Annotated in this window: 108 protein-coding genes and 1 tRNA gene (1 of these 109 cut by a window edge); 61 read left to right on the top strand and 48 right to left on the bottom strand. The window is 63.7% G+C overall.

Annotation, left to right across the window (positions count from 1 at the left end; genetic code table 11):
• Positions 1-22: 22 nt before the first annotated feature.
• The gene (lexA, locus tag QUV21_RS01100; RefSeq protein WP_300852557.1) at positions 23-709 is read left to right on the top strand and encodes a transcriptional repressor LexA; all 687 of its coding nucleotides are present in this window, start codon (positions 23-25) and stop codon (positions 707-709) included.
• On the opposite strand, the gene QUV21_RS01095 is transcribed toward lexA, so the two are convergent.
• Entirely contained in the window at positions 703-2808 is a 2106-nt protein-coding gene (locus QUV21_RS01095; protein WP_300852555.1) for a ComEC/Rec2 family competence protein, read from the bottom strand. The genes lexA and QUV21_RS01095 overlap by 7 nt on opposite strands.
• A gap of 83 nt (positions 2809-2891) precedes the next feature.
• On the opposite strand from QUV21_RS01095, the gene gltX reads away from it, so the two are divergent.
• The gene (gene gltX / locus QUV21_RS01090) at positions 2892-4322 is read left to right on the top strand and encodes a glutamate--tRNA ligase (RefSeq protein WP_300852553.1); all 1431 of its coding nucleotides are present in this window, start codon (positions 2892-2894) and stop codon (positions 4320-4322) included.
• Between the two features lie 97 nt (positions 4323-4419).
• Entirely contained in the window at positions 4420-5709 is a 1290-nt protein-coding gene (locus QUV21_RS01085; protein ID WP_300852551.1) for a citrate synthase, read from the top strand.
• Positions 5710-5750: 41 nt separating this feature from the next.
• Here the strand turns inward: QUV21_RS01085 and aguB are convergent, their stop codons facing one another.
• The 3 genes from aguB to QUV21_RS01070 all read right to left on the bottom strand — a co-directional run bounded on the left by aguB (position 5751) and on the right by QUV21_RS01070 (position 9433).
• The gene (aguB, locus tag QUV21_RS01080; protein ID WP_300852549.1) at positions 5751-6623 is read right to left on the bottom strand and encodes an N-carbamoylputrescine amidase; all 873 of its coding nucleotides are present in this window, start codon (positions 6621-6623) and stop codon (positions 5751-5753) included.
• A gap of 81 nt (positions 6624-6704) precedes the next feature.
• A complete protein-coding gene (locus tag QUV21_RS01075) occupies positions 6705-7667 on the bottom strand; it encodes a DUF2235 domain-containing protein (RefSeq protein ID WP_366907332.1) in 963 nt (320 codons plus the stop codon).
• Positions 7668-8287: 620 nt separating this feature from the next.
• Positions 8288-9433, bottom strand: coding sequence for a type III PLP-dependent enzyme (locus QUV21_RS01070; RefSeq protein WP_300852547.1), 1146 nt, complete (start codon positions 9431-9433; stop codon positions 8288-8290).
• 214 nt (positions 9434-9647) lie between these two features.
• Between QUV21_RS01070 and QUV21_RS01065 the strand changes: the two genes are divergently transcribed.
• Entirely contained in the window at positions 9648-10079 is a 432-nt protein-coding gene (locus tag QUV21_RS01065; protein ID WP_300852545.1) for an Lrp/AsnC family transcriptional regulator, read from the top strand.
• 46 nt (positions 10080-10125) lie between these two features.
• Here the strand turns inward: QUV21_RS01065 and QUV21_RS01060 are convergent, their stop codons facing one another.
• Positions 10126-10752: a TetR/AcrR family transcriptional regulator gene (locus QUV21_RS01060; protein WP_300852543.1), complete on the bottom strand. Its 627-nt coding sequence runs from the start codon at positions 10750-10752 to the stop codon at positions 10126-10128.
• Between the two features lie 95 nt (positions 10753-10847).
• Between QUV21_RS01060 and QUV21_RS01055 the strand changes: the two genes are divergently transcribed.
• From QUV21_RS01055 to QUV21_RS01040, 4 genes are all read left to right on the top strand, one after another.
• Complete coding sequence (locus QUV21_RS01055) at positions 10848-11294, top strand: ABA4-like family protein (RefSeq protein ID WP_300852542.1); 447 nt, start codon at positions 10848-10850, stop codon at positions 11292-11294.
• On the top strand, positions 11291-12127 hold the full coding sequence (locus QUV21_RS01050) for a hypothetical protein (protein ID WP_300852540.1): 837 nt from the start codon (positions 11291-11293) through the stop codon (positions 12125-12127). Before QUV21_RS01055 ends, QUV21_RS01050 begins: the two co-directional genes overlap by 4 nt.
• A 74-nt stretch (positions 12128-12201) precedes the next feature.
• Positions 12202-15318 carry a valine--tRNA ligase gene (locus tag QUV21_RS01045; RefSeq protein WP_300852539.1) on the top strand — a complete coding sequence of 1039 codons (3117 nt, stop codon included), beginning with the start codon at positions 12202-12204 and terminating at the stop codon, positions 15316-15318.
• Between the two features lie 141 nt (positions 15319-15459).
• Positions 15460-16560, top strand: a complete 1101-nt coding sequence (locus tag QUV21_RS01040) for a pyridoxal phosphate-dependent aminotransferase (RefSeq protein WP_300853450.1) — start codon at positions 15460-15462, stop codon at positions 16558-16560.
• A 12-nt stretch (positions 16561-16572) separates the two neighbouring features.
• On the opposite strand, the gene QUV21_RS01035 is transcribed toward QUV21_RS01040, so the two are convergent.
• The 3 genes from QUV21_RS01035 to QUV21_RS01025 form a co-directional block, all read right to left on the bottom strand.
• Complete coding sequence (locus QUV21_RS01035) at positions 16573-16968, bottom strand: DUF4177 domain-containing protein (RefSeq protein WP_300852537.1); 396 nt, start codon at positions 16966-16968, stop codon at positions 16573-16575.
• Positions 16969-17116: 148 nt separating this feature from the next.
• Positions 17117-18628, bottom strand: a complete 1512-nt coding sequence (gene gatB / locus QUV21_RS01030) for an Asp-tRNA(Asn)/Glu-tRNA(Gln) amidotransferase subunit GatB (RefSeq protein WP_300853449.1) — start codon at positions 18626-18628, stop codon at positions 17117-17119.
• An 87-nt stretch (positions 18629-18715) separates the two neighbouring features.
• Entirely contained in the window at positions 18716-19924 is a 1209-nt protein-coding gene (locus QUV21_RS01025; protein ID WP_300852535.1) for a hypothetical protein, read from the bottom strand.
• A gap of 177 nt (positions 19925-20101) precedes the next feature.
• Between QUV21_RS01025 and QUV21_RS01020 the strand changes: the two genes are divergently transcribed.
• Positions 20102-20617 (top strand): transglycosylase SLT domain-containing protein, encoded by a 516-nt coding sequence (locus tag QUV21_RS01020; protein WP_366907329.1) that lies wholly within the window; start codon positions 20102-20104, stop codon positions 20615-20617.
• A gap of 33 nt (positions 20618-20650) precedes the next feature.
• Here QUV21_RS01020 and pepN read toward each other — a convergent pair whose 3' ends face one another.
• Positions 20651-23215 carry an aminopeptidase N gene (pepN, locus tag QUV21_RS01015; protein WP_300852533.1) on the bottom strand — a complete coding sequence of 855 codons (2565 nt, stop codon included), beginning with the start codon at positions 23213-23215 and terminating at the stop codon, positions 20651-20653.
• A gap of 115 nt (positions 23216-23330) precedes the next feature.
• Between pepN and QUV21_RS01010 the strand changes: the two genes are divergently transcribed.
• A complete protein-coding gene (locus QUV21_RS01010; RefSeq protein ID WP_300852531.1) occupies positions 23331-24836 on the top strand; it encodes an FAD-binding domain-containing protein in 1506 nt (501 codons plus the stop codon).
• The gene (locus QUV21_RS01005; protein ID WP_300852529.1) at positions 24836-25006 is read left to right on the top strand and encodes a DUF2256 domain-containing protein; all 171 of its coding nucleotides are present in this window, start codon (positions 24836-24838) and stop codon (positions 25004-25006) included. Before QUV21_RS01010 ends, QUV21_RS01005 begins: the two co-directional genes overlap by 1 nt.
• 37 nt (positions 25007-25043) lie before the next feature.
• Here the strand turns inward: QUV21_RS01005 and QUV21_RS01000 are convergent, their stop codons facing one another.
• The 3 genes from QUV21_RS01000 to QUV21_RS00990 are packed head-to-tail and all read right to left on the bottom strand — an operon-like array spanning position 25044 to position 26298.
• Positions 25044-25496, bottom strand: a complete 453-nt coding sequence (locus QUV21_RS01000; RefSeq protein WP_300852527.1) for an SRPBCC domain-containing protein — start codon at positions 25494-25496, stop codon at positions 25044-25046.
• Positions 25493-25960 carry an SRPBCC family protein gene (locus QUV21_RS00995; protein ID WP_300852525.1) on the bottom strand — a complete coding sequence of 156 codons (468 nt, stop codon included), beginning with the start codon at positions 25958-25960 and terminating at the stop codon, positions 25493-25495. Before QUV21_RS00995 ends, QUV21_RS01000 begins: the two co-directional genes overlap by 4 nt.
• Positions 25960-26298 (bottom strand): metalloregulator ArsR/SmtB family transcription factor, encoded by a 339-nt coding sequence (locus QUV21_RS00990; RefSeq protein ID WP_300852523.1) that lies wholly within the window; start codon positions 26296-26298, stop codon positions 25960-25962. The genes QUV21_RS00995 and QUV21_RS00990 overlap by 1 nt, the downstream gene beginning before the upstream one ends.
• 183 nt (positions 26299-26481) lie before the next feature.
• On the opposite strand from QUV21_RS00990, the gene QUV21_RS00985 reads away from it, so the two are divergent.
• Positions 26482-28617 (top strand): malate synthase G, encoded by a 2136-nt coding sequence (locus QUV21_RS00985; protein WP_300852522.1) that lies wholly within the window; start codon positions 26482-26484, stop codon positions 28615-28617.
• Between the two features lie 220 nt (positions 28618-28837).
• Here the strand turns inward: QUV21_RS00985 and QUV21_RS00980 are convergent, their stop codons facing one another.
• Positions 28838-29089: a BolA family protein gene (locus QUV21_RS00980; protein WP_300852520.1), complete on the bottom strand. Its 252-nt coding sequence runs from the start codon at positions 29087-29089 to the stop codon at positions 28838-28840.
• Between the two features lie 71 nt (positions 29090-29160).
• Here QUV21_RS00980 and QUV21_RS00975 point away from each other — a divergent pair, with 71 nt between their 5' ends.
• Positions 29161-29799 carry a DnaJ domain-containing protein gene (locus QUV21_RS00975; protein ID WP_300852518.1) on the top strand — a complete coding sequence of 213 codons (639 nt, stop codon included), beginning with the start codon at positions 29161-29163 and terminating at the stop codon, positions 29797-29799.
• Between the two features lie 3 nt (positions 29800-29802).
• Here QUV21_RS00975 and msrB read toward each other — a convergent pair whose 3' ends face one another.
• Positions 29803-30258: a peptide-methionine (R)-S-oxide reductase MsrB gene (gene msrB / locus QUV21_RS00970; protein WP_300852516.1), complete on the bottom strand. Its 456-nt coding sequence runs from the start codon at positions 30256-30258 to the stop codon at positions 29803-29805.
• A gap of 174 nt (positions 30259-30432) precedes the next feature.
• Between msrB and cobS the strand changes: the two genes are divergently transcribed.
• Together cobS and QUV21_RS00960 are read left to right on the top strand one after the other, a co-directional pair.
• On the top strand, positions 30433-31419 hold the full coding sequence (cobS, locus tag QUV21_RS00965) for a cobaltochelatase subunit CobS (RefSeq protein WP_300852515.1): 987 nt from the start codon (positions 30433-30435) through the stop codon (positions 31417-31419).
• 100 nt (positions 31420-31519) lie between these two features.
• Positions 31520-31906, top strand: a complete 387-nt coding sequence (locus tag QUV21_RS00960; RefSeq protein WP_300852513.1) for a hypothetical protein — start codon at positions 31520-31522, stop codon at positions 31904-31906.
• On the opposite strand, the gene QUV21_RS00955 is transcribed toward QUV21_RS00960, so the two are convergent.
• Entirely contained in the window at positions 31903-32520 is a 618-nt protein-coding gene (locus tag QUV21_RS00955) for an NADPH-dependent FMN reductase (protein ID WP_300852512.1), read from the bottom strand. The two genes, QUV21_RS00960 and QUV21_RS00955, sit on opposite strands and share 4 nt — an antisense overlap.
• 176 nt (positions 32521-32696) lie before the next feature.
• Here QUV21_RS00955 and QUV21_RS00950 point away from each other — a divergent pair, with 176 nt between their 5' ends.
• From QUV21_RS00950 to QUV21_RS00935, 4 genes are all read left to right on the top strand, one after another.
• Complete coding sequence (locus tag QUV21_RS00950) at positions 32697-33176, top strand: hypothetical protein (RefSeq protein ID WP_300852510.1); 480 nt, start codon at positions 32697-32699, stop codon at positions 33174-33176.
• Positions 33177-33227: 51 nt separating this feature from the next.
• Positions 33228-35099: a cobaltochelatase subunit CobT gene (gene cobT, locus QUV21_RS00945; protein ID WP_300852508.1), complete on the top strand. Its 1872-nt coding sequence runs from the start codon at positions 33228-33230 to the stop codon at positions 35097-35099.
• Between the two features lie 75 nt (positions 35100-35174).
• Positions 35175-36974 (top strand): aminopeptidase P family protein, encoded by a 1800-nt coding sequence (locus tag QUV21_RS00940; protein ID WP_300852507.1) that lies wholly within the window; start codon positions 35175-35177, stop codon positions 36972-36974.
• Between the two features lie 7 nt (positions 36975-36981).
• Positions 36982-37323: a DUF427 domain-containing protein gene (locus QUV21_RS00935; protein ID WP_300852505.1), complete on the top strand. Its 342-nt coding sequence runs from the start codon at positions 36982-36984 to the stop codon at positions 37321-37323.
• Here the strand turns inward: QUV21_RS00935 and QUV21_RS00930 are convergent.
• Positions 37304-37717 carry a SufE family protein gene (locus QUV21_RS00930; protein WP_300852504.1) on the bottom strand — a complete coding sequence of 138 codons (414 nt, stop codon included), beginning with the start codon at positions 37715-37717 and terminating at the stop codon, positions 37304-37306. The genes QUV21_RS00935 and QUV21_RS00930 overlap by 20 nt on opposite strands.
• Positions 37718-37839: 122 nt before the next feature.
• On the opposite strand from QUV21_RS00930, the gene QUV21_RS00925 reads away from it, so the two are divergent.
• Positions 37840-38298, top strand: a complete 459-nt coding sequence (locus QUV21_RS00925; protein WP_300852502.1) for a hypothetical protein — start codon at positions 37840-37842, stop codon at positions 38296-38298.
• 32 nt (positions 38299-38330) lie between these two features.
• On the opposite strand, the gene rnd is transcribed toward QUV21_RS00925, so the two are convergent.
• The 3 genes from rnd to purM all read right to left on the bottom strand — a co-directional run bounded on the left by rnd (position 38331) and on the right by purM (position 41217).
• On the bottom strand, positions 38331-39488 hold the full coding sequence (gene rnd / locus QUV21_RS00920; protein WP_300852500.1) for a ribonuclease D: 1158 nt from the start codon (positions 39486-39488) through the stop codon (positions 38331-38333).
• Positions 39489-39586: 98 nt separating this feature from the next.
• Positions 39587-40174, bottom strand: coding sequence for a phosphoribosylglycinamide formyltransferase (gene purN / locus QUV21_RS00915; RefSeq protein WP_300852498.1), 588 nt, complete (start codon positions 40172-40174; stop codon positions 39587-39589).
• On the bottom strand, positions 40171-41217 hold the full coding sequence (purM, locus tag QUV21_RS00910; RefSeq protein WP_300852496.1) for a phosphoribosylformylglycinamidine cyclo-ligase: 1047 nt from the start codon (positions 41215-41217) through the stop codon (positions 40171-40173). The genes purN and purM overlap by 4 nt, the downstream gene beginning before the upstream one ends.
• A gap of 138 nt (positions 41218-41355) precedes the next feature.
• Between purM and QUV21_RS00905 the strand changes: the two genes are divergently transcribed.
• Positions 41356-42285 (top strand): sterol desaturase family protein, encoded by a 930-nt coding sequence (locus tag QUV21_RS00905; protein ID WP_300852495.1) that lies wholly within the window; start codon positions 41356-41358, stop codon positions 42283-42285.
• Between the two features lie 7 nt (positions 42286-42292).
• On the opposite strand, the gene QUV21_RS00900 is transcribed toward QUV21_RS00905, so the two are convergent.
• Positions 42293-42517 (bottom strand): hypothetical protein, encoded by a 225-nt coding sequence (locus QUV21_RS00900; RefSeq protein WP_300852494.1) that lies wholly within the window; start codon positions 42515-42517, stop codon positions 42293-42295.
• Positions 42518-42651: 134 nt separating this feature from the next.
• On the opposite strand from QUV21_RS00900, the gene QUV21_RS00895 reads away from it, so the two are divergent.
• From QUV21_RS00895 to QUV21_RS00830, 14 genes are all read left to right on the top strand, one after another.
• A tRNA-Ile gene (locus QUV21_RS00895) sits at positions 42652-42728 on the top strand.
• Positions 42729-42778: 50 nt separating this feature from the next.
• The gene (locus QUV21_RS00890; RefSeq protein WP_300852493.1) at positions 42779-43048 is read left to right on the top strand and encodes a hypothetical protein; all 270 of its coding nucleotides are present in this window, start codon (positions 42779-42781) and stop codon (positions 43046-43048) included.
• Complete coding sequence (locus QUV21_RS00885) at positions 43033-44418, top strand: FAD-binding oxidoreductase (RefSeq protein ID WP_300852491.1); 1386 nt, start codon at positions 43033-43035, stop codon at positions 44416-44418. Before QUV21_RS00890 ends, QUV21_RS00885 begins: the two co-directional genes overlap by 16 nt.
• A gap of 58 nt (positions 44419-44476) precedes the next feature.
• Complete coding sequence (locus QUV21_RS00880; RefSeq protein ID WP_300852489.1) at positions 44477-45793, top strand: vanadium-dependent haloperoxidase; 1317 nt, start codon at positions 44477-44479, stop codon at positions 45791-45793.
• Positions 45790-47367, top strand: coding sequence for a CRTAC1 family protein (locus QUV21_RS00875; protein ID WP_300852487.1), 1578 nt, complete (start codon positions 45790-45792; stop codon positions 47365-47367). The genes QUV21_RS00880 and QUV21_RS00875 overlap by 4 nt, the downstream gene beginning before the upstream one ends.
• 479 nt (positions 47368-47846) lie before the next feature.
• Entirely contained in the window at positions 47847-48980 is a 1134-nt protein-coding gene (locus tag QUV21_RS00870; RefSeq protein ID WP_300852484.1) for a serine/threonine-protein kinase, read from the top strand.
• A gap of 64 nt (positions 48981-49044) precedes the next feature.
• Positions 49045-49722, top strand: coding sequence for an HAD family hydrolase (locus QUV21_RS00865; protein ID WP_300852482.1), 678 nt, complete (start codon positions 49045-49047; stop codon positions 49720-49722).
• Positions 49719-50675: a sugar-binding domain-containing protein gene (locus QUV21_RS00860; RefSeq protein WP_300852480.1), complete on the top strand. Its 957-nt coding sequence runs from the start codon at positions 49719-49721 to the stop codon at positions 50673-50675. Before QUV21_RS00865 ends, QUV21_RS00860 begins: the two co-directional genes overlap by 4 nt.
• 105 nt (positions 50676-50780) lie before the next feature.
• On the top strand, positions 50781-52094 hold the full coding sequence (locus QUV21_RS00855; RefSeq protein WP_300852479.1) for a sugar ABC transporter substrate-binding protein: 1314 nt from the start codon (positions 50781-50783) through the stop codon (positions 52092-52094).
• 132 nt (positions 52095-52226) lie between these two features.
• Positions 52227-53099 carry a sugar ABC transporter permease gene (locus tag QUV21_RS00850; RefSeq protein ID WP_300852477.1) on the top strand — a complete coding sequence of 291 codons (873 nt, stop codon included), beginning with the start codon at positions 52227-52229 and terminating at the stop codon, positions 53097-53099.
• Between the two features lie 13 nt (positions 53100-53112).
• Positions 53113-53943: a carbohydrate ABC transporter permease gene (locus QUV21_RS00845; RefSeq protein WP_300852475.1), complete on the top strand. Its 831-nt coding sequence runs from the start codon at positions 53113-53115 to the stop codon at positions 53941-53943.
• Positions 53944-53950: 7 nt separating this feature from the next.
• Entirely contained in the window at positions 53951-54943 is a 993-nt protein-coding gene (locus QUV21_RS00840) for an ABC transporter ATP-binding protein (RefSeq protein ID WP_300852473.1), read from the top strand.
• Positions 54940-55707 carry an L-iditol 2-dehydrogenase gene (locus tag QUV21_RS00835; protein WP_300852471.1) on the top strand — a complete coding sequence of 256 codons (768 nt, stop codon included), beginning with the start codon at positions 54940-54942 and terminating at the stop codon, positions 55705-55707. Before QUV21_RS00840 ends, QUV21_RS00835 begins: the two co-directional genes overlap by 4 nt.
• Before the next feature lie 2 nt (positions 55708-55709).
• Positions 55710-57161 carry a mannitol dehydrogenase family protein gene (locus QUV21_RS00830; RefSeq protein WP_300852469.1) on the top strand — a complete coding sequence of 484 codons (1452 nt, stop codon included), beginning with the start codon at positions 55710-55712 and terminating at the stop codon, positions 57159-57161.
• Positions 57162-57168: 7 nt separating this feature from the next.
• Here QUV21_RS00830 and QUV21_RS00825 read toward each other — a convergent pair whose 3' ends face one another.
• Positions 57169-58788 carry an NAD(P)H-hydrate dehydratase gene (locus QUV21_RS00825; protein WP_300852467.1) on the bottom strand — a complete coding sequence of 540 codons (1620 nt, stop codon included), beginning with the start codon at positions 58786-58788 and terminating at the stop codon, positions 57169-57171.
• 172 nt (positions 58789-58960) lie between these two features.
• Between QUV21_RS00825 and QUV21_RS00820 the strand changes: the two genes are divergently transcribed.
• From QUV21_RS00820 to QUV21_RS00810, 3 genes are all read left to right on the top strand, one after another.
• The gene (locus QUV21_RS00820) at positions 58961-59299 is read left to right on the top strand and encodes a P-II family nitrogen regulator (protein ID WP_300852466.1); all 339 of its coding nucleotides are present in this window, start codon (positions 58961-58963) and stop codon (positions 59297-59299) included.
• Positions 59300-59393: 94 nt separating this feature from the next.
• Positions 59394-60803, top strand: a complete 1410-nt coding sequence (gene glnA, locus QUV21_RS00815) for a type I glutamate--ammonia ligase (RefSeq protein ID WP_300853447.1) — start codon at positions 59394-59396, stop codon at positions 60801-60803.
• A gap of 119 nt (positions 60804-60922) precedes the next feature.
• Complete coding sequence (locus QUV21_RS00810; RefSeq protein WP_300852464.1) at positions 60923-61645, top strand: hypothetical protein; 723 nt, start codon at positions 60923-60925, stop codon at positions 61643-61645.
• Here the strand turns inward: QUV21_RS00810 and QUV21_RS00805 are convergent, their stop codons facing one another.
• Positions 61646-62521, bottom strand: a complete 876-nt coding sequence (locus QUV21_RS00805) for an alpha/beta hydrolase (RefSeq protein WP_300852462.1) — start codon at positions 62519-62521, stop codon at positions 61646-61648.
• Between the two features lie 35 nt (positions 62522-62556).
• Positions 62557-63354, bottom strand: coding sequence for a DUF3445 domain-containing protein (locus tag QUV21_RS00800; RefSeq protein WP_300852460.1), 798 nt, complete (start codon positions 63352-63354; stop codon positions 62557-62559).
• Positions 63355-63475: 121 nt separating this feature from the next.
• Between QUV21_RS00800 and dddP the strand changes: the two genes are divergently transcribed.
• Positions 63476-64813, top strand: coding sequence for a dimethylsulfonioproprionate lyase DddP (dddP, locus tag QUV21_RS00795; RefSeq protein ID WP_300853446.1), 1338 nt, complete (start codon positions 63476-63478; stop codon positions 64811-64813).
• A 21-nt stretch (positions 64814-64834) separates the two neighbouring features.
• Here the strand turns inward: dddP and QUV21_RS00790 are convergent, their stop codons facing one another.
• The gene (locus QUV21_RS00790; protein ID WP_300852458.1) at positions 64835-65707 is read right to left on the bottom strand and encodes an endonuclease/exonuclease/phosphatase family protein; all 873 of its coding nucleotides are present in this window, start codon (positions 65705-65707) and stop codon (positions 64835-64837) included.
• Positions 65708-65998: 291 nt separating this feature from the next.
• On the opposite strand from QUV21_RS00790, the gene purB reads away from it, so the two are divergent.
• The 5 genes from purB (at position 65999) to QUV21_RS00765 (ending at position 70977) form a co-directional block, all read left to right on the top strand.
• Positions 65999-67303, top strand: coding sequence for an adenylosuccinate lyase (purB, locus tag QUV21_RS00785; protein ID WP_300852457.1), 1305 nt, complete (start codon positions 65999-66001; stop codon positions 67301-67303).
• Positions 67304-67532: 229 nt separating this feature from the next.
• Positions 67533-67700 carry a hypothetical protein gene (locus QUV21_RS00780; RefSeq protein WP_300852455.1) on the top strand — a complete coding sequence of 56 codons (168 nt, stop codon included), beginning with the start codon at positions 67533-67535 and terminating at the stop codon, positions 67698-67700.
• Positions 67701-67786: 86 nt separating this feature from the next.
• Positions 67787-68869, top strand: a complete 1083-nt coding sequence (locus tag QUV21_RS00775; protein WP_300852454.1) for a FliG C-terminal domain-containing protein — start codon at positions 67787-67789, stop codon at positions 68867-68869.
• Between the two features lie 304 nt (positions 68870-69173).
• Positions 69174-70061, top strand: a complete 888-nt coding sequence (locus tag QUV21_RS00770) for a DMT family transporter (RefSeq protein WP_300852453.1) — start codon at positions 69174-69176, stop codon at positions 70059-70061.
• 16 nt (positions 70062-70077) lie between these two features.
• Positions 70078-70977 carry a lysophospholipid acyltransferase family protein gene (locus QUV21_RS00765; protein ID WP_300852452.1) on the top strand — a complete coding sequence of 300 codons (900 nt, stop codon included), beginning with the start codon at positions 70078-70080 and terminating at the stop codon, positions 70975-70977.
• A gap of 34 nt (positions 70978-71011) precedes the next feature.
• Here QUV21_RS00765 and QUV21_RS00760 read toward each other — a convergent pair whose 3' ends face one another.
• Positions 71012-71707 (bottom strand): thioredoxin family protein, encoded by a 696-nt coding sequence (locus tag QUV21_RS00760; protein ID WP_300852451.1) that lies wholly within the window; start codon positions 71705-71707, stop codon positions 71012-71014.
• Positions 71708-71890: 183 nt separating this feature from the next.
• Here QUV21_RS00760 and acnA point away from each other — a divergent pair, with 183 nt between their 5' ends.
• Positions 71891-74638, top strand: a complete 2748-nt coding sequence (gene acnA / locus QUV21_RS00755; RefSeq protein ID WP_300852449.1) for an aconitate hydratase AcnA — start codon at positions 71891-71893, stop codon at positions 74636-74638.
• Between the two features lie 278 nt (positions 74639-74916).
• Here the strand turns inward: acnA and QUV21_RS00750 are convergent, their stop codons facing one another.
• From QUV21_RS00750 to ccmA, 5 genes are all read right to left on the bottom strand, one after another.
• Entirely contained in the window at positions 74917-75453 is a 537-nt protein-coding gene (locus QUV21_RS00750; RefSeq protein ID WP_300852447.1) for a DsbE family thiol:disulfide interchange protein, read from the bottom strand.
• A complete protein-coding gene (gene ccmD / locus QUV21_RS00745; protein WP_300852446.1) occupies positions 75446-75607 on the bottom strand; it encodes a heme exporter protein CcmD in 162 nt (53 codons plus the stop codon). Before ccmD ends, QUV21_RS00750 begins: the two co-directional genes overlap by 8 nt.
• Positions 75607-76335 carry a heme ABC transporter permease gene (locus QUV21_RS00740; RefSeq protein ID WP_300852444.1) on the bottom strand — a complete coding sequence of 243 codons (729 nt, stop codon included), beginning with the start codon at positions 76333-76335 and terminating at the stop codon, positions 75607-75609. The genes ccmD and QUV21_RS00740 overlap by 1 nt, the downstream gene beginning before the upstream one ends.
• Before the next feature lie 55 nt (positions 76336-76390).
• Positions 76391-77047, bottom strand: coding sequence for a heme exporter protein CcmB (ccmB, locus tag QUV21_RS00735; protein WP_300852442.1), 657 nt, complete (start codon positions 77045-77047; stop codon positions 76391-76393).
• An 88-nt stretch (positions 77048-77135) separates the two neighbouring features.
• Positions 77136-77753, bottom strand: a complete 618-nt coding sequence (gene ccmA / locus QUV21_RS00730; RefSeq protein ID WP_300852440.1) for a heme ABC exporter ATP-binding protein CcmA — start codon at positions 77751-77753, stop codon at positions 77136-77138.
• A 95-nt stretch (positions 77754-77848) separates the two neighbouring features.
• Here ccmA and QUV21_RS00725 point away from each other — a divergent pair, with 95 nt between their 5' ends.
• The gene (locus QUV21_RS00725; RefSeq protein ID WP_300852438.1) at positions 77849-78835 is read left to right on the top strand and encodes an aldo/keto reductase; all 987 of its coding nucleotides are present in this window, start codon (positions 77849-77851) and stop codon (positions 78833-78835) included.
• Positions 78836-78888: 53 nt separating this feature from the next.
• Here QUV21_RS00725 and QUV21_RS00720 read toward each other — a convergent pair whose 3' ends face one another.
• From QUV21_RS00720 to yajC, 4 genes are read right to left on the bottom strand one after another with little or no spacing between them, the layout of a single operon-like run.
• Positions 78889-79245: an Mth938-like domain-containing protein gene (locus tag QUV21_RS00720; RefSeq protein WP_300852436.1), complete on the bottom strand. Its 357-nt coding sequence runs from the start codon at positions 79243-79245 to the stop codon at positions 78889-78891.
• Position 79246: 1 nt separating this feature from the next.
• Entirely contained in the window at positions 79247-80218 is a 972-nt protein-coding gene (gene secF, locus QUV21_RS00715) for a protein translocase subunit SecF (protein ID WP_300852434.1), read from the bottom strand.
• Between the two features lie 10 nt (positions 80219-80228).
• Positions 80229-81896, bottom strand: coding sequence for a protein translocase subunit SecD (gene secD / locus QUV21_RS00710; protein WP_300852432.1), 1668 nt, complete (start codon positions 81894-81896; stop codon positions 80229-80231).
• Positions 81897-81905: 9 nt separating this feature from the next.
• Positions 81906-82235: a preprotein translocase subunit YajC gene (gene yajC / locus QUV21_RS00705; RefSeq protein ID WP_300852430.1), complete on the bottom strand. Its 330-nt coding sequence runs from the start codon at positions 82233-82235 to the stop codon at positions 81906-81908.
• A gap of 198 nt (positions 82236-82433) precedes the next feature.
• Here yajC and serS point away from each other — a divergent pair, with 198 nt between their 5' ends.
• Both serS and QUV21_RS00695 read left to right on the top strand, forming a co-directional pair.
• The gene (gene serS / locus QUV21_RS00700) at positions 82434-83723 is read left to right on the top strand and encodes a serine--tRNA ligase (protein WP_300852429.1); all 1290 of its coding nucleotides are present in this window, start codon (positions 82434-82436) and stop codon (positions 83721-83723) included.
• 26 nt (positions 83724-83749) lie between these two features.
• The gene (locus tag QUV21_RS00695; RefSeq protein ID WP_300852428.1) at positions 83750-84454 is read left to right on the top strand and encodes a hypothetical protein; all 705 of its coding nucleotides are present in this window, start codon (positions 83750-83752) and stop codon (positions 84452-84454) included.
• Here the strand turns inward: QUV21_RS00695 and der are convergent.
• The 4 genes from der to QUV21_RS00675 form a co-directional block, all read right to left on the bottom strand.
• On the bottom strand, positions 84451-85932 hold the full coding sequence (gene der, locus QUV21_RS00690; RefSeq protein ID WP_300852427.1) for a ribosome biogenesis GTPase Der: 1482 nt from the start codon (positions 85930-85932) through the stop codon (positions 84451-84453). The genes QUV21_RS00695 and der overlap by 4 nt on opposite strands.
• A 48-nt stretch (positions 85933-85980) precedes the next feature.
• Positions 85981-87339: a PQQ-like beta-propeller repeat protein gene (locus QUV21_RS00685; protein WP_300852426.1), complete on the bottom strand. Its 1359-nt coding sequence runs from the start codon at positions 87337-87339 to the stop codon at positions 85981-85983.
• Between the two features lie 41 nt (positions 87340-87380).
• Positions 87381-88037, bottom strand: coding sequence for a hypothetical protein (locus QUV21_RS00680; protein ID WP_300852424.1), 657 nt, complete (start codon positions 88035-88037; stop codon positions 87381-87383).
• Positions 88038-88218: 181 nt separating this feature from the next.
• The gene (locus QUV21_RS00675; RefSeq protein WP_300852421.1) at positions 88219-90063 is read right to left on the bottom strand and encodes an ABC transporter ATP-binding protein/permease; all 1845 of its coding nucleotides are present in this window, start codon (positions 90061-90063) and stop codon (positions 88219-88221) included.
• A gap of 93 nt (positions 90064-90156) precedes the next feature.
• Between QUV21_RS00675 and QUV21_RS00670 the strand changes: the two genes are divergently transcribed.
• On the top strand, positions 90157-90537 hold the full coding sequence (locus tag QUV21_RS00670) for a metalloregulator ArsR/SmtB family transcription factor (RefSeq protein WP_300852419.1): 381 nt from the start codon (positions 90157-90159) through the stop codon (positions 90535-90537).
• On the opposite strand, the gene QUV21_RS00665 is transcribed toward QUV21_RS00670, so the two are convergent.
• Complete coding sequence (locus QUV21_RS00665) at positions 90492-92069, bottom strand: LysM peptidoglycan-binding domain-containing protein (protein ID WP_300852417.1); 1578 nt, start codon at positions 92067-92069, stop codon at positions 90492-90494. The genes QUV21_RS00670 and QUV21_RS00665 overlap by 46 nt on opposite strands.
• Before the next feature lie 98 nt (positions 92070-92167).
• Between QUV21_RS00665 and QUV21_RS00660 the strand changes: the two genes are divergently transcribed.
• The gene (locus tag QUV21_RS00660) at positions 92168-92722 is read left to right on the top strand and encodes a TIGR00730 family Rossman fold protein (protein ID WP_300852415.1); all 555 of its coding nucleotides are present in this window, start codon (positions 92168-92170) and stop codon (positions 92720-92722) included.
• Between the two features lie 63 nt (positions 92723-92785).
• Here the strand turns inward: QUV21_RS00660 and QUV21_RS00655 are convergent, their stop codons facing one another.
• From QUV21_RS00655 to QUV21_RS00635, 5 genes are all read right to left on the bottom strand, one after another.
• The gene (locus QUV21_RS00655; RefSeq protein WP_300852413.1) at positions 92786-93388 is read right to left on the bottom strand and encodes a superoxide dismutase; all 603 of its coding nucleotides are present in this window, start codon (positions 93386-93388) and stop codon (positions 92786-92788) included.
• Positions 93389-93553: 165 nt separating this feature from the next.
• Positions 93554-94102, bottom strand: a complete 549-nt coding sequence (locus QUV21_RS00650) for a sarcosine oxidase subunit gamma family protein (RefSeq protein WP_300852411.1) — start codon at positions 94100-94102, stop codon at positions 93554-93556.
• Positions 94095-97100, bottom strand: coding sequence for a sarcosine oxidase subunit alpha family protein (locus QUV21_RS00645; RefSeq protein ID WP_300852410.1), 3006 nt, complete (start codon positions 97098-97100; stop codon positions 94095-94097). The genes QUV21_RS00650 and QUV21_RS00645 overlap by 8 nt, the downstream gene beginning before the upstream one ends.
• The gene (locus QUV21_RS00640) at positions 97097-97432 is read right to left on the bottom strand and encodes a sarcosine oxidase subunit delta (protein WP_300852409.1); all 336 of its coding nucleotides are present in this window, start codon (positions 97430-97432) and stop codon (positions 97097-97099) included. The genes QUV21_RS00645 and QUV21_RS00640 overlap by 4 nt, the downstream gene beginning before the upstream one ends.
• A gap of 52 nt (positions 97433-97484) precedes the next feature.
• On the bottom strand, positions 97485-98732 hold the full coding sequence (locus QUV21_RS00635) for a sarcosine oxidase subunit beta family protein (RefSeq protein WP_300852407.1): 1248 nt from the start codon (positions 98730-98732) through the stop codon (positions 97485-97487).
• Between the two features lie 300 nt (positions 98733-99032).
• Here QUV21_RS00635 and ccmI point away from each other — a divergent pair, with 300 nt between their 5' ends.
• The 3 genes from ccmI to QUV21_RS00620 are packed head-to-tail and all read left to right on the top strand — an operon-like array spanning position 99033 to position 101004.
• Positions 99033-100298: a c-type cytochrome biogenesis protein CcmI gene (ccmI, locus tag QUV21_RS00630; RefSeq protein WP_300852405.1), complete on the top strand. Its 1266-nt coding sequence runs from the start codon at positions 99033-99035 to the stop codon at positions 100296-100298.
• Complete coding sequence (ruvX, locus tag QUV21_RS00625) at positions 100295-100777, top strand: Holliday junction resolvase RuvX (protein ID WP_300852403.1); 483 nt, start codon at positions 100295-100297, stop codon at positions 100775-100777. The genes ccmI and ruvX overlap by 4 nt, the downstream gene beginning before the upstream one ends.
• A complete protein-coding gene (locus QUV21_RS00620) occupies positions 100774-101004 on the top strand; it encodes a DUF1289 domain-containing protein (RefSeq protein WP_300852402.1) in 231 nt (76 codons plus the stop codon). Before ruvX ends, QUV21_RS00620 begins: the two co-directional genes overlap by 4 nt.
• A gap of 158 nt (positions 101005-101162) precedes the next feature.
• Here the strand turns inward: QUV21_RS00620 and QUV21_RS00615 are convergent, their stop codons facing one another.
• Both QUV21_RS00615 and QUV21_RS00610 read right to left on the bottom strand, forming a co-directional pair.
• Positions 101163-101903, bottom strand: a complete 741-nt coding sequence (locus tag QUV21_RS00615) for a hypothetical protein (protein ID WP_300852400.1) — start codon at positions 101901-101903, stop codon at positions 101163-101165.
• 8 nt (positions 101904-101911) lie between these two features.
• Complete coding sequence (locus QUV21_RS00610; protein ID WP_300852398.1) at positions 101912-102730, bottom strand: sulfite exporter TauE/SafE family protein; 819 nt, start codon at positions 102728-102730, stop codon at positions 101912-101914.
• A gap of 171 nt (positions 102731-102901) precedes the next feature.
• Here QUV21_RS00610 and QUV21_RS00605 point away from each other — a divergent pair, with 171 nt between their 5' ends.
• Positions 102902-104095, top strand: a complete 1194-nt coding sequence (locus tag QUV21_RS00605) for a multidrug effflux MFS transporter (RefSeq protein WP_300852396.1) — start codon at positions 102902-102904, stop codon at positions 104093-104095.
• On the opposite strand, the gene dusA is transcribed toward QUV21_RS00605, so the two are convergent.
• Both dusA and QUV21_RS00595 read right to left on the bottom strand, forming a co-directional pair.
• A complete protein-coding gene (gene dusA, locus QUV21_RS00600) occupies positions 104074-105069 on the bottom strand; it encodes a tRNA dihydrouridine(20/20a) synthase DusA (RefSeq protein WP_300852394.1) in 996 nt (331 codons plus the stop codon). The two genes, QUV21_RS00605 and dusA, sit on opposite strands and share 22 nt — an antisense overlap.
• A 129-nt stretch (positions 105070-105198) precedes the next feature.
• Positions 105199-106365: an exo-alpha-sialidase gene (locus QUV21_RS00595; RefSeq protein ID WP_300852392.1), complete on the bottom strand. Its 1167-nt coding sequence runs from the start codon at positions 106363-106365 to the stop codon at positions 105199-105201.
• A gap of 266 nt (positions 106366-106631) precedes the next feature.
• Between QUV21_RS00595 and QUV21_RS00590 the strand changes: the two genes are divergently transcribed.
• From QUV21_RS00590 to QUV21_RS00560, 7 genes are all read left to right on the top strand, one after another.
• Positions 106632-108269: an ABC transporter substrate-binding protein gene (locus QUV21_RS00590; RefSeq protein ID WP_300852390.1), complete on the top strand. Its 1638-nt coding sequence runs from the start codon at positions 106632-106634 to the stop codon at positions 108267-108269.
• A gap of 65 nt (positions 108270-108334) precedes the next feature.
• Positions 108335-109288 carry an ABC transporter permease gene (locus QUV21_RS00585; protein WP_300852389.1) on the top strand — a complete coding sequence of 318 codons (954 nt, stop codon included), beginning with the start codon at positions 108335-108337 and terminating at the stop codon, positions 109286-109288.
• A gap of 1 nt (position 109289) precedes the next feature.
• A complete protein-coding gene (locus QUV21_RS00580; protein ID WP_300852387.1) occupies positions 109290-110231 on the top strand; it encodes an ABC transporter permease in 942 nt (313 codons plus the stop codon).
• Positions 110228-111208: an ABC transporter ATP-binding protein gene (locus QUV21_RS00575; protein WP_300852386.1), complete on the top strand. Its 981-nt coding sequence runs from the start codon at positions 110228-110230 to the stop codon at positions 111206-111208. The genes QUV21_RS00580 and QUV21_RS00575 overlap by 4 nt, the downstream gene beginning before the upstream one ends.
• The gene (locus tag QUV21_RS00570) at positions 111205-112203 is read left to right on the top strand and encodes an oligopeptide/dipeptide ABC transporter ATP-binding protein (RefSeq protein ID WP_300852384.1); all 999 of its coding nucleotides are present in this window, start codon (positions 111205-111207) and stop codon (positions 112201-112203) included. Before QUV21_RS00575 ends, QUV21_RS00570 begins: the two co-directional genes overlap by 4 nt.
• Entirely contained in the window at positions 112200-113153 is a 954-nt protein-coding gene (pdxA, locus tag QUV21_RS00565) for a 4-hydroxythreonine-4-phosphate dehydrogenase PdxA (RefSeq protein WP_300852382.1), read from the top strand. Before QUV21_RS00570 ends, pdxA begins: the two co-directional genes overlap by 4 nt.
• On the top strand, positions 113150-113882 hold the 5' portion of the coding sequence (locus QUV21_RS00560; RefSeq protein WP_300852380.1) for a dihydrodipicolinate synthase family protein. Its footprint extends 182 nt past the window's final position; 733 of the gene's 915 nt are visible here — the first part of the coding sequence; it begins with the start codon at positions 113150-113152; its stop codon lies beyond the right edge, outside the window. Before pdxA ends, QUV21_RS00560 begins: the two co-directional genes overlap by 4 nt.

Genomic DNA, 113882 nt, shown 5'->3' with positions numbered 1-113882 from the left:
CAGAATGGTGCAGGGGCCGGGCATGCTGACACGCAAGCAGTTGGAACTTCTCGACTTCATCAAGCAACGCATGGACCGTGACGGTGTTCCACCATCGTTTGACGAAATGAAGGATGCGCTGGACCTGCGGTCCAAGTCCGGCATCCACCGGCTGATCACGGCGCTGGAAGAACGCGGCTTCATCCGCCGTCTTGCCCACCGCGCCCGGGCGCTTGAAATCATCAAGCTGCCCGAAGCGATGGAAAAGCCCGGCTTCACCCCACGGGTGATTGCGGGCGACCGTGCCGATCCCCCGCGCGGCGCGCTGGAGGTGTCGAGCATCCATGCGCTTGAACTGCCTGTGATGGGCCGCATTGCCGCCGGTGTACCGATCGAAGCGATTTCCGAAGTGTCGCATCATGTCACCGTTCCGGGTTCCATGCTGTCGGGCAAGGGCCAGCATTACGCGCTGGAGGTGAAGGGTGACTCCATGATCGAAGCCGGGATCAACGATGGGGACATCGTGGTCATCCGGGAACAGGCCACTGCGGAAAATGGCGATATCGTGGTTGCGCTGGTCGAAGACCATGAGGCGACGCTGAAGCGCTTTCGCCGCCGTGGCAACATGATTGCGCTGGAGGCCGCGAACCCGGCCTATGAAACGCGGGTTTTCCCCGATCATCTGGTCAAGGTTCAAGGGCGGCTTGTCGGCCTGATCCGCAGCTATTGATCCGCAGCAAGGTCCGTCGGGATGGTCAGCACACCCGCCAGGTCCGCCTTCTGCGAACGGGGTGACCATATCCTGCGACCGACCCGGGTCTGTTCGATCCTGATTCCATCGTGATGGTCGCGGAACGCAAGGGGGCCGGTGCGCGCAAGCAGTTTCTGGTCGATCAGCCGGCAACCTTCTGGCACCGGGTCAGCCACTTCGGCAAGGATCACCAAGGCGCCACTGGCACAAGCGGGGCCAAGCAAGGATGCGGCGCCCTTTCCTGACAAGGCGACGGCTTTGCTGCCCCCCACATCAAACCAACGCTCACCCTTTGGCCCCGTAAAGCCATCCCGCGCGGCAGCGAGTTTCTGGCTTGCCAGATCACCATCGTTCTCCAACCAGCTTTCCGCCGAAAATCCGCCGCCCGTGGCCGCCGAAAGCACCCTGCCCTCTGGCCCGGCCAGGCCGACCAGCTTGCCATCGCCCGATATCAGCAGCAGCGGCCGCTCCGCCAGAATCCAAAGACCCAAGGCGACGAGAACCGGCACCAGCCCCGCAGCCTGTATCCAGCCCCGCCACAGGATAAGCCAGATCGCCCCCAGCGTCAGCAGCGGCAAGACCAAAGGCCCCGGCGCGGGGATCGCGGTGACCGAACCGTCGAGCCCGGCAATCCAGTGGGCCACGAACAAGGTCCAGCGCGCGCCCTGCTCCATCACCCAAAGCGGCAGCGCCGCAAGTCCGAAGGGTGCCAGAAGCGCGGCCATCGCCCCCCCCGGCATGATCAGGGCGCCCATGACCGGCACAGTCAGAAGGTTCGCCAGAAGACCATAATCGGTGAAGCGGTTGAAATGCGCGGCGGCATAGGGGGCCGTTGCCAAGCCGCCGATCAGCGAGCTTAGAAACAGCGTGAAAACCGGCATCACCCAGCGCGGCAGACGCTGGCGGTAGATGCTGCCCTCCAACGCTGCAAAGCCGACAATCAGCGCGATCGTGGCAGCGAAGGACATCTGGAACCCCGGGTCCATCAGGCTTTCCGGCTTGTAAAGCAGCAAGACGATCCCGGCCACCGCGACGGACCGCAGCGTCAGCGCACGACGATCCAGCAAGATTGCCCCCAGAAACACCGCAATCATGATGAAGGCGCGTTCCGTCGCCACATTGGCCCCGGACAAAAGCAGGTAGAACGCCGCCACCCCAAGGCTGACCAGCGCCGCCACCTTCTTGGTGTTCAACCGCAAGGCGACCCAAGGCACCAGCGCCAGCCCGTAGCGGAAGAGGGCGAAGACGAAGGCCGTCAGGAAGGCCATGTTCATCCCCGATATTGCAAGGATATGCGCCAGAGAGCTGTCGCGCAGCGCCTGCACCGTCTCTTCGGTGATTGCGGACCTGTCCCCCGTCATGGCCCCTGCGGCAAAGGCACCTGCCTGCCCGTCCATCCGCGCCAGCATCGCCTGGGTTATGTGGCGGCGCAGCCGGTCGATCGGCAGGGCGGCACCCGAAGGTTCCTCCAGCAGCAGGACCGGCGTCCGGGTATAGCCGACCGCGCCGAGTCCGTTGAAAAAGGCCATGCGACGAAAGTCGAACGTCCCCGGTTCGACCGGGCCTTCGGGTGCGGCGAGGCTGGCGGTCAGGATCACGACCTGCCCTGGTGAGGGTTCCAGCCATGGCTGATCGGCCTGCAACGACACCCGCACCTTTTCCGGGGTCCGGGCTGGCGGCACCTCGCGCAGAACCACCCGGTCCAGCGTCAGCCGCAGCGCATCAGATTGCGACCGGTCGATCCAGATGATCCGCCCTTCCACCGGGCCGTAGTAGCGGAAATCCAGCGTCGGGGCAGCAACGGCATGCGCCCGCACCCCGGCCGCCAGCCACCCGGCGGCCAAGGCGGCCAGCACGATCACCAGCGGGCGCAAAGCCTCGGGTCCGCGCAACCACAGCGGCACCGCAGCGGCGATGAGCACCAAGGCCACGGCGTAAGAACCTGGGCCGGGCTCATTGGGCATGGCAAACCACAGGCCGACCCCGCAGCCGATCAGCACCGCAATCCACGGGAACAGCCCCGCCCGCGCCGGGCGCAGCAGCGACGTGTCTGCGTCTGCCTGGCCAGAGATCGCCACCTTGTCTCGCCCTTCGCGATTGCCTAAGACCCTGGAAGCCTAAGCGTCGCTTGGTTTCCAAAAGGTTAATGCCGCAAATGCCGATGTCCGCCGATACCCCCCCCGCACGTTCTGACGCACGCCCTGTCGTCACCCGCTTTGCCCCGTCTCCGACCGGGTATCTGCATATTGGCGGGGGTCGGACGGCGCTGTTCAACTGGCTTTATGCACGCGGGCGGGGCGGCAGGTTCCTGCTGCGGATCGAAGATACCGACCGGGAACGGTCCACCCCCGAAGCCACCGCCGCAATCCTGCGCGGGTTGACCTGGCTGGGGCTGGATTGGGATGGCGAGGTCGTCAGCCAGTTCGAACGCCGTGACCGTCACGCCGAGGTGGCCCATCAGATGCTTGCGCGGGGAACGGCCTACAAGTGCTATTCCACTCAAGAGGAAATCGCCGCCTTCCGGACGGCAGAGGAAGCAGCCGGGCGTTATCCGGTGTTTCTGTCGCCCTGGCGGGACGCTGATCCTTCTACCCACCCCGACGCGCCCTTCTCGATCCGCATGAAGGCCCCCCGTAGCGGTGAAACCGTGATCGAGGATCGGGTGCAGGGCCGCGTGGTGATCAGGAACGAAACGCTGGACGACATGATTGTCCTGCGGTCAGACGGGACGCCGACCTATATGCTGGCCGTGGTCGTGGATGATCATGACATGGGCGTGACCCATGTCATTCGCGGCGACGATCACCTGAACAACGCCGCCCGGCAGCAGATGGTCTATGACGCCATGGGCTGGGAGATCCCGGTCTGGGCGCATATTCCACTGATTCACGGTCCGGACGGCAAGAAGCTTTCAAAGCGCCATGGCGCGACCGGGGTCGAGGAATATCAGGCGATGGGCTACCCGGCGGCGGGAATGCGCAACTATCTGACGCGGCTTGGCTGGGCGAAGGGGGATGCAGAAATATTCACCAGCGCCGAGGCCATGCAGATGTTCGACCTTGACGGAATCGGTCGGGCGCCGGCCCGGCTGGATTTCAAGAAGCTGGAAAACACCTGCGGTCATCACATGGCCATGGCCGACGATGCTGCGCTGCTGCATGAATTGATCGCCTATATGGCAGCCTCGGGTCGCACGCCCCTGACACCAGCGCAGTCAGTCCTGATGCAGAAGGCCCTGCCCTTCTTGAAGAAGTCTGCGAAGACATTCCCGGAGTTTCTTGAAAAAGCGTCGTTTATCATGGTCAGTCGCCCCATCAGGGCTGATGAGCAATCAGCCGCAAGCCTTGATACGGTATCCCGTGGTATACTGAAATCATTGACGCCGCGCCTGCAAAGTGCTAGCTGGACGAAAGAGGCTCTGGAGCCCATCCTGACGCAAGCGGCGGCCGAGAACGGCCTTGGCTTCGGCAAGCTGGCCGCCCCGCTTCGGGCGGCTATCGCGGGTAAAAGTGTCACACCAAGCGTCTATGACATGATGCTCGTCATCGGTCAGGATGAAACTGTCGCAAGGCTGAAGGACGCGTCTGACTGATCCGCGCCCCCCGGTCTTGAAGCCGCACCGAGGCAGGTGCAGGATAGCCTAGGGCCGCCCCTGCCACGGGAGGCCCTGCCACACCGGGGAAGAAGACATGTCGGACAAAGTCGCTAAGCTGAGCCTTGACGGGAAGACCTATGATCTGCCCGTTCACAAACCCACGGTCGGGCCTGACGTGCTCGACATTCGCAAGCTTTATGGCGAGGCGGATGTCTTCACCTATGACCCGGGCTTCACCTCGACCGCCGCCTGCGAAAGTGCCATCACCTATATCGACGGTGACAAGGGTGAACTGCTGTACCGGGGCTTTCCGATCGAACAGCTGGCCGAAAAATCGAGCCATCTCGAAGTCTGCTACCTGTTGCTTTACGGCGAACTGCCAAGCAAGGCGCAACTGGCCGATTTCACCAACCGGGTGACCAATCACACGATGGTGCATGAACAGATGCACTATTTCTTCCGCGGCTTCCGCCGTGACGCGCATCCGATGGCAACGATGGTTGGTGTGGTCGGCGCCATGGCCGCCTTCTACCACGATTCGACCGACATCAACGATCCCTGGCAACGCGAGGTTGCCGCGATCCGGATGATCGCGAAGCTGCCCACGATCGCCTCGATGGCCTACAAGTATTCGGTCGGCCAGCCCTTCGTCTATCCAAGGAACAGCCTGTCTTACGCCGGCAACTTCCTGCAGATGTGCTTTGCCGTTCCGGCCGAGGATTATGTGGTCAACCCGATCCTTGAAAAGGCGATGGACCGGATCATGATGCTGCACGCAGATCATGAACAGAACGCCTCGACCTCGACCGTGCGTCTGGCAGGATCGTCGGGTGCCAACCCCTTCGCCTGCATCGCTGCCGGTATCGCCTGTCTCTGGGGTCCGGCCCATGGCGGGGCGAACCAGGCCTGCCTTGAGATGCTGAAGGAAATCGGATCGGTTGACCGGATCCCCGAATTCATCGCCAAGGCCAAGGACAAGAATTCGGGCTTCCGCCTGATGGGCTTTGGCCACCGGGTCTACAAGAATTTCGATCCCCGCGCGAAGGTGATGAAGGAATCCGCCGACGAGGTGCTGGGGCTTCTGGGCGTGGACAACAACCCGCTCTTGCAAGTCGCCAAGGAGTTGGAACGGATCGCGTTGGAAGACGAATATTTCGTCTCGAAGAAGCTTTATCCGAACGTCGATTTCTATTCCGGCATCATCCTTGAAGCGATGGGCTTCCCGACCTCGATGTTCACGCCGATCTTCGCAATCTCGCGCACCGTCGGCTGGATCAGCCAGTGGAAAGAGATGATCGCCGACAAGAACCAGAAGATCGGTCGTCCGCGTCAGCTTTATATCGGCCCGGCGCAGCGCGACTATGTGGACTTGCGCCACCGTTAAGCGGCAACCCCAGGAATTTTCGACGAAAATTCCTGGGGCTATTACCTCAAACCATCAAGCGTGTTTACCACGCCGTAAAGGTCTGTCCTCCGGTCGCGGAACAGACCCCAGCTGGCCCGAAAATCCGCGACTGCCTTCAGGTCAAAGCGGTGGACCAGCACCTCTTCCGTCGTGCGGCTGGCCTTTGCCAGAAGTTGCCCGGTGTGGTCCGAGATGAAGGACGACCCATAGAAGGTGACCTCGCGCCCGTCAGGGGCCACCTCAAGCCCGATCCGGTTTGACGCGATCACCGGCATGATGTTTGCCGCCGCATGGCCGCGCATCACCATTTCCCAATGCGGCTGGCTGTCATATCCGGGCGCGGGGGGCTCTGATCCAATGGCGGTGGGATAAAGCAGCATCTCGGCCCCCATCAGCGCCATCGACCGCGCACATTCGGGGAACCACTGGTCCCAGCAGATGCCGACGCCGATCCGCCCGAAACCTGTCTCCCAGACCCGAAAGCCGGTATCGCCGGGCGAGAAATAGTATTTCTCCTCGTATCCCAGGCCTTGGGGGATGTGGCTTTTGCGGTAGATGCCCAGCACACCGCCATCGGCGTCGACCATGGCGACCGAGTTGAAGAACGCCGGCCCCGCTCGTTCAAAGAAGCTGACCGGCAGGACCACACCCAGTTCGCGCGCGAGGGCGGCAAAGCGGGCGATCAGCGGGTGGTCCTTGGCGGGCAGGGCCAGTTCGAAATAGCGGGGATGCTGTTCAATGCAGAAATAAGGGGCGGCAAACAGTTCCTGCACCAGCACGATGTTTGCGCCCTGCCCCGCGGCCTGCCGCACCAGCGCCTCGGCGCGGTCGGCGTTGGCGGGCAGATCCCAAGTGCAGGCGAACTGGGTTGCGGCGACGGTTACGGTGGTCATGAGTTGCCCCTGTATCGAAAGCGGGGGTTTTCCACCCCCGCACCCCCGGAGAGTATTTCCGAAAAGAGCAAGACTGAAGCGCTATTCGGCCGGAAGCCCGGGTGGCCAGCGCCCGGCGGCTGACTTGACGGCTGTAGGATGCAACTGTTCCGATCGGTCACGACCGATCACCCGTCTGCGGCGCAGCAGGAAGGCCTTGCCCCAGCTTCGCCAGGTTCCAACCATCGGCGCGCCGGGATCGCAAGGAAAGCGCGTCCGCCAACCGTCAGGCAGCGAGAGCCCCAGCGCCTCGGCGCGTTCCAGCATCCAGGTCAGGGGAATGTTGGCAAGGGGCCGGGCCGCAACAAGACCGCCGATCTGACCACCGATATCGCCGTGGGCGCCCCGGAACCAGACCTGTTCCACATTGCCCTCCCAGCCTGCCGGGCAGGTCCAAAGGACGGGTGCGAAAGCCTGCCGGGTTTCATCCAGCGCCAGCGCGTGAAAACCGTGGCGGATCTTCGCACCAAGCTGGTGGTTGTGATAGGCGTGCCGGTCGGGGGAAAACGCCCAGAGAAGCGGCAGGCGCAGACCCAGCGCCTTGACCGTATCCCAAACACCAACCATCTCGATCTCGGTCGCCGGGTGGCAGTAGTTGCGCTGAAACGCCATGGCCGACGGGCTGTCTGGTGCGCGTTCATAGTGGCGCCAGGCCAGCGTGACCATCCGCTCGGTTGCGCAATCGTGTCGTATCAACCCGATCCGGTCCAGAAGCCCTGCAAGCGAGCGCACCGCGAAGGCCCCGCGCGAATAGCCGAACAGGAAGATCCGGTCGCCGTCGCGGTAGCCAGAGGCCAACCAGCCATAGGCCCGGCGGATCTGGGGGGCGACCCCCCGGCCTTCAAGGATTGCCACCCCGCGCAGCCAGCCTTCCCATTGCATCCCCGGCTCATAGTAAAGCCGCAGGTTCGCGCGCGGCCCCATCTCGTGCAACAAGCCGAACAGCAAGCCCGCGTTGCCTTCATGGCCCTGCTTCAACGACGACATTGTACCGTCAAGGATCACCACATGATCCACCCTGCCGCGCACCCGGCCCGGTTCGGGCGGGGCAGCCGGCTCTGTCGTGATCTCTGGTCCACGACGAAAGTAACTTCGGATGCGGTCAAGAAGTCGCGTGGTCGGCCCTCCCTGTCCATGCCCGGTACCGGCTGTGCGTGAAAGGCGTGCCCGGTAAGGTCAGGCCAACGACGGTCAGCGCGTCGCGGACCGCCGTGGACAGCGCACAGAACGCACAGCAGGACGCGGCGATGCTGGCGCGCTTCGTGTTCAAGGGGTTTCTCTGGGATGCGCATTTCCGCCGGGTCGCCGAGCAGGCCATCTGATCTTCATACTCCAGGTTCACAAGGTGACCGTGTACGTTGATATATATACCATATATAAAATGTTTCATTGGCCAGGTGTTCGCCGCGATCAGCGCAGTTGATGCAGCAACCCGCCGCACCCGGCCACACAACAAGGCCAGCGTCCCAGTCAAGCCAGAGGCGCTGCCGCCCTGCCCGCGCGGCGTGCAAGGCCGGGTAATGCCGAACGTCAGTCGTTCCATCGGAACCCTCCGGCCCCAAACGCTAAACGCCCGGCGGGAAATGTCCAGCCGGGCGCTTTGATTTCACGTGATTGCTCAGGCTTTACAGTTTCAGGCCCAGGACGGTTGCCATTTGCAGTTCACCAAAACCATTGAAGCGGGTGTTGGTGACAGTGGAGTAGGATCCCATCCCCTGCCAGATCACGAAATCACCTTCGGCCATGTCGGACGGCAGGAGGATTTCCCCCGGAAGCCGGTCAACCGAATCGCAGGTCGGACCAAAGACGATCCGCGGCACGGGTTCGCCGGTCCGCTTGACGCCTTCCGGCGAAAGCACCTCGATCCGGTCGATCACGCCGATCATCGGCAGTTCGGTCAACGACCCGTAAACCCCGTCGTTCAGAAACACATGGCTTCCGTCGCGCAGCGCCTTGACCCGGGCTGCCAGCGCGAAGGCGTCGCCACACAGCGCCCGGCCCGGCTCACACACCAGAAGCGGGCGGTTGTCGCCGAAAGCCTCGGTCGTCACCCGGTCGATCAGGGCGAAGGTTTCCTCGATCTGCGGCAGGATCGCCGACATCCGGTGGCTGGGAAAGCCGCCGCCCACGTTCAGCCGGGCGATGGTCACGCCGGCGTTGCGGGCGATTTCGGCACCCTCGCGGATATAGGCCTCCCAAGCGTGGGGGTCGGTGCATTGCGTGCCGGGGTGGAATGTCAGCGATGGAATGAAACCAGCCGCAGCAACGTCCTTCAAAAGCTCGACCGCCAGTTCGACAGTGGCACCGAATTTCGCGCCAAAGTTATAGGCGGCACCGGCCACCGGCAGTTTGTAGCGGACCGAGATTTCGGTTCCGTCAACCGGCACCATCTCAATCAACTTGGCAAGTTCTGATTTTGAATCAACGCTGTAGCTTTTGACGCCCTTGGCGACTGCATAGGCAATCTCGTGGCGCGCACGCACCGGGTTGTTGTAGTGGATAGCCGCATCCGGGGCCAGACGGCGGATCAGGTCAATCTCGAACGGCGAGGCGCAGTCATAGCCCCGGATCCCGGCCGCAGCGAGGTTTTCGACCATCGCCTCACCCGGGTTCGACTTCACGGCATAGGTGACCATGCCCGGAAACCCGTCAATGAACCGCCGCGCCGCCGCTTGGGCTGCGGAAGGTGCAAAGAACAGCACCGGGTTTTCCGGCTGCTGGTTGCGCAGGTATTCGGTCGGATTGGTCCAGATCGTCTTGGAAAGTCCCATCGGCGTTTTTCCTTTTGCCAACAAGACGCTTCGCCCTTCCCCGTGCAGCTATGGGACTGGGCACCAGCGTGGTTTCAAGTGAACCAGGCCAGGTGCGTATGAGCCGCCCTTTTCCTGCAATCGAGGATGGCTCATATGCTGTACAAACTCACCGAACAAAACTGTATAAATGTGGCGAATGATCGTTATAATGACGAAAAGGCTGGCAGATTGAATGGACGAACTGGATCGCAACATCCTTGGGCTGCTTGGTGCCGATGCGCGGATGTCGGTGGCTACCCTGTCACGGCGGCTGAAGGTCGCCCGGTCGACGATTCAGGCTCGGCTTGAACGGCTGGAAACCAGCGGCGTCATTGCCGGCTACACGCTGAAATTGGGGGAAGGCGCGCGGGAAGGACGGCTGCGGGCTTCCGTCCTGCTGACCATCGAGCCGAGGTCGCAGGCCGCCGTCCTGACCCGCCTCAGATCCATTGCCGAGGTGGAGCGGGTATTCACCACTTCTGGTCGCTTTGATTTTCTGTTGCAGGTGGCCTGCCCCAACACCCAGGTGCTGGATCAGGTGCTGGACCAGATAGGCGCAATGACTGGCGTTCGAGCTTCTGAAAGCCTTATTCACCTTTCAACCAAGATTGATCGGGCCGTTTGACTGTATAAACCAAAAATATCAGGCGTTTTTCCTGAAGCGTTTACAGTCAGGCGTCTGGAAGAATTCGGCGGATGATCCCGGAGATCATGGCATCGCGCGCCGCAACCGGCAGCGATCCCATGCTCTTCAGGCGCCCGGCCGCCAAGAGGTCGGCCAGTCCGTGCGAAATGGCCCAGGCCGCCGCTTCATCCGCCGTTGACCGCCCCCCGGTCGCCATCACCTGATCAACCAGATGCTGATAGGCCGCCCGAGCGGCCTGCCCCAGATCGGCATCCGAAAAATCCGGTCGTTCCGACTGCCAGAGAAGCCGAAACAGCGCCGGCCGGGCGATGGCGAAATCGACATAGCCAAGCCCCGCCGCTACGATCTGTGATGCGGGGTCCGCTTCTGCCACCGCCTCCCGAGCCGCCTGCGCCGCCAGAAATTCACGGAATCCTTCCGCCGCGAGAGCTGTCAACAGCCCCTGGACATCACCGAAATGATGCGCCGGGGCGGCGTGGCTTACGCCGGCACGTTTGGCTACGGATCGCAGCGAGAACCCCTCCATGCCGCGTTCTGCCAGTTCCTGCTCTGCCGCCACCAGAAGTGCTGCCCGCAAATCACCGTGGTGATAGGGCCGCGCAGGGACGGGCAATGGGGACGGGGTGCGAAGCCGAGGGGGATCATTGCTCATGGAGTTGAAATACCGCCCGATCTTTTCACTGTCAAAATTTTCCTTGACAGGTGGGGCGACGCCCTTATCCTTACACTGTCAAGATAGGAGGGCAGATGTCACTCGACCCCCACACCCTCTTTCAGCTTTCCGGCCCGCTGGCCATCATGGGCTGGCTGGCGCTTGGCTTTGCCCCGCTTGCACCGCGATTTGCCGAGGCCCTCGCCGCCCTTGTGATTCCGCTGCTTCTGTCGCTCGGCTATTGCGCGCTGATCCTCGTCCATTGGGCCGATGCGCCTGGCGGATTCGATTCGCTGGTCAATGTCATGGCGCTGTTCACCAACCCCGCCGTCGCCCTTGCGGGCTGGGTCCATTACCTTGCCTTCGACCTTCTCGTCGGCGCGTGGATCACCCGCACCGCACGGGCCGAGGGGATTAGCCACCTCTTGATCCTGCCGTGCCTTGTGCTGACCTTCCTGTTCGGCCCGGCAGGTTTCCTTGCCTTCACCGCATTGCGAGCCAGCTTTGCCGCCCGGACCCGCATGACGAAAGCCTTCGCATGACCCCTGCCCTTGCCAGCCCCCGCACCAACCTGCCCTCGTTGCGGCGCATGGGCAGCGACGCACCGGCCTTTACGGTGCTGGCGATGCTGCTGGCGCTTGGGCTGGTGCCACTTTATGCCGCCATGGCGCTGGATACCCGGGTATTCCAGGGTGAAAGCCCATGGATGAAGCCGGTGAAGTTCCACTATGCGCTGGTCTTCTACACCGTCTCACTCGCGTTCTTTGCCCGCTTCATGCCCGAGGCTACCCGGCAGGGACGCCCGTGGCGCTGGTTCAGCGCGGCGGTCGTGGCGGCGATTGCGGCCGAGGTGATCTGGCTTGCCGGCGCGGCAATGCTGAACACCGCCTCGCATTTCAACACCGAGGAGCCATTCCTTGCCGCGATCTATCCGCTGATGGGGATAATCGCTGTGCTTCTCACCTCGGCCAGTCTGGTGATGGGGATTTCCGTCTGGCGCAACCGCTCAACCGGCCTTGCCCCGGCGTTGCATCTGGCGGTGGCCCTTGGGCTGGTGCTGACTTTCCTTCTGACAGTCCCGGTCGCCGGGCATCTTGCGGGCGCAGGAGGCCATTTCGTCGGCAACTCCACGCGGGAGCTGTGGCTTCTGGGCTGGTCGCGCGATGCCGGGGATCTGCGGGTTGCCCATTTCCTTGCTACCCATGCGTTGCACTTCATCCCGGTGGCCGGCCTGGTCGCGGTGTGGGCGATCCCCGCACAAGCCAGCCGCGCGGTCTGGCTGGCCGCAGCGCTGTTCGTCGCTCTGGTCGGGCTTACCTTCGTGCAAGCGCTGCAAGGTTGGCCCTTCCTGCCCTTCCTGCCCTTCCTGGGGTGATCCGGCGGCTGATGCGCCTTTTCCTTGGGCGTCCCGCGCGCTAAACAGCGCACGACAGGACAGGGATGCCGCAGATGCCGATGGAAAAGACCTTCAATGCCCAGGAAGCCGAGGCCCGGATTTCGAAGACCTGGCTTGATGCCAAGGCTTTCGCCGCCGGGGCAAACGCCAAGCCGGGCCACCCTGCCTTTTCCATCATGATCCCGCCGCCGAACGTGACGGGCAGCCTGCACATGGGCCATGCCTTCAACAACACGTTGCAGGACATCCTGACCCGCTGGCACCGGATGCGCGGTGACGACACGCTTTGGCAACCCGGCACCGACCACGCCGGGATTGCCACCCAGATGGTGACCGAACGTGACATGCTGGTGCATCAGGAACCCGACCGCCGCACGATGGGGCGGGAACGGTTTCTGGCCCGCGTCTGGCAGCAAAAGCAAAAGTCGCGCGGCACGATCATCGGCCAGTTGCAGCGACTGGGCGCAAGCTGCGACTGGGACCGTGAGGCTTTCACCATGTCCGGCGCGCCGGGTGCGCCAACGGGTGAGGAGGGCAACTTCCACGACGCGGTGATCAAGGTCTTCGTTGATCTTTACAACAAGGGCCTGATCTATCGCGGCAAGCGGCTGGTGAACTGGGATCCGCATTTCGAGACCGCGATTTCCGATCTTGAGGTGGAAAACACCGAAGTTCCCGGCCACATGTGGCACTTCAAATACCCGCTCGCAGGCGGGGAAACCTATGAATATATCGAGAAGGACGCCGAGGGCCGCATCACCCTGCGCGAAACCCGCGATTACATCTCCATAGCCACGACACGGCCAGAAACCATGCTGGGCGACGGGGCTGTCGCGGTTCATCCATCTGACGAACGCTATGCGCCAATCGTCGGGAAACTATGCGAAATTCCTGTGGGGCCGAAGGAACACCGCCGCCTGATCCCGATCATCACCGACGAATACCCCGACCCAGGTTTCGGTTCAGGCGCGGTCAAGATCACCGGCGCGCATGACTTCAACGACTACGCCGTCGCCAAGCGCGCCGACATTCCCTGCTACCGCCTGCTGGACACCCGCGCCCAGTTGCGCGCCGATGGTGCGCCCTATGCCGAAGCGGCCGCCATCGCCATGGCTGTCGCGCGCGGTGAGGCCGCCCTGACCGAGGCCGAGGTGGATGCAATCAACCTTGTTCCCGACGAGTTGCGCGGGCTTGACCGCTATGACGCCCGCAAGCGCGTGTTCGAAGCGATCACCGACGAAGGGCTGGCCGTCACGGTCCTGAAGAAATCCATCGACAAGGAAACCGGCGCGGAACACCTGGAACGGGTGCCTTTCGTCGAGTCCAAACCGATCATGCAGCCCTTCGGCGACCGGTCGAAAGTGGTGATCGAGCCGATGCTGACCGACCAGTGGTTCGTTGACACCGCCAAGATCGTGGAACCCGCGCTGGATGCGGTGCGCTCCGGCCGCACCAAGATCATCCCGCCCTCGGGCGAGAAGACCTATTATCACTGGCTGGAAAACATCGAACCCTGGTGCATCTCGCGCCAGCTGTGGTGGGGGCATCAGATCCCGGTCTGGTATGGTCTCGATCTGGCCGCGCCCGGCTTTGCCGACGACGAAGGCGATGGCGCGCTGGACCCTGTCGAGATGCTGCGCCTCTTGGGCGATGGCGGTCTTGTGACGCGCGACGCGCTTTTCCAATGTGCGGCTGATTTCACCGGCGTTGCCGACGGCTTCCGTGACAACCTTGCAGCACTTCCGGTGCCGCTCAATCAGGCCCGCGTGATCGAGGTTGCAGACCGCGCGGCGGCGGTGGAACTGCTTGCCACGTCGCTTGCCGAATATGAAGTCAAGCAAGACCCGACGCAGCTTGTCTACCCGGTTTGGCGCGACCCCGACGTTCTGGACACATGGTTCTCGTCCGGTCTCTGGCCCATCGGCACGCTTGGCTGGCCCGAACCCACGCCGGAGCTGGCAAGATACTTCCCCACCTCGGTCCTTGTGACCGGGCAGGATATCCTGTTCTTCTGGGTCGCCCGGATGATGATGATGCAGCTGGCCGTGGTGGAGGACATTCCGTTCCACACCGTCTATCTGCACGGCCTTGTCCGCGACGCCAAGGGCAAGAAGATGTCGAAATCCCTTGGCAACGTCATCGACCCGTTGGAGATCATCGACGAATACGGCGCCGATGCGCTGCGGTTCGCCAATGCCGCGATGGCCTCGCTTGGGGGCGTCCTGAAGCTCGATACCCAGCGCATCGCGGGCTACCGCAACTTTGGCACAAAGCTTTGGAACGCCTGCCGCTTTGCCGAGATGAACGGCGTTTGGGACGGCCACGCGACCGGCCCCGCGCCCACTCCGAACGCCACCGCGAACAAGTGGATCATCGGCGAGACCGCGAAGACCTTGGCCGAGGTAGACGAGGCCTTGGAGGCCTTCCGTTTCGACACCGCCGCCGACGCGCTTTACAAGTTCGTCTGGGGCAAGGTCTGCGACTGGTATGTCGAGTTTGCCAAACCCCTGTTCGACGGCCCCGACGCTGCCGAGACCCGCGCGACGATGGCTTGGGTACTTGACCAGTCGATGATCCTTCTCCACCCCTTCATGCCCTTCATCACCGAAGAGCTGTGGGCAACGACGGGCAAGCGCGAAAAACTGCTGGTCCACACCGAGTGGCCAGAGCTGCCCGCCACCCTGATCGACCGCGCGGCGGAGGCCGAGATGTCCTTCGTCACCACGCTTATTGACGACATCCGCTCGGCCCGCGCGCAAGTGCATGTGCCAGTGGGCCTGAAAGCCGACCTTGTGGCCACCAGCCTGACCGAAGACGCCCGCAACGCCTTCCAGCGCAACGAAGTGCTGATCAAGCGCCTTGCCCGGATCGATCAGGTCACCGAAGGCGCGGCCCCCAAAGGCTCGGTCGCAGTTGCGGCGGAAGGGGCGGCGTTTGCGATCCCGCTTCAGGGCCTGATCGACATTGCCGAGGAAAAATCCCGTCTGCAAAAGGCGTTGGAGAAGCTGGGCAAGGAAATCGGCGGGCTGAAAGGTCGGCTCGACAACCCGAACTTTGCCAAATCCGCCCCCGAGGATGTGGTGAACGAGGCGCAGTCGAACCTTGAAGCACGGCAGGATGAAGCGGCCAAGATCAAGGTCGCCCTCGCACGGCTGGCCGATCTTGATTGAACCTTGGGCCAGATTACCCCGGTCTTGCCGGGGATATCTGGCCAAGGGCCATTCTGTGCGTCAGACTGGAATGACGCCCTTTGTCGAAGCGGCTTTGCGCGCCCCTTGCGCGGCTGGCGCCGCCATGCCAGCTTTTGCATGATGAGCCGTTTTCTGACCCCACATGCCGCCGCCCTGCCCAGCACGGTTCCCTTCACCGGACCCGAGACGCTCGAACGCCAAAGTGGCACACCGTTTCGCGCCCGACTTGGCGCGAATGAGTCGCTGTTTGGCCCCTCGCCCAAGGCCATTGCGGCGATGGCCGCGGCTGCCGCCGACGCGTGGATGTATGGCGACCCGGAAAATCACGATCTGAAACAGGCCCTTGCCGCCCATAATGGCGTGACGCCCGCCCATATCGCTGTCGGGCCGGGGATTGACGGGCTGTTGGGTCTGATCTGCCGTTTGACGCTGGAACCCGGCCTTGCCGTCGTGACCAGCCTTGGCGCCTATCCGACCTTCAACTTTCACGTCGCGGGCAATGCCGGAGCGCTGACGCGGGTGCCTTACAAGGCCGATCACGAAGACCCCGAGGCGCTGTTGGCCGCCGCCCGCGCCACCAAGGCGCGGCTTATGTATCTGGCAAACCCGGACAATCCGATGGGCAGCCACCACCCAGCCAAGGTGATCGAGGATCTTGTGGCAAATCTGCCCGACCATACGCTGCTGATTCTGGATGAGGCTTACGCCGACCTGGCCCCGCCCGGCAGCATCCCGAGCATCGCCGCCGACCATCCGCAAGTGATCCGTATGCGCACCTTTTCAAAGGGTTACGGTCTTGCCGGGGCGCGGGTGGGCTATGCGCTGACCAACCCGGACCTGTCGCGGGCCTTTGACAAGATGCGTGACCATTTCGGGATGAGCCGCATTTCTCAGGCGGGGGCCTTGGCGGCGCTGGCAGATCAGGACTGGCTGGCCACGGTGCAAGCCCGCACCCGTGCCGCACGCGACCGGCTTGCCGCAATCGCCCGGGCAAATGGCCTATTGCCACTGCCTTCGGCCACCAATTTCGTGACCATCGACCTTGGCCGTGACGGCGATTTCGCGCGGCGGGTTCTGGCGGAAATGGGCGCGCGGGGGGTGTTCAGCCGCATGCCGGGCGTGGCACCGCTGGACCGCTGCATCCGCATCAGCCTTGGCGACGACCACGCCCTTTATCTGGTTGAGGAAACCCTGCCCATGGCCTTGAAGGCGGCAGGCTGACTGCTTGGCCGCCTACTCTGCCGCAAGGTTCGGCTTGACCGGACCAACCGCCGGGGCAGCCGCTGTCAGCGGGGTCTCAGCCGGGCCAAGCCGGGGGGCCGGAGCCGCAGCCTGGGCCGCAGACGGGTCTTGCAGCAACAGTCGCATCTGGGGGCGTTCGTCAGCCGCTGCGGTCCCGAAGGCCCGGCGGAAAACCAGCACATTCTGGAAGGTCGTCTTGGTACCGGTCAGGCCGGACCGTTCCTCGCAAGGTAGCGCATCGGCGCGGACGTAATCCCAGCCGTCAGCACCCAGTTCGTTCATCAGGGTCGTCAGGGCAAGGGCAAACCGGTCTTCGGTGGTCTTCACGCCCCGCGCCTTTTCGCCCCGTTTCGGGGCCGGAATGACCTTGTATTCAAATCGTTGCATCAGGTCGCTCCCGCACTGGTTGGCACAGTGATAAGGGATTCTGCCCTTAAGTTCAAATCACCAAAGGTTTTTCGGCAAAACCGCGCCCACGCTGCAACAGCCGCAGCACCTTGGCGGGCCTTGGAAAGCCCGCCGCTACAATTTTGGATCAAAGCCCCAGCTTGGCCGCAACCAAGGCGTTGACCGCCGCCGGATTGGCCTTGCCTCCGGTGGCCTTGATCACCTGCCCCACAAACCAGCCCGCAAGTTTGGGGTTCGCCTTGGCCTTTTCCACCTGTTCGGGGTTGGCGGCGATGATGGCATCCACCGCAGCCTCGATTGCGCCGGTGTCTGTAACCTGCTTCATCCCCCGCGCCTCGACGATTGCCGCCGGGTCGCCGCCTTCGGTATAGACAATCTCGAACAAGTCCTTGGCAATCTTGCCGGAAATCGTGCCGGCACCAATCAGGTCGATGATCCCGCCCAGTTGCGCGGCCGAAACCGGGCTTTCGGAGATGTCGTGGCCTTCCTTCTTCAGGCGGCCGAAAAGCTCGTTGATCACCCAGTTCGCGGCCATCTTGCCGTCACGGCCCTTGGCCACCGCGTCGAAATAGCGGCCCGAGTCCAGTTCGGCGGTCAGCACGCTGGCGTCATAGTCAGTCAGGCCATAGTCGGCCATGAAGCGGGCCTTCTTGGCATCGGGCAGTTCCGGCATCTTTGCTGCGATGTCATCAACCCAAGCCTGCTCGATTTCCAGCGGCAGAAGGTCGGGGTCGGGGAAATAGCGGTAGTCATGCGCTTCTTCCTTGGAGCGCATGCTGCGGGTTTCGTTCTTGTCGGGGTCGTAAAGCCGGGTTTCCTGCACCACCTTGCCGCCGTCTTCCAGAATGGCGATCTGGCGGCGGGCCTCATAATCAATGGCCAACTGGATGAACCGCATGGAGTTCATGTTCTTGATCTCGCAGCGGGTTCCCAGATGGGAAAAGTCCTGCGTGGCCTGATATTTCTCATACTGACCGGGTTTGCACACCGACACGTTCACATCCGCGCGCAGGTTGCCATTCTGCATGTTGCCATCGCAGGTGCCAAGGTAGCGCAGGATCTGGCGCAGCTTCATCACATAGGCCGCAGCCTCTTCGGGGCCGCGCAGATCGGGGCGGCTGACGATTTCCATCAGGGCGACGCCAGTGCGGTTGAAATCGACAAAGGACAGGTTCGGGTCCATGTCATGGATCGACTTGCCCGCGTCCTGTTCCAGATGGATCCGCTCGATCCGCACCAGCCGCGCCACACCCGGCCCCATATCCACGATCACCTCGCCCTCACCCACGATGGGGTGATAAAGCTGGCTGATCTGATAGCCCTGCGGCAGATCGGGGTAGAAATAATTCTTCCGGTCAAAGGCTGACACCAGATTGATCTCTGCCTTCAGGCCCAGCCCGGTGCGGACCGCCTGTTCGACACAGAATTCATTGATCACCGGCAGCATCCCCGGCATCGCGGCATCGACGAAGGCGACGTTGGAATTCGGTTCCGCCCCGAACTGTGTCGATGCGCCCGAAAAGAGCTTGGCGTTCGAGGATACCTGGGCATGGATTTCCATCCCGATGACCAGTTCCCAATCGGCCTTGGCGCCCGCGATCACCTTGGGCGTCGGCGCGGTAGTGGCGAGGTCGAGCATCATGCCTCCGAAGCTTTCCTGCGCTCAGGTCTTAGGCCGGGTCCGGTCGGCGGGCAAGGGGGCAGTGGGCTTGAAGGGGCTGGCAGGTCAGCCGCGCGGCACACGGGTGCCAAGGCCTTCGCCCTTTGGAATGATCCGCGCGCCGCGCTTCAGCGCCGGGCCGAAGATCTCTCCCAAGGCAAAGGCCAGACTGTCTGCGCCATGCGCCCAGCTTTCCAGATGCACTTCATGCAGCCGGTTCCAAAGCACATCCGACAAGGCGGCGCGGGCCTTGGTCACCTGGTAGGCCGATGTGGGGCCAGCCTTCTTGTAGTCGCGCACCATCTCGGACAACACGCTGGCGGCGATATTGGCGCGGTGCTGGCATCCGGTGGCGTTCTGGTAGTCGGTCAGGGCTTGCAGGAACAAGAGCAGGTCAAGTGAGGGCAGCATGTCACCCAGCCGGTCACGCGCGGTCAGGTGAAAGATGGCATAGGCTGCCTTGCCAGTCAGATGCTCGGTTATCGAGGCGGCGCGGCGGGCCTCTTTCTCGAAGATGGCCAGCGACCCGAACCAGTCCGGCAACATGTGAACGGCATGGGTGGCGTGGACAGTGGCGTCTTCAGGGTCAATGTCGCACCAATCCTCGAACCAGTCCCGGCAAAGGGCGGCACCATCTTCAATCCCCCGGACCAGCAAGTAGCGCGTCCCGGCCAGAAGCGGCGACATTTCCTCGATCGGGTCAAACAGGTCCAGCAGCTCTTCTGCCGCGTCGAAATGCGCGGCGCTTTCCGCAAGCAGGTCGCGCGACAACTGGCCGCGTGTCGCCACTTCGCGCTTGCAGCAGCCAATGTCGATATGCGCCTGGGCCAGAAGATGTGCCGCAGCATAGACATCGGGATACAACTCGAAGACGGCCTCGAGGCGGACAAGCTCGGCTCCGGCCGCCGCCATATCCTTGCGGGTGATGGCGTCGCACAAGCCGGCACGGATGCCTTCGCTGATCAGCGGCGCGACACGCTGGCCGCCCGAGGCCATGGTCCGATCCTGATCGGCAAAGGCGAGCGCGTCCAGCAGATCAGCCCATTCGCCGGCCTCGGCCATGGCCGCATGATCGCTGCGGATACATTGCCATTCGATCACTTCCGCGCCCTGCTGCGACACTGGTACATCCAGCCGCGCCAGCACCTGCTGCGCCGTCATGCCATCCAGATTGAAGCCTTCGGTCACGCCGACCGCGCGCAAATGGACGGCAGGTTCTTGCCGATTGCGGCTGCTGCGGGTTTTCACATGCAGAAGTGACGGGCTAATGAGCATCGACTCGTTCCTGTGGCAGAGACGTTCCGCCTTTCTTGAAGCGTGGTCAAAGATCAGGGCGGAAAGATGGAAATGCGGTGGATTTCAAGTGACCTTCGACTGTGCTTGCGCGCATTTTCCCTAATGGTGGTCGCGGTTTCGCTGTCAGCTTGCGTTCAGGGGCAGCCGTCCGACCAGATGTCGTTCGTGGCCCCGCCAATGCGCTGGGATCACCATCCCGAAGCGGAGGAGTGGACCGAATCGACCCTTGTTGCCCTGTCGACCAAGGACGCGCTCTTGTCCGAAATGGTGCCGGCCGACATCGACACCTGGTGTCCTGCTTACCCCGAAGCGCCGATCGAAGCCCGCCGCGCCTTCTGGGCTGGCCTGCTTTCGACGGTTGCCAAGTATGAAAGCACCTGGAACCCCAAGGCATCGGGCGGCGGTGGGCGCTGGATCGGACTGATGCAGATTTCACCCCGCACAGCGGCAAACTACGGTTGCGAGGCAACCTCGGTCGGCGCGCTGAAGGATGGCGAGGCCAACCTTGAATGCGCGGTAGAGATCATGTCGGAACAGGTAGCCAGGGACCAGATGGTCGCCGGTGGCGGCAAGCAGGGCATCGGACGCGACTGGGCGCCGTTGCGCAGTTCCGAAAAGCGGGCCGAAATGGCATCGTGGACGCGCGAACAGCCCTATTGCAGGGCAGGCTGACGCCGAACGACCGGTTGCTGCCGAGGTCTCCGCCTACCCGGCTGCAATCATCCTTTCCACCATCTCCCGCAGGTCACCGCTAAGACCGGGCGCGGCCCTTATGCGCTCCAGCTCTGCCTTGGCGTGGCGACGCCGGATCGCATCATAGCGCGGCCAGGTCTCAAAGGCGGAAGACACCCGGGCGGCGGTCTGCGGGTTCAGCGGGTCCAGCCGGACAAGCCAGTCTGCAACCAGCCGGTAGCCCGCGCCGGACCGATGGTGAAAGCCCGCATGATTGGCCGCAAGCGCCCCGATGACTGACCGGAAACGGTTTGGGTTCTTCCAGTCGAAATCCGGGCGGGCGGTCAGAATGGCGGCCAGCAAGGCCGCCTCGGCAGGTTCGGCATGAGCAATCTGCAAGGCATACCATTTGTCCATCACGTTGCGGTCACTGCCCCATCTTTCGGCGAAGGCCGAAATCTGGGCCGCGCCCTGCCGCACTTCCAACAAGGCTGACAGCGCGCCAATCTCCTCGGTCATGCTTTTTGCTCTGGCATAGGCGCTTGCCGCCAGCGTGCCTCCATCGCGGCGGGTCAGGAGTGCAAGCGCGCCAAGCCGCAGCGCCCGCCTGCCCGCCTGAACCGCATCGGGCGAGAACGCAGCACCGTCATCAAGGCTGTCATAAAGCCGCTGCAAGCCTTCGCCCAAGCGGACGGCAAGGGCGCCCGCCATTTCGCGGCGCGCGGCGTGGATCCGGGCCGGGTCCGGCACCCGACCTGCGGCATGGATGGTCTGGGCCATGTCATCTTCGGCCGGAAGTCGCAGGCAAAGCGCCCGGAACGCCGGGTCAAGGCTTTCGTCGAACACCACCGCCGCCACGCCATCGAGCCAGTCGGCGCTGACCTCTGCCCCCTTGGTGACCATCGCGGCCATCACATCCTTGGCCAGCGCGCGGCCGGCTTCCCAGCGGTTGAACGGGTCGGTGTCATGGGCCAGCAGGAACGCCCGTTCTGCGGCCGAAACCTTGCGGTCCAGCACGACAGGTGCAGAAAACCCCCGCAGGATCGAAGGGATGGGCCGTGCTGCCAGCCCTTCAAAACGGAAGCTCTGCACCGCCCGCGTCATCTCCAGCATGAGGGTTGGCACCACCTCGTCGCCGTTGGGGTTCAGGAGGCCCACGTTGATCGGAACGACCTTTGGCCGCTTCTCCGGCTGGCCCGGGGTAGGCTGGTTTTCTTGCGTGAAGGTAAGGGTATAGACCCCGTCGGCCCAATCCTCTGTCACCTTCAGATGCGGGGTTCCGGCCTCGGAATACCATAGCTTGAACTGCGAAAGATCGCGGCCCGTGGCATCTTCGAACACCTTCAGCCAGTCTTCGATCGTGGCAGCGTCGCCATCGTGACGGTCGAAATACAGGTCCAGCGCGCGGCGGTAGCCTGCATCGCCCACCAGCGTTTTCAGCATTCCGATGACCTCGGCGCCCTTTTCATAGATCGTGGCGGTGTAGAAATTGTTGATCTCGACAAAGCTTTCCGGCCGCACCGGGTGGGCCAGTGGCCCGGCATCCTCACGAAACTGGCGCGCGCGGAGCGCCACGACGTCCTCGATCCGGCGGACAGCGGATGACCGCATGTCGCCGGAAAACTGGTGGTCGCGAAAGACGGTCAGCCCTTCCTTGAGGCATAACTGGAACCAGTCGCGACAGGTGATCCGGTTGCCGGTCCAGTTGTGGAAATACTCATGCGCGATGATCGCCTCGATCCGGGCATAGTCGTCATCTGTCGCGGTTTCCGGGCTGGCAAGGACGTAACGGGAGTTGAAGATGTTCAGACCCTTGTTCTCCATCGCGCCCATGTTGAAATCATCGACCGCGACGATGTTGAACACGTCCAGATCGTATTCGCGGCCATAAACCTCTTCTTCCCATTTCATTGAACGGAGCAGACTGTCCATCGCATAGGCGCAGCGGTTTTCATCGCCCGGGCGCACCCAGATGTTCAGCGCCACCTTGCGGCCAGAGAAGGTCTTGAACTTCCCCGACCGCGCCCGCAGATCACCTGCGACCAGTGCAAACAGGTAGGCGGGCTTGGGCCATGGATCATCCCATTCCGCCCAACCCCTGCCCCGTCCCGTGCGGTTTCCGTTGGACAAAAGCACCGGCAGATCCCCTTCGATGCGCACCTTGAAGCGGGCCATCACATCGGGGCGGTCGGGGTAATAGGTGATCTTGCGAAAACCCTCTGCCTCGCATTGGGTGCAATACATGCCGTTCGACATGTAAAGCCCCTCCAGCGCGGTATTCCCCTCAGGCGCGATCTCGACTTCGGTCTCCAGCGTGAAGGGACCGGCGGGCAGGTCTTTGGCGGCAATGGTCAGGCTGCGAGCGTCGATCCTGGGCGTGACGGGCTGGCCGTCCAGGAGGCATGAGATCAGCTTCAGCCCTTCCCCGTTCAGCCGCAGCACATGGCGACCGGGGCGCGCGGGGTTGGGGCGAAAGGCCAGCCGGGCGATGACGCGTGTGGCAGAAGGCGCCAGCCGGAACGTCAGATCCACCCCGTCGATCAGATGCGTATAGGGCTGGTAATCGGCCAGATGGACAGACTTCTGCGCTTCGGACATGCAATGCTCCCTTTCGCGACAAGCTAGGGGTTGGGGCGGCAGGCGCAAGAGAGAGATCGCGGCAACCGCCTTTTGCGGCTTTACGAATCCGGTGGTTGGTCTATCTCTTTGTTCCATGAATGTTCTTGTCTGGCTCAAGCGCGATCTGCGCGTGAACGACCATCCTGCGCTAACCCTGGCCGCGGAGTTGGGGCCGGTGCTGCCGGTCCATATCGTCGAGCCCGAGCTTTGGGCCGGCCCCGATGCCTCGGCCCGACAATGGGAGTTTGTGGCCGAAAGCCTGGAAGACCTGCGCGGCCAGCTTGCCGCACTGGGCGCGCCTTTGGTGGTGCGGGTGGGCGAAGCGGTGGCGGTGCTGGACAGGCTTTGCCGCCAGCACCATATAGCCCGGATCATCAGCCATGAGGAAACGGGGAACCTTGCAACCTATGCCCGCGACAGGCGCGTCGCCGCATGGGCGCGCGGGGCGGGGCTGGACTGGACGGAACTTCCGCAGACTGGCGTGGTGCGCAGGCTTGCCAGCCGGGACGGCTGGGCCGGTCTGCGGGATGGTTTCATGGCTGGTGCGGCCCTGCCACCCCCGGCCTTGCACGCGATTGCGGGGGCAGAGCCGGGTCTGATCCCCTCGGCACGGGCGTTGAAACTGGCGGCAGACCCCTGCCCGCACCGGCAATCAGGGGGCCGCGCGCAGGGGACAAAGCTTTTGGAAACCTTCCTGACCCGTCGTGGCGAACCCTACCGCGCCGCGATGTCATCGCCCCTGACGGGTGAGCGCGCCTGTTCGCGCCTGTCACCGCATATGGCGCATGGCACGCTATCCTTGCGTGAAGTAGTGCAGGCCACCGCCACCCGACAGGCCGAGCGACCCGGCGGGCGCTGGGGTGGGGCGTTGACCAGCTTTCAATCCCGCCTCGCATGGCGCGATCACTTCATCCAGAAGCTTGAAGACCAACCCTCGATCGAATTGCGTGCCTTGCATCCTGGGGCCGAAGCCCTGCGCCCAAGGGAAAGCGACGCCAGCCGCCTTGCCGCATGGGCGGCGGGCGAAACGGGCCTGCCCTTCCTTGACGCCTGCATGCGCTATCTGCGCGCGACCGGCTGGCTGAATTTCAGGATGCGGGCGATGGTCACCTCGGTCGCGTCCTATCACCTCTGGCTGGACTGGCGCGCGTCAGGCCAGCACCTTGCCCGGCTGTTCACCGATTATGAACCCGGCATCCACTGGCCGCAGGTGCAGATGCAATCGGGGACCACGGGGATCAACATCCCCCGGATCTACAACCCGGTGAAACAGGGGCAGGATCAGGATCCGACCGGTGCCTTCACCCGGCGCTGGCTGCCGGAACTGGCCCCGGTGCCGGATGCCTTTCTGCAAGAGCCTTGGAAATGGCCCGAAGCACGCCACCTTCTTGGCCGGCGCTACCCTGAACCGGTCGTCGATGTGGCAAGCGCCGCCCGCGCCGCGCGTGATGTGGTCTGGCAGGCGCGCAAGACCGCAGGCTTTGCCGAAACCGCAGCCGCAATCGTGACCCGCCACGCCAGCCGCGCGGACCCCCGCTTTGTCAATGACCGCAGCCCGCGCCGCAAACCCGCCTCGGCCCAACTGAGCTTTGATCTGTAATGCCACGCGGCGTGAAGAAATCCGACCTGCCGGAAAAGACCTGCATCACCTGCGGGCGACCATTCCTCTGGCGCAAGAAGTGGGAAAAGGTCTGGGACGAGGTGAAATACTGTTCCGACCGCTGCCGCACCGAAGCAAAGGGCGCCGCAATCGCGGCGAAGAAACCGTAGCCCCAAGGCAGGGCTTGCGGCCACCCGCTCCGGTGGTTCAGTCGGCCCCCACAAACCGCGCCAGCTTGCCCAGGGTCTGCAACCCAAGCTCGACCGCGCCGAAGCCTTTGGCGGTCTGATATTCCTCCGGGGTCGCGAAAACCATGGCCAGCGTGACTTTCGTCACCCCGCCTTCGTCCACGAAATCAGCCGAGGCATCCGCGTGTTTCGGGCCGTCTTCGCCCCAGTGCAGGGTGTATTCGATCCGGCTTTGCGGCGTGACGACGGTATAGCGGTGATGGTTGGGAAAGACGGTGCCATCGGGTGCGATCATGTCAAAGACCCACTCCCCGCCCTGCCGCAGATCGATGGGCGTCGTGCGACAGGAAAATCCGTCCGGCCCCCACCATTTCGGCAAGGTTTCGGGGTTCATCCATGCCCCCCAGACCACGGCAACCGGCGCCTTGATCAGCCGGGTCAGCACCATGGTGCGGTCAGCGTTCGCGGTCATTTCAACCCCTGCGCATAGGCCTCAAGCTGGGTCGCGACCGTCCCCCAACCGTCAAAGAAGCCCATGTCCTTATGCGTTCTGGCGCTCTCGGCGTTTCGGTGACGGGCCACGGCGGTATAGCGGGTGCGGCCGTCGCCGAGGTCTTCAAAGGTCACGATGGCGGTCATGAAGGGGTCGGGCGCGGGCTTCCAGCCTTCGGTATAGGTATCTGTGAAGACAAGTTTTTCATTCGGGATCACCTCAAGATAGACCCCGTTGTTTTCCATCACGTTGCCATCGACATCAAAGGTTGTGTTGCAGGCACCACCGGGTCGGACATCCAGATGACAGGCGGTCACCTTGTGTGGCTTTGGCACGAACCAGTGAACCAGATGTTCAGGCCGGGTCCAGCACTGCCAAAGCACCTCACGCGGGGCGTTCAGATCTCGCGTCAACACAAGATCGAGAGTGGGGTCCAGTTCCATCACTTGGGTTCCTTCATCAGGGTCATCACATAGTCATCCAGCCGGTCGAGCCGCGCTTCCCAAAGCGCGCGCTGTTCGTCCAGCCAGTCTCGCATCGGGGCCAAAGCCTCTGGCACAATGGCGCAGGACCGGACACGCCCGTCCTTCTGGGTGGCGACCAGCCCCGCCCCTTCCAGCACCGAAAGGTGGCGCATCACGGTGGGCAGGCGCAGGCCCGTCGGCCCGGCAAGTTCCGAGACCGGCGCAGGCCCTTGGGCAAGCCGGGTCAGCATCATCCGCCGCGTCGGATCAGACAGCGCATGAAACAGCAGCGAAAGGTCGGGGTTTTGTTTAGCCATATCGCTAAGTATCACGATGCGGGGCTGAATTCAATCAGACAGTTAGTCAATTCACTAACTTTATCTTTCAACGTGGTGCAGCAAGTGCTTTCCGCATTTCCCCCCTAATGACCGGGCGACTGCCCTTGCCCCCAAAGCCTGCCGGGCGGTATTGTGTGCAACGGTATGCAAGGAGTGGATGCAATGGCTGCGCGCGTGATGAAATCCGGGCTGGCGGTGGACGAACGGCTGGCGGCCTTTGTCGAAGGTCAGGCGCTTGTCGGCACCGGCATTGCGGTGGATCGCTTCTGGTCCGGCTTTGCCCAAGGTGTCGCCACCCTGAACCCCAAGATCACCGCAGCCCTTGGCCAGCGTGCCGCGCTTCAGGCCCGGATCGACGCATGGCACATCGCCCGGCGCGGCCAACCCCACGATGCCGCCGCCTATCGTGCCATGCTGGAAGACATCGGCTATCTGGAACCCGAAGGGCCGGATTTCCAGATCGACACCACAGGCGTGGACCCCGAAATCTCCACCATCCCCGGCCCGCAACTTGTGGTGCCGGTGATGAACGCCCGCTACGCGCTGAACGCGGCCAATGCGCGCTGGGGCAGCCTTTATGACGCGCTTTACGGCACGGATGCTCTGGGCGACCTGCCCAAGGGCAAGGCCTATGACCCGGACCGCGGTGCGCGGGTCATTGCGTGGGGTCGGGCATTTCTGGACGAGGCGGTGCCGCTGGCCAATGGCTCGCACAGCGATGCGGTGGCTTACCGTGTTGAAAACGGTGTGCTTTCCCCTGCCCTGCGCGACCCTTCCCAGTTTGCGGGCTACCGGGGCAGCGCCTCCGCGCCAAGTGCGGTCATCCTGCGAAACCACGGGCTTCACATCGTGTTGCGCATGGACCCCGGCCACCGGATCGGCGCACAGGACAAGGCGGGGCTGGCCGATATCCGGCTGGAATCGGCGCTTTCGGCGATCATGGACTGCGAAGACAGCGTCGCGGCGGTGGATGCCGAAGACAAGGTTCTGGCCTATGCCAACTGGCTGGGCCTGATGCGCGGCGATCTGGAGGAGTTGGTAGAGAAAGATGGCCGCACCCTGACCCGCCGCCTTGCCCCGGATTTCGACTTCACCACGCCGGATGGCGGGGATTCCAGCCTGAAGGGCCGCGCGCTGATGCTGGTGCGCAATGTGGGCCATCTGATGACCACGCCCGCGGTTCTGGACGCTGCGGGGCAAGAGATTTCCGAAGGCTTGATGGATGCCTTCGTGACCACGCTTTGCGCGCTGCATGATCTGGCCAAGACCGAAGGCCCGCGCAACTCGCTGCATGGGTCGGTCTATGTGGTGAAGCCAAAGATGCACGGCCCCGCCGAGGTGGCGCTGGCGTCGGAGATTTTCGACGCGGTGGAAGCGACACTCGGGCTGCCGGCGAACACGGTCAAGCTGGGGATCATGGACGAGGAACGGCGGACCTCGGCCAACCTCAAGGCCTGCATCCGGGCCGCAAAGTCGCGGGTGGCCTTCATCAACACCGGTTTTCTGGACCGCACCGGGGATGAAATCCACACCGCGATGGAAGCCGGGCCAATGGTCCGCAAGGGCGAGATGAAGGCGCAAGCCTGGATCAAGGCCTATGAGGACCGCAATGTCGATATCGGCCTCGCCTGCGGTCTGAAAGGCCGGGCGCAGATCGGCAAGGGCATGTGGGCGATGCCCGACCTCATGGCGGCGATGCTGGCCCAGAAGGGCGCACATCCCGAGGCCGGGGCCAGCTGCGCCTGGGTGCCGTCACCAACGGCCGCCACGCTGCATGCCACGCATTACCACAAGACCGACGTGCCGGCGGTGCAGGACCGTATCGCCAAGGGCGGCCCGCGGGCGACGCTTGACCAGTTGCTGACGCTGCCGCTGGCGACCGGGGTGAACTGGTCCGAGGCGGAAATCACGGAGGAAGTTGAAAACAACGCCCAAGGCATCCTTGGCTACGTGGTGCGCTGGGTGGATCAGGGGATCGGCTGTTCCAAGGTGCCGGACATCCACGATGTCGGGCTGATGGAAGACCGGGCGACCTGCCGGATCTCGGCGCAGGCGCTGGCGAACTGGCTGCATCACGGGGTGGTCAGCGAGGCGCAGGTCATTGCGGCCCTGCGCAAGATGGCGGCGGTGGTGGACCGGCAGAATGCGGGCGATCCGGCCTACCGGGCGATGGCCCCGCGCTTTGACGGGGCGGCGTTCCGTGCGGCCTCGGATCTGGTCTTCAAGGGCCGGGTCCAGCCTTCGGGCTATACCGAGCCCATGCTGCACGCCTGGCGGGCAGTGGCCAAGCGCGGCTGATCTGATGCGCGCGTGCCGCGCAGGCCTCTTGTCTCGCCTCTGGCGCGCAAGGGGCGCGCCAACCGGCTCGAGCTGATGGGGGCATCCTGCCCCCAAACCCCCGGGGAGTATTTCCCAAGGAGCAACTGGTCTTGCTCTTTTTCCAAATACTCCGGGAAGTGCGAGGGGCTGGCCCCTCGCCCTTTGGTGCCGGACGCGCCCATCGCCTTCTGCGCGCCCCTCAGCCGATGTCGAGCGCAATCGCGTGGATGCGCTGGTTCAGGTCACCCAGAGCCTGATGCACGGCACGATGGCGAGCCACACGCGTCATGTCGGACAAGGCAGCGGCGCGGATCACGATGCGGAAATGGCTGGCCCCCGATCCGTCATCCCCCGAATGCCCAGCATGCTTGTGGCTTTCGTTGATGATCTCCAGCCGCTCGGGCGCAAAGGCCGCCTGCAACCGGGTCTCGATATCATCCTTGACGGTCATTTCAATCCTACCCCCTTCAACCCGGCCGAGAAACGTCTAAACTCGTGGCCCCGAGTCGGAAAGGCCCGTTCATGACCAACCGCCCGCCCTTTGAGTTTGACCTGCGCGTCTCTGCCGACAAGAAACGCAAGAAAACGGGCCGCCGCGGCATGTCCGGCGCCTTCGAGACTTCGGACCGGGGCTGCGATTACCCGGGATGTCAGGAAAAGGGCGCCTACCGTGCGCCGAAGTCCCCGGACCTGCTCGATGAGTTCTTCTGGTTCTGCAAGGATCACATCCGGGAATACAATCTGAAATGGAACTTCTTTCAGGGGACCACCGATGAGGAGTTCCAGAAGTTTCTGGACAAGGACCGGGTGTGGGAGCGGGAAACCAAGCCGTTCTCGCGGATTGGCGATGGCAACGCCTGGGCGCGGCTGGGGGTGAATGACCCGATGTCGCTTCTGGGCGAAAAGGCGACACAGAACCCCGGCCGGTCGGCCTTTGCCACCACGGCGACGCGCAAGTTGCCGCCGACCGAAAGGAAGGCGATCGAGATACTCGATGCTCGCGACACCTGGACCAAGACCGAGATTCGCAAGCAATACAAAAGCCTCGTCAAGGATCTGCACCCCGACATGAATGCTGGCGACCGCAGCGACGAGGAGCGTCTGCAAGAGGTGGTCTGGGCCTGGGACCAGTTGAAGGACAGCCGGTATTTCCGCGAATAACCCTCAGGCCGGAACGAACCGCAGCGCGGCCCCATTCATGCAGTAGCGCAGGCCTGTCGGCTTTGGTCCGTCGGTGAAGACATGGCCGAAATGGCCGCCACAGCGGCGGCAATGAACCTCGGTTCTTGCGCCGAACAGCCCGCCGTCTTCCCGGGTGCGGATGGCATCGGGCAGGGGTTGCCAGAACGATGGCCAGCCGGTGCCGCTGTCATATTTGGTATCCGACGCAAACGCGGCCAGATCACATCCGACACAATGATAGACACCGGGGCGCTTTTCGTCGTTGAGGCGGCTGGTCCCGGCGCGTTCGGTAGCCTCTTCGCGCAAGACCCTGTATTCCAGATCCGACAGCTTTTTTCGCCATTCGGCGTCGGTCAGCGTAACCTCGAAAGTTTCTGCCCCGGCCATTGGGGCGGCAAGGCCTGCTGCCGTGGCAAGAAGAAAAAATCTGCGCTGCATGGGTGTCTCCGATGTGCTCTACTGTCAGATATGCCCGGACATACGGCCGGGCTTAGCGGAAAGTTGCCAGATCACGAAAATGCGAAGCGTCGTGACCGCTGCCCTTCCCCTTGAACCCCCCCGCGATATGTTCCAAACAAAGCCAAGCCGCGCATCGGGCGCGGCGGCGATGGATTGGACGACGGCATGCTGGATCAGGTGATGAAACCGACCGAAGAGATCTCGGTTCGTGATGTTTTCGGGATCGACACCGACATGCGTGTAAAGGGTTTCGCCGAGCGCACCGACCGGGTGCCGGACATCGACCCGACCTACAAGTTCGATCCTGACACGACCTTGGCGATCCTTGCAGGCTTTGCCTATAACCGCCGGGTGATGATCCAGGGCTATCACGGCACTGGCAAATCCACCCATATCGAACAGGTGGCGGCCCGGCTGAACTGGCCCTGCGTGCGGGTGAACCTTGACAGTCACATCAGCCGGATCGACCTGATCGGCAAGGATGCGATCAAGCTGCGCGACGGCAAGCAGGTGACCGAGTTCCACGAGGGCATCCTGCCCTGGGCGTTGCGCAACCCGGTGGCCATCGTGTTCGACGAATATGACGCGGGCCGCGCAGACGTGATGTTCGTGATCCAGCGCGTGCTTGAACATGACGGCAAACTGACGCTGCTGGACCAGAACGAGATCATCACCCCGCATCCGAGCTTCCGGCTGTTTGCGACGGCCAACACGGTCGGCCTTGGCGATACCACGGGTCTTTACCATGGCACCCAGCAGATCAACCAGGCGCAGATGGACCGCTGGTCCCTTGTCGCGACTCTGAACTACCTGTCGCATGACGCCGAGACCGCAATCGTCCTCGCCAAGTCGCCGCACTACAACACCGAGAAGGGCCGCAAGACGATTTCCCAGATGGTGACGGTCGCCGACCTGACGCGGACCGCCTTCATGAACGGCGATCTCTCCACGGTGATGAGCCCCCGGACAGTGCTTAACTGGGCCGCCAACGCCGAGATCTTCCGCAACGTGGGCTATGCCTTCCGTCTGACATTCCTGAACAAATGCGACGAACTGGAACGGCAGACCGTCGCTGAATTCTACCAGCGCTGCTTCGCCGAGGAACTTCCGGAATCCGCCGCCAGCATGGCGATGAAGTAACAATCGGCCACAAGGCTGCCGAAGCCGTCCCTCGGGACGGCTTCTTGATTCGTGCCAGGGCGCAAAGTTTTCATTTCGCCTTGAAAAAGTGCGGATTTGGGTGCGCAATGCTCAAATGGTGCGCGCCTTGGGAAAATCTCTGGCAGCTTTCATCCTTGGGTCATACCTGACCGGACCCGGGGCTGCCGACCCGCTTGCGCGCGAATTTGCGCTTTGCGCGGGCCGCTATTCGGCACTGGTGGAGCATCAGTGGCTGGTGGATGGCCTGGCCTCGGAGGCAACGGCACTGACCCGGGATGCCTTCGTCCAGATGATCGAGGCGGTCAGCCCGCCCGACCTTGCGCGCAAGGCGCTGCACTGGCGGATCGAGGCCAAGGTGGCGCAGGCGGCGCTTTTGTCGCGCGCCTGGACTGCCGGTGACGCGGTCGCGGCGGAAAGGTCGGCGCAGCTTCTGCAAGCCTGCGCCGACCTGATCGGTCAATCCTAGCTGGCGGCCTTGGCGGCGCCGGTCACGGTGGCGCGGGCGGCCATTGTTGCCTTGGCCCACCAGATGACATCATCCAGCATCGCCTTTGCCGAGGGCTCGATCGATCCCGCGATGTCGGCAAGATTGCCCGAGCCGCCAAAACCGGGGTGGACCTTGAAGAAGTCGCTGCCGCCGATGCGGACGACGTTCCGGGTCGGGACCATCTGAAGCTCGACACCAATGTTCTGCAAGTGGCCAAGCGCGTTCGCGCCCCCCATCGACCCATAGGCAATCGCGCCCATCGGCTTCTTTGCCCATTCCACATAGGCCTGATCAAGAGCGTTCTTCAGCGCCCCGGTGATCGAACGGTTGTATTCGGCGACAACGAAGATGTAGCCGTCGAACTCGCCGATCTTCTTTTGCCACGCCACGGCAGCGGCGTTCTGCGACGGAGCCCAGGCGTTCGAGGCGACCTCGTCGAAGAAGGGCAGCGGATGGTCGCGCAGGTCGACGATCTCGACCTTCATGTCGCCGCGAGCTTCGGCCTGGGCCTTGATCCAGGCGGTCGGCAAGTCGGCAAAGCGCGTCGGACGGGTCGAGGAAACGATGAGCGCGATCTTGGGCTTCATGGCCATGCGGGGGCTCCTTTCGGGAGGTTGACGATTGCTGCCCCCCTTATCTGGCCATCCGGGTCGCCGCGCCAATTCCGCACCCCCGCGCCGACCATGTGCAAGGGCGCACGGCAAGGCTGTCAATCCGGGAACGGCGAACGGTCCTTGCTCTCGAACAGGCGTAGTGCTTTGTTCCGGGGATGAATCGGCTTCGGATTTTCGCGAGCCTGCGCCTTGGCGCGGCGCTTCTGGCGCTCTGGCTGCCTTTGGCCGCCAGTGCCGAGCCGAACCACCCTGCCCTGCGCAGCCTGCTGCCCCTGCTGGAAGTGTTCGGCGCCGGGCGGGAAATCCCGTCCTATGACGTGGCGGGCCTGCGCTGCGCGGGCTTGCGGCTGGCGCAAGCGGATTGGGCGACGCAGACCCCCGACATCGCCGGGCCGTCCGCGGCCGAGATGGCCGAGGCCGACCTGATGCTGGAAGCCAGCGAACAGCAACGCCTGAACGAGGGGATGGACCTGGCCCGCGCCCATGTCAGCATCGAGCGTGACGCACGGCGCATCTGGCGGCTTTATGGCCGCCGCTTTGCCGGGAACGTCCGCAAAGGCGGCCACCCATGGGCCGAGGACCGGCTGGTCACGGGCGACATGGGCTTTTGCGAACGGTTGGGCCGGCGCGGCTGATCCGCGTTTCGACCCTTGTCGCGGGGGGACGCTGATGCTCTATTCCCGGGCATGAGCAAGCCCAGCGACAACCCCGCAGATCCGTTCAAGAAGGCCCTCGCCGAGGCCACCCGCACCATGGCGGATGACCCGGAGATGACCGTGACCTATTCGGTCGATCCCGCAGGCATGAACGCCGAAGGCGTGCGCCTGCCGCAGGTCAGCCGCCGGATGACGCGGGATGAAGTGCTGCTGGCCCGTGGCACGGCCGATGCCTTCGCGCTGCGGCGAAAATATCACGACGATGGCGTCGCCGCGCGCTATGCGCCAACCGGCGCACTGGCCCGCGAGATCTATGAGGCGATGGAAACCGCCCGCTGCGAGGCGGTGGGCGCGCGGGCCATGCCTGGCACGGCGGGCAACATCGACGCCAAGATCGCGCACGAGGCCGACCGCAAGGGCTATGGCCAGATCACCCAGGCCTCGGACGCGCCCTTGGCAGTAGCGGCGGGCTATCTGGTGCGGCAACTGGCCACGGGACGCGATCTGCCGAAGTCAGCGGCCCATGTGGTGGACCTTTGGAAGGGCGTCATCGACGAACAGGCCGGTGGCACCCTGGAAAACCTTGACCATGTGCTTGCCGATCAGGCTGCCTTTGCACGGCTGGCGCGCAAGGTGATTTCCGACCTTGGCTATGGCGACCAGCTGGGCGACGACCCCGATGCACCCGAAGATGACGCGGGCGACGATCAGGCCGAAGAAGATCAGGACGCCCCCGACACCAACGGCGAGGAGCAGGACGAGGGCGAGGATTCCGAAGCCTCCCCGGAACGGTCCCAGGAAGAGCAGCAAGACCAGTCCCAGGCGCAAGTCACGATGGAAGACAGCGCCGACATGGAACAGGGCGACGAGGCGGAGTTGCCCGAAGGCGAGGCCCCTCTGGAACCACCGCCACCCGCGCCCTACTCGGACGCTGACCCGAACTATACCGTATACACCACTGATTTCGATGAGGAAATCAAGGCTGAAGACCTGGCGGAACCCGCTGAACTTGAACGCCTGCGAGCCTATCTGGACCAGCAGCTTGAACCCCTGAAGGGGGCCGTTTCGCGGCTGGCAAACAAGCTTCAACGCAGGCTTCAGGCCCAGCAGAATCGGTCCTGGCTGTTCGATCTGGAGGAAGGCACGCTGGACGCAGGCCGTCTTGCCCGCGTGGTGGCAAACCCTACGACGCCCTTGTCCTTCAAGCAGGAAAAGGACACCGAATTCCGTGACACCGTGGTCACGCTCTTGCTCGACAACTCCGGCTCCATGCGCGGTCGGCCGATTTCCATTGCCGCGATCTGTGCCGATGTGCTGGCCCGGACGCTGGAACGCTGCTCGGTCAAGGTGGAGATTCTGGGCTTCACCACCCGGGCCTGGAAAGGCGGGCAAAGCCGCGAACGCTGGTTGGCGCAAGGACGGCCGCAGATTCCGGGGCGGCTGAACGATCTGCGCCACATCATCTACAAATCCGCCGATGCGCCGTGGCGGCGGGTGCGGCCGAACCTTGGGCTGATGATGAAAGAGGGCCTTCTGAAGGAGAACATCGATGGCGAGGCGCTGGAATGGGCGCACCGCCGCGCGATGGCCCGGCCCGAGGCACGCAAGATCATGATGGTAATTTCCGACGGCGCCCCGGTCGATGATTCGACCCTGTCGGTCAACCCGGCGAACTATCTGGAAAAGCACCTGCGCGATGTGATCGCGATGGTCGAACGGCGTCGCGCGGTGGAACTGATCGCCATCGGCATCGGCCATGACGTGACGCGCTATTACCAGCGTGCGGTGACGATCACCGATGTGGAACAACTGGCAGGCGCGATGACCGAACAACTTGCCGCGCTGTTCGAGGTCGACCCGAAGAAACGCGCCCGGGCGCTGGGAATGCGGCGGACGGGGTAAGGGGGGCCGTCTGCCCCCCTCGCCGCTGCGCGCCTCACCCGCCGAGGATATTTGGGCAGAGAGAGGAAGACCTAGGTGTTTCAAGGATTTGAAAGCCATTCTTCGCCTGAACAGGGGCCGCCCCGGCTGGCGGCGTTGCGGGCGCGGCTGGCCGAGATCGGGCTGGACGGGTTCTTCGTGCCGCGCGCCGATGTGCATCAGGGTGAATATGTCGCGGCGCGGGATGAAAGGCTGCAATGGCTGACCGGGTTCACCGGGTCGGCAGGCTTCTGCATCGTGCTTCCCGATGTGGCGGGGGTCTTCATCGACGGACGCTACCGGACGCAAGTGAAGGCGCAAGTGGACCTGGGCGCCTTCACCCCGGTGCCGTGGCCCGAGGTGAAACCCGGCGACTGGTTGCGCAAGTCCATACCGGCTGGCCGGGTCGGGTTTGACCCGTGGCTGCACACCGCGGAAGAGGTGGAAAAACTTCAGGTTTCACTTGAACAAAGCCAGATAACACTATGCCCTGTATTTACAAACCCGCTTGACGATATCTGGCCGGATCAGCCGACCGCACCCTTGGGCCGTGCCTTCGCGCATCCTGATGCCTTGGCCGGAGAAACCGCCGCCGCCAAGCGTGCGCGACTGGCCGAAGGGTTGCGCGCGGCAGGGCAACGGGCGGCGGTGCTGACCTTGCCCGATTCCATCTGCTGGCTTTTGAACATCCGGGGGGCGGATGTGCCGAAGAACCCGGTGCTGCAAGCCTTTGCGATCTTGCATGACGATGGGCGTGTAGAGCTTTTTGCCGAGGCGGCCAAGTTCGATGCCGGTCTTCTGGCGGCACTCGGGCCTGAGGTCGCGCTTCTGCCCCCGGCCCGTTTCGAGGCCGGATTGTGTGGGCTTGCAGGGCTGGTGCGGGTGGACCGCGGGTCAGCTCCTCTATGGGTGTCCGACATTCTCACGGCAGCGGAGATAGAGATCGCGTGGGGCGACGACCCCTGCCGGTTGCCAAAGGCGCGCAAGAATGCCGCCGAAATTGCCGCAACGCGCGAGGCGCACCTGCGAGATGGTGCCGCGATGGCCGAGTTTCTGTGCTGGCTTGACCGCGAGGCGCCTCAGGGGCGGCTGACCGAAATTGCGGTGGTCCAGGCGCTTGAAGGCTTCCGCCGCGCAACCAATGCTCTGCATGACATCAGCTTTGACACCATCTGTGGCGCAGGTCCGAACGGGGCCATCATCCATTACCGGGTGACGGAAGCCACCAACCGCCCGATCCGGGGCGGTGACCTCCTGCTGGTCGATTCAGGCGGCCAATATCCTGACGGCACCACCGACATCACCCGCACGCTGGCGATCGGCGATCCTGGAGATGAGGCGCGGGCCTGCTATACAAGGGTGTTGCAAGGCATGATCGCCATCAGCCGGGTGCGGTTTCCCAAGGGTCTGGCGGGGCGCGACATCGACGCGTTGGCGCGCTATCCCCTTTGGCTGGCAGGGCAGGACTATGACCACGGAACTGGCCACGGCGTCGGCGCTTTTCTAAGCGTGCATGAGGGGCCGCAGCGGATCAGCCGTCTGTCGGAGGTGCCGCTTGAGGTTGGGATGATCCTGTCGAACGAGCCGGGCTACTACCGTGAAGGAGCCTTCGGCATCCGGCTGGAAAATCTGATCGTGGTGGAACCGGCACCGCCTTTGGGGGACAACCGGCTGCAACTGGCGTTCGAGACGCTGACCTTCGCCCCTTTCGACCGCCGGCTAATTCTGGTCGACGCACTGTCGCCCGGCGAGCGGGATTGGCTGAACGCGTATCATGCCGCTGTGCTGGAAAAACTTGGCAACCGCGTTTCGACTGCTACCCTTGACTGGCTTAGCGCATCCTGTGAACCGATCTGAGGACCAGATGGCCGACCACATCACGATCAGCCCCGCCAGTACCGCTGTCACCATCCGTGCCGGGCAGATCGACCTTGGCACCACGCGCGCTGCGCTGGAACTGCGTGAGGGCAGCTATCCGCCGGTGCTTTACATCCCGCGCGCCGATATCGACATGTCACGGCTGGAAAAAGCCGCGCGCAGCACGACCTGCCCGTGGAAGGGCAAGGCCAGCTATTATTCGATCCGGTCAGAGGCGGGCCTTTTGGAAAACGCGGTCTGGTCCTACGAGGAGCCACTGGAGGCCGTTGCCGGAATTGCCGGCCATCTGGCGTTCTATCCCGACAAGATCACGCTGACGCGGCAGTAGCCGTATCGCGGATGCGTTCGACCATGGCGCGCAGGCCGTTTGACCGCTGCGCGCTGAGATGATCATTCAGGCCAAGTCGGCCCAGCTCGGCCACGGCATCAACCTGGGCAACCTCGGCCACCGGCAGGCCGGCATAAAGCGCGTGCAGAACCGCAATCAGCCCACGCACGATCATTGCGTCGCTGTCGCCCTGAAAATCAAACCGGCCACCCGCGATCACCGGGCGAAGCCAGACCTGACTTGCGCAGCCCTGTACCTTGAGCGCAGGCACCTTGAAGCTGTCGTCCAGCGCCGGCATCGCCTTGCCAAGATCGATCACATGCCGATAGCGGTCCTCCCAATCGTCAAGAAATTCGAAGGTTTCGGCGAGTTCTTCAAAGGCTTCGGTGGCCATGGTCCATTCCCCTGCTGCCACTTGAGGTAAGCCGCGCCCCACCAAAGGTCCAGCCCTGCATGAGTGCTTTTCAAACGCGGCCCCATCGGCTACCCAAGGGACAGTTGTTCAGGAAAGCCGCCATGTCTGTTGTTCGCCCCTTGCTGATTGCCGTTCTCTGCACCGCCCTTTCCGGCTGCGGCGGGATGCGGGAAAGCAGGTTGAACCCGTTCAACTGGTTCAAGAAGTCCGAACCGCGCGAAACCATCGTGCTGCCTTCGGAACAAACCGACCCGCGTCCCTTGGTCGAAGCGGTTCTGACAATGTCGGTGGAACCGATGCCGGGTGGGGCGATCGTGCGTGCCACCGGCCTGACCCCGACGCAGGGCTGGTGGTCGGCCGAACTGGTGGCGCTTCCCCTGAATGAAAATGGCGTGCTGGTCTACGAATTCCGGCTGCTGCCGCCGATCACCAAGACCGATGTGAACACCCCCCGCTCCCGCGAGGTCGAGGTGGCGATCTACATTTCCGACTTCAAGCTGGACGGCGTGCGCGAAATTGTCGTGCAAGGTTCAGGCAACGCCCGCGTCTCCCGGCGATAGGGCCAAGCGGGGCCGGGCAAGGCCCGCCGGGTCTAAAGCTGCACCACGCGCACTTCGTTGCCCTTGGCCGACAGGGCAATCTCGCCCCTGCACAGCCGGATGGCGTCATCGCCAAAGGCTTCGCGCCGCCAGCCGCCAAGGGCTGCAACCTCACGCTCACCTGCGGCGATCAGATCCAGATCGGCGCTGGAGGCGATCAGGCGCGGGGCCACGCCAAGACTTTCCGACTTGGCCTTCAACAGCACGCGCAACAGATCAGCCAGCGCCGGGTTGACCTGCAACTGTTCGCGCTGCACGTCGATCCTGGGCATGTCTTCGGGGCGCATCTCCAGCCCTTCCTTGACCGCTGCCAGAATGCCGTCGGCAATCTCGGGCTTGCGGCCTTCGCGCAGCAAAAGGCGCGACCGGCCCAGTTCTTCGGCCGTGGTCGGGCGGGTGGAGGCAAGCTCCAGCAGGGCGTCGTCCTTCATCACCCGGCTGCGCGGCACGTTTTGCGCCTGCGCGTAAGCCTCGCGGAACCGGGCCAGCGCCTTGACCACCGCCAGAAACCGGCCCGATGTTGTGCGCGTCTTGATCCGCATCCATGCCTCATCGGGCCGGACGGTATAGGTTTCGGGTTCGGTCAGGATCGCCAGTTCCTCGGCCACCCAATCCGCGCGGCCGTTCTTTTTCAGCTGTGCTGCAAGCCATTCATAAATCACCCGCAGATGGGTCACATCGGCCAGCGCATAATCCTTCTGCGCCTCCGAAAGCGGGCGACGCGACCAGTCGGTAAAGCGGCTGGTCTTGTCAAGGTTGGCTTTCGCGATCTTCTTGACCAGCGTTTCATAGCCGACCTGTTCGCCAAAGCCGCAGACCATCGCGGCGATCTGGGTGTCAAACAGGGGCTTGGGAAAGCTGTTGCCTTCGACAAAGAAGATTTCCAGATCCTGCCGCGCGGCGTGAAAGACCTTCACCGTCGCCTCGTGGCGAAAGAGATCATACAGCGGTTCCAGCGACATTTCCGACCCCTCGATCGGGTCCACCAGCACCGCGTCGCCATCCGCCCCCGGCAGCGCCATCTGGATCAGGCAGAGCTTTGACCAATAGGTCCGCTCGCGCAGGAATTCGGTGTCGATGGTGACGTAAGGCTGGCCCTTGGCGGCCTCGCAGAAGGCAGCGAGGTCTTCTGTGGTGGTAATCGTGCGCATGGCCGTCCTTTCGCGGGTGCGGGGTCATCCCGCCGGGGTGAGTCCGCTATAAGCACCGAAGCCCCGCTTGGAAAGCCCCGCGCGACCTCTTGCCCCGGTCAAAGGATCAGCGGCGTCAGGTCTTCCGCTGCAAAACGGCGCAGGACGGCGGGGTAAAGCCTATGTTCGGCCACAAGGACACGGGCGGCAAGGCTTTCGGCGGTGTCGTCCGGCAACACCGGCACTCGCGCCTGACCTAGGATCGGCCCGGCATCGAGTTCGGCGGTAACCTCATGAACGGTGCAGCCTGCCTCGGTATCGCCCGCGTCAATCGCGCGCTGATGGGTATGGAGGCCGGGATATCTGGGCAAAAGTGACGGGTGGATATTCAGCATCCGCCCTTCGAAATGGCTGACAAAGCCGGGGGTCAGGACGCGCATGAACCCGGCAAGACAAAGGATATCCGGGTGCGCTGCTTCAATATGGGCCTGAAGTGCAGCCTCGAATGCCGCGCGGTCGCGGCCATAGGGGCGATGATCCACCGCCACCACCGGCACGCCAAGCGCTGCGGCCTTTGCCAGACCGCTTGCAGACGGATCGTTTGATGCCACCAGCACAGGCCGCGCCGGATGGTCGCCAGTCATCGACCGCACCAGTTCCAGCATGTTGGAGCCACCCCCGGAAATCAGGATGGCAACGCGCTTCACAGCAGGCGGCCCTTGTAGATGACCCCCTGCCCCGCAACTACGCGGCCGATGCGGGTCACAGTTTCACCTTCAGCGGTCAGAAGGTCGGCAATCGCATCTGCCCGATCTTCGGCCACCACAAGCATCATCCCCAACCCGCAGTTGAAGGTCTTGAGCAACTCTGCCTCGGCCATCCCCGCGGTTTCGGCCAGCCAGCGAAAGACCGGCGGCAAGGTCCATGTGGAAAGGTCGATCTCGCAGGCAAGCCCGTCAGGCAGCACACGCGGCGGGTTCTCGGTCAGCCCGCCCCCGGTGATATGGGCAAGCGCGTGAACCCCGCCCGCCCGCACCGCCGCCAGCGTCTGGCGGACATAAAGCCGGGTCGGGGCCAAGAGCGCGTGGCCCAGCGTGCCGTCCGAGAACGGCGAGGCTGCGTCCCAGCCAAGGCCCGACAGTTCCACCACCTTGCGCACGAAGCTGTAGCCGTTGGAATGGACCCCGTTCGAGGCAAGGCCCAGCAGCACGTCGCCTTCGGCCACATCCGCCGGAAGCGCCGCGCCGCGTTCCATCGCGCCCACGGCGAAACCGGCAAGGTCGAAATCGCCCTTGTGATACATGCCCGGCATCTCCGCCGTCTCACCGCCGATCAGCGCGCAGCCACTGTCTGCGCAGCCCTTGGCGATGCCGGTGATGATGCGGGTGGCCTGATCAAGCTCCAGCTTGCCGGTGGCGAAATAGTCAAGGAAGAACAAGGGCTCGGCGCCCTGACACACAAGGTCGTTGACGCACATCGCCACCAGATCGATGCCGATCGTATCGACAAGCCCGGTGTCGATGGCGATCCGCAGCTTGGTGCCGACCCCGTCGGTCGCGGCCACCAGAACCGGGTCGGCATAGCCCGCCGCCTTCAGGTCAAACAGCGCCCCGAACCCGCCAAGCCCGCCCATCACGCCCGGCCGGCTGGTCGCCTTGGCAGCAGGCTTGATCCGGTCCACAAGCGCGTTCCCGGCGTCGATATCCACGCCCGCATCCGCATAGGTCAGCCCGTTCGGTCCCTTGGCCATCCCGCATCCCTTTATCCGCTGGAGTGTCGCGTGGTCGCTACACCAAGACGGGTGCAGCGGCAACCGCAGCCTTGACCGCCCGGCGCCAGAGTTTACTGCTGGGGCAGACGTCGGGCGTGGGCATTCGGGGACAGGTGAGTGTCGGAAATCCTGCAAGACCTTTATCAGACGTTCTTCGGTGCCTCGCTGGTGATAGCGCCGGGGTATCTGCTGCTGGCCGTCGCCGCCGCCTGGCTGGTCTATCGCGGGCGCCGGATGACCGGCGGGTTCTGGCGCTGGCTGGTGCCGAAAGAGATCTACCTGCATCAATCCCACCTGATCGACATTCAGCTTTTCGCCATTTCACGCGGGTTTGCGGCCTTTGGCATCCTTGGTGCGCTGACCCTGACCACGGTGATCGCGACCTTTGTCGCGGGTGTCATGCCCGCACCGATCCTTGCACCGCACAGCCTTGGGCCGGTCATGCTGGCGCTGATTCTGTGGGTGCCAACGGATTTCGCCAATTACTGGATGCACCGGTTCTATCACCGCTGGTCGGCGATCTGGCCGCTGCATGCCGTCCACCACAGCGCCGAGGTGCTGACCCCCTTCACTACCTACCGCCAGCATCCGGTTGGCATCGTGGTGTCCACCCTTGTGCAATCGTCGATCATCGGGGTGGTTCAGGGCGTTCTGGTCGGAGCCCTCAGCCCCGAGACCGCGGTGGCCCAGATCGCCGGGATAAACGCCTGCTTCGTGCTGGCCAATGCAGCCCTTGCGGCCCTGCATCATTCGCATGTCTGGCTCAGCTACGGGCCGGTACTGGAACGTCTGATCATCTCGCCCGCGCAGCACCAGATCCATCACAGCCGCGATCCGGCGCATTACGGCAAGAACTTCGGCAATTCGCTTGCGGTCTGGGACTGGATGTTTGGCACGCTTTACATCGTGCGGGGCGATGAAACGCTGACCTTCGGCCTTGCGGAAGATGCGGAAAAGCCTCTGATGACACAGAGGCTTGGTCCGATCCTGTGGGATCCGGTCAGGCGCATGCTGCGCCTTGCCGGACAAGGCCGATCCAACGGATAGGTCCGGTCTATTCGTCGGTCGTTTCCGGGTCAGCCTTCGGCTTGCCCATCTTGCCACTGTTGACCGCCAGCAGCACCGCGCCGATCACCAGCAAGACTAGAAGGGCCGAGTCATTACCACTGGAACTGTCAACGACTGGCGGATCCGGCGGCATGACCACATCACCGGCAAATGCCGAGGCGGCCGAAAAAATCGTCGTCATGGCAAGCATGACCTTGGACTTGAACGCCATCACGTATGCCTAGCTCCCTCAAAAATATTGGCTTTTAAGTTCGCTGACGGTAGCAGGGCCAAAGCGGCGCACAAGATGATTCCTTCATGCTTTGGCTTGACCCGCCTGCCATCTCTGCTAGGCACAAGCGCCATGGGCCTGTAGCTCAATTGGTTAGAGCAGGGCGCTCATAACGCCTTGGTTGGGGGTTCGAGTCCCTCCGGGCCTACCAAGACTTGCTCCTGAGGGGATCCCTCCCCACCCTATGAGTAGGAGACGACCGTGTCGGAGTTCTGGTTCAAGCCGAAAACCCATGGTTACGGCGCCGCGCCGCGCAACTGGAAGGGCTGGGCAGCCATTCTGCTGGTCATCCTGGTCAGCCTTGCGCTGGTGGGTTGGCTTCTGCTGTTGCCGCTTGCGTCGGGGAACGTGCCGTCGCTGGGTCGGATCCTGTTGTTTCTGGTGCTCGACGTGGCTTTGATCATCGCTTTCATCGTCATTGCCCGAAAGAAGACCGACGGCGACTGGCGCTGGAGATGGGGTGGAAAGTGAAGCTTGGCGAGGTTTCCTTCTGGTATGCCGATATCGGGCTACCCTACCGCCGGGCGCCGCTTTCGGGCGATACCTCGGCAGACGTGGCAATCATCGGGGCGGGCTATACCGGTCTATGGGCCGCCTATTACCTGAAACGCGCCAATCCCGGGCTTGATGTTCTGGTGATCGAAAAGGATTTCGCGGGTTTCGGCGCGTCGGGGCGCAATGGGGGCTGGCTGACGGGCGGGTTCGCATGGAACCAGGCGCGCTATCTGCAATCCTCATCCGAACATGCCGTCCGCGCCATGGTTGAAGCGATGAACGGCACCGTGGATGAGGTGATCCGAGTAGCCGAAGCCGAAGGGATCGACGCAGACATCCGCCGCACCGAAGAACTGATGGTTGCGACAAGGCCCGCGCAGGTTGACCGCCTTCGCGCCGAGGTGGCGCATCGCCGCCACTGGGGCGAAGAGGACCGGGTGTTCGAAATGGGGGCGGCCGATCTGGCGGACCGCATTCGCATTCCCGGCGCGCTTGGGGCGATGGTGGTGACCAATGTTGCCCGGGTGCAGCCGGCAAAACTGGTGCGCGGGCTGGCGGCGCTTGTGGAAAGGATCGGTGTGCGGCTGGTCGAAGGCACCACTGTCACGGGTTACGAAAAGGGTCTGGTCAGCACCGATCGTGGCACGGTACGTGCGCCGGTGATCCTGCGCTGCACCGAAGGCTTCACCGCCGGGCTGCCGGGGCGCAAGCGCGAATGGTTGCCGCTGAACTCCGCCCAGATTGCCACCGAACCGCTGCCGGAAAGTGTCTGGGCCGAAATCGGCTGGTCCGGCCATGAGATTGTCGGCGATTTTGCCAATGCCTATTGCTACTGCCAGCGCACGAGGGAAGGCCGGATCACCGTTGGCGCGCGGGGTGTACCGTATCGGTTCGGCTCAAACCTTGACACCAATGGCGCGCCGGACGCCGAGACGATCCACCGCCTGACCGCGATCCTGCGCCAGCATTTTCCGGCGGCCCATGCGGCCAGGATCGACCATGCGTGGTGCGGTGTTCTTGGTGTGCCGCGTGACTGGTGCGCGACCGTGGGGCTTGATCCGGCCACCGGGCTTGGCTGGGCCGGGGGGTATGTCGGGGTGGGCGTTTCCACCTCGAACCTTGCCGGGCGGACGCTGGCCGACCTTGCCCTTGGGCGCGACACCGATCTTGTGCATCTGCCCTGGGTGAACCGCCGCGTTCGGGAATGGGAACCGGAACCGTTCCGCTGGCTTGGCGTGACGGGCATGTATGCCCTGTTGAACGCCGCCGACCGGCTTGAGGCGCGGCCCGGCGCGGGGCCGTCGCGGCTGGCCAGACTGGGCAATCTTCTGACCGGGCGCGGCTGACTTCTACCGCCCGCGACGGCGCTTGCCTGACCTGCCCGCGCTTGGCATAACCTTGCGCATGAACACGCCCATCTCCCTTGATCGCCGCCAGTTTCTTGCCCTTTCGCTGGCCTTCGCGGCGACGCCGGCGCAGGCAGCAAGCCGCGAGGCGCTGGCGCGGGACATTCTGGTCACCTGGCACCGGCTGGTGCTGGAACTGATCCGCCACACTGCCACCTATTCGCCGCCCGTTGCCAGCCGCGCCTTCGCCTATCTGGGCATCACCGCACATGAGGCACTGGCGGCAGCAAACCCGGCGCTGATCTCGCTTGCCGGTCAGGTGACCGATCTTGCGCATGCGCCCACGCCTGCCGGACTGACCGATCCGGCCACGGTCCTGCATCATGCCTTGTCGGCGGCCACGGCGGTCTTGTTCGGCAACACCGGCCCAACTGGCCAGCGCGCCCATGCGGCGCTGACCGATCAGCTTGGCGCAAGGGTCGCTGATGGGCTGGAGGCGGCCCTGCACGGGCGAAGCGTGGCGCATGGTGCGGCGGTCGCGGCCCATATCCTTGCATGGGCTGCCAATGACGGCGGCGCGCAGATCGAGAACATGGGTTTTCCCCGCAGCTACAGCGCAGGCGCTCGGCCGCAGGACTGGGTGCCAACCAGCCTGATCCGCCAGCAGCAGGCGCCACTTTTGCCCGACTGGGGCGGCAACCGCCCCTTCGCCATGCCCACCGCCACCGCCTGCGGTATTGCCCCGCCGCCAGACTATGATGAAACCCCGGGCTCTGCCTTTCACGCGGCAGCGCTTGAGGTGGTGGATATCAGCCGCAACCTGACCGATGAACACAAGCTGATCGCGCGGTTCTGGTCGGATGATCCGATGCTGTCACCCACACCTCCGGGCCACTGGATCTGCATCCTTCTGGACATCGCCGACCGAGACGCGTTGCCGGTCGAGGTCATCGCCGGCGCGCTTGCAAGGTTGGGCGTGGCGCAGGCCGATGCCTTCATCGCCTGCTGGGCCACCAAGTTCGAGGTCAACCTTCTGCGCCCGGTCACCTATATCCGGCGGGTGATCGACCCCGTATGGGAGCCTTTGCTGATCACCCCACCCTTCCCGGAATATCCCTCGGGCCACAGCACCCAATCGGGTGCTGCCGCAACCGTGCTGACCGCGATATTCGGGGACGGGTTCGCCTTTGACGACGCCACCCATGTCGATGATGACCTGCCGGTGCGCCGCTTCGCCTCGTTCTGGGACGCGGCGGAAGAGGCTGCAATGTCAAGGCTTTACGGCGGCATCCACTTTCGCTTTGGCAATGCGGCGGGGCTGGCGCAGGGGCAATGTGTCGGCGCCCATGCCGCTGCCCTTCGGACCATTGCATGATCCGCGCGCTGGTCTTTCTGGCCATGGCCGGCCCGCTGGCGGCAGAACCTGTTGTCCCGGTTTTCGCAGACGAGACGGCAAGTTCAGGGATCGACACGATCTATGAGGGCGACTGGGAATATATGGTCGGCGGCGGGGTCGCGAGCTTTGATTGCTCGGGCGACCGGTTTCCCGACCTCTTCGTGTCAGGTGGCGCGGGGCCATCGGCGCTTTACATCAACCGCAGCGCCCAAGGTGGGCAACTTGTCTTCGAAAAGACCGATGAGCTGACACTGGATGCGGCGATCGGGGCCTATCCCCTCGACATCGACAGCGACGGTGTGATGGACCTTGTGGTCCTGCGGCTTGGGGAAAACCGGCTGTATCGCGGCCTTGGCGATTGCCGGTTCGAGGATGCGACCACCGCCTGGGGCTTTGACGGCGGCGATGCATGGTCCACCGCCTTTGCCGCGATCTGGGAACGTGGGGCCGACTGGCCCACATTGGCCATCGGCAACTACCTTGACCGCTACGAGACCGCTTTTCCGTGGGGATCTTGCACCGACAACTGGCTGCACAGACCACAACGCGGGCCAAAAAACGCAGCCATGGGCTTTGCCCCCCCCCTGCCCCTGACCCCGTCTTTCTGCGCACTGTCGCTGCTGTTCACCGACTGGAACCGGTCCGGCCACCCGTCGCTGCGGGTGTCGAACGACCGCGAGTATTACAAGGGCGGGCAGGAACAGCTTTGGCACCTTGAACCCGGCCAGCCCCCCCGGCTTTACACCGAGGGTGAAGGCTGGAACCGGCTGCGGATCTGGGGGATGGGCATCGCCTCGGCCGACATCAACCGTGACGGCTTTCCCGATTACTACCTGACCAGCATGGCCGACAACAAGTTGCAGGTGCTGACCAACCCCGCCGACGGCGTACCGGTCTTTTCCGACATCGCCTTCCGCCTTGGCCTGACCGCGCACCGGCCCTACATCGGCGATGACCTCAACCCCTCGACCGCATGGCACCCGCAGTTTGCCGATGTGAACAACGATGGCCTGCTGGACCTGTTCGTCGCCAAGGGCAATGTGGCGCGCATGCCGGACTTTGCGGCGATGGACCCGAACAACCTGCTGCTTCAGCGTGCCGATGGCACCTTTGTCGAGGCGGGCGACCGGGCCGGGGTCGGCAGTTTCGGCATCGCCCGCGGCGCGCAGCTGGTGGACTTCAATCTGGACGGCAGGCTTGATCTGGTGGTTGTGAACCGCTGGACCACGGCCGAGATCTGGCGGTCGGCCGGTGATCTGGATGGCAACTGGCTGCAACTTCGGCTGCATCAGCCCGGCACCAACCGCGATGCAATCGGGGCGGTGATCGAGATCCGGCGCAGCGAGGCAACCGAGCGGCACGAGATCACCTCGGGTGGCGGTCATGTCAGCGGATCGTCAGGCTGGCTTCACTTCGGACTTGGCAACGCCGAGCAGGCCGAATTGCGAGTCATCTGGCCCGAGGGCAAGGCTGGAGACTGGCAGGCGCTTGACGCCGGAACCTTCCAGATCCTGCGGCCGGATCAACCACCTGTCCTGTGGCAGCCGGACTGAACCGGACGGCGAATCAACGCCAAAGCCGCCACTTCGCGCAGAGCGGGCATTGCTGATGCTGCAGGACCGCAAAGGATGAAGGGGCAGGCAGGCATCCCTCTGCAACCGTTGTCTTTCTTGCAACAGTGCAGGTGCAGAAACTGCCGCAAGACGCGCCTGCTGCCGAACGCCGCCCGTTTCAGTTTCTTCCTGACTTATCAGTCCATTGTCCACATTCTTTGGATCATGTGGGCCGAATGGCAGGCTGGCGGTTCATTGCTCAGGCTGGCAGTCGGCTGGATATCCCGGGGGAGACGCCTCTGAATCACCACGATTTCCGCTTAACTTCACTGGACGAAATGACAAGTCTGGTTGCATGTCCCGCCCCACCCGTTCACGCTGTGACGAATGTGACAGGTCTATGACAGCTGTTTTCAAACGCTGAATCGGCCAGCCAACCACCCGGCCAAAGTATTGCGTGTGATGGCAGCAGACTGGAAATGAAGACGATGCCCGGCCCAACCCAGATTGATCCGCGCCAGGACGCCTCACCCTATCAGGTCGATCCTGACGTCTTTGCCGACGATCTGAAACAAGGCACCCAGTTGCTGGGTGGCCAGTATACCATCCTTGGCTTCCTGAACTCTGGCGGGTTCGGCATCACCTATCTTGCGAAGGATTCGCTGGAGCGGACCGTTGTCATCAAGGAATGCTTTCCCAATGCGCTTTGCCGACGCAGCAGCTCTATCGTGCGCGCCCGGTCGCGCAAGCACACCGGCGAATTGCGCAGTTTCGTGGAAAGCTTCATGGAAGAAGCGCGCAGCCTGGCAAAGCTGGTTCACCCCAACATCGTCGGCGTCCATCAGGTCTTCGAGGACAATGACACGGCCTACATGGCCATCGATTTCGTCAACGGCAAAGACCTGCAAGACATTCTTGAATCGACCGATCAGGCCTTCACACCAGATGAAATCGTGGTCCTGCTGAAAAAGATGCTCAGCGCGGTGGAGTTCATCCATCAGGCCGGAATCCTGCACCGCGACATCTCGCCCGACAACATCCTGATCGACGAACACCGCAACCCCGTGCTGATCGATTTTGGCGCCGCCAGCGAACAGGTGGCACGGGCAACGCGTGTGCTGACCGGGCGCAGGGTGGTCAAGGACGGCTATTCTCCGCAGGAATTCTACCTGACCGGGGCGGAGCAAAGCCCGTCAAGCGACCTTTATGCCCTTGGGGCAACATTTTACCATGTCATCACGGGCAAGGCCCCACCTGAAAGCCAGCGACGGCTGGCGCAGGTCGCAGAAGGCTCGCCCGATCCGTATCAGCCGCTGGCCGGGCGGTTCCCGGGCTATCCGCTGGGGTTTCTGGAAGCCATCGACAAGGCCACCCGCGTTTTGCCACGCGACCGCATCGCAAGTGCGGGCGCATGGCTTGAACTGATCCGCCTGGGCGAAGAGGGGCTGACGCCTGAACCAGACACCGACACGCCCAAGCCCGATGCCACAAGAGACCGGGCGGAAAAGTCGGCGGCAAGAACCTACCTTGCCGACAACATGGGCTTCGTCATCGGTGCTGGTGCGGTATTCGTGCTGGCAGCTTTGGCCGGACTCTGGTCCCTTCTCACCTGAACGGCGCTAATGCTTGACAGAAGGCTGGGTTGAATGATCCCTCGGCCCTGCAACAAGGGGGCTGGTGGTGTTCGATCTGGTGATCTTCGATTGTGACGGCGTGCTGATCGACAGTGAAATCATCAGCGCCCGCATGCTGATCTCAGAGCTTTCCCGGCTTGGTGTGCATGTCGACCTTGACTATGTGTCGCGGCATTTCCTTGGTCGCAGCTACCCGACCGTCATGGCACAGATCCGCCGTGAATTCGGGCTGGACCTGCCGCCGGCCTTTGAAGACCAGTATCGCGAGCGCCTGCTGGATGCCTTTGAGCGCGATCTTCGGGTGATGCCGGGCGTGACCGAAGTGCTGGACGCGCTTTCGGTTCCGTTCTGTGTGGCCACCTCGTCCTCTCCGCGCCGGGCCGCGATATCCCTGACCCTGACCGGACTGCATGATCGGGTCGGCGACCGGCTTTTCACCGCAAGTCAGGTTCAACACGGCAAGCCGGCCCCGGATCTTTTCCTGTTCGCTGCCGCCAGCCTTGGGGTCGATCCTGCGCGGACCCTTGTGATCGAAGATAGCCGCCCCGGTCTGCGCGCGGGCCTCGCGGCCGGAATGCAAGTCTGGCACTTTACCGGTGGCAGCCACTTTGCGGGCAGACATCCGGCAAGTGACGACCAGGATGATGCCCGACCACAGCGACGATTTGACACCTTCGCCGATTTCTTTGAAACAACCCCCGCCTTGCGGAGAGCAAAATGAGCCGCCACGAACCAGAACCCACCTTGCATGACGATGCCGCCCGGGCGGGCTGGCTTTATTATGTCGGCGGGATGACGCAGGATCAGATCGCCGCCGAACTGGGTGTCAGCCGGCAGCGTGCGCAACGCCTTGTTTCGCGGGCGATGGCCGAAGGACTGATCCATGTCCGCCTGAACCACCGGATCGGCGCATGTCTCGACCTTGAAGCCGCGCTGCGCGACCGCTTTGGTCTGACAAGGGCGCGGGTTGCGCCCGGGCTTGGGGCCGGGGCCGACCCGGTGCGCGCCATCGCTCCGGCCGCGGCGGCGGAAATTGAACGGTTTCTGCGGATGCCCGACCCCCTTGTGATCGCGCTTGGAACCGGGCGGGCCATGCGTGGCATGGTCGATGCCATGGCCGAAGTGACCGCCCCCCAACACCGCCTTGTGTCGCTGATCGGCAACATCGCTCCAGACGGGTCTGCCTCTTTCTTTGATGTGGTCATGCGGATTGCCGACAAGGTTCGCGCCCCGCATTATCCGATGCCGGTGCCGGTGATCTCGACCACCGCCGCCGAGAACGACGCTTTCCACGCCCTTGCCCCGGTGCGCCGCGTGGTTGAACTGGCCACGGCGGCGGACGTGGTCTTTGTCGGCGTTGGCCAGATGTCGAATGACGCGCCGCTTCTGGCAGATGGCTTCGTCACCCGGGCCGAGTTGGACGAGATGCAGGCAGCCGGTGCGGCTGGTGAAGTGGCAGGCTGGGTATTCGATTCGGATGGCAATTATCTGGATGTCGGCACCAATACCCGCACTGGCGGCGTACGTGTGGCGCGTGGCCTTGCCCGACCCGCGATCGGCATTGCTGCGGGTGCATCAAAGGCTCCGGCGATCCGAGCCGCGCTAAAATCCCGCATCATCAATGGCTTGGTAACAGACGAGGAGACCGCCAAGCTCCTACTGTCGCTGGTCTGACCTTCGCAGTTGCGGCGGAAGACAGGGCTTGACGACTCTGGGCAAAATGTGAGCATTTACCCACTTAGCGATGATTTGCTCATACGCTTGTCCAGGGAGGATACCATGACACTGACGCTACGCGCGCTTCTTGGCGCGACGGTTTCGCTTACCCTCGCAGGGGCTGCGATGGCCGAAACCACCATCACCGTCGCCACCGTGAACAACGGCGACATGGTCCGCATGCAGGGCCTGATGGATGACTTCTATGCCAAGCACCCCGACATCAAGGTCGAGTGGGTGACGCTGGAAGAGAACGTCCTGCGCCAGAACGTGACGACGGACATTGCCACCGGCGGTGGCCAGTATGACGTCATCACCATCGGCACCTACGAGGTTCCGATCTGGGCCAAGCAGGGCTGGCTGGAAAGCCTGAATGACCTGCCGGCCGACTATGACATCGACGACCTTCTGCCCGCGATCCGCGGCGGTCTGACGGTCGACGGCAACCTCTATGCTTCGCCCTTCTACGGCGAATCGTCCTTCGTGAACTACCGCAAGGATCTCGCCGAAAAAGCGGGGGTCACCATCCCTGACGCGCCGACATGGGACGACATCAAGGCCGCAGCCGCCGCGATGACCGACACCGACGCAGGCATCTACGGCATCTGCCTGCGCGGCAAGGCCGGCTGGGGCGAGAACATGGCCTTCCTGACCACCATGGCCAACAGCTATGGCGCGCGCTGGTTCGACGAAAACTGGGTTCCCCAGTTCGACCAGCCGGAATGGAAAGCCGTGATGACCGACTATGTCGAACTGCTGACCAAATACGGTCCGCCCGGCGCTTCGAACAACGGCTACAACGAAAACCTGACGCTGTCGCTGCAAGGCAAATGCGCGATGCGCATGGACGCCACCGTTTCGGCAGGCTCGCTGACCGATCCGGCCCAGTCCGAATTTGCCGATCAGGTCGGCTTTGCTCTGGCCCCCGATGCCGGTCTTGGCAAGCGTGCGAACTGGCTTTGGGCCTGGTCGCTGGCGATCCCGGCCTCGTCGGATGCCAAGGAAGCCTCGAAGGCTTTCGTGAACTGGGCAACCAACAAGGACTACATCGCCCTTGTCGCGTCGAAAGAAGGCTGGCGCAACGCCCCTCCGGGCACCCGTACCTCGCTCTATTCCAACGCGGAATACGCAGCCCTGCCCTTCGCCAAGATGACGATCGACAGCATCAACGCGGCTGACCCGACCAATCCGGCCACCAAGCCGGTGCCTTACGTCGGCGTGCAGTTCGTCGCGATCCCCGAGTTTGCCGGTCTGGCGACCAGCGTTGGCGAGATCTTCTCGGCTGCCCTTGCAGGTCAGAAATCCGTTGATGACGCCCTTGCCGAAGCGCAGGCTCTGGCGGTGGATGAAATGACCACTTCCGGCTACATCAAGTAAGACCACGAACCCGGCCCGACATCGGGCCGGGTTCCCCTCTTTCTCCCCCCGCAGGTTCCAGGATGCGGTGGGTTTGCCCGGTCGTAACCCATCCATCTGGATCAGCTTAACCCCTGAAGCGGAGACACACCCGTGGCAACGCAATCCTCACGCCTTGCAGCGCGCCTGATGGTCGCACCCTCTGTCATCGTCCTGCTTGTCTGGATGGCGATCCCTCTGGCGATGGCGATCTACTATTCGTTCCGGCTCTATCGGCTCATCTCGCCCGAGCGGACCGGCTGGGTCGGTTTTCGGAACTATACCTGGTTCATCAACTCGCCCGAATTCTGGATGGCGATCTCGAACACGCTTCTCTTGGTCGGCGGCGTTCTGGCCATCACGATCGTCTTCGGAACCCTGATCGCGCTGCTGATCGACCAGCCGATCTGGGGTCAGGGGCCGTTGCGGATCCTGGTGATCTCGCCGTTCTTCGTCATGCCGCCCGTGGCCGCCTCGATCTGGGAAAACCTGTTCATGCACCCCCAGAACGGCATGTTCGCGTCCTTCGCGCAGGGTCTTGGGATGAAACCGATCCTTTTCATGGAAAGCTACCCTATGGCCTCGGTGATCTTCATCGTCGCCTGGGAATGGCTGCCCTTCGCCACGCTGATCCTTCTGACCGCGCTGCAATCGCTGTCGTCCGAACAGCTTGAGGCCGCCGAGATGGACGGGGCAAGCGCCGTCAGCCGGTTCCGCTACATCATCCTGCCGCACATGACCCGGGCGATCACCGTGGTCATCCTGATCCAGACGATCTTCCTTCTGGGCATCTTCGGCGAGATCTTCACGACCACCCAAGGCGGCCCCGGTTCGGCCTCTACCACGCTGCCCTACATGATCTTCAAACAGGCGATCGCGGCCAAGGACATCGGGCGCGCCGCAGCCGGCGGGATCATCGCGGTGATCCTGGCCAATATCGTGGCCTACTTCCTGATGCGCGGCATTGGCCGGCATCTGGACGCCTGAAGGAGCACCCGACATGGCACGCAGCCTTAGCCCCCGCCGCAAGATGATGATGACCCTGTCCGCCTGGACCGTGGCGCTGATCATCTTCTTTCCCGTCCTCTGGATGATCCTTACCAGCTTCAAGACCGAAGTCTCCGCCGTCGCCTCGCCGCCACAACTGTTCACCGCCGACTGGACGCTGGACAACTATGCCGAGGTCTGGGCGCGGTCCGACTACCCGCGCTTCTTCTGGAACTCGGTCGTCATCTCGGTCGGCTCCACGCTGCTGGGTCTTGCCATCGCGATCCCCGCCGCCTGGGCCATGGCCTTCGTGCCGGGCAAGCGGACCAAGGATCTGCTGATGTGGATGCTGTCCACCAAGATGATGCCCGCCGTCGCGGTGATGATCCCGATCTACCTGATCTTCCTGCGGACCGGCCTGATCGACACCCGCATCGGCCTTGTCATAGCGCTGATGCTGATGAACCTGCCGATCATCATCTGGATGCTCTACACCTACTTCAAGGAAATCCCCGCCGAGATCCTGGAAGCGTCGCGTATGGACGGGGCCTCGCTCTGGGGTGAGATCGTCTACGTCCTGACCCCGATGGCACTGCCGGGCATCGCCTCAACCTGCTTGCTGAACATCATCCTGGCCTGGAACGAGGCGTTCTGGACCATCGTGCTGACCACCACCAAGGCGGCCCCCCTGTCGGCCTTCATCGCCAGCTTCTCGGCACCGCAGGGACTTTTCTACGCGAAACTTTCGGCAGCCTCGGCCATGGCCATCATGCCGATCCTTATCCTTGGCTGGTTCAGCCAGAAACAACTCGTCCGCGGCCTGACCTTCGGCGCGGTGAAGTGAGGGAAACATGGGACAGATCACACTCAACCAGGTCCGCAAATCCTTTGGCGAGGTGGACGTCATCCCCGGTGTCGATCTTGACATCAAGGACGGTGAATTCGTCGTCTTCGTCGGCCCCTCGGGCTGCGGCAAGTCCACCCTCCTGCGCCTGATCGCGGGGCTGGAGGATACCACTTCCGGCACCATCTCGATCGACGGCAAGGACGCCACCGCCCTGCCCCCGGCAAAGCGCGGCCTTGCCATGGTGTTCCAAAGCTATGCGCTTTACCCGCATATGTCGGTGAAGAAGAACATCGGCTTTCCGCTGAAGATGGCCGGGATGGACCCGGCAGAGGCTGAAAAGCGCATCCAGCGCGCGGCCTCGGTCCTGAACCTGACGAACTACCTTGACCGCAAGCCCGGCCAGTTGTCCGGCGGCCAGCGCCAGCGTGTCGCCATCGGTCGCGCCATCGTGCGCGAACCTGCCGCGTTCCTTTTTGACGAGCCGCTGTCGAACCTTGACGCCGCCTTGCGCGTCGGCATGCGGCAGGAAATCAGCGAGCTGCACCAGTCGCTGAAAACCACGATGATCTATGTGACCCACGACCAGGTCGAGGCGATGACCATGGCCGACAAGATCGTGGTGCTGAACGCGGGCCGCATCGAACAGGTGGGCTCTCCGCTAGACCTTTATCACAACCCCAAGAACGTCTTCGTCGCCGGCTTCATCGGCAGCCCGAAGATGAACCTGATCGAGGGGCCAGAGGCCGCAAAGCACGGCGCCCACACCATTGGCGCGCGTCCCGAACACATCACCGTCGGCGACGGCCCCTGGGAAGGCGTGGTCGGCCTGTCGGAACATCTCGGCTCCGACAGCTTCATCAAGGTCGATGTCCCGGGCATCGGCATCATCAACGTGCGCGGGTCGGGCGAGTTGGGCGTTCACCACGGCGACCGGGTGAAGCTGAACCCCGCCGGCAAGATCCACCGCTTTGACGCAAACGGGTTGGCACTGGCATGAGACTTGCAGGCAAGACCGCCCTGATCACCGGGGCCGCGCGTGGCATCGGGTTCGAGTTTGCTCGCGCCTATATCGCGGAAGGCGCGACGGTGGCACTGGCCGACGTGAACGCCGCCGCCGTGTCGCTGGCGGCACAGAAGCTGGGGCCAAAAGCGCACCCCATCGTGATGGACGTGACCGATCAGACCAGCATCGACGCCGGTTTCGCCGAAACGGTGCGCCGGATGGGCCAGCTTGATATCTTGATCAACAACGCAGCCCTGTTTTCTGCGGCCCCCATCGTCGAAATCACCCGGGCGGATCATGACCGGCTCTTCGCCGTCAACGTCGCAGGCACCCTCTTTGCCATGCAGGCCGCCGCCCGTCACATGATCCCACGGGGTGCCGGGACGATCATCAACATGGCCTCGCAGGCCGGGCGGCGCGGCGAGGGACTCGTCGCCGTCTACTGCGCCACGAAGGCTGCCGTCATCTCGCTCACCCAGTCGGCGGGCCTCGACCTGATCCGCCACGGCATCAACGTCAATGCCATCGCCCCCGGTGTGGTCGACGGCGAACACTGGGACGGGGTGGATGCCTTCTTCGCGAAATACGAAGGCAAGGCCCCCGGCCAGAAGAAGCGCGAGGTCGGCGCCGCCGTCCCCTTCGGCCGCATGGGGACAGCCCAAGACCTGACCGGCATGGCAATCTTCCTTGCCACGCCCGAAGCGAAATACATCGTCGCCCAATGCTTTGGCGTGGACGGCGGCAACTGGATGGCCTGACAATGCAAGCGCACCTCCCCGCCCCGCAACTCCCCGCCTATGACCGCTCAAAGCTGACCCCCGGCATCGTCCACATCGGGCTTGGCAACTTTCACCGCGCCCATATGGCCGTCTACCTCGACGACCTTTTCGCCCTGGGTGAGGGTCACGACTGGGCCATCCTTGGCGCCGGTGTCCGTGAAGGTGACGCCCGCATGCGCGATGCCCTCAAGTCACAGGACTGCCTCTCTACCATCATCGAGCTTGACCCTGCCGGCAAATCCGCCCGCCGCATCGGCAGCATGATCGACTTTCTGCCGGTCGAGGCTGACAATGCATCCCTCGTCGCCGCGATGACCCGGCCGGAAATCCGCATCGTCTCGCTGACCGTGACTGAAGGCGGCTATTTCATCGACCCCGCGACCGGCAAGTTCGACCCGAACGCCCCCGACATCGCCGCCGACGCCCCGAATCCCCACCGCACCGCCTTTGGCGCGATGATCGCCGCCCTGAAGGCAAGGCGCGCGAACGGAACGCCCCCCTTCACGGTGATGAGCTGCGACAACCTGCCCGGCAATGGCGAGGTCACGAAATCCGCTGTCGTGGGCCTTGCCCGCATCAAGGATCCCGCGCTGGCCGATTGGATCGCGACGCATGTCGCTTTCCCCAATGGCATGGTCGACCGCATCACCCCCGCCACCGGCCCCCGCGAACGCGAGATGGCCGCCGCCTTCGGACTTGGCAATGATCCGGTCCCTGTCACCTGCGAACCCTTCCGCCAATGGGTGCTGGAAGACAATTTCCCCACCGGCCGCCCGCCGCTGGAAAAGGTCGGCGTCACCTTCACCCCCCACGTCCACGCCTATGAGGCGATGAAGATCCGCATCCTGAACGGCGGCCACGCGACCATCGCCTATCCCGGCGGGCTGATGGATATCGAATATGTCCACGAGGCCATGGCCCATCCCCTGATCCGGGGCTTCCTTGACAAGGTCGAGACGGAAGAGATCATCCCCTACGTCCCCCCCGTCCCCGACACCAACATCCCCGACTATTACCAGCAGATCGTCGCGCGCTTCTCCAACCCCGAGATCGCCGACACCGAGCGCCGCCTTTGCCTCGACGGATCGAACCGCCAGCCGAAGTTCATCATCCCCGCCCTGCGCGACGCGCTGGCGGCGGGGGGCAGGATCGACGGCCTCGCGCTCGTCTCGGCGCTCTGGTGCCGGTATTGCTACGGGGTGACCGACAGCGGCACCGCGATCCCGCCGAACGACCCGAACTGGGATTATCTGCAAGCCCAATCGAAGGCCGCCAAGGACGCCCCCGTGGTCTGGTTGCAGATGAAGCCGATCTATGGCGATCTGAACAAGGACGTGCGGTTCGTCGCGGCCTTCACCAAGGCGCTGAATGGCCTTTGGGCGAAAGGCACGGCAGAAGTCTTGCGGGGCTATATCGGGCGCGGCGCAGTTTAGTGCTACCCTAAACCCCCAGGGCGCGGAACACCTTCGGCAGTTCTTCGGCCAGATCCTCGGCGATCAGGCCGGGGCCAAAGGACAGCGCAGCCTCCACATGCAGCCATGCCCCGGTGCAGGCCGCATCAAACGGGCCGCCCCCCCGCGCCAGAAGCCCGGTGATGAACCCGGCCAGCACATCCCCGGCCCCGGCGGTCGCAAGCCAAGGTGCCGCACGGTCATAATGGGCCGAGTTGATGGCGCAGCGGCCCGTGGGGTCGGCGATCACCGTGTCGGGGCCTTTGTAAAGGACCACGCAGCCCGCCCGTGCGGCAGCCTCGCGGGTGGCATCGACCTTGGAATAGGCGGGGCCCTTGGTGGCGGGGGCCGCGAGCTTCTCGGCGATGTCGGGGAAGAGGCGGGCGAATTCTCCGGCATGGGGGGTGAGGACGCATCCGTCGTGCAGGGCGGCGAAGAGGTCGGGGGTTTGCGACAGAATCGTGAAGGCGTCGGCGTCGAGGACGAGGTTCGGTCGGGTGTGCCGGTCTGAAGCCCGGCCTACAGCGGATGTAGGCCGGGCTTCAGACCGGCGTTCACCCAACGCCACCCCCACTAACCCCGCTTCCCGCGCAGCGGTCCCCATCCCCGGCCCAAGGCACAGCGCATTGATCCGCTGATCCTCCAGCACTCCGGCAAGAGCCGCCCCATCCGCCACCCCCCGCAGCATCACCGCATCCAGCCGTGCGGCGTTTTCGGGGATGGCGTCCAACGGACACCCCACCGTCACCACACCCGCCCCGATCCTGAGCGCCCCCCGCGCCGCAAGCCGCGCCGCCCCGCCGCGACCGGAGGGGCCGGAAAGGATAAGGGCGTGGCCATGGGCGTATTTGTGGGCGTAGATCCGCGCTTTCTTCAGCATGGGATGAGCGCCCTGAATGGCGGTGACCCGTTCCTGCCTTTTCGACGCCATGTCCGGAAGACCGATATCGCAAACAGCGACACGACCACAAAAGTATGGGCCGTCGGCCAGCATGTGTCCGGGCTTTGGACGGTGAAAAGTTACGGTCAGGTCCGCTCGACGAGGCCACTTTCCCAGTGAACGGCCAGAGTCGGCGCAAAGACCAGATGGCGTATCCACAGCGACGTACCTGCCGACGCTTTCATCCAGCTTGTCGTCAAGCGATCGCAAGAGTGTGGCAATCGCTCCTTCCAAGGGGCGCGAAAGGCCAATCCCGAAAAGCGCATCAATCAAGACCTGATCGACAGCTTGAGCAATGAGGAACACAGCATCCTCAGCGCCCTTCTCGGTGTCAAAGGGTATGACCTCCCCCATCCCCACCCAGCGCTCATAGTTCGCCCGCGCGTCCGGCGGCAGGCGCTCCGGGTCGCCGTAGAGGAAGACCTCCACCTCCCAGCCCCACTCTTTCAACAGCCGCGCGACGACAAACCCGTCGCCGCCGTTGTTGCCAGGGCCGCAGAGGACCACTGCCCGGTGCGAGGTGGCGCGCAGTTCCGGCCATTCCTCGAAGATCGCCTCGACCACGCCCCGCCCGGCGCGTTCCATCAGCTCCAGGCCCGTGACCTCGCCCGAGGCGATTGCCGCCTGCTCAATGGCCCGCATCTGCGCTGCGGTCAGGAGTTCGGTCATTCTTTCGGCACCCCGTTTATATTCAGCCTATTTTTTAGCCGCATCGCACAAATTTACAGCGCCCGCCCGAATTTACCCTGCCAAGGCCGCGATGCCAAACCCTCTCACATTGTCCCCCCTGCAGGGAAGTGATCAGACGGGCAAAGACGGAAAGTAAGGGGGGAGTCGGCCCATGAAGAAAGTCGAGGCGATCATCAAGCCATTCAAGCTGGATGAAGTGAAAGAAGCGCTTCAGGAAGCCGGAATCCAAGGCTTGACCGTGACCGAGATCAAGGGCTTCGGGCGCCAGAAGGGCCACACCGAACTTTATCGCGGCGCGGAATATGTCGTGGACTTCCTGCCCAAGGTGAAGATCGAGGTCGTGCTGACCGACGATATGGTCGATGCCGCCGTGCAGGCGATCATCTCGGCCGCGCGCACCGACAAGATCGGCGACGGCAAGATCTTCGTCACCCCCATCGAACAAGCCATCCGCATCCGCACCGGCGAAACCGGTGATGATGCCGTTTGACCTGCGACCCGGGAATTTTTGGCGAAAATTCCTAGGCGGAACCTGACACCGGGCCTGACCGCCCAAAGCGAAACGTTAACCGAAAGGCAGCATGATGAGCGCAGTAGCGAAAGCTCTGAAACTGATGAAGGACGAAGACGTCGAATACGTCGACATCCGCTTCACCGACCCCAAGGGCAAACTCCAGCACGTCACGCTGGTTGTCGATCTTGTGGATGAGGAATTCTTCGAGGAAGGCTTCATGTTCGACGGCTCGTCGATCGCGGGCTGGAAATCGATCGACCAGTCCGACATGAAGCTGATCCCCGATCCGGCTTCGGTCTACATCGACCCATTCTACGCCGAAAAGACCATGTGCGTGCATTGCGTCGTGGTGGAGCCCGACACCGGTGAGGCTTACAGCCGCTGCCCGCGCCAGACTGCACTGAAGGCCGAGGCTTACCTCAAGTCCTCCGGTGTTGGCGACGCCGCCTATTTCGGCCCGGAAGCGGAATTCTTCCTGTTCGACGACGTGCGCTACTCGGTCACCCCGCGCAAGGTGGCCTATGAGATCGACGCCGAGGCTGCTGCCTGGAACACCGACACCGTGACCGAAGGCGGCAACTACGGCCACCGCGCGGGCCACAAGGGCGGCTATTTCCCGGTCAACCCGGTGGACGAAGCCCAGGACATCCGCGGCGAGATGCTGTCCACGATGAAGCGGATGGGCATCAAGGTCGACAAGCACCACCACGAGGTTGCGACCTGCCAGCACGAACTTGGCATGATCTTCGGTGGTCTGGTCGAACAGGCCGACAACATCCAGAAGTACAAGTATGTGATCCACAACGTGGCCCACGCCTACGGCAAGACCGTGACCTTCATGCCAAAGCCGATGAAGGGCGACAACGGGTCGGGGATGCATGTCAACATGTCGATCTGGAAGGGCGGCAAGCCCTTGTTCGCAGGCGACAAATATGCTGATCTTTCGCAGGAAGCCCTGTGGTTCATCGGTGGCATCCTGAAGCACGCCAAAGCGCTGAACGCGCTGACCAACCCGTCCACCAACAGCTACAAGCGCCTGATCCCCGGCTTTGAAGCCCCGGTTCTGCGCGCCTATTCGGCCCGCAACCGGTCGGGCTGCGTCCGTATTCCGTGGACCGAATCGCCGAAGGCCAAGCGTGTCGAGGCTCGTTTCCCCGATCCGGCAGCCAACCCCTATCTGGCTTTCGCGGCCCTTCTGATGGCTGGCCTTGACGGCATCAAGAACAAGATCGACCCGGGTCCGGCTTCGGACAAGGATCTTTACGATCTGCCGCCGGAAGAACTGGCCGAAATCCCGACCGTCTGCGGCTCGCTGCGCGAGGCGCTGGAGGAACTGGAAAAGGACATGGACTTCCTCTTGGCGGGCGACGTGTTCACCAAGGACCAGCTGGAAGGCTATATCGCGCTGAAGTGGGAAGAGGTTTACGCCTACGAACACACACCGCACCCGGTCGAGTATCAGATGTATTACAGCTGCTGATCCATCCGGCACTACCATGCGAAAGGGCGCCCCCGTGGCGCCCTTTTTCACATCCTGCGATTGAACGGCCAAGGGCTGATGCCTATCCTTGGAGCTGGATCAAGTGACAGGCACTGGCGATGAAAGATTCCCCCAACCGTCGGAAGCCTGACGAGGGCAAACCGAAGATCTGGATCTCGGGCGGCCAGCGCCCGCCGTTCGACCTTCGCGCTTTCGGGCGGGCCAGCCTGCATCTGACGCGCAGCGCCGTGGCCCCGCTTCTGGCGTGGATGGCCGGAGGTTTGCGTCAGGCCGCTGTCAACATCGCAGCAGGGTCGGGACGCATCCCCGAAGCGCGGCTTGGCCGGGCGGCCCGGTTCGTGCCGTCGCACCGGCGCGTTGCGGCCTGGGTGCAGAACCTCGCGGCGACCCTTGCCCATGCAAGCGCCACCGCCGACCCTGATGTGAAACGCGGCAATACGCTGGTGACGCGGATCGAGCCGTATCTCTGGCCGGAGGGCGTGGAAACGCCTGACCGTGGCTCACCCATTCAGGCTGCTTCAGAGACAGGCACACCCCCCGCCAATCCCGCCCCGGTCGTTCTGGCTCAACCGATGCAACCCGGTGATGACCCCTTGCGCGGGATCCGCGATGATCTGGAAGACGGCAAGAGCGCGACCGCAGGCCCGCCCGTTGACGCGCCGCCTGCCCCGCCCGGACCGGTGGCAACGACGGCCATTCAGGTATCGGGCTATCTCTTTGGCTGGGCCGCCATCCTGATCGCGTTGCCCTTTGGCCTTGGCCATGCCGGCTGGAAGCACATCAAGGGCGAAGACCTGCGCAAGATCGGGGCCGGGGACTGATCAGCCAAGCGTGCGTTGCAGGAAGGCCAGCAGATCGGCCAGCACCTTGCCGGACTCGAAAGGTTCGCCGCCATGGCCCGCCCCGGGAACCAGCGCGAAATCGACGGCGGCACCGGGGTCAGTCGCCAGCCAAGCGTTGCGCAACCGGGCTGATTGCAGGTCCGCAACCATTGGGTCGGCATCGCCGTGCCGGATGAACAGCGGCGGCAGCGGCCCGCTGATCCGCTCCAGTCGACCCACCGGGCCTATGGCCCGCGCGGTGGCCCGGTCGCTGCCGATGGCAAAGCCCAGCAACCGGCTTTCGGCGCTGTCGGCCACATCGACAGCCCCAAGCGGTGCGACCCGCCCAAGGGTCGCCATATCCTCATCCATCGTCGAAAAATCCATTGGGCCGAACAGGCTGACCACTCCTTTCGGCGGCAGTCCGACCTCGACAAGGCTGAGCCCCGTGGACACCGCAAGGAAGGCCCCGGCTGACTGGCCCAGCAGCACCACACGCGACGGATCAAGCCCAAGGGCCACCCCGTTGCGTTGCAGATGCACGATCGCGGCCAGACAATCTTCGGCCTGCGCGGGCCAAAGATCGGTGCCGGACAACCGGTAATTCACCCGCACGACGGCGACGCCTGCCGCAAGCACCTCGGGCGGGATGGCCATGTCGGTCTTGTCACCCATCAGGAACGCGCCGCCGTGGATCATCACCAGAACCGGAAACGGCCCGGCCCCCGCAGGCAGCGTCACATCCAGCACTTGTCGCGCGCCGGGACCATAGGCCACATCGACTGGCCCACGACCGCCCAAGCGCCACCAGCCAAGCCCCGCCACGGTTGCAAACACACCTGCCCCAAGCAGGCTGCGCCGGATGATCCCCGTCATGTCAAACTCCGTGCCGTGTAGTTTCTGGTCGACCGTCAATGCACCGCGTCGCGCAGCGCGGCAAGTTCAGCCGCCGTCACGGTTCCGGCATCCACCACATAGGTATGAATGGTGAAGACCACGGCCCTTGTGGCAGGCAGCCGCAGCAGGCACTGACGCTCGCACCGGATATAGACATGGTCTGTCGGCTGCAGCCGCTTCTCGCCCTCAATCCGGGGTTGGTGCAGCACAAAATCGTCATAGGTCAGGTAGTTCATCCGCCAAAGCGGTTGTTCGGGGCGGATTGCATCAAAGAGGCGGTTCACCCGTCGGCCCATGTCGGCATCATAGACATCGACCGGGTCGTGAATTCCGGTCATCGGGCGGCCAAGCTTTTGTGCAAGGCTCCAGCTGGCGGGAAAGCACAGGATTGCCCCGGTCAGCCGGTATTCCCCGCCATCCGATTGCATGAGGCACAGATCCTCTTGCACCAGCCGCCCCAGCGTCAGCAGGGGTCGGGCCGGGTCAAGCGGCACCTCCACCCCGTCGGGCCGGCGCGCAGATTGCGTGGCGATGGCAAAGCCCGGTGCCTGACGCAACCAGTCAAGGGTGGCGGCGTAAAGCTCGTCCGCTGCGGGGCTTGCTTCTGGCAGTAGTGCATGCACCACATCCGCCTGCCCCGCGATCAACCGGTCGCGCAGGGCCATCTGCGGGGCATAGGCCGTGTCAGTGCGCAGCCAGTCGCGCCCCTCGACCGGCAATATCCCCGGCAGCCGCCGGGTGCGCGGGTCCATCCATGGCAGAAAGGGAAGCCGGTCTTGCAGGATCGGCGCGTCTTGCATCGGGGTCACCATGGCCCCTTTCACCATGCCCGCCGCAAGGCTGCAACCCGGCCCGTTTGCGACAATCACCGTCGCCCATGGCGAAGCCTTGCCCCACCGCCCCGTCAAGCTGGCACAAAAGCCGGAGCGTCTGATGACCACCTACCACCGCGACCGCCGCAAGATCGACCCGACCCGCGAAGACCGCCTTGGCGACGGCACCCCGAACGACAATGACCGGGTGGAAATCGGCCCGACCCAGCTGGCCTTCAAGGAATGGCAGGCGGCGGGTCTTGCCTTGCCGAACCTCCAACAGATGCGGCATGATCGCTGGCAGAAACTGACGCAGGCCTTGGTCGCGCGTGAGTATGGCGGCCTTCTGATGTTCGACCCGCTGAACATCCGCTACGCGACCGACACCACCAACATGCAGCTTTGGAACACCCACAACCCGTTCCGCGCCTGCCTCTTGTGCGCCGATGGCCATATGGTCATGTGGGAATACAAGAACGCGCCCTTCCTTGTGACCTTCAACCCCCTGGTCAAGGAACTGCGGTCCGGTGCCACGTTCTTTTACAACTCCACCGGCGACCGGGGCATCGAAGCCGCCCGCAGCTTTGCCGCGCAAGTGGATGAGGTGATGCGCGAACATGCCGGCTCCAATCGGCGGCTGGCGGTGGACAAGATCATGGTCCACGGCCTGCGCGCGCTGGAGGCGGCAGGCTTTACCGTCGAGGAAGGCGAGGAAGTCACCGAACGCACCCGCGCGATCAAGACGCCGGATGAAATCCTTGCCATGCGCTGCGCCCACCACGCCTGCGAGGCAGGGATCGCGGAGATGGAGGCATTCACCCGCGAAAACGTGCCGAAGGGCCACGTCAGCGAGGACGCGATCTGGGCCGAACTCCACGCCGCAAACATCCGGCGCGGCGGCGAATGGATCGAGACGCGGCTGCTGGCCTCCGGTCCGCGCACGAACCCGTGGTTTCAGGAATGTGGGCCGCGCATCGTCCAGCCCGGGGAGATCGTTGCCTTCGACACCGACCTGATCGGCGCTTACGGCTTTTGCATCGACATCAGCCGGACGTGGTGGATTGGCGACAGCCGCCCTTCAAACGCGATGGTTTCGGCCTTTCATCACGCGCTGGACCACATCCGCGACCATCAGTCCCGCCTTGAACCCGGCGTCACGATCGAGGAACTGGTCAAGGGTGGCCACCAGCTTGCGCCGGAATACTGGCAGCAGAAATATTCGTGCAAGATGCACGGTGTCGGGCTTTGCGATGAATGGCCCTATGTCACCTACCCCGACGGCTGGACCCCGGGCGCTTTTGACGCGGCACTTGAACCAGGGATGGTCCTTTGCGTCGAGGCGCTTGTGTCGCCCGAGGGGGGCAATTTCTCGATAAAGCTGGAAGATCAGGTTCTGATCACCGAAACGGGTTGCGAGAACCTGACGACATATCCGTTCGATCCAAGGCTGATGGGCTAAGCCGCAGCGCCCGATACCCGCCTAAAGCTCCAGCTGTGCGACCAGACCCAGGTGATCTGACCCGAAAGCCCCGCGCGGGCTGACCCGTCCGCCCCGGGGGGCAAAGACGTGGTCAATGGGCAGCCAGAGCCATGGGGAAAATCTTGCAAAGGTTCCCGCTGTCGCGCCGACCGGCCTGACCCTTGCGGCATCGGCGAGCGCGCGCACGGACCATGCCCAGCGCACCATGTTGAAATCACCCCCCATCACGACCGGGCCTTCCAGACCTTCCAGCACTGGCAAAAGGGCGGCAGTATGGTCGGCCTGACGATAGGGCCATGGCCAGTAAAGATGCACCGACACGATCCAGAGCGTCTTGTCATCCCGCATTACCTGCATCGCCGCCAGTCCCGGTGCGCAAACCTCGGCACCCGGGACCGGAACCAGCGATGTCGCCACAGCCGAGCCGCGGCCCTGATCCGGGCAGTGGAGCTGATGGGGAAGCATGTCGCGCAAGGCCTCCAGCAGGGCCTTGTTGGGCCGAGAAACCTCTTGCAGGGTCAGGGCAACGGGTGCCATGGCCCGGATATCGGCCTCAAGACCCAAAAGCTCGGCGTTCCGGAAGAACATGTTCTTTTGGTACAGCGACAGGGTGCCAGGCGGCCCCTGCCAGACATAGGCCAGCGCAACTGGCCCCCCCGCTGTCACCGCCACAACAAGTGACCCAAGCGCGATCCAGCGCATCAGACCGGCCCCCAGCCCCAGGGCGGCAAGCACGATCAGCGCCGCCGCCGCGATCCCTCGGCCAACAGCCAGGGAATCCGCCGCGGGGTGCAGGGCGCCAAGATAGCCCAAGACAATTGCCAACACGGTCAAAACCATCGCAACACCAAGGGCGACGCGGACCAACTTCATCTAGACATCCCTTGCACGGAAACACGCATGCCATCTCCTTGCGCCGGCGGACCGGCGGGTGCAAGGGCTTGGGGGTGGGGCGGCACGCCGCAGGCCGGGCTGGACCTGCATCAGCACGACCGGTGCGCGACTTTTGGCCGGAAAGGACGGGCGGGCCGTCCGTCCCGAAGTTGCCTGCCTGCGAAAGTGCCACCCCCCTCCCTCCTCCTCACTCCCCATGCGCCCCTCACCCTTGCACCCCCGCCGCGCGCGGCGTAAGGGGGCGCAAGTTGCGTCAGCCCGGAGGCCCCGATGATCCCGCGCTATTCCCGTCCCGACATGGTGGCGATCTGGTCCCCCGAAACCCGCTTCAAGATCTGGTTCGAGATCGAGGCCCATGCCTGCGACGCGCAAGCCGCCCTTGGCGTGATCCCCAAAGCCAATGCCGAAGCCGTCTGGCGCGCAAAGGACGTGGAATTCAACGTCGCCCGGATTGACGAGATCGAGGCGGTGACCAAGCACGATGTCATCGCTTTCCTGACCCATCTGGCCGAACACATCGGCGCCGATGACGCGCGTTTTGTGCATCAGGGCATGACCTCGTCCGATGTGCTGGACACCACGTTGAACATCCAGCTGGTGCGCGCCGCTGATCTTTTGCTGCAAGGGCTGGACCGGCTGCTTGCAGCCCTGAAGACCCGCGCCTTTGAACACAAGGACACGGTCCGCATTGGGCGCAGTCACGGCATCCATGCCGAGCCGACGACGATGGGCCTGACCTTCGCCCGCTTCTACGCCGAGATGGCGCGCAACCGCGCCCGGCTGGTTGCTGCCCGGGCCGAAGTTGCGACTGGCGCGATTTCAGGCGCGGTCGGCACCTTCGCCAATATCGACCCTGCGGTCGAGGAACATGTCTGCAAGATGCTGGGCCTGACGCCCGAACCGATCAGCACCCAGGTCATCCCCCGCGACCGGCATGCGATGTTCTTTGCGACGCTTGGCGTGATTGCATCCAGCATCGAAAACGTCGCGATCGAGATCCGCCACATGCAGCGCACTGAAGTGCTTGAGGCCGAAGAATTCTTTTCCCCGGGGCAAAAGGGCTCCAGCGCCATGCCGCACAAGCGCAACCCGGTGCTTTCGGAAAACCTGACCGGCCTTGCGCGGCTGGTGCGGATGGCCGTGGTGCCTGCGCTGGAAAACGTGGCGCTTTGGCATGAGCGCGACATCAGCCATTCCAGCGTCGAGCGGATGATCGGGCCGGATACGACAATCACGCTGGATTTCGCGCTCCACCGCCTTGCCGGACTGGTGGAAAAGCTGGTGATCTACCCGGAAAACATGCTGAACAACATGAACAAGTTCAAAGGACTGGTCATGTCGCAGCGCGTGCTTCTGGCGCTGACGCAGGCTGGTGTCAGCCGCGAAGACAGCTACCGGCTGGTGCAACGAAACGCGATGAAGGTCTGGGAAAAGGGCGCTGATTTCAAGACCGAGCTTCTGGCCGATCCTGAAGTGACCGCCGCCCTTTCTCCCGCCGAGATCGAGGAAAAGTTCGATCTTGGCTACCACACCAAGCATGTCGACACGATCTTTGCCCGGGTTTTCGGCAACTGACGCATCCGTGATCAGGTTGCGGCACCCTGCCGCAATTTTTCCGGCTTGAACTGGCGCGGGCCGTGCTACTTTCGGATTGTTACCGAAAGGGCTTTTCATGCGAATGATCCTTGCTGCCAGCCTTGTGGCTCTGCCGCAGCTCGCCTTTGCGGCGATCGGTACGCATGTACACACCATCCAGACCGACGCGACCTTTACCTGCTGACCTGAACCCCAAGGAGGACGACCCATGAAGATCAAGACGACCATCGCCGTGATTGCCCTGACGCTCGCCCCCGGCATCGTCTTTGCCCAGTGCAGCGGAGACAAGATCAAGGCGGAAACCGCGGCCTCGTGCATGCCCGGAGCAACCTGGGATGAAGCAAAGGCCGCCTGCGTCGCCAATCCGACCAGCTAAGCCGGGTGCTGAACTGGCGCGGCTAAGCCCGTGTTAACCTGCGGCTGCGAGGCTTCTGTCTGACCGGAATCGACAGAAAGCCCCGCATGCCGCAGGATTTGATCCCCTTTGCCCGTATCACCCCTGAACGCCGGTCTGTGGCGGTTCCTTCCGGGGTCGGCCTTCGGCCGGTGTTGACCTCCAGGCAGAAGGCAGCCGTCATCGTCCGGTATCTGCTGACCGAAGGCGCTACCATTCCCCTTGCCACGCTTCCCGAGCACATGCAGGCGGCATTGGCCGAACAGATGGGCAAGATGCGCCTGATCGACCGCACCACGCTGGATGAGGTGGTGGCAGAATTTCTGGCCGAACTGGAATCAGTCGGCCTGTCCTTCCCCGGCGGCATCGAAGGCGCGCTGTCGATGATGGATGGCCATATATCGCAGTCGGCAGCGTCACGGCTGCGCCGCATGGCTTCGGCATCGTCCAAGGTTGACCCTTGGGAACGGATTACCGCCCTGCCAGTGGACCGCCTGCTGCCGATCCTTGCCGATGAGGCGGTTGAGGTGGGGGCGGTCATGCTGTCGAAGTTGCCTGTCGCCAAGGCCGCCGAGATCCTTGGACGCCTGCCCGGCGAACGCGCCCGCCGCGTGGCCTATGCCGTGTCGATGACCGGCAAGGTCGATCCCGAAACCGTGCGCCGGATCGGCGCGGCGCTGCTGGCCGAACTTGACAACCAGCCCCCCCGCGCCTTTGACACCGGGCCGGTGGAACGGGTGGGGGCCATTCTCAACATCTCGCCCGCGCTGACCCGCGAAGACGTGCTGCAAGGGCTGGAGGCCGAAGATGCCGATTTCGCCGCCGAAGTGCGCCGCGCGATCTTTACCTTCATCCACATCCCGGCTCGCCTGAACCCCCGGGATGCACCAAAGATCACCCGCCTTGTCGAACAGCCGCTGCTTGTCACTGCCCTTGCCGCAGCACAGGGCAAGCCGGGGCTGGAAGAGGCGGCGGAATTCCTGCTGGCCAATATCTCTCAACGGCTGGCCGAGGGTTTGCGAGAGGAAATGGCGACCCGTGGCAAGATCAAGGACAAGGATGGCGAAGAGGCAATGACCGCAATCATCAGCGCCATCCGCTCTTTGGAGGCCAGTTCCGAGATTACCTTGATCCAGCCTGAGGACGATTGAGCCGCACAATGGGCGCACCCTGTCCGAAGCGGGTCTGGCAAAGGGGCCGGAGGTGCCGGGAATCGACCGCACTGCGTGCAATGGGCAGTACTGCACAAGGTGAGTTCCCGGATGCCCGACGCCAGATTGGCAAGGGGTGATCGACGCTCGATTTTGGCAAGAACTGCGTTTTCCGGCTCTGGAAAAGTGATCTGGCACCCCGAAATCCAGAGATTTCCGTGGTGCAGGTCGAAGGGCCTTTCGGCGAAGTCCGGGTCGCCGCCCCCCCTTGCGGCGGCAGGCGGCGCGGCCTAGTTTGCGGCCGATGTCAGCGCTCCCAGCCCCTTTGCCCGGCGCCACCGTAACGCGTGGCGTGCTGCTCATGATCCTTGCGATCCTGCTGTTCACGGCAATGGACGCCACGGCCAAAGGGTTGATCGAGCGTTACCCCGCGCCACAGGTTGTCTGGGTGCGCTTTGCGGGACAGCTGGTGATCGTGCTTTTGTTGCTGAACCTGCGCGCACCGGCCCTGCTGCGCACCCGGCATCCTGGCCTGCATCTGGCAAGGTCCGCCTTCCAGCTTGGCGCAACAGGGCTGTTCTTTCTGTCGCTGCCGCATGTCGGTCTGGCGGAAGCGACCGCCCTGACCGATATCAACCCGGTGCTGATCACGCTTGGCGCCGCCCTTTTTCTGGGGGAACGGCTGGGGCCGCGCCGGATTGCCGGGGTTCTGGTGGCGCTGATCGGCGCGCTGATCATTCTGCGGCCCGGACTTGGCGTCTTTTCGCCCTGGGCGCTGCTGCCGCTGGGGGCGGCGGTCTGCTATACCGGCAACGCGCTTCTGACCCGCCATCTTGGGCCAAAAGAACCGGTCTGGACCTCGCTTCTGCATGCCTCGATCTTCGGGACGGTGGTTGCCGCCATTGCCTTGCCTTTTGTCTGGGTGCCGGTCTCTGGCGACGACCTCATGCTTTTCGCCCTTGTGGGCTGCCTTGGCACCGGGGCGCAGCTTTGCATCATCCGCAGTTTTTCGATGACCGAAGCCGCTATCGTTGCCCCCTTTGCCTATCTGGGCATTGTGTTCGCAACCTTCTGGGGGGCGGTGCTTTACGACCAATGGCCTGACCGCTGGACGGTGATTGGCGCGCTTGTGATCGTGGTGGCGGGCCTTTATGTGTGGCGACGCGAAACCAAAGCCGCCCGCAACGCCTGAGGCCGCCCGTCTGACCATGGCCAAATCCGCCGCCTTCAACTTGCGCCACTGGCTGCAAGATCGCGCCCTTCGCGGGCTGATCTGGCTGTTGCTGCGGCTGCCTTACCGGTGGCGGGTGCCGCTGTGCGGTTGGGCGCTGTCGCGGATCATCGCTCCGCTGGCGGGCTACCGGCAACGAATCCGGGACAATCTTGCACTGGTCCTGCCTGACCTGCCCGAGGCAGAGATTCGCCGCATCGTCCTTGCCGTCCCCGACAACGTGGGCCGCACGATCATTGAAATCTACTCTGGGCCTGAATTCGTGGCCCACGCAAAGCGCCACCCCCTGACCGGTGATGGCGTGACGGCGCTGGAAGAGGCGCACAAGGCCGGGCGTCCGGTGATTCTGGTCACCGGGCATTTCGGCAATTACGACGCGAGCCGCGCCGCCCTGATTGCGCGGGGTTACCGGGTTGGCGCGCTTTACATGCCGATGGCAAATCGCCACTTCAACGATCACTACGTTCAAGCCATCTCGGGGATCGGCAAGCCCTTGTTCCCCCGCGGCCGGGCGGGGTTGGCCGATATGGTGCGACATCTGCGGTCGGGCGGCATGCTGGGGCTTCTGGTCGATCAGCACATGAGCCATGGCGAAGAGCTGACCTTCTTCGGCCAAGGCGCGCTGACCGCATTGTCGGCGGCGGAACTTGCCTTGAAGTATGACGCGCTTCTGGTGCCGACCTATGCGGTACGAAAAGCCGACGGTCTGTCCTTTGACATCATCGTGGAGCCGCCAATTCCGCACGGCTCGCCCGAGGCGATGACCCAAGCCTTGAACGACAGCCTTGAGGCACTCGTCCGCCGCCATCTTGACCAATGGTTCTGGATTCACCGGCGCTGGAAAGGGGCAGGCCGCAAGCCCACACGGAACGCCTGACCTTGCGAGTGTTGCGCCTGCGCAGGTTGCCCGCTCAATTCACCCGCGCGGCTGCCAGTATCGCGGCAGGCCCTTCGGTTTGCAGGATCACCGCTCCGGGTTCTTCACCACTGTAGGGGGCTGAAAGTTCCAGCGGCTCTTGCCCTTCCCAATTGCCAAGCCCCTCCCACGAGGTGACAATGTTGTGGTAGGTGATCGTCTTGCCGGCGTTTTCGCCACGTTGGATCAGCACGGTCTCTTTCGGCTTGTAGCGCACAAGCTGCACACGGACCGGGGTATCCAGCGGAAGATCAGCCTCGGCGCGAATGATGATCCGCCCCCCCTCGCGTGAGATGACAAGTTGCACCTCCGGCCTTGTCGCCATGTGGGCGCGCAGCCGATCCGCCGTCTTGTCAGGTGCGAATCCCTCAATCCGGTCCTGCCCGCCGATGATCAGTTGCGGGGTGTAGATCGTGCGGCTGCCCACCGCCTTTGCATAGGCGCGCTGCCGATCGGTGAACTTGGGCTGAGCGAAGACGTCGGCCCAGCCGATGTAGTCCCAATAGTCGACATGCAACGCCAACGGCAGGATTCGCGGGTCTGATGCCAGCATGGCCACGAAATCATCGGCCGGCGGGCAGGAGGAACAACCTTGCGAGGTGTAGAGTTCCACGACCACCACAGGCTCGGCCTCGACCGCGGCTGCAGCGGCCAACCAAAGACCGCAAGCGGCGCTGACGAAATGTCGCATGTCGCGTATCCTGATCCCATGATCCCCGACCGCTGTTATAGGGTTGCCATATCGCCCAAGCCAATCAAGGTTTTGAGAGAGGCCTGACATATCTGCCGAACCGTCGCAATCTAGGGCTGGATTTTCGGCATACAATTGCATACAATGCGCACAACAGACGCCGTTTCCTCAAGGAGCCACCGCATGACCGTCACCGTTGGACATGATCTCAGCCAGACCCGCAAAACCCTGACCGCTGGCGGCAAGACCGTCAGCTATTACTCCATCCCCGCCGCCGAGGCTGCCGGCCTTGGGTCATTTTCGCGCCTTCCCGCAGCGCTGAAAGTGGTGCTGGAAAACATGCTGCGGTTTGAGGATGGCAAGACCGTCACGGTTGACGACATCCGCGCCTTCGCCGAATGGGGCGCCAAAGGCGGCCAGAACCCGCGCGAGATCGCCTATCGCCCGGCCCGCGTTTTGATGCAGGATTTCACCGGCGTTCCGGCTGTGGTTGACCTTGCCGCGATGCGCGACGGGATCAAGGGCCTTGGCGGCGATGCGCAGAAGATCAACCCGCTTGCCCCGGTTGACCTTGTGATCGACCACTCGGTGATGATCGACGAATTCGGCCATCCGCGCGCATTCCAACTGAACGTGGACCGCGAGTATGAGCGCAACATGGAACGCTATGTGTTCCTGAAATGGGGGCAAAAGGCGTTCAACAACTTCCGCGTGGTACCGCCCGGCACCGGCATCTGCCATCAGGTCAACCTTGAATACCTTGCCCAGACCGTCTGGACCGACACCGACCAGAACGGCGAGACCGTTGCCTATCCCGACACTCTTGTCGGCACCGACAGCCACACGACCATGGTCAACGGCCTTGCCGTTCTTGGCTGGGGCGTCGGCGGCATCGAGGCCGAGGCCGCGATGCTCGGCCAGCCCGTGTCCATGCTGATCCCCGAGGTTATCGGCTTCAAGCTGACCGGCACCATGGTCGAAGGCACCACCGCCACCGACCTTGTGCTGAAGGTCGTGCAGATGCTGCGCAAGCACGGCGTCGTGGGCAAGTTCGTCGAGTTTTATGGCGACGGGCTTGATCGTCTGCCGCTGGCTGACCGCGCCACCATCGCCAACATGGCCCCTGAATACGGCGCGACCTGCGGCTTCTTCCCGATCGACGCGGAAACCCTGCGCTACCTGCACATGACCGGCCGTGACGAATCGCGCATCGCCCTTGTCGAGGCCTATGCCAAGGCCAACGGCATGTGGCGCGATGCGGCGTATGACCCGATCTACACCTCCACCCTGCACCTTGACATGGGCAGCATCGTCCCCGCCATCTCTGGCCCGAAGCGCCCGCAGGACTACACCCCGCTGACCGAGGCATCTTCCGGCTTCTATCGCACTGTCTGCGACTATCGCGGCGTTGACGCCAGCGCGCCGGCCAAGGACATGGCCGCCGAAGGCCCGAACCACGCACCTTTGGTTGATGCCCGCAAGTCGGCCGCTGTCGCGGGGCAGGAATACAAACTGCGCGATGGGTCGGTGGTGATTGCCTCGATCACCTCCTGCACCAACACCTCGAACCCCTATGTCATGATCGGCGCCGGCCTTGTCGCGCGCAAAGCCCGCGCGCTTGGCCTGAACCGCAAGCCCTGGGTCAAGACCTCGCTTGCCCCCGGATCACAAGTTGTGAGCGAATATCTGAACGCCGCGGGCCTTCAGGAAGACCTTGATGCCATCGGCTTCAACCTTGTTGGCTACGGCTGCACGACCTGCATCGGAAACTCCGGCCCCTTGCAGCCCGAAATCTCGGCCGCAATTGCCGAAGGCGACCTTGTGGCCACCTCTGTCCTGTCGGGCAACCGCAACTTCGAGGGCCGGATTTCCCCCGACGTGCGCGCCAACTATCTCGCCTCGCCCCCGCTTGTCGTGGCCTATGCGCTGGCGGGTGACATGAACATCGACCTCACGACCGAGCCGCTTGGAACGTCGAAAGACGGCAAGCCGGTCTACCTGAAAGACATCTGGCCAACCAATGCCGAAATCGCGGATCTTGTCCACCAGACCGTGACCCGCGCCGCCTTCCAGAAGAAATATGCCGATGTCTTCAAGGGCGATGAAAAGTGGCAGGCAGTCGAGGTGACGGATTCGGAAACCTACGATTGGCCACCCACTTCGACCTACATCCAGAACCCGCCTTACTTCCGCGGCATGGCCAAGACGCCCGGCACGATCCAGAACATTGCCGGTGCGCGGGTTCTGGCCCTATTGGGTGATATGATCACAACTGACCACATCAGCCCGGCTGGTTCATTCAAGGCCTCAACTCCGGCTGGCAAGTATCTGACAGAGCGGCAAGTTCCGGTATCCGAGTTCAACAGTTATGGCGCCCGGCGCGGCAACCACGAAGTGATGATGCGCGGCACCTTTGCCAATATCCGCATCAAGAACGAGATGCTCGACGGGGTTGAAGGCGGCTACACCATCGGGCCGGATGGCCAGCAGACCTCTATCTTTGAGGCCTCGATGGCCTATCAGGCGGCAGGCACGCCCTTGGTGATCTTTGGCGGCATCGAGTACGGTGCCGGTTCCAGCCGCGACTGGGCGGCCAAAGGCACAGCCCTTCTGGGCGTCAAGGCGGTGATCGCGGAATCGTTTGAGCGGATCCACAGGTCGAACCTGGTCGGCATGGGCGTGATCCCGTTCGAATTCACCGGCGGCGACACCCGCAAGAGCCTTGGCCTGAAGGGCGATGAAGTTGTCAGCATCGAAGGGCTGGCAGGTGATCTGAAGCCGCTCAGCCTTGTGCCTTGCACCATCCGCTATGCCGACGGCTCGGTGAAGACCATCCAGATCAAGTGCCGGATCGATACCGCGATCGAAATTGAGTATGTCGAGAACGGTGGCGTGTTGCACTATGTGCTGCGCGATCTGGCGAAGGCATAAATCCGGAAACAGACTGTTTCCAAAGCCAAAGGCCCGGCACCGCCGGGCCTTTGGGCTTTGTTAGGCTCTGACGTTCAAGGTCCAGTCACCTGAACCCCGAGGTGCGAAATGATCTTGCGAAATCCACGAACAACCACATTGCAAAACCGGCCCGGAAGCCCCCCGAACGGTCTGCTTTCCCGGATGCCCGGAAGCCTTCCGCTTGCTGAACTGCTGGTCGTTGGCGCAATCGGGCTCGGCTTGATGCTCACCTGAAAAGCCGACCCTGCGTCCTGGCCCTACTGCCCCGCCAGCGCCTTTTCGAGTTCCGGCACAAAGCGGTTCTGGTAATCGGTTCCCACCAGTGGCCCGACAAAACGGAACAGAACCGTGCCGTCCCCTGCGATGATGAAGGTCTCTGGTGGGGCGGTCACGCCCCATTCCACCCGGTTGCGGCCATTCGGGTCGGTGGCGACACCGATGAAGGGATTGCCCTCGGCGGCAAGGTAGGCCACGGCCTTCGCGTCATCATCCATCATGTTGACACCTCCGACGCGGACGCCACGTTCTGCCATCTCCATCAACACCGGATGTTCGGCGCGGCACGGCGGACACCAGGTCGCCCAGAAGTTCAGGACCGTCACCTCACCCGTACGCAGCTCGGTGTCCGTCAGGACTGGAATGCCCGGAAGGCCCGTTGCCGGAAGAACAGGAGCAGTGCGCCCGACCAGCACGGACCGAAGTTCACCCGGATTGTCGCGCTGCATGCCAACGTAGAACATGCCCGCCAACCCGGCGAACAGAATCGGCGGCAAGATCATCAACCACTTAGCCATCTGTCTTCCCCTGCCGCGCCTCGACCTCATCCAAGGCCCGCTTGACCCGCGCACGCTGCCAGAACGACAGCGCCACCAGTCCCACGATCAAGACCGCGCTGGCGACGTACGACCCCACTACGGCAACCGCGTAATTCCCAAGATCAGGCATCATCACGCCACCCTTTCCCGCGCCAACAGGGCCGAAAGCCGCCGCGCGCGGATCTCGGTTCGGGTCCGCATCAGGACAAGCGTGATGAAAAGGAAGACAAACCCGGCAATGCAGACCAGCAAGGGAAGCCAGAACACATCCGCCACGTTCTCTTCCTTGTCCAAGGACAGCGAAGCCCCTTGATGCAACCCCTGATTCCAGAAGTTCACCGCATAGCGCGACAGGACCGCAAAGACCGACCCGACAAGGCACAGGATCGAGGTCAGATCAGCCGCAGTATCAGGGTTCTCGACGGCTGCCCAAAGCGCGATATAGCCGAAATAGAACAGCGTCAGGATCAGAAAGGCCGTCAGCCGCGGATCCCACGCCCACCATGTCCCCCACATCGGCTGGCCCCAAAGCGCCCCGGTCACCAGCGCAATCAGCGTGAAGGTCAGCCCTACCGGTGCGGCCGCCTTGGCCGCCAGCGCGCTGACATGGTGGCGCCGCACGATCCAGATCAGGCTGGCCACGAGCATCATCACCCAGGCATTGATCGCCATCATCGCGGCAGGCACATGCAGGTAGATGATCTTGACCGTCGACCCCTGCTTGTAATCATCCGGGGTGAAGAAGAAGCCCCAGACCAACCCGACCAGCAACAGCACCACCGTCAGACCAATCGCCCAAGGCAAAGCCCAGGCCGAGGTCTGCATGAACCGCTTCGGATTGGCATATTCCCAGATCGACATGGCCCCTCGCCTACCGTTTCTTCGCCACAGGCTCAACTCACCATCGCGCGACGCCCTAGCGCAAATTGACGCGGAGCGCCGCCGCCGCCGCAAAAGGCAACAGCGCCGCCGCCCCCAGACTGATCGCGGTCAGCAAGGCAAGCGGGGTGGCCAGCGCCATCCCCTCGGCCCCGCGCCGCACCACCTCGGCCCCGAAGATCAGCGTCGGCACATAAAGTGGCAAGACCAGAAGGCTCAGCAGCAACCCGCCCCGCCGCAGACCAACCACAAGCGCCGCACCAAAAGCCCCGATGACCGACAGCGCCGGCGTGCCAAGAAGCAGGCTTAGCACCAGCCAGCCATAGCCCCCCGCAGGCAGGTTCAGAAACACCGCCAGCCCCGGCGCAAGCAGGGTCAAAGGCAGGCCGGTCACCAGCCAATGCGCCAGTGCCTTGACGGCCACCACTGCCTCCAGCGGGATCGGCGCGGTGGCCAGAAGGTCCAGCGACCCGTCCTCGAAATCCAGCGCGAAAATCCGGTCCAGCGACAAAAGACAGGCCAGCAGCGCGCCGACCCACAGGATGCCGGGGGCAATGCGCGCCAGCGTGCCGCCTTCTGGCCCCACCCCCAACGGCACAAGGACCGACAACAGGAAGAAGAACGCAAGCCCCAGCCCGAAGCCCCCCCCCGACCGCATGGCCAGCCGCAGATCGCGTAGAAGAAGCGCCTTCATGCCCGCCCGACCACGACGCACCGCTGCATCTGCTCTTTTCCCAAATACTCCCGCCGGAGGCTTCCCCGGCATCCCGACGCGCGCGCCATCATGCAAAAGCCTCGTCAAAGCCGTCGCGTGCCATGGTCCGGGTGCGGAACGGGGCAAGGTCCAGCGTCTCAGCCTCAGGCAGGGCCAGATCGACATGGGTGGCGATCACCGCCAGCCCACCCCCTGCCAGATGCTGCCGCACCACCCCGGCAAACAGGGCCACCGATGCGGTATCAAGGCTGACGGTCGGCTCATCCAAAAGCCAGACCGGCCGCCCGGTAACCAACAGCCGCGCCAGACCAAGGCGGCGCTTCTGGCCTGCCGAAAGCTCGGCCGCGCGGCGGGGGGCAAGATTGGCCACGTCCATTCTGGTCATCGCATCTGCCACCGACCCCACCCCGTGAACCGAGGCCCAGAACGCCAGATTCTCCTGCACGGTGAGGGTGGATTTGAGCCCGTCGGCATGGGCGCCGTAAGCGGCGGCTTCAGGCGGCAGGGAAATGGATCCGGCCACGGCGGGCTGCAATCCGGCAAGGGTGCGCAGAAGCGTGGTCTTGCCAGACCCGTTCGGCCCGCGCAGGATCAGCGCCTGACCCGCCCCGACGGCAAAGCCAAGCCCCTGCAAGACGGTCACCCCGCCCCGCGCCACCGCCAGATTTTCAACCCAGATCTCCATCACACAAGCCCTATCCGATGCGGCTTCCGGCGAAAAGGGCCATGGCTTTCAGGGGCCAGCGACCCTATGTCTTCCCCGTTCAAAGGAGAGACCCGATGCAGACCATTCCCTTCGGCCGCACCGGCCGCACAACCACCCGCCTCGGCTTTGGCGCATGGGCCATTGGCGGCACTTGGGGCGAGGTCAGTCTGGAAGACGCCAAGGCCACGCTTCACGCAGCCTTGGATGCCGGCATGACCTTCATCGACACGGCCGATGTCTATGGCGACGGGCGGTCCGAACGGATCATCCGTGAGGTGCTGGCCGAACGGCCCGGCGAGCGGCCCTTTGTTGCCACCAAGGCAGGTCGGCGGCTGGACCCGCATGTGGCAGAAGCCTACACCGGCACCGCGCTGGAGGGGTTCATTGACCGGTCGCTTCTGAATTTGGGGGTAGAAAGGCTGGATCTGGTGCAACTGCACTGCCCGCCGACCCCGGTCTATTCAAACCCCGAGGTGTTCGCAGCCCTTGAGGCGATCAAGGCCAAGGGCAAGATCGCCGATTATGGCGTCTCGGTCGAGACAGTCGAAGAGGCGCGCAGCGCGATCCGCCAGCCGGGTGTGGTGTCGGTGCAGATCATCTACAACCTGTTCCGAATGAAACCGGCAGAAGTCTTTTTCCCCGAAGCCAAAGCGAATAACATCGCCATTATCGCGCGTGTGCCGCTTGCGTCAGGCCTTCTGACCGGAAAAATGTCCAAAGACAGCCAATTCGCCGCCGACGACCATCGCAGCTTCAATCGCAATGGCGAAGCTTTCGACAAGGGGGAGACCTTCTCGGGCGTGCCTTTCGACGTGGCGCTTGCGGCGGTCGAGGAGTTGCGTTTGCTGGTGCCGGAAGGTGCGACGATGGCGGCTTTCGCCCTGCGCTGGATCTTGATGGAGGACGCAGTGACCGTGGTCATTCCGGGCGCGAAGTCCCCGGCGCAGGCGCGCGCCAATGCGGTTGCCGCCGACATGGTACCCTTGTCACAGGACGTGATGGAAGCCGCGCGCGAGGTTTATGCAAGGACCATTGCCCCCCATGTCGCGCATCTTTGGTAACGGGCCAGATTCCTTCCATGGAATCTGCAAAGGTTTTCAATACCTCTTGCGCCCTACTCCACCGGCAGAAGGGCGACGGCCACGCGCCGCCCTTCGCCCAGAAGCACGTTGTAAGTGCGGCAGGCCGTAGGGGAGGCCATGACCTCTACCCCGATCCCCTGCTCTTCCAGCGCCAGACGAAACGCCTTTGGCACATGCGCGATGCTGGCCCCGGTGCCGACGAACAGCACGTCGATCCGGCCCAGAAGGCTAAGCGGTGCGGCGGTGTCGTCGTAACCGCCCCAGGGGCCAGCGTCCCATGGGGTGATCAGGCAGGCCCCGCGCAGCACATGTCCGGCCACACGGAAAAACCCCGGGCCGTACCCTTCAACGGCTTTCGCCGTTCCATAGCTGACTTCGGTCAGGCGCATGTCAGGCATCTACGTTGGCAAACTCGCCCTTGTCAGACTTGTTCGGCTTGTCGCCCCGGTCAAGCCCGATGAACAGCACAAGGTTCTTGGCCACAAAGACTGAAGAATAGGTGCCAAGGATCACGCCGAAGAAGATGGCAAACGCAAAGCCCCGGATCACGTCACCGCCAAAGATCAGCATGGCCCCCAGCGCAACCAAGGTGGTGACAGAGGTCATCAGGGTCCGGCTGAGGGTTTCGTTGACCGACAGGTTCATCACGTCACGCAAGGGCATCGACTTGTATTTCAACAGGTTTTCGCGCAACCGGTCAAAGACGACCACGGTGTCGTTGATCGAGTAGCCAAGGATCGTCAGCAGCGCCGCCACGATGGCAAGGTCAAACTTGATCTGGAAGATCGCGAAGACACCGATGGTGATGAAGATGTCATGGATCAGCGCCACAAGGCTGCCGACCGCGAACTGCCATTCAAAGCGCAGCCAGATATAGACCATGATCGCCAGCGATGCCGCCACCATCGCCGCGATGGCTTTCCAGATCAGCTCGCCCGAGACTTTCGGGCCGACCGATTCAACCGACGGAAAGGTGATCGACGGGGCCACGGTCTTAAGTTGTTCTTCGACCAGCAGGATCGTTTCGGGCGTCACCGCCTCTTGCCCGTCTTGCGGCGCGATGCGGACCTGCGCGACATATTGATCGTCGCGGAAGCTGGGGTCGAACACCTCGGTGATCGCGACATCACCAAGGTCCATCCCGGACAAGGCCGCGCGGTAGGCGGCCACATTGACCGGCTCGGCCGCTTCGGTGCGGATCGTGGTTCCGCCCCGGAAGTCGATTCCGAAATTCAGGCCCATGACGATCCATGCAACGATGGCAAGGACGCTCAGCAGCATGGAGCCGCCGAAGGTGACCCACTGATAGCGAAAGAAGTTGATGTTGGTCTTTTCGGGCGCAAGGCGAAAACGGAATGCCATGATGTTCCCCTCAGACCACGACGGTTGCGGGCTTGCGCCAGCGATACCAGGTTTCGACGATGATCCGCGTGACGAACAGCGCGGTAAAGACCGAGGTGATGATCCCGATCCCAAGCGTGATTGCAAAGCCGCGCACCGGGCCAGCCCCCACGGTAAAGAGGACCGTCGCGGTGATGAATGTGGTGATGTTGGCGTCGATGATCGCGCTCATCGCCTTTTCATAGCCAAGCTCGATCGCCCGGCCGGGGTTCTTGTTCTGGCGCAATTCCTCGCGGATGCGTTCGAAGACCAGCACGTTGGCGTCAACCGCCATACCGATGGTCAGCACGATGCCCGCGATGCCCGGCAGGGTCAGCGTGCCGCCAATGGTGGACAGGGCAGCAAAGATCAGCGCGATGTTCACGGCAAGCGCGATATTGGCAAAGACGCCAAAAAGCCCATAGCCGGCAATCATGTAGATCGCCACCGCGGCCCCCGCGACCAGTGCCGCCACCTTGCCCGCCGCAATGGAATCAGCCCCGAGTTCCGGGCCGACCGTGCGTTCTTCCAGAAACTCCATCTCGGCTGGCAGCGCACCTGCGCGCAGCAGGACGGCAAGTTGGGTGCTGTCTTCCACGGTGAAGCTGCCGGTGATGATGCCCGACCCACCCGGGATATGGCTCTGGATCACCGGGGCCGAGATCACCTCGTTGTCAAGGATGATGGCAAAGGGGGCGCCGATGTTGGTGGCGGTGTAGTCACCGAATTTGCGCGCGCCGGCTGTATCAAACCGGAAGCTCACGGCTGGCTGGCCGTTCTGGTCGAACGAAGGTTGGGCATCCACCAACGCCTCGCCGGAAACGACGGGCGTTTCTTCGACGATGTAGTAAAGGTCCGGCTGGTCGAGCGACGGCAACAGAAGGTTGCGCGGGCCGGGGTTCGCCCCGGCATCGGTGGTGCGGCCAACCACGGCGTTGAAGGTCAACTTCGCGGTGGTGCCGATCAGGGCCTTCAGTTCCGACGCCGACCCGATTCCAGGCACCTGGATCAGGATGCGGTCTTCACCCTGACGCTGGATCGTGGGTTCGCGGGTGCCGACCTCATCCACCCGGCGGCGGATGATTTCCAGCGACTGCTGCAAGGTGCGCCCGTCGGTGGCCTGCTTTTCCGCCTCGGACAGTTGGACAACGATGTCATTGCCCTCGGCCGTCACGTCAATCGTGCTTTGCCCCGCCCCGGTCAGGGAAACCACCGAGCTGCCAAGACCGCGCACGGCCTCCAGCGCGGCGGCCATGCCTTCGGGGTTGGTGATCGTGACCCGCAGCACGCCATCTGGCGACGGCGCCCGGCGCACCGCGCCAACCTGATCGCGCAGGTCGCGCAAGGCGTCGCGCACATCCGGCCACATGGCATCAATCCGCGCCTTGTAGACGTCTTCCACCCGGACCTCGGCCAGAAGATGCGCCCCGCCGCGCAGGTCAAGCCCAAGGTTCACCAGCGCCGAGGGCAGGAAGTCCGGCCATTCCGCGCGGGCTGCCTCTTGGGCGGGCGTGGCATTGCCGCCTGCGGCCTCGATCGCCGCAAGGGCATCATTATGCCGCTCTACCGGCCCGTAGAACAGGTTCGGAACAGCGGCGACGATACCCCAGACACAGACGATCAGGACAAGGACGCGCTTCCACAGCGGCATGGGTTGCATGGGTCAGGCTCAGCTTGCGGCTGGTTCGGTCTTGTTCAAGACCGAGGTGATCGTGCTTTTGACCACCTTGACCTTCACGCCGTCGGCGATGTCGACTTCGACCATCCCGTCTTCCTGCACCTTGGACACCTTGCCCACGATCCCGCCAGCGGTCACGATCTGATCGCCACGGCGCAGGGCTTCCAGCATGGCGCGATGTTCCTTCATCCGCTTCTGCTGCGGACGGATCAGCAGAAAGTAGAAGATCACGAAGATCAGGATGATCGGCAGGAACTGCGCGAAGGCTGCACCGGCCGAAGGCGCACCGGCGGCTTGGGCGAAGGCGGGGGAGACGAACATGGGCATCCTTTCCTGCGGGCCGGACTTTTCCGGCTGATCGTTGACATTCGCGGGGTCAGGCCCGGCGATTGTCGGCTGATGTAAGGCCTTTCGCGGCGCATTGCCAGAGGGCGCGCGACTTTCCCGCCTTGGCTGCACCTTTCCCCCTGCCGCGATATCGGGCATAGAGCGATCCGACACCTCAGAGTGAGACCCGCCATGCACGACATCCGCTTCATCCGCGAAAACCCCGCCGCTTTTGACGCGGCCCTTTCCCGTCGCGGGCTGGCGCCGCTGTCGGCGGAACTTCTGGCCATTGATGAGGCGCGGAGGGCAAAGATCCTTGCCGCCGAAACCGCAGCGGCCGCACAGAACGCGGCCTCGAAAGAGGTGGGCGCGGCAAAGGCGCGCGGCGACGGTGCCGAGTTTGAACGCCTGCGGGCGCTGGTGGCCGAAAAGAAGGCCGAAGGCGCGCGGCTGACGGAGGAGGCCGGGGCCGAGGATGCCCGCCTGCGTGATGCGCTGTCGCGGATCGCGAACCTGCCGCTTGACGAAGTGCCTGTCGGCAAGGACGAGACCGAGAACGTCGAAATCCGCCGCTGGGGCAACCCCCGCGCGCTGGACTTCAAACCTTTGGAACATTTCGACATTCCAGCCGCCAAGGGTGGGCTTGATTTCCAGACGGCAGCGAAACTGTCGGGCAGCCGCTTTGTCGTTTTGCGCGGTGCCATGGCCCGCGTCCACCGGGCGCTGGCGCAGTTCATGCTGGATCTGCACACCACCGAACACGGGCTGGCCGAGACCTGGACCCCGGTTCTGGTCAAGGAAGAGGCGATGTTCGGCACCAACCAACTGCCGAAATTTGCCGAGGACAGCTACCAGACGACCAACGGCTGGTGGCTGATCCCTACCTCCGAGGTCACGCTGACCAACTCGGTCGCGGGCGACATTCTGGACGAGGCCGCGCTGCCGATCCGCCTGACCGCGCATACCCATTGCTTCAGGTCCGAAGCGGGGTCGGCGGGCAAGGACACCACCGGCATGCTCCGCCAGCACCAGTTCGAGAAGGTGGAGATGGTCACGATCTGCACCCCGGAAACCGCGCTGGCCGAACATGAGCGGATGACGAAATGCGCCCAGGCCGTGCTGGAGCGGCTGGGCCTGCCCTACCGGACCATCGTCCTTTGCACCGGAGACATGGGATTCGGCGCGCAGAAGACCCATGATCTGGAGGTCTGGCTGCCGGGCCAGAACACCTATCGCGAGATTTCCAGCGTTTCCACCTGCGGCCAGTTCCAGGCCCGGCGGATGAACGCGCGCTATCGTCCTGCGGGGGGAAAGCCTGAATTCGTGGCAACGCTGAACGGATCCGGCCTTGCCGTCGGTCGCTGCCTGATTGCCGTGCTGGAGAACGGCCAGCAGGCGGATGGGTCGGTGACGCTGCCTGCGGTACTGCACCCCTATCTTGGCGGCAAGACGCAGGTAGCCCCCGACGGGCAATTGGTCTGATCGGCGTCGGGGCGCGTAAAAGAAGCATGATGAAAACAAACGCTCTTGTCCTGCTGATCGTCACGCTGGCTTTTGGCGTCGCCCCGTTCATTACGCCGCCATTCACCGGTTACGACCCCGGCCTGTTCCCGGTCAGGATCGAGCGGCCCTCGATACAGCCCGCAGGATATGCCTTCGCGATCTGGAGCGTGATCTACCTTTGGCTGATCTCGCATGCGGTCTTCGGGCTGTGGAAACGGGCGGAAAACCCGGCATGGGATGCGGTGCGCCTGCCCCTGTCGGTCGCGGTCGGGGTGGGGGCGGTCTGGCTGTGGATTGCCGGGCAAAGTGCCATCTGGGGGACGGTGACTATCTGGATCATGGCCGCAGGGGCGATCTTGGCCTTCCTGCGCGCCGACCCTGCCGTTGACCGCTGGGTGCTGTCTGGCCCGACAGCCATCTTCGCGGGTTGGCTTTCGGCGGCCGCCGCCGTTTCAACCGGGGTGCTGGTCGCGGGCTATGGCTGGCTTGGCGACACCGGGTCGGCCGCAGCGATGCTGGCACTGGTCCTTGGCATTGCCGTGACCGTGCAGATGCGCCGCCCACTGATGCCGGTTTACGGGCTGACGGTGATCTGGGCGCTGGTCGGGGTGATCGCGGCCAACGCCAGCGCAAATCTGACGGTCGCGGTGCTGGCCGGATCGGGCATTGCTGTGATGGCTGTCACCCTCTGGGCGAACCGCAAGGCCTAACGCTTAAGGCTTTCCCGCCCCTTGCCCTCGATATGCTTGCGCAGGCGCGAGGGGGTGTGGAACTTCTGGTCCTTGAACGGGTTTTTCGTCGACTGGCTGCGGAAGAACAGCCGGATCGGCGTGCCGGGCATGTCGAAATGGTCGCGCAAGCCGTTGACCAGATAGCGCTTGTAGCTTTCCGGCAGTTCATCAGGACGTGAGCACATGATGACAAACCCCGGGGGCCGGGTCTTGACCTGAGAGATGTAGCGCAGCTTGATCCGGTGGCCGCCGGGGGCTGGCGGCGGGTGCGCCTCGGTCATCGCTCCAAGCCAGGTGTTCAGCCTTGCGGTCGGGATGCGGCAGTTCCAGACGTCATGCGCCTTCCTGATCGCGTCGTGCAACCGGTCAAGGCCACGGCCCGTCTTGGCGCTGACGGTAACCAGCGGCGCGCCACGAAGCTGCGGCAGCAGCCGGTCGAACATTTCCTTCAGTTCGGCCAGCTTTTCCTGCTTTTCGTCCTCAAGATCCCACTTGTTGACCGCAACCACGACCGCGCGGCCCTCTGTCTCGGCAAAGTCGGCGATGCGCAGATCCTGCACCTCGAACGGGATTTCCACGTCCAGAAGCACGACCACCACCTCGGCAAAGCGCACCGCGCGAATGCCGTCCGACACCGACAGCTTTTCCAGCTTTTCCGTGATCCGGGCCTTCTTGCGCATGCCCGCCGTGTCAAAGATGCGGATCGGCGTGCCTTGCCAATCGGCCCGGACGGAAATCGCGTCGCGGGTGATCCCGGCTTCCGGGCCGGTCAGAAGGCGATCATAGCCAAGGATCTTGTTGATCAGCGTGGACTTGCCCGCATTCGGTCGCCCGATCACCGCGATTTGCAGCGGTTTCTTGACTGTCGGGTAATGCGCGGTTTCATCGGCATCAAGTTCCGCCTCTTCTTCGGACAGATCGAGGTCGACCTCGGGCGCATTTTCGGCCTCACGCTCGGCAAACTCACCTTCCAGCGGCTTCAGTTCCCGGTAAAGGTCATCCATCCCTTCGCCATGTTCGGCGGAAATGCGGATGGGTTCGCCAAGGCCAAGGCTGTAGGCCTCCAGCGCGCCGGCGTCGCCCGCCTTGCCTTCGGCCTTGTTCACGGCAAGGAACACCCGGGCGTTCTTCTTGCGAAGGATATCAGCGAATACCTCATCCGTGGGGGTGACGCCGACCCGGCCGTCGATGACGAACAGGCAGGCATCGGCCATTTCGACCGCGCGTTCGGTCAGACGGCGCATGCGGCCCTGAAGGCTGTCGTCGGTGACCTCCTCCAGCCCGGCCGTGTCAATGACGGTAAAGCGCATGTCAAAGAGCTTGGCATCGCCTTCGCGCAAATCCCGCGTCACGCCGGGCTGGTCATCGACCAGCGCCAGCTTGCGCCCGACAAGGCGGTTGAAGAGCGTCGACTTGCCCACATTGGGGCGGCCCACGATGGCGAGGGTAAAGCTCATGGTTCAGGTCCGGCAATGGCGAAGCGGTTGCCATACACGGGTTAGGCCCTAGCGGAAAGCGTGAAGTTGCCCGTTGCCGCCCACGACATACAACACCCCGCCCGCGACCGCCGGCTGCGCGGCAGCACCGCCGGGAACCTCGGTCGAATGGGTCAGGCTGCCGTCGGTCGGGTCGAAGGCGCGCAAGAGACCGTCAGACGAGGCTACCATGACCCGGCCACCAGCAAGCACCGGACCGTAATGGGCAAAGATCGCTTTGCGACGCTTGACCTTTTCCTTGGTGAAATAGGGCATCTCGACAGACCAGATCACCTCGCCCGTGGCGGCATCAAGGCGCACCAGTTCCGCCTGATCGTTCACCAGGAAGATCGATCCGCCCGCCACGGCCACCGGACCAAGCGCGCCCTCGCCCGCCGACCATATCGGATCACCCGACGAGGCCGAGATGGCCACCGTGCGCCCGGCGGCGGTGCCGGCATAGATCACCTTGCCATCGATCACGGCATCGCCGGTCACGTCGGCCGCGTAGGCGTAGGCCCGGCCCAGACGCTTGCCCGCAATCGAGGACTGCCAGATCTTCGTGCCGCCACCGATCTTGAGAACAGCCATCAGATCACCCGCATTTGTCGGGAAGATCACCGCGCGGTCACCGATGCTTGGGGCTGCGGACCCGACATAGCCAGTGGTGCCGGGGGTTCCGACAACCTGCCAGATCACCTTGCCATCGGCCGAGTTGATTGCCCATGCGGACCCATCCCTGCCGCTGACATAGACCGCCGCGCCATCGGTTGCCGGGGCGCCCGAGACCGGGGCATCAAGGCGCTGACGCCACAGGACCGCGCCTGACGCCGCATCCATCGCCACAACCTCACCGTAGCCGGTTGCGGCGATCAGCCGGTCACCGTCAATCGCGAGACCACCGCCCGACACACCTCCGCCCGCATCGAATGCGGCCGTAAGGTCGACGGACCAAAGGCTTCCACCCCCGGTCGAGGTGGCCGTCACGGTCGCGCCCGCATCCAGCGTGAAGATGCGCCCGCCTGATACCACAGGGGCCGCAGAGATCCGGTTCTTGCGGCTGCTGCCGGCCCCGATATTTGCCGTCCAGACGCGGGCCGGGGCAGCGCTCAGTGCGGAATGGGGCATCAGATGGCGCGAATTTCCGGCGCGGTGGGTCCAGTCGCCCGAGGAGGTCGCGGCAGGCAATACGATCGGCAGGCTGACATTCTCCGCCTTGGGCGGAGCAACCGGTGCAGGTTCCCCTTCGACCGGAACGCTGTCTTCCAGCGCCACCCGGACCGGAAAACGTTCCCCTTGCAGGATTACCTCACGCTGGCCGCAGGCAGCCAGAAGCGCCACAAGCCCGGCACCTGCCGCCACCCTGCCCATATTCCGCCGGATCGTCATGCCTGCCACCTGAAGCCTTTCCCTTGCGCCATATCCACGCCTCAACCCGACGAACTGTCAGACAGCGAGCCGCCCAGCGCCGTGACCATCTGGCCCAGCCGGGCGCGCAACTGGCCCGATGATTCCTGATCCTGAATGACCCTGATCATCGCGGAGATGGCTTCGTCCGTCTTGCCTTCCTCGACCAGAAGGTAGGCCAGTTGTTCTTCGGCAAGCGTCCGGTAGGGACGCCCGGCTGCCGCGACAGGCTGAAGCGCAGCGCGCCGGTCCGCGATTGGCATTTCTGCGCCGCCAACCAGCACGCGGCGCAGCACCGCCAGATCGCGGTAGCTGACCGGAAGCCGCGAATCCCCGGCCACGCTATCAAGCGCCGCCAGGGTCGCCGCCCGGTCTTCATCGGGGTCGGATGCAAGGATCAATTGCAAAAGCGCGGTCTGTTCGCCATCTGCCGTGATCGCGGACAAGGCCGCGCGGCGTTCTTCCGGCGTCCCGGTATCGAGGGCATCGATGATCGCGTCTCCAAAGCCCTGAGCCCGTGCTTCGGCGCGCGACTTCGACCATTCGCTCCAGGCAGCACCACCGACCAGTGCTACGACGACGACACCGCCGATCCAGCCATATTTGCGAAACAGGCCAAAAAGCCGATCCCGGCGCACCTCTTCGGTGACTTCTTCGATGAAACTGTCGGGATTGCTCAACGCTCTGGCCCCTGTGCCTTGCCTCTGTCTTCGGTTTTCCTTGTCTTACAGGCAAAGGCCGCAGGTTGCCAAGCCCTGCCCGGCCCAAGAGCCGCGTCAGGCGCAGTTCCCGGCGCGTTTCGACCGGGTTCGCGAAGCTTGGCTATCCGGGCCGTTTCATTCGGCTTGGCGCAGGCGCGGGTCAGGCCGCCTCCCCGGCGGGTTCAGCCTCTTCTTCTTCGGCGGACTGGCGTTCCCACATGGCGGCATAACGACCCTTGCGAGCCAGAAGTTCTTCATGCCGGCCCTGTTCGACAATCCGGCCTTCTTCCAGCACGATGATCTGGTCGGCATCGGCAATGGTGGACAGCCGATGCGCGATCATGATCACGCTGCGCCCCTGCCCCATGTCGCGCAAGGATTCCTGGATCGACCGTTCCGTCTGGGTGTCCAGCGCGCTTGTCGCTTCGTCCAGCACCAGAATTGGAGGATCTTTCAGCAAGGTCCGGGCAATGCCCACCCGCTGCTTTTCGCCGCCCGAAAGTTTCAGGCCGCGTTCACCGACAACCGTGTCATAGCCCTGCGGCAGGCTGGCCACAAAGTCATGGATCTTTGCCGCCCGCGCCGCTGCCTCGATCTCCTCACGGCTGGCCCCGGCGCGGCCATAGGCGATGTTGTAATATACCGTGTCGTTGAACAGCACGGTATCCTGCGGCACCACCCCGATTGCCTGATGCAACGAGCTTTGCGTCACATCCCGGATATCCTGCCCGTCAATTCGGATCGCGCCTTCGGTGACATCGTAAAACCGGAACAACAGCCGCCCGATGGTGGATTTGCCAGACCCGGAGGTGCCGACCAGCGCCACCCGCTGCCCCGGCCCGACGCGAAAGCTGATCCCTTTAAGGATCTCGCGCTCGGCCTCATAGTTGAAGCGCACGTTGTCAAAGCTGATCTCGCCCCCGGCCACGGCAAGGGGTTTGGCGTCCGGCGCGTCGGTCACTTCGGCGGGCTGGCCCAGAAGGCCGAACATCTCGCCCATATCGACCAGCGCCTGCCGGATTTCGCGGTAGACGGTGCCAAGGAAGTTCAAGGGCATGGTGATCTGGATCATGTAGGCGTTGACCATCACGAAATCGCCCACGGTCAGGGTGCCTGCCTGCACGCCCAGGGCGCTCATCACCATGACGATGACAAGGCCCGAGGTGATCAGGAACGACTGCCCGATGTTCAGGAAACTGAGCGAAAGCCCGGTCTTGACCGCCGCCGTTTCATACTGCCGCATCGCACCGTCATAACGGTCCGCCTCGCGCAGTTCGGCGTTGAAATACTTCACGGTTTCGAAATTCAACAGACTGTCGATCGCCTTCTGGTTGGCGTCGGTGTCCTGATCGTTCATCTCGCGCCGGAGCTTCACCCGCCATTCGGTGACCTTGAAGGTGAAGGCCACATAAAGCGCGATGGTGACGATGACGACGGCGGCATATTCCCAGCCGAAGACCAGCGCGAAGATGACCGAGACCATGGTCAGTTCAAGGATAAGGGGGCCGATGGAAAACAACAGGAAGCGCAACAGGAAGTCGACGCCCTTGACCCCGCGTTCGATGATCCGGCTAAGGCCGCCCGTCTTGCGCGTGATGTGATAGCGCAGGGAAAGCCGGTGAATATGGGTGAAGGTCTCGATCGCCAGACGCCGGATCGCGCGCTGGCCGACCCGGACAAAGACCGCATCCCGCAACTCGCCGAACACAACCGCGCCCAGTCGCGCCAGACCGTAAGCCACCACCAGCCCCGCCGCCCCAAGGCCAAGCATCATCCCCGCATCCGGAGTGACACCTGACAGCCTGTCCACCGCCAGCTTGTAGATCCACGGCGTCGTCACCGACACCAGCTTGGCCGCAAGCAGAAAGACAAGCGCCAGCACCACCCGCCGCTTTACCCAAGGTTGCCCTTCGGGCCACAGGTAGGGGGCAACACGACGCAGGGTGGATATCCCTGACGCAGGATTTGCGGGGATATCGGCAGAAGTAGCAGTGGATCGGCGCATCATGTCATCCCGGAAAAGCCACCGCATTCCGGGCGTTGCGGATCGGCTTTGATTAGGCTAGGTTTATTTCAAGACTTCTTGAATAGTTGAACGATGGAACAAAGTAAAGTCCTCACCGCCCTGTCGGCCCTGGCGCATGAGACGCGGCTGGACCTGATCCGCTTGCTTATGCCCCAAGGCGAAGCAGGTATGCCCGCCGGTCAGATTGCGCAAGCCCTTGGCCTTGCCGCACCGCGCCTGTCGTTCCACCTTTCGGCACTGGAGCAAGCGGGTCTCTTGCGGTCACGCAAGGTTGCGAGGAACGTGATCTACAGCGTTGATGCCTCCGGACTTGGGCGGACGATCTCCTACCTGCTGAACGATTGCTGCCGCGACCACCCCGAAGTGCTGGCCGCCTGCGCCCATGGAAGAAGCCATTCGCATGGCAGTCAAGGCGATGGTGACGCCCCAACCTCTGGCACCGAAAAGACCTGACCGGGATAGATCAGGTCAGGATCCCTGATCTTGTCGCGATTGGCCTCGAAGACCTGAATATACATGACGCCGTCGCCGTAGCGTTCCTGTGCGATCCCCCAAAGCGTGAAACCGGGCTGGACCGTCACCGTCACCGGACGCGCCACTGTCGGAGAGGTTTCAGCCAAAGCGGCCGATTCGCCGGCTGCGGGTTCTGCCGCAATTGGTTCTGGCGCATCTGTGGCGGCAGCGGTCTCGACGACAGCGGTCTCGGCAGCTGCGGGCGCTTCTGCGATTGCGGTTTCGGTTGCCGCTGCATCGGGGATTTCGGCGGCGACTTCTGCTGTCGGCTCGACCGGCGTTTCGGATGTGATGGCTTCGCCTGCAACTTCGGCCCCAGCAGCCCCAGCTTCAGCAACTTCAGCTTCGGTTGCAGCGGTTTCGGTCCCAGCGGTTTCGGTCCCAGCGTCCGCAACCTGCGCTGCGGGATCGGATACCTGCGCAGATTCTGGCTGCGCCTCGGCAGATGGTTCTGACGTGGGAAGTGCTTGCCCCGAGGCCGCCGCCAGCGCCTCCAGCGTTTCGCGTTTGAACGGCGTCTCGAACCGAGAGATGACCTTGCCCGTATCGTCCAACTGGTCCGCGCGCAGGGTGTAGATGCCCGGGGGCGTTTCGCCCAGCGTTGCCAGCCAACGCCCGTCAGGTGGCACCGTCGCGGTCGCCTTCTCGGCGTTGTCGACATAAAGCCGCAAGGACGCCCCTGCCGCACCACGACCACCAACCTGCACGGCACCTTCGGGCGAATAGGCGATTGTGTCGATCATCACATTGCCCATCATCGCCGGATCGACCGGCGCATCGTCCTGCAAGACGACCGCGCCAGACTCGGTAAGGAGAAGCGCGGCAGGCGGGGCTGCCGGTTCCGCTTCCTCTGGCGCAATGGCCCCGGCGGAGGGCTCAGCCAGCGCCAGTTCCGGCCCCTTGATCGGGGCCAGTGCCACCATTTCGGGCGAGACGATCACCTCGCCACCGGGCGGCGTCATCGCCAGCCACAGCAAGCTTGGCTGGTCATTCGGCGCCAACGTGAACAGGATCGCGAATTCTCCCGATGGGCTGGCATCGCCGGACGCAACGGCAGTTCCGTCCACCAGCACCTCCACCCGGGCTGCGGGGACCGCAAGCCCCGCCACAACCGCCTCGCCATCCGGTGCCACACGCCAGGTGTCAATCTTTGGCAATTCCAGAGAAGACGCCTCCGGCGCTGCCTCGGCGACCTCAGAAACGCTTTCTTCGACTGGCGCATCCTCGGTTGTCGCGGTTTCGGCAACATCGGCTGGTGCTTTGCCGGCATCAACTTCAGTCGGTGGCGCCACGGCTTCAGCCCCAGGCTCCACGGTTTCAGTGGCAGGCACCACGGCAGTTTCGGCTACCGGCGGCACATCGGCGGGCCGGGTCGCCTGCCAGCCCAGATAGCCCAGCCCGGCAGCGACAATTCCAGCAAATCCGACGATCACAACCCGCGTCCCCGGGTTCCAGCTCTTCCAGACAGACATCCACTTCTCCCCTGCCGCGCGGTTGTCGCCCGTGCGGCTTTCCTTGTGGACAGGAATCTTTATATCTGCACGCAAAGCAACCGTTTTCGGGGCAAAACATGACCAACTCGTCCATCTGCGTCTTCTGTGGCTCGCGTTCGGGGCGGCGCACGGCCCATGCCGAGGCCGCCCGCAGCCTTGGCGCAACCATAGCGAGCAATGGCTGGCGGCTGGTCTATGGCGCAGGCGATGTAGGACTGATGGGCGAAGTGGCGCGGGCGGCGATTCAGGCCGGGGCCAAGACACTGGGCGTGATCCCCGTGCATCTGCTTGCGCGGGAAAAAGGCAAGCGCGACCTGTCAACGCTGGTGATCACCGAGGACATGCATGAACGCAAGAAAGTGATGTTCATGAACTCGGACGCAGTGGTGGTGCTGCCGGGGGGGGCCGGGTCACTTGACGAGTTTTTCGAGGTGCTGACCTGGGCGCAGATCGGGCTGCATGGCAAACCGATCTTCCTTCTGGATGTCGATGGCTACTGGCAACCGCTGCTCGCGCTGATCGACCATGTGATCGCCGAAGGGTTTGCCGATGTCTCGTTGCGCGGGCATTTCACTGTAGCACCGGATGTGGCGGGGCTGGAGGCCGCCCTTCTGGCACGGCTGGCCCCATAGGAAAGGCCGCCGCATCGCCTGCGACGGCCCTTTTTCCGTTATCTTTGTGGCTGTGGCCGAGGCTTACAGCTTGGCGGCAACAGCTTCCCAGTTGACCAGCTTTTCCAGGAAGTTGGTCAGATAGGCCGGGCGCTTGTTGCGGAAGTCGATGTAGTAGCTGTGTTCCCACACGTCGCAGCCCAGAAGCGCGGTCTGGCCAAAGCACAGAGGGTTCACGCCGTTTTCGGTCTTGGTGACCTTCAGGCTGCCGTCCTTGTCCTTCACCAGCCACGCCCAGCCCGAACCGAACTGACCGGCACCAGCGGCGGCGAAATCTTCCTTGAACTTGGCGACCGACCCGAAGGCCTCGGTCAGCGCACTTTCGAGCGCGCCCGGCATCTTCTTGTCTTCGCCCGGCCCCATCACCTCCCAGAAAAGGTTGTGGTTCCAGTGCTGGCTCGCGTTGTTGAAGATGCCGTTCTGCGCCACGGCGCCGGACTGATAGGTGCCGCGAACGATGTCTTCCAGCGACTTCGCTTCCCACTCGGTCCCGGCGATCAGCTTGTTGCCATTGTCGACATAGGCCTTGTGGTGCAGGTCGTGGTGGTATTCCAGCGTCTCTTTCGACATGCCCAGAGAGGCCAGTGCGTCATGCGCATAGGGAAGATCGGGAAGGGTGAAGGCCATTGGCTTGCTCCTAACAAGGTATTGAAGAGATCACATGGAATAAGAGGTCTCGCGGCGGGAAGGTCAACCCCGCCGCGGCCGCAGACCAGCTTTATGGCAGGATATGCCATGAGGATTGCGGCAGCCGCCGGGCGCGGAAAGCCACCGTCCGTCCGCAATTGGCTTTTAGCCGAGCTCGCTGCCCGGCGTCGCCGAATGACTGAGAAGACCCATCACATAGCCAGCAACCGACCGGAAGCACACCAGAGTATAGCCGCCATCCTGCTGCCAGAACGCTGCGGGAACCTGAGCGGTGCGGCTGCGCCGCAACTCGCCCGGGGCAAGACGGTCCAGATCGGTGGGTGACAGCTTGCTCAGGACATCAGCGGCCTTGTCGCCTTCGATGCGGAACACCGCCCGCGCGTCGGACACATCAACGGCCAGATGGTGTTCACCCGCCAAGGCCTTGGCCAGCGCGGCCAGAGCCGTTGGAACCTCGGCGTAAGGCATCACCAGTAGGTATTCATCGGGGCTCATCCAGCCACAGGCACGGTCACCCGAAACCTCGATCCGGCGTTGAGCCGGCACCTTGGTGCCAACAGCTGCCTTGATGGCCTTGTCCAATACCTTCAAATCCTTGGCGCGCAAAGCTACCATGCCAACGGGGCCAATTTCGCGGACTTCGGCAAAGCCGTTGAAAGCCACGCCACCCAGTGCGGATACCGGATCAGACATTCTGCTTCTCCCCGTCCTTGTCATAGAACACCGCATCGCGCACCCGCGCTTTGACCGTGCCGCCGCTGACCGTGTTGAACTCCACCACCTCGCCCATGCGCTGCGGGCCGTGGTGCAAAAGGCCCATGGCAATGCCGCGCTTCAGGGTAGGGGAATAGTAGGTCGAGGTGACCCGCCCTTGGGTGTTGCGCTGGCCGTTGCCGTTCACACCTTCGGCGACGATATAGCTGCCATCTGGGATGACAGATCCGTCAAGCGTTTCAAATCCCACCAGTTTCCAGCGCTCCGGGCTGGCAAGGAAGCTGCGTTCCTGACCGCGTTTGCCAAGGAAATCGGCCTTCTTCTTGGAAATCGCCCAATCAAGACCAAGGTCTTGCGGAATGACCGTGCCGTCGGTTTCGTCCCCGATCATGATAAAGCCCTTCTCGGCACGCATGATGTGAAGACATTCCGTCCCGTAAGGCATTGCGCCCAAAGCCTTTCCGGCCTCCATGCACGCTTCCCAGAAGGCCGCGCCGTGGCTGGCGGGGACGGCGATTTCGTAGCTGAGCTCGCCCGAGAAGCTGATCCGGTAGGCCCGGACGGGAAAGCCGCCAAGGGTGCCGTCGGCCCATTGCATGAAGGGCAGCGCCTCTTTGGAAACATCCATCCCACCAAGGACTTGCAGCAGTTTCCTTGCGTTCGGGCCAACCACGGCGACTTGTGCGTATTGTTCGGTGACATTGGCGGTGTAGACCTGCCAATCCCACCATTCGCACTGAAGCCAATCCTCCATCCAGGCATGGATACGGTCAGCACCACCAGATGTTGTGTGGCACAACCAGGTGTCTTCGTCGATCCGCGCGACCACGCCGTCATCGGACAGAAAACCCTGTTCGTTGCACATCAGGCCGTAGCGGCACCTGCCTACCGGTAGTGTGCTCATCACGCCGGTATACATCATGTCGAGGAACTTGCCCGCATCCGGCCCTTTGACGATGATCTTGCCAAGGGTCGAGGCGTCAAGCAGGCCAAGGTTGGACCGGGTGTTCAGAACCTCACGATGGACCGCCTGTTCGTGGGTTTCGCCCGCGCGGGGGAAGCAGTAGGGGCGACGCCAGAGGCCGACGGGTTCGAAGTAAGCCCCTGATTGCTCATGGCTTTCATGCATCGGCGTGCGCCGAAGCGGCTGGAAGATCTCACCGCGCGATTCACCGGCCAGCGCACCAAGGGTGACAGGCGTGTAGGGCGGGCGGAAGGTGGTGGTGCCGACTTGGGGAATCTCTTGACCCAAGGCGTCAGCAAGAACGCCGAGTCCGTTGATGTTGCTGAGCTTTCCCTGATCCGTCGCCATGCCAAGCGTCGTATACCGCTTGGTGTGTTCGACCGATTGATAGCCTTCCCGTGCGGCAAGCTGCACGTCAGACACCTTCACGTCGTTCTGGTAATCCAGCCACATCTTTGACCGCAGCGTGATCGGTGCGCCTTGTGGCATGACCCAGATCGGCGGGATTTCGACGCTGGTTTTCACCGTCTTTGTCACGTCTTCCTTGCGTCTTCCTTTCGTCTCTACGCGCGCAGAGATGCCGGTTGACGCAACGGCCTCCAGAATGGCGGGAAGATCGAGCAGGCCAGCAGCCGCCCCCACGACCGAAACCATGGCGCTGCCGTCGTGGTTCAGCGGTGGGCGGGCCGGATCGGGAACGAAGGCCGAGATGGTTTCATCCCACAGAAGCTTGCCGCCACAATGGCTCCACAGGTGGACGACGGGCGACCAGCCGCCCGACATGGCGACGGCGTCACAGCTGACTTCCTCCAGCACCGCGCCTTCGCCGGCCTGCGCGCAGACCGCAACGCCGGTCACCCGCTTGCCGCCCTTTACCTTTGCAATCGCGCGCCCGGTCAGCACACGGATGCCCGCAGCGCGGGCGGCTTCGGGCAAGGCACCATCGGCGGTGTCACGGGCGTCAAGGATCACCGGCACTTCCAGCCCCGCCGCTTTCAGCGCGAGTGCGGTCTGATAGGCGGAATCGTTGTTGGTCACGACGACGGTCCGGTCACCCGGGGACACGGCATGGTTCACTACAAAGTCGCGCACGGCCCCCGCCAGCATGACGCCGGGAAGATCATTGCCGGCAAAGGACAGCGGGCGTTCGATCGCCCCGGTCGCGGTGATGATCTTGCCTGCCCGGATGCGCCAGAGCCGGTGCTTGGGGCGGCCATCGCCGGGGGTGTGGTCTGCAACGCGCTCATCAGCCAGCACATAGCCGTGGTCATAGACCCCTGCCCCCGTGGTCCGGGTGCGGATGGTCACATTGTCCATCGCGCGAAGATCGGCTTCGGCCTTGGCGAGCCAGTCTTCGACGGATATGCCTTCCACCGTTGTCTCGTCCACCGGGCTGCGGCCGCCAAGCTGCGGCGCCTGTTCCAGCAGGATGACGCGGGCGCCATCCTGTGCCGCCGCACGCGCAGCCAGAAGCCCCGCGACACCCGCGCCGACAACCAGCACATCGCAAAAGGCATAGGCCTGTTCGTAGCGGTCGGCGTCACCTGTCGTCGGGGCTTTGCCAAGCCCGGCCGAGTGGCGGATGATCGGCTCGAACACATGTTTCCAGAACGGGCGCGGATGGATGAAGGTCTTGTAATAGAACCCCGCCGGCAGGAAGCGCGAGACGTAGTTGTTCACCACGCCCACATCGAATTCGAGCGACGGCCAATGGTTCTGGCTGCTGGCCTCCAACCCGTCGAAAACCTCGGTCATGGTGGTGCGCTGGTTCGGCTCCAGCCGCGCGCCTGACCCAAGGTTCACCAAGGCGTTCGGCTCTTCCGGCCCCGAGGCAACAATGCCGCGCGGGCGGTGATACTTGAAGCTGCGCCCGACAAGCATCTGGTCATTGGCCAGAAGGGCCGAAGCCAGCGTGTCGCCATGATAGCCCTTCATCCGCTTGCCGTTGAAGGAAATTTCGACTGCGGCGGTCCGGTCGATCAGACGGCCGCCCTTGGCAAGACGCGTGCTCATTTCGTGGCCTTCCAGTCCGGCTGCCAATCGGGTCGGCGCGCCTGAATTTTCGCGATGATGTCGGCGGGGGGTTCAGAGACCTGCGCGGGGTAGGTTCCGAACACCTCCAGCGTGGCGGTGCAGCGGGCGGCAAGGAACCACTTGCCGCAGCCGTAGCTGTGGCGCCAGCGTTCGAAATGCACGCCCTTGGGGTTCTTGCGGGCGAACATGTAGGCTTCGAATTCCTCGGGCGAGGCACCGGGGCCGAAGCGCTTCAGATGCGCCTCATAGCCGGGGGAAAGTTCGGTCTCGTCGGCCATCACGCCGCAATAGGGGCATTCAAGGGTCAGCATGAGGTTGCTCCGTTGCGTTGCGTGGCCGACTGGGCGGGATGTGGAGACGGCATCAATGCGCCACCCCTGCCGCCACCGATTCGTCGATGAACCGGCCTTCCTTGAAGCGCCACATGTTGAATTCGGCGGCCAGTGGCCCGGGTTCGCCCTTGGCCATCAGTTCGGCCATCGCCCAGCCCGAGCCGGGGATCGCCTTGAAGCCGCCGGTACCCCAGCCGCAGTTGATGAAGCAGTTGCCAAGCGGGGTCTTGGAGATCAGGGGCGAGCGGTCGCCGGTCATGTCGACGATGCCGCCCCATTGGCGCAGCATTTTCAGGCGGCTGATGATCGGGAAGGTTTCCACCAGCGCGCGCAGGGTTTCCTCGATGTGGTGGAACGACCCGCGCTGGGTGTAGTTGTTGAAGCCGTCGGTGCCGCCGCCGATCACCATTTCACCCTTGTCGGATTGCGACATGTAGCCGTGGACGGTGTTGGCCATGACGACCACATCCATGCAGGGCTTGATCGGTTCGGACACCAGCGCCTGAAGCGCGACGGCCTCGATCGGGAGGCGGAAGCCGGCCATTTCGGCAAGCTGGCCGGAGTGGCCGGCGACGACCATCCCCAGCTTCTTCGTGCCGATGAAACCCTTGGTGGTGTCAACGCCGGTGACCGCGCCATTTTCGGACCGCACACCTTTGACTTCGCAGTTCTGGATGATGTGCATGCCCATCGCAGAACAGGCGCGCGCGTAGCCCCAGGCCACGGCGTCATGCCGCCCGGTGCCGCCGCGGGCCTGCCAGAGCGCGCCAAGGACGGGGTAGCGGGGGCCGTCGATGTTCAGGATCGGGCAAAGTTCCTTCACCCGCTGGGGGGTGATGAATTCGGTCGCCACCCCTTGCAGGGCGTTGGCGTGCTGGGTGCGCAGGTAGCCGCGCACCTCATGATGGGTCTGGGCCAGCATCATCACACCGCGGGGGCTGAACATGACGTTGTAGTTCAGATCCTGCGACAGGGTTTCATACAAGGACCGCGACTTTTCATAGATCGCGGCCGAGGGGTCTTGCAGGTAGTTCGACCGGATGATCGTGGTGTTGCGACCGGTGTTGCCACCGCCAAGCCAGCCCTTTTCGATGATCGCGACATTGGTGATGCCGAAATTCTTGCCAAGGTAATAGGCGGTGGCCAGACCATGCCCACCCGCACCGACGATGATGACGTCATAGGCGGGCTTCGGCTCGGGCGAGGCCCAGGCGCGTTCCCAGCCCATGTGGTAGCGGACTGCCTCACGGGCGATGGCGAAAACCGAATAGCGCTTCATCGGGGCCTCTTCACGGATAAGCCTGCGCCGGTTGTCCGGCAACCTTCTCTTGGAACGGTTGCGGGTTATAGCCGCACACGGCAGCGGCACAATCGGGAAATTTGCGACATTTGCCAACCTGTCGGAGGACTGCTGCTGCCTCAGGTGTCATTCGGGATAGGGCTGGACTGTTCGAGGGTTGATCCGGGGCCGTTCATGGGCAGAACGTGCAGCGGGCGGGTGCGGGGACTGCGGCTGAATGCCCCTTCCGCGAGGGGGGGGAAACAACTACATCGGGGCCGTGACTGACTGGGTGGGGTCATGGCAGATTGGGCGGGGATCGAGCGATTGATGGCAAATGCAGGTTTCTGGGCGGTTGCGTTGGCGCTGTCGGCTGTGGTGATGGCCGTTTTCGTTACCGCCTTGCGACGCGGGCGCGACGTCGAACTGGCGGCTGCGGCCGATCTGGCGATCTACAAGGACCAACTTGCCGAGATCGAGCGCGACCTGACCCGTGGAACCATCACCGCCGACGAAGCGGCCCGTCTGCGTGACGAAGTGGGCCGGCGGGTTCTGGACGCGGACCGCGCGCGGGCGGGTGGGACGGTGCAGGCGGGCGGTCAGGTAGCCTCGGTCCGCTTGTCCTGGCCTGTCGTTGGCATCCTTGCGGCGTTGGTGCTGGCCGGGTCGATCTACGGCTACTGGCGGATCGGCACGCCCGGCTACCCTGACATGCCGCTTCAGGCGCGGCTTGCCGGGCTGGATGCCGCAATAGCCACGCGCCCGACCCAGGCCGATGAGCTGGCACGGCTGGGCGTCAGTCCCGATGCTGCGGCAGATGCCGGGCTACGGGCGGCCCTAGCCGACGAAACCGACCCTGACCGCTTGCGCGACGACTTTGCCGCTCGGTTCGGCGCGGGAGAGATCCGGGCTGCGGTCCTGACCATGGGGCGGCTGGCCGAAGTGGTCGGCGACCAGATGACTTCGGCCGACCATACCAACAGGGCGATTGCACTGGTGGCCGAAGCGCAGGGATATGTCTCGCCCGAGGCAGAGGATTCCTTGCGCGCGGCCCTTACGCTCGACATCACCAACGAGGTGGCGCGCTATCTGGTGGGCGAGATGTTCCTGCAAGGTGGCCGGTTCGACCAGACTTTCCGCTTCTGGCGCCCGCTTCTGGAAGACGGCAATCCCGCAGCACCCTGGGTTGTGTCGATCCGCGAGCGGATCGAGGCCGTGGCGGGGCTGGCAGGCGTTTCCTACCGGCTGCCCGAAGGGCTTGGCCTGACACCCCGCCCCAGTCCCGGTGCAGGGCCTGGGGCCGGGGATGTGGCTGCCGCCGCCGAGATGGCACCGGAAGACCGGCAGGCGATGATCGAGGGCATGGTGGCACAACTGTCCGACCGGCTGGCGACCGAGGGTGGCGATGTCGAAGACTGGAACCGGCTGATCCGGTCTCTGGCGGTGCTGGAACGGCTGGACGAGGCGCAAACGATCTACGACGAGGCGAAAGAGCGCTTTGCCGGGCGCCCCGCCGAGTTGAGCTTTCTGCGGCTTGCCGCCGTGGAAAGCGGGCTGAAGCCGTGATCCTGCCCGACATCACCGAATTTGCCGCCGCCCTGCCCCCAAACCGGGCGATTGCCGGACTTGACCTTGGGGACAAGACCATCGGGGTTGCGGTCTCGGACCTGCGGCGCATCGTGGCGACCCCGGTCGAGGTGATCCGGCGCGAGAAGTTCACGCTTGATGCCGCAAGACTGCTGGCGCTGCTGGAGGCGCGGGGGGCGGTGGGGATTGTACTGGGCTTGCCCCTGAACATGGACGGATCGACCGGCCCAAGGGTGCAGGCGACCCAGGCCTTTGCGCGCAATCTGGAAAAGCTGACCGCCATGCCGATCAGCTTTTGGGATGAGCGTTTGTCGACAGTTGCGGCAGAAAGAGCACTTCTGGAGGCGGATACGTCACGCAAGCGTCGGAAAGAGGTGATCGATCAGGTGGCGGCAGGCTATATCCTGCAAGGCGCGCTGGACCGGTTGGCGCATATCGGGCGGGAGATCGACGATTGAAAGACGACGTCTGGAAGCGCGACGAGATCGCAAGCCCTTGCGTGAAGCTGTGCGTCGTCCATCCCGAGGCGCGGATCTGTGTCGGCTGCTTTCGCACCATCGACGAGATCAGCCAGTGGTCCCGGCTTGGCCATGCCGAACGCGCGGCGGTGATGGCCGAGTTGCCCGGACGCGCGCCAACGCTTGCCAAGCGGCGCGGTGGCCGGATGGCCCGGCTGGAGCGCTGAGCGCGGATTTCCTGCCAACCTTTTCAAATTGAGCGCCTTTGCAGGCGCAGGCCTTGAAGGTCGCCTGCGCGGTTGGGTGACAACTGGCGGGGTGCCGCTTGTCTTCCGCGATGGGGGGTTCACCCCCAAACCCCCAGAGTATTTCCAGAAAGAGCAGATCAGGGCGCGGTGAGCCAGGTCTCCACGTCCGGCAGAAGCGGGCGCAGGTAGGCGATCATCCGGCCTTCGGCTGGGGCGCTGTCACCGGGTTTCCATGCGGCGACGCCGTGCAGGGTGAGACGGTGCAGAAGTGTCGCCTCGCCGGGGCGGGCGGCAAGTTCGATCCGTGGGCAGGTGGCGAAGATCTGGCGGCGGGCGGTCTGGTAGGCGGCGCTCAGGTCGATGTCGCCCCAGCGGTGCGGCGGATGCGGGGCGAGGGCCTCGGTCAGGGCGGCGCGCAGGCTGTGGTGGCTGCCCTCCCACACCGTGAGGGGGGAGGCGGTGGTGTCGTTCAGCGGCAGGCCAAGGATCCAGGCGTGGGGCTCCTTTACCATGCGGGCCTTTTCGGGGCCGATGGGCAGAAGGCCGTCAAGATGGGCAGCGTCGCGGTCGCGGCGGAAGGCGAAGGCGGCGGCGGATTCGTCCGGCGAGGGTTGCGGATAGCCGGGGCGGATGACCGAAAGCTGGGCCGGATGCAGGGGTTCGGGGTGCAGGGGCAGCGCGGACCAGGGGAAGGGCGTGGCCCCGATGCTGCCATCAGGGCCATTGGGCAGGGCATCGACGCCGACAAACCATGTGCCACCGCAGCGCCATGGGTCGGTGCTGGAGGCGAGCGTTGCACAGGCCGCGGTGCGGGCGGCATCGGCCCAGTCGCGGATCGCCGGGTGGGAGGGGATGCGTTGCCAGCCGGTCTTTGCCAAAGCGGCCCCTACCACCCCAGAACCTTGCGCAGCATGTTGAGCGCCACCAGCGTCAGAAAGATCGCAAAGGCGCGTTTCAGGGGTTTGGGGTTCATCGCATGCGCGAGGCGAACGCCAAGCGGCGTGGTCAGAAGTGTGGTGCCGATGACGACAAGGAAGGCAGGCAGGTTCACCGCGCCGATGCTGTAGGGCGGTGCCTCGGCCACGGGCAGAAGCAGGAACCCCAGCACGGCAGGCACCGCGATCAGAACGCCAAAGCCCGAGGCCGTGGCCACCGCACGGTGGATCGGCATGGCGTAAAGCGTCATCAGCGGCACTCCGAAAGTGCCGCCGCCGATGCCCATCATCGCGGAAAAGAACCCGACCCCGCCGGCAAGGGCGCCGCGCACAGGCTGGCCCGGCATCGTGGATCCAAGACGCCAGCTGTCGCGGCCAAAGGCCATCCACAGGCCAGCCAGCCCAGCCAAAGCCCCGAAGACCGCCTGAAGGGTCAGCGACGACACCCGCGCGGCGACATAGGTGCCGATTGCGGCCGAGATCACCAGCATTGGCCCCCAGTCCTTCAGCACCTGCCAGTCAACCGCGCCCTTGCGGTTGTGCGAGGAAACCGACCGGAGCGAGGTGATCACGATGGTGGCAAGCGAGGTCGCGACGCAGACCTGCATCAGCTGCGCCCCGCCATAGCCCAGATGCGCGAAGGCGTAGAAGAAAGCGGGGACCAGCACGATCCCGCCGCCCACACCCAAAAGCCCGCCGATCACCCCGGCAAACCCGCCGATCACCAGAAGTGCTGCGACCATGGGCAGAAGCGTGGAAAGTTCGGGCATCGGGTCACCTGCGTCCTGTTCGTGCCGACATAGCTCGACGGACGGACCTGCGCCAGAGGTCAAGGGGGCTGGTCAAGGCGGGCGCCAAACTGTAATTCCGGGGTTTCGCGCCCGGGCCTGCGGCCTTGTGTGCCGGCTGCTGCGCCGTTTTACGTTCCTGAAGGTATCCCGATGACAGACCGAATTCTGCGTCCCGCGCTTGTGTTGGGGTTGCTCTCTTCAATCGGGCCGTTTGCGATCGACATGTATCTGCCGGCCATGCCCATGATCGGCGCGGATCTGGGCGGGTCGGTTCAGGCGATGCAAAGCACGATCACCGCCTATTTCATCGCCTTTGGTCTGGCGCAGCTGATCTACGGGCCATGGGCCGACCGGTCAGGGCGCAAGCCCCCGCTTTATGCCGGGATCGCGGTGTTCATTCTGGGATCTCTGGTCTGCACCTTTGCGCCCACCGTGGAATGGCTTCTGGCGGGGCGTTTCGTGCAGGGGCTGGGCGGGGCTGCGTTGATGGTCGTGCCGCGCGCGATCATCCGGGACATGTATACCGGCCATGCCGCAACGCGGCTGATGGCGGCGGTGATGATGGTGATTTCCGTATCGCCCATGCTGGCCCCCTTGGCGGGGTCGGGCGTGATGGCGGTGCTTGACTGGCGCGCGATCTTCGGGGTGCTGGTCGTGGCGGCCTTTGCCAGCCTGACGATCCTTGCGCTTTTCCAGCCCGAGACCCTTGCCCCGGCAGACCGCCAGCCGCTGAACCTTGGTGTGATGCGGCGCGGGGCGGCGAAGCTGTTCACCGACCCCTTGTTCATGGGGCTGACCTTTCTGGGCGGCTTTGGAATGGCGAGCTTCTTTGTGTTCATCGCCTCGGCCAGCTTTGTCTATACCGGCGATTTCGGCCTGTCGCCCACCGGGTTTTCGCTGGCTTTTGCAATCAATGCGATCGGGTTCTTTGGCGCATCTCAAGCGGCGGGGCCGCTGGGTTTGCGCTATGGGGCCGCGCGGGTGATGGCGGTGGCCTCGGTCGGGTTTGCCGGGTTCACAATCGCCCTTTTTGCGCTGGCACTGGCGGGAGGAGTAAGCCTGCCGGTCTGTGTTGTCGGGCTGTTTCTGGCCAATGCCTGTCTGGGGCTGATCATTCCCACGACCATGGTGATGGCGCTTGACGCGCATGGCGACATTGCCGGACTGGCCTCATCTCTTGGCGGGACATTGCAGATGCTGGCGGGGGGCGTGATGATTGCCGCCGCCGGGCCGTTCTTTGACGGCACGGTCACGCCGATGCTGGGGGCGATTGCGCTGTGCGGCGGGCTGGTGCTGGCGCTGTCGCGGCTGGTGTCGGCGCGTCAGGCGGCGGCGCTGGTCTGAACCTCGGCCAGGGCGGCGTCCAGCACTTCAAGCCCCGCGCCGGGGCGCGAGGCGCCTTCCGACAGCACCCGCCGCCAGCCGCGCGCGCCGGGACGCGCGGTGAACAGGCCGAGCATGTGCCGGGTGATCTGATGCAGCCGTCCGCCGCTGGCGAGATGGTCAGCGATATAGGGGCGCATGGCGTGGACGACGCCAAAGGCATCGGGGGCAAAGCTGTCGCCCCACAGGGCATCGGCCCCGATCAGGGTGGTGGCCGGATCATGATAAGCGGCGCGGCCGATCATCACCCCGTCGAGGCCCGCATCCAGCAAGGCCTTGGCCTGATCCAGCGTGGTGATGCCACCATTGATGCAGATGATCAGGTCGGGGAACAGCTCTTTCATCCGCAGCACAAGGTCATGATCCAGAGGCGGAATCTCACGGTTTTCCTTGGGCGACAGGCCTTGCAGCCAAGCCTTGCGGGCGTGGATGATGATGTGGCGGACCCCGGCCCCGGCGATCGTTTCGATGAACTTGGGGAGGATGGCTTCGGGATCCTGTTCATCCACCCCGATCCGGCATTTCACCGTCACCGGCACATCGGTTTCCGCGATCATCGCCGCCACGCATTCGGCGACAAGTGCCGGGCGTTCCATCAAGACTGCGCCGAAACAGCCCGATTGCACCCGGTCTGACGGGCAGCCGCAGTTGAGATTGATCTCATCATAGCCCCAGGGCCGCGAAAGCCGTACCGCCTGCGCCAGTTCGCCCGGATCCGACCCGCCAAGTTGCAGCGCGACGGGGTGTTCCTGCGCCGAATAATCCAAGAGACGCGGCTTCGGCCCGTGAAGGATGGCGGGGGCTGTGACCATCTCGGTGTAAAGCATCGCGCGGCGGGTCATCTGGCGGTGGAAGAACCGGCAGTGCCGGTCGGTCCAGTCCATCATGGGGGCGACAGAGAGCCGCGCGGCCGTGGTGGCTGCGTTCTTGGGCATTCAGTTTTCTCCTCGGGGGCGCCCGCGATGGGAAAGATCCCTCAGGCCCATCATACGCAAACGATCCCGGGCGTGCCACCCTGCCCCGTATATCGACAGCCTTCCGTCCAGGCGCCCCGGGCTGATGTCCTAAAGCGGCGCGCCAAACCGCACATAGCGGATAGCGCGGCGGTGATAGGTATAGGCAATGTGCAGCACCCCGTCCGCGCCCGGCAGGATCGACGGATAGGACAGCTCGCGGTTCACTCCGGCGGCCGAGTTGTTGGACAGGGCATGGCCCGATCCATCGTCGATCTTGACCAGGATCGGAAAAGTCGCGCCATTGTCTTCGGACAGCGCCAGCACCATCGGGGCGCGGGGAACGCCCCAGATCGCCTTCGGTCCCTCGGTCACCGCCCGCACCTCGGCCTCGCCCTCGATCTCATCGTAAAGCGAGGCGCGGCGGGCGTCGGATTGGGCAGCACTGATCGGGTTCAGGACCATGGCAATACGGCCATCGGCAAGGCGGATCGCCTGAACCGAGGAGTTGTTGTTGGGCAGGTCGGTTGGCTGCGGCGCGCTCCAGGTCAGACCACCGTCGGTGGAAAGGCTGCGCCTGACCCACCGGGCGTAGCGGTCGCGGTAGAAGGCGGGCATCACGCCTTCCTTGGGCGCGACCGGGTTCATGTGGACCGCCCCAAGGCTGTCCGGAACCTCGACCGCTTGCCATGTCTGGCCATGGTCCCGAGAGACCAGCATGACCGCGCTGTCGATATCGCCGGTCCAGCGCCCGGCGCTGGGGGTGATGCAACGAAAGCCGGGCAAAAGCCATTCCCCCGCCGGACCAAGCTGGACGGGCTGGCGGACAAAGACACCGCGAAAGTCTCCAATGCGGCGGGCGGGGCCGAAACTGTCGCCCCCGTCGCGCGACACGCGGGCGACGATCTCGCATTCGTCCTGACGGCCGCCCGGCTGACTGGTGTGAAAAAGCCAGACCGCGCCACCCGGGGCCGTGAACAGAACCGGGTTCTGTTCGGACCTTGCCGGATCATCCGACAGGCGGCGGGCGGCGGTCCAGCCGTCCGGGCCAAGGGTGGACATAAAGACGGAAATATCCCCCATCCCCTCCATCGTGCCGCCGAACCAGACACAGGCAAGGCGACCGTCGGGCAGAAAATGCAGGTTCGCGGCATGATTCTGCACCATGGGCGAGGGGAGGAAGGCATCGGCCCGGCCTGAGGGCGCATGATGCAACCGACCATCCATCGCGGCCTCAACCTCGGCTGTCGACAACTCTCTTTCGGGGAAGGCGGACATTGCAAACCTGTGCGTTTGGGTAGGAGAAGATCATAAGTTGTCAAGTTGCTTGTCAAGAGAGGATCAGCGGCGGAAACAAGGATGAAGCTCAAAATACTCTGTTTTTATTGGCAATATTTTTCCTGCGGGGTCATGGCTATCCGCCAGGGGTCAGTCCAACTTGTCAGGTCAGAAATAACAAGTTGACAGGCCTGTCACACGGCAGTCTGTTTAGACAGAGTGGCGAGGGCCGGGCAACGGCTGCGAAAGCTTTTCGGGAGGAAGACATGGAATACTCAGCGAACAAGGCGCGGACAGGCATCAGCCGCCGCAGCCTGATGCAATTCGGGATCGGTTCAGCCGTGGCGGTTGCGGCCTTTGGCCCCGGCGCGCGAATCGTGATGGCACAAGAGGGCCAGGTCTTGAAGGCGATCAACCCCGCCTTCAATCAGGACTGGTCGCCCCTGCGCGGTGGTGGCGTGCCGTTCCGCTGGAACTCGTTCTGGAACGGCAGCGCGATGTATTTCAACGACAAGGGCGAGATTCAGCCCTATGTCCTGACTGAATGGGCGCCAAACGCCGATTTCACGGTGTGGACCTTGAAGGTCAGCCCGGACGCGAAATTCGCCGATGGTTCGGCGATCACGGCGGCGGACGTCAAGGGCAGCTGGGAGCTGTCGGCGATGCCCTCGACCAAGAACCAGCGGGTCGATCAGGTGCTGTCTGGCGTTGCGGGCTACGGCGCGGTCAAGGACGGTACGGCGACCGACATCTCGGGCATCGTGGCGGGCGAGGGGGAACTTGTCGTGACGCTGGCCGGGCCGGATCCGATCTTCTTCCAGCGGCTTGCCAACCACATCGCGCCGATCGTCAAGGTCTCGGTCGCGCGCGGCGCGGATGGCAACGAGGTTGCGGACTGGTTCCTGGGTGCAAATGGCGCGACCTCGGGGCCATTCATGATGGAAAGCGTCGATCTGGATGCAGGCAGCGTTGTCTGGGTGCCGAACCCGAATTTCTTCGGACCGGCACCAAAGCTGGCGCGGATCGAGCTGACGGCGGTCGAAGACAACGTGACCGCAACGCAGATGCTGAAATCCGGCGAATTTCAGGCGCATACGGAACTTGTCACCTCAACCATGGTGCTGGACCTGGGGGCCGATTTTGCCGGCGGGCCGACGATCCCCACAAGCCAGCACTTCTGGTTCAACGCCACCCGCGCACCGATGGACGACCCCAAGGTCCGCGAGGCGCTGATCCTTGCGGTGGACCGTGACGGGTTGATCAAGGCCAGCTTCCCGGATGGTCCGCACCAGAAGACCGACACGGTGATGAACTCGGTTCCCGGTGAGGATGACGCGGCATTCACGCCCTATCCGTTCGATCCCGAAGCGGCAAAGGCAGCGCTGGCGGCCTCCAGCTACGGCGGGCCGGAGAAGCTGCCGAAGATCATGTTTGTCGGCATCTCCAGCCCGGCGAACGAGGCGGCGGCGCAGTATATTGCGGAACAGTGGCGGCAGAACCTTGGGATTTCGGCTGTGGACATGAAACCGCAGCAGGACCAGTATTCCGGCCCCGACCAGAACGCGATCCAGATCTTCCGCGACGATGTGGGAACCCGGGTTCCGGATGCGCCCAGCTATCTGGCAGGGTCGATTGCTTCAGGGTCGGGCAATGCCCAGGGCAAGATGGGCGGCTACAAGAACGATGCCGTTGACGCCCTGATCGCCGAGGCGCTGGCCCTGCCCGCCGACGACCCGGCCCGCGTCGCCAAGGCGCAGGAAGCGCAGCGGATCTTCCGCGACGACTTCATGTTCATCCCCTGGTACAAGCAGACGATGAGCCGCTGGGCGACCGCGAATGTGACAGGGATGGAAAAGAACCTGGACTGGCAAGTGGTTGCGCCCTGGGCCGTCTCCATCGTCTGACCTGACAACACAATGGCGGGGCGGGGGCTGGTCCCCTGCCCCGTTTTCACCTTTGAAAGCGTCTCATGCTTGCCCATGTCCTTCGCCGTCTGATTGTCTGGGTGCCTTCGGTGCTTCTGGTGATGTTGGGGGTCTATGCGCTGGCCTTTTATGGCGCCGGCGATCCGATCAAGCTGATCTTCCTGCGTGCGCCCGGCGACGTCGCCTATGATCCGGTGAAGATCGAGGCGATCCGGGTCGAAGCCGGGCTGGACCGGCCTTTTCTGGTGCAGTTCTTCAGCTACATCGGAAACCTGCTGCAAGGCAATTTCGGCAACTCGCTGACCTCGGGCCGGTCGGTCTGGGCGATGGTCTCGGCGGCGGCGCCAGTGTCGGGGGCGCTGGGGCTGATGACGATCTTGGTGACCGCGCTGGTCGCGGTGCCGCTGGGGATGGTGGCGGGGCTGCGGCAGAACTCGCGGCTGGATTACTTCATCCTCGGGACGGCGGTGGCCCTGTGGGCGATCCCGGCCTATGTGGCGGGGCCGCTTCTTATGGTGCTTCTGCTGATGGTGCTGCCCGATGGCGCGGTGCCTTATGGCTGGGGCGGCATCTTCAGCGTCAAGCTGATCCTGCCTCTCATCGTGCTGTCGTTCCAGCCCATCGCGCTGATCCTGCGCCAGACGAGGGCGGCGGTGATCGAGGTGATGAGCGAGGATTACGTCAGGACCGCCCGCGCCAAGGGCGTGCCGGAAATCGTCGTGGCCCTGCGCCACATCCTGCGCCCCGTGCTGACGCCGGTGGTCACGCAACTGGGGCTGATCATGATCACCATCGTCAACGGCGCGATCTTCGTCGAACTGGTGTTCGGCCTGCCCGGGCTTGGCCGTCTGACCGTGCAGGCGCTGATCAACAACGATTACCCGGTGATCCTTGCGGTCACGCTGATCGGGTCGTTCCTGGTCATGGCGTCGAACCTGCTGGTCGATCTTCTCTATCCGCTGCTCGACCCCCGCGCAGCTGATGTGAAGGGATCCTGAAATGGCGATGATCGACATCGAGGACCGGCCTTCAAGCCTTTGGCGCGATGCCTGGCGGCGTTTGCGGCGCAACCGTCTGGCGGTGGCGGGGCTGGTGATCATCGCGGCGCTGGTGGTGGTGGCGGTCTTTGGCCCGTGGTTGTCGCCCTATGATTTCCTGTCGCAGAACCTGGATCTGCGGAACCAGCCACCTTCCGCGCAGCACTGGCTGGGAACTGATGACCTTGGCCGCGACGTGATGTCCCGCCTGATCTATGGCGCGCGGACGGCGTTCATGGTGGCGGTGGGTGTGACGGTGGTTGCCGTGCTGATCGGTGTGGTGCTGGGGTCCATCGCGGGGTTTTACGGCGGCTGGTTTGACCGCTTCGTGATGTGGTTCACCGACATCACCATGTCCGTGCCGCAGCTTCTGCTGGTCGTGGTGATCAACGCAAGCCTGAAGCAGCCGATCAGCCTGTGGATGGAAGCGCGCTACATGGAGACGCTGAACCCGATCTGGCGCAACTCGCAGATCATTGATTTCGTTTTGGTTTTCGGGGCGATGGCACTGATCACCTGGCCGCCCTATGCGCGGCTGGTGCGCGCGCAGGTGCTGTCGGTGCGGCGGCGACCCTATGTCACTGCGGCGCGGGCGATGGGGCTGACCAACCGGCTGATCCTGACGCGCTATGTCCTGCCGAACGCGATGGGGCCGCTGATCGTGGCTGTATCTGCGGGGTTGGGGACGGCGATGGTTCTGGAATCGGCGTTTTCCTTCCTTGGCGTGGGGGTCACCCCGCCAACCCCAAGCTGGGGCAACATGATTTCCGACGGCTTGCGCGTCTGGACCAATTATCCGCACCTTCTGGCCGCCCCTGCGGCGGTGCTGGCGGTGGTGACCGTGGCGTTCAACTTCCTTGGCGACGGGCTGAACGACGCACTGAACCCGAAGGGGCAGAAATGACCTTGCTGGAGATCAAGGGCCTGACCATCGACATTGCCCGCGACAGCGGTCCGGCGCGGGTGGTGGACGGCATCGACCTGAGCGTGACGGAAGGCGAAAGCCTTGGCATCGTCGGAGAATCAGGCTGCGGCAAGTCCCTGACCATGATGTCACTGGTCGGCCTGTTGCCGAACCGTATTCGCGCGACGGGGGGTAAGGCGCTGTTTGGCGGGCGCGACCTGCTGAAACTGTCGGCAAAAGAACTGCGGAAGGTGCGGGGGTCGGAAATCGGCTTCATCTTCCAGGATCCGATGACCAGCCTCAACCCGGTGATCCGCGTCGGCGACCAGATCGCCGAGGCGCTGGTCTACCAAAAGGGTATGACCAAGGCAGCGGCGAAGGCGCAGGCGGTGGAACTGCTGGCGCTCGTCGGCATCCCGGCACCGGAGGAGCGGGCAAATGCCTGGCCGCATGAGCTTTCTGGCGGCATGCGCCAGCGGGTGATGATCGCGATGGGGCTGGCGGGCAACCCGAAGATGCTGATCGCGGATGAGCCGACAACGGCCTTGGACGTGACCATCCAGGCGCAGATCGTGGACCTTGTGCGTGAGTTGAAGGACCGGCTGAAAATGTCGGTCGTCTGGATCACCCATGACCTTGCGCTGATCGCCGGTCTCGCCGACCGGATCGCCGTCCTTTACGCGGGAACCGTGGTCGAGGATGCCCCGGTTGAGGCGATCTTTGACCGGCCCACGCATCCCTATACCCGCGCACTTCTTGGGTCATTGCCCACGCTGGCAGGCGCTGCGATGGAGCGGTTGCCTTCGATCCCCGGCACCCCACCCGAACCGGGACGGCGCCCGCCCGGCTGCCCCTTTGCGCCGCGCTGCGGTTTCGTGCAGCCGTCGTGCAGCCAGTCGGTGCCGAAGTTGCAGGCGATGCCGGGCGACAGGCGGCACAAGGTCGCCTGTCCTGTGGTGCTGGAGGGCGTGGCATGACGGCACTTCTGGAAATCCGCGGGCTGGCGAAACGCTATGACATCCGTCTGGGCGCGTTTGGCGAAAAGCAGGCCGTCGTTCGCGCGCTGGACGATTTCACCGCCGATATCATCGAAGGCGAGACGCTGAGCCTTGTCGGCGAATCCGGCTGCGGCAAGTCGACCACGGGGTTCGCCATCCTGAACCTGCAACGCCCCTCGGCCGGGTCGGTGCGCTACAAGGGGCAGGACATCGCAGGCCTTGACGAAGACGCGATGCGCCCTTTGCGGCGTGACTTGCAGATCGTGTTCCAAGACCCCTATTCGACGTTGAACCCAAGGATGACGATCGGCGAGGCTTTGGCGGAACCGATCCGCTTCCATGGCCTTGCCCCGAAAGCGGAAATCCCGGCACGCGTCACGCGGCTTCTGGAAGACGTGGGCATGACACCCCGCTTTGCCAACCGCTACCCGCATGAACTTTCCGGCGGGCAAAGGCAGCGGGTGGCGATTGCCCGCGCGCTGGCCTGTCAGCCCCGGTTCATCGTCTGCGACGAGGCGATCTCGGCGCTTGATGTGTCAGTGCAGGCGCAGATCCTGAACCTGCTTCTGGACCTGCAACAGAAATACGGGCTGACCTATCTTTTCATCGCGCATGATCTGGCGGTGGTGCGGCATATCAGCGACCGGGTCGGCGTGATGTATCTGGGGCGGCTGGCGGAACTGGCGCCGTCTTCGGCCCTGTTCGCCGAGCCGCTGCACCCCTACACCCGCGCGCTTTTGTCAGCGGTGCCAGAACCGAACCCACGCGCGCCACGGAACCGGCAGCGGCTGGTGGGCGAGGTTCCCTCGCCCCTGAACCCGCCGACCGGGTGCCGCTTTCACCCGCGCTGTCCACTGGCGCGCGACATCTGCAAGACCTCGGTTCCCGACTGGCGCGAGGTGGGGCCAAGCCACCACGTCGCCTGCCACGCGGTCACGGGACCGGGACGGACAAACTGGGAAGGACCGGCATGACCCTGCCTATCGGCATCACCATGGGCGACCCGGCAGGGGTCGGACCTGAAATCATCGTCAAGTCTCTGGCGGCAATGTCGCCCGAGGCGCGGCGGGGTTATCGCATCTTCGGCAATGCGGACAGTCTTGCAGCCGCGGAAAAGGTGCTGGGGACGGGACTGGATCTGGCCGCACTTGACCTGCACCAGACCCATATTCCGGGCGGCGTCATCCCCTTCGGCAGGCTTGACGAACGCGGGGGCGAGGCCTGTTTTCGCTTTATCGAGGCTGCCGTGCGGCAGGCCGAGGCGGGCAAGATCGCCGGGATCGTCACCGCCCCGATCAACAAGGCGGCGCTGAACGCGGCGGGGCATCACTACGACGGGCATACCGGCATGCTGGCGGCCCTGACCGGGGCGAAGTCCAGCTTCATGTTGCTGACCTCGGAACGGCTGAACGTGATCCATGTCTCGACCCATGTTTCCTTGAAAGGTGCCATCGACCGGGCGCGAACCGAGCGGATTCTGGCGGCGATCCGAGCCGGGCATCAGCAATTCCTGCGGCTTGGGATGACCCCGCGTATCGCGGTGGCGGGGTTGAACCCGCATTGCGGCGAGGGCGGCCTTTTCGGCGATGAGGATGACACCCAGATCGCCCCGGCGGTTGCCGCCGCCCGGGCCGAGGGGATCGACGCGCACGGCCCGGTGCCTGCGGATACCGTGTTTCACCGCGCCTATGAAGGCGGCTTTGACCTGATCGTCGCGCAGTATCACGACCAGGGGCATATCCCGATCAAGCTGGTGGCCTTCGACACGGCGGTGAACGTCAGCCTTGGCCTGCCGATCGACCGCTGTTCGGTCGATCACGGCACCGCCTTCGACATCGCGGGCAAGGGCATCGCGAAGAACGTCAACCTGGACCATGCGCTTGGCTATGCCCGCCGCATGGCCGCAACCCGGAGACCGACATGATCAGCGGTGTCTTTTGTGCCTCGACGACGCCGCTGAACGCGGACCTGTCGCCCGACCTTGGGGCCTTCACCGCCCATGCCAAGGCGCTGATCGCCGATGGCTGCGACGGGATCGCGCTGCTTGGCACGACAGGCGAGGCGAACTCGTTTTCACTGGCAGAGCGGCGGTCGATCCTTGAGGCTGGCGTGGGGGCCGTGGGGGCCGGGCGGCTGATGCCCGGCACCGGGGTCAACGCCTTGCCGGAAACCGTCGAACTGACCCGCCATGCCCTGTCGCTGGGGGTCACCCGGGTAGTGATGCTGCCGCCCAGCTACTACAAGGGCGTCAGTGACGAGGGCCTGTTTCGCGCCTATGCGCATGTTATTGAAACCATTGGCGATAGCCGTCTTCAGCTGGTTCTCTATCACATCCCGCAAGTGTCCAGCGTACCGATCAGCCATGAGTTGATCGAGCGGCTGGTGACGGCCTTTCCGCAAACGGTGGTGGGCATCAAGGACTCGGCCGGCAAGATCGAGAACATGTCCGCGATGATCGCCCGTTTCCCGGGCTTTGCCGTTCTGGCAGGGGCGGACCCTCTGCTTCTGCCGCTGCTGGGCATGGGCGGTGCGGGCTGCATTACCGCAACCTCCAACCTTGTGGCCGACAGCCTTGCCACGGTCTTTCGCCACCACGCCGACCCCAGCCGCAAGGCCGAGGTAGAGGCGGCGCAGGCGCGGATCAATGCGTTCC

Source organism: Tabrizicola sp., assembly GCF_030373185.1.
Classification (GTDB): domain Bacteria; phylum Pseudomonadota; class Alphaproteobacteria; order Rhodobacterales; family Rhodobacteraceae; genus Tabrizicola.
Note: the sequence above shows the minus strand (reverse complement) of the source record. Positions and strands in the feature narration are given on the sequence as shown.

Bases quoted from the DNA above. Each gene is read 5' to 3' on its own strand.
- QUV21_RS00765 (WP_300852452.1), top strand. From the start codon at position 70,078: ATGGCCAAATCCGCCGCCTTCAACTTGCGCCACTGGCTGCAAGATCGC.
- QUV21_RS00990 (WP_300852523.1), bottom strand. From the start codon at position 26,298: ATGGCTAAACAAAACCCCGACCTTTCGCTGCTGTTTCATGCGCTGTCT.
- QUV21_RS01035 (WP_300852537.1), bottom strand. From the start codon at position 16,968: ATGCAACGATTTGAATACAAGGTCATTCCGGCCCCGAAACGGGGCGAA.
- QUV21_RS00875 (WP_300852487.1), top strand. From the start codon at position 45,790: ATGATCCGCGCGCTGGTCTTTCTGGCCATGGCCGGCCCGCTGGCGGCA.
- QUV21_RS01060 (WP_300852543.1), bottom strand. From the start codon at position 10,752: ATGAGCAATGATCCCCCTCGGCTTCGCACCCCGTCCCCATTGCCCGTC.
- QUV21_RS00635 (WP_300852407.1), bottom strand. From the start codon at position 98,732: ATGAAGCGCTATTCGGTTTTCGCCATCGCCCGTGAGGCAGTCCGCTAC.
- ccmD (WP_300852446.1), bottom strand. From the start codon at position 75,607: ATGATGCCTGATCTTGGGAATTACGCGGTTGCCGTAGTGGGGTCGTAC.
- QUV21_RS00900 (WP_300852494.1), bottom strand. From the start codon at position 42,517: ATGGCGTTCAAGTCCAAGGTCATGCTTGCCATGACGACGATTTTTTCG.
- purM (WP_300852496.1), bottom strand. From the start codon at position 41,217: ATGGCCAAGGGACCGAACGGGCTGACCTATGCGGATGCGGGCGTGGAT.
- QUV21_RS01070 (WP_300852547.1), bottom strand. From the start codon at position 9,433: ATGGGACTTTCCAAGACGATCTGGACCAATCCGACCGAATACCTGCGC.
- QUV21_RS01065 (WP_300852545.1), top strand. From the start codon at position 9,648: ATGGACGAACTGGATCGCAACATCCTTGGGCTGCTTGGTGCCGATGCG.
- dddP (WP_300853446.1), top strand. From the start codon at position 63,476: ATGACCACCTACCACCGCGACCGCCGCAAGATCGACCCGACCCGCGAA.
- QUV21_RS00725 (WP_300852438.1), top strand. From the start codon at position 77,849: ATGCAGACCATTCCCTTCGGCCGCACCGGCCGCACAACCACCCGCCTC.
- QUV21_RS00605 (WP_300852396.1), top strand. From the start codon at position 102,902: ATGACAGACCGAATTCTGCGTCCCGCGCTTGTGTTGGGGTTGCTCTCT.
- QUV21_RS00995 (WP_300852525.1), bottom strand. From the start codon at position 25,960: ATGGAACTGGACCCCACTCTCGATCTTGTGTTGACGCGAGATCTGAAC.
- QUV21_RS00670 (WP_300852419.1), top strand. From the start codon at position 90,157: ATGGAACAAAGTAAAGTCCTCACCGCCCTGTCGGCCCTGGCGCATGAG.
- QUV21_RS00845 (WP_300852475.1), top strand. From the start codon at position 53,113: ATGGCACGCAGCCTTAGCCCCCGCCGCAAGATGATGATGACCCTGTCC.
- QUV21_RS01005 (WP_300852529.1), top strand. From the start codon at position 24,836: ATGCCACGCGGCGTGAAGAAATCCGACCTGCCGGAAAAGACCTGCATC.
- ccmB (WP_300852442.1), bottom strand. From the start codon at position 77,047: ATGAAGGCGCTTCTTCTACGCGATCTGCGGCTGGCCATGCGGTCGGGG.
- glnA (WP_300853447.1), top strand. From the start codon at position 59,394: ATGAGCGCAGTAGCGAAAGCTCTGAAACTGATGAAGGACGAAGACGTC.
- QUV21_RS00760 (WP_300852451.1), bottom strand. From the start codon at position 71,707: ATGCGACATTTCGTCAGCGCCGCTTGCGGTCTTTGGTTGGCCGCTGCA.
- QUV21_RS00770 (WP_300852453.1), top strand. From the start codon at position 69,174: ATGTCAGCGCTCCCAGCCCCTTTGCCCGGCGCCACCGTAACGCGTGGC.
- QUV21_RS01040 (WP_300853450.1), top strand. From the start codon at position 15,460: ATGAGCCGTTTTCTGACCCCACATGCCGCCGCCCTGCCCAGCACGGTT.
- QUV21_RS00925 (WP_300852502.1), top strand. From the start codon at position 37,840: ATGTCTGTTGTTCGCCCCTTGCTGATTGCCGTTCTCTGCACCGCCCTT.
- rnd (WP_300852500.1), bottom strand. From the start codon at position 39,488: ATGCGCACGATTACCACCACAGAAGACCTCGCTGCCTTCTGCGAGGCC.
- QUV21_RS00780 (WP_300852455.1), top strand. From the start codon at position 67,533: ATGAAGATCAAGACGACCATCGCCGTGATTGCCCTGACGCTCGCCCCC.
- QUV21_RS01020 (WP_366907329.1), top strand. From the start codon at position 20,102: ATGTCGTTCGTGGCCCCGCCAATGCGCTGGGATCACCATCCCGAAGCG.
- gltX (WP_300852553.1), top strand. From the start codon at position 2,892: ATGTCCGCCGATACCCCCCCCGCACGTTCTGACGCACGCCCTGTCGTC.
- QUV21_RS00955 (WP_300852512.1), bottom strand. From the start codon at position 32,520: ATGGCCATGAAGCCCAAGATCGCGCTCATCGTTTCCTCGACCCGTCCG.
- QUV21_RS00975 (WP_300852518.1), top strand. From the start codon at position 29,161: ATGACCAACCGCCCGCCCTTTGAGTTTGACCTGCGCGTCTCTGCCGAC.
- QUV21_RS00655 (WP_300852413.1), bottom strand. From the start codon at position 93,388: ATGGCCTTCACCCTTCCCGATCTTCCCTATGCGCATGACGCACTGGCC.
- aguB (WP_300852549.1), bottom strand. From the start codon at position 6,623: ATGACCACCGTAACCGTCGCCGCAACCCAGTTCGCCTGCACTTGGGAT.
- gatB (WP_300853449.1), bottom strand. From the start codon at position 18,628: ATGCTCGACCTCGCCACTACCGCGCCGACGCCCAAGGTGATCGCGGGC.
- QUV21_RS00855 (WP_300852479.1), top strand. From the start codon at position 50,781: ATGACACTGACGCTACGCGCGCTTCTTGGCGCGACGGTTTCGCTTACC.
- ccmI (WP_300852405.1), top strand. From the start codon at position 99,033: ATGGCAGATTGGGCGGGGATCGAGCGATTGATGGCAAATGCAGGTTTC.
- QUV21_RS00645 (WP_300852410.1), bottom strand. From the start codon at position 97,100: ATGAGCACGCGTCTTGCCAAGGGCGGCCGTCTGATCGACCGGACCGCC.
- QUV21_RS00750 (WP_300852447.1), bottom strand. From the start codon at position 75,453: ATGGCTAAGTGGTTGATGATCTTGCCGCCGATTCTGTTCGCCGGGTTG.
- der (WP_300852427.1), bottom strand. From the start codon at position 85,932: ATGAGCTTTACCCTCGCCATCGTGGGCCGCCCCAATGTGGGCAAGTCG.
- QUV21_RS00720 (WP_300852436.1), bottom strand. From the start codon at position 79,245: ATGCGCCTGACCGAAGTCAGCTATGGAACGGCGAAAGCCGTTGAAGGG.
- QUV21_RS00685 (WP_300852426.1), bottom strand. From the start codon at position 87,339: ATGACGATCCGGCGGAATATGGGCAGGGTGGCGGCAGGTGCCGGGCTT.
- QUV21_RS00610 (WP_300852398.1), bottom strand. From the start codon at position 102,730: ATGCCCGAACTTTCCACGCTTCTGCCCATGGTCGCAGCACTTCTGGTG.
- QUV21_RS01000 (WP_300852527.1), bottom strand. From the start codon at position 25,496: ATGACCGCGAACGCTGACCGCACCATGGTGCTGACCCGGCTGATCAAG.
- acnA (WP_300852449.1), top strand. From the start codon at position 71,891: ATGACCGTCACCGTTGGACATGATCTCAGCCAGACCCGCAAAACCCTG.
- QUV21_RS00575 (WP_300852386.1), top strand. From the start codon at position 110,228: ATGACCTTGCTGGAGATCAAGGGCCTGACCATCGACATTGCCCGCGAC.
- QUV21_RS01055 (WP_300852542.1), top strand. From the start codon at position 10,848: ATGTCACTCGACCCCCACACCCTCTTTCAGCTTTCCGGCCCGCTGGCC.
- secD (WP_300852432.1), bottom strand. From the start codon at position 81,896: ATGCAACCCATGCCGCTGTGGAAGCGCGTCCTTGTCCTGATCGTCTGT.
- QUV21_RS00790 (WP_300852458.1), bottom strand. From the start codon at position 65,707: ATGAAGTTGGTCCGCGTCGCCCTTGGTGTTGCGATGGTTTTGACCGTG.
- QUV21_RS00880 (WP_300852489.1), top strand. From the start codon at position 44,477: ATGAACACGCCCATCTCCCTTGATCGCCGCCAGTTTCTTGCCCTTTCG.
- QUV21_RS01045 (WP_300852539.1), top strand. From the start codon at position 12,202: ATGCCGATGGAAAAGACCTTCAATGCCCAGGAAGCCGAGGCCCGGATT.
- ccmA (WP_300852440.1), bottom strand. From the start codon at position 77,753: ATGGAGATCTGGGTTGAAAATCTGGCGGTGGCGCGGGGCGGGGTGACC.
- QUV21_RS01025 (WP_300852535.1), bottom strand. From the start codon at position 19,924: ATGCTCATTAGCCCGTCACTTCTGCATGTGAAAACCCGCAGCAGCCGC.
- lexA (WP_300852557.1), top strand. From the start codon at position 23: ATGCTGACACGCAAGCAGTTGGAACTTCTCGACTTCATCAAGCAACGC.
- QUV21_RS00930 (WP_300852504.1), bottom strand. From the start codon at position 37,717: ATGGCCACCGAAGCCTTTGAAGAACTCGCCGAAACCTTCGAATTTCTT.
- QUV21_RS01010 (WP_300852531.1), top strand. From the start codon at position 23,331: ATGAATGTTCTTGTCTGGCTCAAGCGCGATCTGCGCGTGAACGACCAT.
- QUV21_RS00825 (WP_300852467.1), bottom strand. From the start codon at position 58,788: ATGACCGAACTCCTGACCGCAGCGCAGATGCGGGCCATTGAGCAGGCG.
- QUV21_RS00935 (WP_300852505.1), top strand. From the start codon at position 36,982: ATGGCCGACCACATCACGATCAGCCCCGCCAGTACCGCTGTCACCATC.
- purB (WP_300852457.1), top strand. From the start codon at position 65,999: ATGATCCCGCGCTATTCCCGTCCCGACATGGTGGCGATCTGGTCCCCC.
- QUV21_RS00860 (WP_300852480.1), top strand. From the start codon at position 49,719: ATGAGCCGCCACGAACCAGAACCCACCTTGCATGACGATGCCGCCCGG.
- serS (WP_300852429.1), top strand. From the start codon at position 82,434: ATGCACGACATCCGCTTCATCCGCGAAAACCCCGCCGCTTTTGACGCG.
- QUV21_RS00640 (WP_300852409.1), bottom strand. From the start codon at position 97,432: ATGCTGACCCTTGAATGCCCCTATTGCGGCGTGATGGCCGACGAGACC.
- QUV21_RS00590 (WP_300852390.1), top strand. From the start codon at position 106,632: ATGGAATACTCAGCGAACAAGGCGCGGACAGGCATCAGCCGCCGCAGC.
- msrB (WP_300852516.1), bottom strand. From the start codon at position 30,258: ATGCAGCGCAGATTTTTTCTTCTTGCCACGGCAGCAGGCCTTGCCGCC.
- QUV21_RS00820 (WP_300852466.1), top strand. From the start codon at position 58,961: ATGAAGAAAGTCGAGGCGATCATCAAGCCATTCAAGCTGGATGAAGTG.
- QUV21_RS00580 (WP_300852387.1), top strand. From the start codon at position 109,290: ATGGCGATGATCGACATCGAGGACCGGCCTTCAAGCCTTTGGCGCGAT.
- QUV21_RS00830 (WP_300852469.1), top strand. From the start codon at position 55,710: ATGCAAGCGCACCTCCCCGCCCCGCAACTCCCCGCCTATGACCGCTCA.
- QUV21_RS00835 (WP_300852471.1), top strand. From the start codon at position 54,940: ATGAGACTTGCAGGCAAGACCGCCCTGATCACCGGGGCCGCGCGTGGC.
- QUV21_RS00775 (WP_300852454.1), top strand. From the start codon at position 67,787: ATGCCGCAGGATTTGATCCCCTTTGCCCGTATCACCCCTGAACGCCGG.
- QUV21_RS00950 (WP_300852510.1), top strand. From the start codon at position 32,697: ATGAATCGGCTTCGGATTTTCGCGAGCCTGCGCCTTGGCGCGGCGCTT.
- QUV21_RS00660 (WP_300852415.1), top strand. From the start codon at position 92,168: ATGACCAACTCGTCCATCTGCGTCTTCTGTGGCTCGCGTTCGGGGCGG.
- QUV21_RS01085 (WP_300852551.1), top strand. From the start codon at position 4,420: ATGTCGGACAAAGTCGCTAAGCTGAGCCTTGACGGGAAGACCTATGAT.
- QUV21_RS00585 (WP_300852389.1), top strand. From the start codon at position 108,335: ATGCTTGCCCATGTCCTTCGCCGTCTGATTGTCTGGGTGCCTTCGGTG.
- secF (WP_300852434.1), bottom strand. From the start codon at position 80,218: ATGGCATTCCGTTTTCGCCTTGCGCCCGAAAAGACCAACATCAACTTC.
- QUV21_RS00885 (WP_300852491.1), top strand. From the start codon at position 43,033: ATGGGGTGGAAAGTGAAGCTTGGCGAGGTTTCCTTCTGGTATGCCGAT.
- QUV21_RS01050 (WP_300852540.1), top strand. From the start codon at position 11,291: ATGACCCCTGCCCTTGCCAGCCCCCGCACCAACCTGCCCTCGTTGCGG.
- QUV21_RS00870 (WP_300852484.1), top strand. From the start codon at position 47,847: ATGAAGACGATGCCCGGCCCAACCCAGATTGATCCGCGCCAGGACGCC.
- QUV21_RS00985 (WP_300852522.1), top strand. From the start codon at position 26,482: ATGGCTGCGCGCGTGATGAAATCCGGGCTGGCGGTGGACGAACGGCTG.
- QUV21_RS00570 (WP_300852384.1), top strand. From the start codon at position 111,205: ATGACGGCACTTCTGGAAATCCGCGGGCTGGCGAAACGCTATGACATC.
- QUV21_RS00695 (WP_300852428.1), top strand. From the start codon at position 83,750: ATGATGAAAACAAACGCTCTTGTCCTGCTGATCGTCACGCTGGCTTTT.
- QUV21_RS00980 (WP_300852520.1), bottom strand. From the start codon at position 29,089: ATGACCGTCAAGGATGATATCGAGACCCGGTTGCAGGCGGCCTTTGCG.
- QUV21_RS00805 (WP_300852462.1), bottom strand. From the start codon at position 62,521: ATGACGGGGATCATCCGGCGCAGCCTGCTTGGGGCAGGTGTGTTTGCA.
- cobT (WP_300852508.1), top strand. From the start codon at position 33,228: ATGAGCAAGCCCAGCGACAACCCCGCAGATCCGTTCAAGAAGGCCCTC.
- QUV21_RS00675 (WP_300852421.1), bottom strand. From the start codon at position 90,063: ATGCGCCGATCCACTGCTACTTCTGCCGATATCCCCGCAAATCCTGCG.
- QUV21_RS00810 (WP_300852464.1), top strand. From the start codon at position 60,923: ATGAAAGATTCCCCCAACCGTCGGAAGCCTGACGAGGGCAAACCGAAG.
- dusA (WP_300852394.1), bottom strand. From the start codon at position 105,069: ATGCCCAAGAACGCAGCCACCACGGCCGCGCGGCTCTCTGTCGCCCCC.
- QUV21_RS00840 (WP_300852473.1), top strand. From the start codon at position 53,951: ATGGGACAGATCACACTCAACCAGGTCCGCAAATCCTTTGGCGAGGTG.
- yajC (WP_300852430.1), bottom strand. From the start codon at position 82,235: ATGTTCGTCTCCCCCGCCTTCGCCCAAGCCGCCGGTGCGCCTTCGGCC.
- QUV21_RS00595 (WP_300852392.1), bottom strand. From the start codon at position 106,365: ATGTCCGCCTTCCCCGAAAGAGAGTTGTCGACAGCCGAGGTTGAGGCC.
- QUV21_RS00740 (WP_300852444.1), bottom strand. From the start codon at position 76,335: ATGTCGATCTGGGAATATGCCAATCCGAAGCGGTTCATGCAGACCTCG.
- QUV21_RS00665 (WP_300852417.1), bottom strand. From the start codon at position 92,069: ATGTCTGTCTGGAAGAGCTGGAACCCGGGGACGCGGGTTGTGATCGTC.
- pepN (WP_300852533.1), bottom strand. From the start codon at position 23,215: ATGTCCGAAGCGCAGAAGTCTGTCCATCTGGCCGATTACCAGCCCTAT.
- QUV21_RS00800 (WP_300852460.1), bottom strand. From the start codon at position 63,354: ATGGTGACCCCGATGCAAGACGCGCCGATCCTGCAAGACCGGCTTCCC.
- QUV21_RS00650 (WP_300852411.1), bottom strand. From the start codon at position 94,102: ATGTCTGATCCGGTATCCGCACTGGGTGGCGTGGCTTTCAACGGCTTT.
- pdxA (WP_300852382.1), top strand. From the start codon at position 112,200: ATGACCCTGCCTATCGGCATCACCATGGGCGACCCGGCAGGGGTCGGA.